The organism is Streptomyces sp. NPDC058371 (genome assembly GCF_042723265.1).
Taxonomy (GTDB): Bacteria; Actinomycetota; Actinomycetes; order Streptomycetales; family Streptomycetaceae; genus Streptomyces.
In genome coordinates, this window is the sequence record NZ_JBHXJC010000014.1 from 1 (window position 1) to 114,623 (window position 114,623).

A 114,623-nucleotide genomic window follows, 5' to 3' on the forward strand; every position below is an offset into this window, starting at 1 on the left:
CCCCCAGAAGACAGCACAGCCGGTAGGGCGACGGGCGGATGTACCGGCACGGACCCGACCCACCCACCACCGGACGGCGAACCACCCACCCACCGGCACCGGCACCCGGCGACCGACACCCACCGGCACAAAGCGAACCGACCCCGCTCAAGGCGCCCCCGCCAGCGAAAGGCGCCCCCCGCCAGCAAACGTCAGCCCGGGATCAAGCCGTCGTCCCGGAGCATGGCGCGGACCTGCTCCAGGGTGGCGTCCGGGGACGGGAGGATCAGCTCCGACGGCTCCAGGGAGTCGTCGGGAAGCGGCGTACCCAGGCGGCGGACCGCCTCCAGGAGGGCGGCCAGCGTACGGCGGAAGCCGTCCTGGTCGCCGCTCTCCATGGCGGCGAGCAGCTCGTCGTCCAACTTGTTGAGTTCGGCGAGATGGCCGTCGGCCAGCTCCACCTGGCCCTCCCCCATGATCCGTACGATCATGTCGCCCTCCTCAGGCGTGGGCCCCGACTACTGCTTGTCGAAGCGTGGAGTGTCCTGGGGCTGCTGGGACTTCGACTGCCCCGAGCCGCCCTCGATCGCCTGCTGCGACGAGGAGCCGCCCGCCAGCTCCGCCTTCATCCGCTGCAGCTCCAGCTCTACATCCGTACCACCGGAGAGCCGGTCCAGCTCGCTCTGGATGTCGTCCTTGGCCAGTCCGGACTGGTCGTCGAGGGCGCCGGAGGCGAGCAGCTCGTCGATCGCGCCGGCCCGCGCCTGGAGCTGCGCGGTCTTGTCCTCGGCCCGCTGGATGGCCATGCCGACGTCGCCCATCTCCTCGGAGATGCCGGAGAAGGCCTCGCCGATCCGGGTCTGCGCCTGGGCCGCGGTGTACGTCGCCTTGATCGTTTCCTTCTTGGTGCGGAAGGCGTCGACCTTCGCCTGGAGGCGCTGGGCCGCAAGGGTGAGCTTCTCCTCCTCGCCCTGGAGGGTCTGGTGCTGGGTCTCCAGGTCGGTGACCTGCTGCTGGAGCGCGGCCCGGCGCGAGAGCGCCTCGCGGGCCAGGTCCTCACGGCCGAGCGCGAGCGCCTTGCGGCCCTGGTCCTCCAGCTTCGTCGACTGGGACTGGAGCTGGTTGAGCTGCAGCTCCAGACGCTTGCGCGAGGTCGCCACGTCGGCGACGCCGCGGCGCACCTTCTGCAGCAGCTCCAGCTGTTTCTGGTACGAGTAATCGAGGGTCTCGCGCGGGTCCTCGGCCCGGTCAAGGGCCTTGTTCGCCTTCGCGCGGAAGATCATCCCCATACGCTTCATGACACCGCTCATGGGCTTCGCGCGCCCCCTTCTGACGGACTCCAGATCCAGCACCTGCAACAGAACCCACAGTACGGGCCCTGCATCCATTACCGCACTGTTCGGGGACGGATGCGCTCATCCCCAAGGACGACTGCGTACGGCCCCGCTCCGGCGTAGGGAGTAGGTGTCCCCCCAGGGTCCACGAGGGATCCTGCGGGATTCACCCGGCCGAACCGTGAGCAACGTCCGCTCTGTCCCCTACAGACGCCCGGTGTTGCCGGATCGTTCCCCAGTCCGCGGCGGTCCATGCCCCTCGCACCCCGTACCCTTGGGTTTTGTGTTCCGTAGCCGTGCCAAGGAAGAGAAGGCACCCGCCGACAAGGCGCTGGTGACCGACTCCAAGATGCCCCGTGACCCGCAGGCCCCCAAGGGTCGCCCCACGCCCAAGCGCAGTGAGGCCCAGACCCAGCGCCGCAGTGTCGCCAAAACGCCGACGACGCGGAAGGAGGGGGCCAAGCGACAGCGCGACGAGCGCCGAGTCCAGCTGGAGAAGCAGCGCCAGGCGCTGGCCAGCGGTGACGAGCGCTATCTGCCTGCCCGCGACAAGGGTCCCGTGCGCAAGTTCGCGCGTGACTTCGTGGACTCCCGGTTCTGCGTCGCCGAGTTCTTCCTGCCGCTGGCCGTGCTGATCCTGGTGCTGAGCATGGTGCGGATCGGCTCGCTGCAGAACATCGCGCTGCTGCTGTGGCTGATCGTGATCGTGCTGATCGTGCTCGACTCGGTCGGCATCGCGATCCGCCTGAAGAAGCAGCTGAACACCCGCTTCCCCGACGCGCCCAAGAACGGCGCCGTCCGGTACGCGCTGATGCGCACGCTCCAGATGCGTCGACTCCGGCTGCCGAAGCCGCAGGTCAAGCGCGGAGAGCGGCCCTGAGCGCGACGTCTTTCTCCGGGGGCGCGGCGGATGCCTGGCTGAGCAAGCTGGGCGGGCTGCGTGATGTCGTACGACAGGAGCTGGTGGCCCGGCAGCTCGACGAGCAGATAGCGGGCCGCTTCCCGGTCGGACAGCGGCTGCGGGTCCTGGACGTCGGGATGGGCCAGGGCACCCAGGCGCTGCGCCTGGCCCGGGCCGGGCATCAGGTGACCGGTCTGGAGCAGGACGGCCGGATGCTCGCCGTGGCCCGGGAGGCGCTGGCCGCCGAGCCCGAGGGCATTCAGGGGCGTGTCCGGTTCGTCGAGGGGGACGGCCGGGAGACGGGGGTCCACTTCCTGCCGGGCAGTTTCGACGTGGTGCTGTGCCACGGCGTGCTGATGTACGTCGAGGAGCCCGACCCGCTGCTCGCGGGGCTGGCCCGGATGCTGGCGCCCGGCGGCCTGCTCTCCCTGCTGGTGCGCAACGCGGACGCGCTCGCCATGCGACCGGGCCTGTCCGGCGACTGGGCCGGTGCGGTGGGCGCGTTCGACACGGTCTCGTACACGAACCGGCTCGGACTCGACGTCCGCGCGGACCGGCTCGGCACGCTGACGGCGACCCTTGCGGGCATCGGGGCACCCTTGGGGACCTGGTACGGCGTGCGGGTCTTCACCGACACGGCGGCGGACGAGGCGACGGTCCCGCCGGACGTGGAGACGCTGCTGGCCGCGGAGGAGCGGGCAGGGCGGACGGATCCGTACCGCCAGGTCGCCGCGCTGCTGCACCTGTGCGGTGTGCGCGGCTGACGACGCCGCCGGTCCGGGGGTACGGGCCCGGGTGCCGCCTGTTCGGGTGTGCACCGGAGGCTGAACCAACCCCCAAAAGGGACACTTCGGGCATGGATGCTCTCCCTGCCCGCGCCTTCACCCGTACCCGCACCCGTACCCGAGTCCGCCGGCTCCTGCCCGCGGCGGCCTTCGTCTGGTGCGTGACGCTGCTGGCCGGCTGCTCCGAGTCCGGGTCCGCGTCCGGCGAGGACGGCGTGACGACGACCCAGGCGGCCGCGCCCAGGGCCGCCAACGACCTCCAGGACGACTACCAGAAGGTCATCAAGGACGTCCTGCCGTCGGTCGTGCAGATCCAGGCGAGCAGCGATCTGGGGTCCGGGGTCGTGTACGACGGCAACGGCCACATCGTCACCAACGCCCACGTGGTCGGGAACGAGAAGACGTTCAAGGTGACGACGGCCAACAGCGAGGACGTGCTGACGGCGCGGCTCGTCTACTCGTACCCGGAGCAGGATCTGGCCGTCATCAAGCTGGAGAAGGTGCCGGACGGGCTGAAGGCAGCCACCTTCGCCGACTCCTCGAAGGTGGCGGTGGGCCAGATCGTCCTGGCGATGGGCTCCCCGCTCGGGCTGTCGTCCAGCGTGACGCAGGGCATCGTGTCGGCGACCGGGCGGACCGTCAGCGAGGGCAGCAGCGGCGGCGGCACCGGGGCGACCATCGCGAACATGGTGCAGACGTCGGCCGCGATCAACCCCGGCAACAGCGGGGGCGCCCTCGTCGACCTGGACGGCCAGGTGATCGGCATCCCGACCCTGGCCGCCTCGGACCCGGGCCTGGGCAGCGCCGCGCCCGGCATCGGCTTCGCGATCCCCTCGTCGATGGTGAAGACGGTCGCCGACCAGATCATCAAGGACGGCAAGGTGACCGACTCGGGGCGGGCCGCGCTCGGCATCACGGGCCGGACGGTGGTCGACGACAACTACACGGCCGCCGGCGTCGCCGTGGTGGACGTCAAGGACGGCGGCGCGGCCGCCAAGGCGGGCATCCAGCCCGGGGACATCATCACCGGACTCGGCGGCACGGACATCAGTTCGATCACCTCGCTGTCCGAGGCGCTGGCCGCCGAGAAGCCCGGCGACCGGACGAAGCTGACGTACACGCGGGGCGGGGTCGCGAAGACCGTCGACGTCACCCTGGGCGAGCAGTGAGCGGGGCTGCCGGGAGCGGTACTCCCGGCAGCCCCGTGGGCCTGCGCGCGCGACTCCCGGTACGGGACCTACGCGTCCTCGGCGTGCAGGCTCATCGGCCCGTAGATCTTCGTGGTGTCCTCGAACAGCAGGACCTGGTCGGCCCCGCCCTCCGCCAGATCCTTCCAGTGCTCCCCGATCCAGGACTCGGCGTCCCCCTGCGTGGTGAACTCCTCGGGCGCGACCGAGGGCTGGACCTCCGCCCCGTCGGCCTTCTCGAACCGCCACGTCCATGCCGCCATGTACGCCTCCCAGGTATGAGCACACTGCACAGCAGTCCCCGGACAAGATCCGGTTCCTCTCCGAAGCCTAGCCGGACGCGCAAGACCAGCACCGACAGGCGAAAATCATCCCCGTGGAACTGACTCTGCTCGGCACCGGCGCCCCGGCGGGCCTCCCCCGCCCCGACTGTCCCTGCGCGGCCTGCGCCACCGCGGTCGGCGCGGACGCGCGGGCGGCGACCGCGCTGCTGGTGGACGGGACGCTGCTGCTCGACCTCACGCCCGGCGCCGCGTTCGCGGCCGCCCGCGCGGGCCATTCGCTGGGCGGCGTACGGCAGGTGCTGCTGTCGCACCCGCACAACGGGCCGGCGGTGGAGGTCCCCGCGGGCCTCCCGCAGCCCGGACGGGTGCCCGACGGACGGGAGTTGGCGCTGCTCACCGGGCACCGGGTGCGGGCGCTGCCGATGGACGCGCCGGGGACCGGGTACGCGGTGACGGGCCCCGAAGGCCTGCGGCTGCTGTATCTGCCGCCGGGCGCGGCGCCCGCCGGACTCGACGAGAACGGCGAGCCGTACGACATGGTGGCCCTCGATGTCGTGGGCCGCCCGGACGCGTTGGCGAAGCTGCGCGCGGTCGGTGCGGTCGGGCCGACGACGGACGTCATCGCCGTGCATCTCGACCACGACGTGCCGCCGGGGGCCGAACTGCGCCGCCGGCTCGCCGCCGCCGGGGCACGGGCGGTGCCGGACGGTACGACGCTCGCGGTGGGCGTCTACGAGGACGTGCCGGACGTGCCGCGCCGCACGCTGGTCCTCGGCGGCGCCCGCTCCGGCAAGTCCGTGGAGGCCGAGCGGCGCCTGGAGGCGTTCCCCGCGGTGCTGTACGTGGCGACGGGCGGCACCCGTGACGGCGACGGCGAGTGGGCGTCGCGTGTGCACGCCCACCGCGAGCGCCGCCCCGGGTCCTGGCGTACGACCGAGACCTGCGACCTCGTACCGCTGCTCGCGGCGGACGGCCCCCCGCTGCTCGTCGACTGTCTGTCCCTGTGGCTGACGGACGCGATGGACGCGGTCGACGCGTGGGACGACGCGGAGTGGGCGAGCGGCGGTGAACGCGCTCTGCGCAAGCGGGTGGCCGAGCTGACGGGCGCCGTGCGCGCCACCCGCCGCACCCTTGTCGCCGTCTCGAACGAGGTCGGCTCCGGAATCGTCCCGGCCACGGCGTCCGGCCGCCGCTACCGCGACGAACTGGGGCGGCTGAACGCGGCGTTCGCGGCGGAGTGCGAGCAGGTGCTGCTGGTGGTGGCGGGGCAGGCGCTGCCGCTTCGGGGCTGACGGCGGCCGGGACCGGGCGCCGACGGCGGCTCAGGCGGTACGACGGGCGATGATCCGGTACGTGTTCGAGAAGCGGGTCCGGCTGAACAGCGGGGCGAGGGCGTGGTCCAGGGCGGCGGCGACGGCCAGGAAGGGGACCGTGACCCGCGTCAGCGCCGTACGGACCAGGCGCTGGAGTTCGGTGGGGGGCTTGGCCCGCCAGGGGGCGTCGATGTCCGGCAGCAGCCGCGCGCAGAGCAGGGAGACGGCGCCCGTCAGGTCGTACGGGATGTGCGGTTCGCGGTGGTCCGTGGAGACGACCTCGAAGCCGAGGGAGGTGAGTTCGGCGAGCAGGTTGGCCAGCGGCATCAGGTGCAGGTGCTGCGGCTGGCCGTAGGAGACCCACCACTTGCCGAGCAGTGTGCCGAACACACAGGCGGGGTCCGGGACTTCGACGAGGAGGTGGCCGCCGGGGCGCAGGACCGCCAGGGCGGCGCGCAGCTCCTCGCGCGGGTCGGGGGTGTGCTCCAGGTGGTGGAACATGCTCACGACGTCGTAGCGGCCGCGCAGCCGCTCGGCGAGCTCCGGGTCGGTGAGGCGCCCGAGGTGGGCCTCCTCGATCCGCCCGGCCTCGCGCGCCTTCTCGACGCGCACGGTGAGGTCGACGCCGTCGAAGGCGGTGTAGGGGTGGACTTCGCGCGCGGTCTCCGGGAAGTGCCCGTGACCGGTGCCAACGTCCAGCCAGCTCTCCGGTTCGGGGAAGCGCAGCATCGCGCGGGCGGCGGCCCGGTGGCGTCTTCGGCTGCCGCGGGCGGCGAGGATGCGTTCCGCGAAGCCCTCGTGGCCCTCGTGGAAGTCCAGGTGGTAGAAGGCCAGGCCCTCCGCGGTGAGCCGGGGGTTCTGGAAGGCGTGGCCGCAGTCCAGGCACTCGTCGACGACGAAGGTGCCCGGCTGGTGGCGGCGCAGATCCGGGGTGCGCAGCCGGGTGCGGAGCCGCTGCGCGCCGCACCAGGGGCAGTCCTCCCTGCGGGGCTCGTGGAACCGTTCCGTGCCCAGGGCGAGTTCGCTCAGGTACGCGGCGCGGCGCGAGGCGCTCGTGTGCGGGATGGAGATCATGGCGGCTCCTGGACCCGAGGGGCAATTCACTGCAAAACGGAACGTATGGGATTCCGATCATGGGTGCAATGACGTGGCGCAGCCGTGTTCGATCGCGGCCGGTACTGTTCGGCGAATGAGCTCGCTTAATCTCGACGACTTCACCGATCTGATCGAGCGCACCGACGGTGGTGTGCGCCGCGACGCCGAGGCGCGCAGGGAGCGGCAGAGCGTGCCGCCCGGGTCGCTGGGCCGTCTCGATGAACTGAGTGAGTGGCTGGCGGCCGCGCAGTCCGCGGTGCCGGTGCGGCCGGTCGAGCGGCCTCGCCTGGTGCTGTTCGCGGGCGACCACGGAGTCGCCGAACTCGGCGTGTCGGCCCGCCCCGCGGGCACCGCCGACCAGTTGGTGCGGGCGCTCCTGGAGGGCGGCAGCCCGGCCGCGATCCTCGCCCGCCGGCTCGGCGTGCCGGTGCGCGTGGTCGACATGGCCCTGGACTGCGAGCCCGAGGCGCTGCCCGCGGACGTCGTACGGCACCGGGTGCGGCGCGGCTCCGGGCGGATCGACGTCGAGGACGCGCTGAGCACGGAGGAGGCGGAGGCGGCGTTCCTGGCGGGCGTCGCGGTCGCCGACGAGGAGGCGGACTCCGGCACCGATCTCGTCGTACTCGCCGATCTGAGCGTCGGCGGGACGACCGCGGCGGCGGTGCTGATCGCCGCGCTGTGCGGGACCGACGCCTCGGTGGTCACCGGCCGGGGCGGACGGCCCATCGACGACCTGGCGTGGATGCGCAAGTGCGCGGCGGTCCGGGACGCGCTGCGTCGCGCCCGGCCCGTCCTCGGGGACCAGTTGCAGCTGCTCGCCACGGTCGGCGGGGCCGACCTCGCGGCGATGACCGGGTTCCTGCTCCAGTGCGCGGTGCGCAAGACGCCGGTGATCCTGGACGGAGTCGTCTCCGCCGCGTGCGCCCTCGTCGGGCAGCGGATCGCCTTCCGCGCGCCGGACTGGTGGCTGGCCGGGCAGAACAGCGGGGAACCGGCGCAGGCGAAGGCGCTCGACCGGATGGCGCTGGAACCCCTGCTCGACCACGGGGTCACCGTCGGCGAGGGCGCGGGCGCGCTGCTCGCGCTCCCGCTGGTCCAGGCGGCGGCCGCGCTGGCGGCGGAGCTGCCGGAGACTCCCGACAAGGCGGAGCCGCCGGAGACTCCCGAGAAGGACGCGGAGGCCTCCGGCACGGAGCCGGAAGCGGGGACCTCCGAGAAGGACGCGGAGGCCTCCGGCACGGAACAGGCAGCGGGGACCTCCGAGGCGGACGCCGAGGACTCCGGCACGAAGCCGGAGACCCCCGGGCCGGTACCGGAAAAGGAATAACCCGGAACCGGTCCTGCCGGTCCCGCACCGCCGGAATCCGCCGTCTCCGCCCAGCGCCGGGACGGCGGATTTCCCCTGCCTCCGCCATGACCCGAAGCCCGGAGAACCCGCAGTCACGGCGTGCCTCCACCATGGGAGAACGACCCATATCATCGCCCTTTATGGGAGATGCCCGAATTGCCGCTGTACACGAACGGGTTCCGGCCCGCCACGGCCACGGGGACCGCCGGTCCACCGGGACCTCCCGGAGAGCCGCCGCCTTCGCCGTCTGGTACGCGCGGACCGTCGCGTTCGTCAACTTCCTGAGCGCCGCCTGGGTGTCCCTCGGACAGGACGTGCGGCGGCACAACACGGAGAACTACTTCACGCCGTATCTCCTGACGGCGGGGTTCGCGTCCGGGGTGTTCACGATGTTCCTCGCCCTCACCCTGCGCCGCCGCAAGCGGGCCGCGTGGATTCTGAACCTCGTCCTCAGCGGGCTGTTCCTGATGCTGTTCGCCTTCGCGATGGCCTTCCCGGAGATCCGGCAGTACCCGCAGAACTGGATCTCGCTCGGTCTGACCGCGGCCTTCGTCGCCGCGCTCCTCGTCGGCCGCCGGGAGTTCTACGCGAAGGGCGACCGCTCGAACCCGAAGCTCGCCGCGGCCGTAGCGGTCGGCGGTCTGCTGGTCACCTCACTGCTCGCCGCCCTCCTGGTCACGGTCACCAACCACGCGCACGACGCGCACCGTTCGACCTTCCTGGACCGGTGGCGCTACGGCACCCTGCGGCTCGTCTCGGTCGCCGCCGACGACGCGCACGTCCCCGGGATCACGACTCCCAACTGGGTCAACGTCACCATCAACGTGTTCAGCACCTTGCTGGTGCTCGCCGTCTTCTACGCGGCCTTCCGCTCCCGCCGCGCCGTCGACCCGCTCACCGAGGACGACGAGAAACAGCTGCGGCAGCTGCTGGAGAGGAACGGCGACCGGGACTCGCTCGGCTACTTCGCCCTGCGGCGCGAGAAGAGCGTGGTGTGGTCGCCGACCGGCAAGGCGGCGGTGGCGTACCGGGTCGTGGGCGGTGTCTCGCTGGCGTCCGGCGACCCGATCGGCGACCCCGAGGCCTGGCCCGGCGCCATCGAGCCGTGGCTCGCCGAGGCGCGCGCGCACGGCTGGATCCCGGCGGTGATGGGCGCGAGCGAGGAGGCGGGCACCATTTACGCCCGCCATGGGCTGGACGCGCTGGAGCTGGGTGACGAAGCCCTGGTGGAGACCGCCGAGTTCACCCTCGAAGGACGGGCCATGCGCACGGTCCGGCAGGCCTACAACCGGGTGAAGCGGGCGGGTTACGAGGTCCGGATCCGGCGGCACGAGGACATCCCCGCCGAGGAGATGGCGTACCTGCTGCGGCGCGCCGACGACTGGCGGGACGGCGCCACGGAACGCGGCTTCAGCATGGCCCTCGGCCGGCTCGGCGACCCCGAGGACGGGCAGTGCGTGATGCTCGAATGCACGGACGCGCACGGGGAGTTGAGGGCCGTGCTGTCCTTCGTGCCGTGGGGACCGAACGGGCTCTCCCTCGACCTCATGCGACGCGACCGCGATTCCGAGAACGGCCTGATGGAGTTCATGGTGATCGAACTCCTGCGGCGCGCCCGGGAGATCGGGATCACTCAGGTCTCGCTCAACTTCGCGATGTTCCGCTCGGTCTTCGAACGTGGCGCGCGCCTCGGTGCGGGACCGGTGCTGCGGCTGTGGCGCTCGCTGCTCAGCTTCTTCTCGCGCTGGTGGCAGATCGAGTCGCTGTACCGCGCGAACGCCAAGTACCGGCCCATCTGGGAGCCGCGGTTCCTGCTCTTCGAGAAGAGCGCGGACCTGCTGCGCATCGGCGTCGCCTCGGCGCGTGCCGAGGGCTTCCTGGAGGCGCCGGGCCTGCCGAAGTGGCTGCACCGCAAGCATCTGGAGTCGCACCGATGAGAGACGACGTGAGCGCGGCCGCGCGGACCGCCCGGTGAGGGCACTCGCCCGCCCGGCCCGCGCCGAATGGGGAGCGCTGTACGTCACCGTGCGCGCGGCCCTGGCGGCCAGGGGGCGGCGGGCGATCCCGATGACCCTCGGGGCCGTGTGCCTCACGGCGCTCCTGCAGTTCGTGCAGAACCAGTCCTGGGGCTTCCGGTTCGTCCAGAACATCGGTTCCGTACGGGCCCAGGACCCGCTGTGGCTCGCCCTGCTGCGCACCCCGCTCTCCCTCTTCGTGCCGGCCCTGGATCTCCCCGTGTGGGGCGCCCTGGCCCAGATCCTCATCGTGTTCGGGATCGCGGAGATCTGTCTGGGCTGGTGGCGCACGCTCGTCCTCGCGTACGTGGCCACGCTGGCCGGCACGCTCTACGCGCGCGTGGGCATCGCGCTCGGCCCCCACCACCCGCTGGGGCTGCCCGCCTCGGACGCACAGATCGTCGACACCGGGCCCTCGGCGGCCGTCGTCGGGCTCGCCGTCTTCGTCGGCTGGCGGTTCGGCGCGTACGTCACGGCCGGGCTGGTGATCGCGTCGATGCTCGTCGAGGTGGCGTTCAAGGACAACCTGGCGGGCAAGGAGCATCTGGCGGCCATCGCGGCGGTGCTGGTGGTGTGCGGCGTCTCAGCGCTGCGCCACCGGCGTCACCGGCGTCACCGGCCGCCGGGCAGCGAGCGGGCGGGCTCGGGGTCCGGCTTGCCGCCGATCCACTCCTGAAGCCTGCGGCGGGGGCGCGCCCAGCGGCGGTCGTGGTGGTAGGCGCGCAGGCTCGACCTGGCCCGGGCGCGCGGCCGCCGGCGGTAGAAGCGCTTGGCCCAGGGCGAGCCCGGGCGGGCCAGCCGGATCGCGCCGACCAGCGCGACGAGCGGGACGATCACACCGAAGATCGCCGTACGTCCTTTGCCTTTGCTCAGGGCGAGCAGCGCGAACAGGAAGTTGACCGCGACGCTCACGACGACGCCGCCGCGGTCCTGGAGCTCCTGCTGGCTCAGGTCGTTGACCCCGAAGGGCAGGAAACCGCCGAGCACCAGCCCCACCAGGGCCGCCGTGACCACCACGACCTCGACGCTCTTGCGGCCGGCCTCGGACCAGTAGACGTCGTCGAGGTGCAGGATCAGCGCGAACTCGTCCAGCACCAGGCCCGCGCCCATCCCGAAGACCACCGCGAAGGCACCGGCGCCGAAGCCGTGCCGGGCGCTGGCCACCGCGCCGAAGCCGCCGATCACGGTCAGCACGACGCCGGGGACCACGTGGTGGATGTGCAGACCCCCGGCCTTGACGTTGCCGAACGGTCCCTTGCCCGCGCGGATCAGCCGGACGACGACCCGGGTGATCACGAAGGTCAGCACGAAGGAGGCGAGTGCCAGCAGCAGGGGGAGCTTGCCCGGCTCGACGATGTTGCGATGCAACCAATGACCCATATGCGAACTTTATCCATGGCCGCCGTACCCGCTCCTCGCCCGGCCGGATAACCTGCGCCGGTGTCCAGGACCCCCCTCGCCGACGGCCTTCGCTTCGCGTTCGGCACCCTCACCGTGCTGCCGGTCGTAGTGACCCGCTGGGATCGCGGGGCCGCGCGCGGCGGGATGCTGTGCGCGCCCGTGGCCGGGCTGGTGGTGGGGCTGGGCGCCGCCGCCTCGGGCGTGCTGCTGCTGGCCCTGGGCGCGGGCCCGCTGCTCGCCGCCGTGGCCGGCGCCGCCGTACCGGCCGCGCTCACCCGGGGACTGCACCTCGACGGACTCGCCGACACCGCGGACGGGCTGGGCAGCGGGAAGCTCGCCGAGGACGCCCTGCGGATCATGAAGCAGTCGGACATCGGCCCGTTCGGCGTGGTCACCCTGCTGTTCGTGCTGCTCGCCCAGGTGGCCGCACTTTCCCAGGCGTACGACGTGTCGTGGGCGCGGGGGGCGTGCGCGACGGTCGTCTCGGCGGTCGCGGCCCGGCTCGCGCTCACGCTGGCCGCCCGCAAGGGGGTGCCCCCGGCCCGGCCCGAGGGTCTGGGCGCGGCCGTCGCGGGCACGGTGCCCGTGCGGGACGCGCTGCTCGTGGCGGCCGTGGTGGTGGGCGCGGCGGCAGGCACGGGCGCGCTCTTCGGGACGTACGGCATCGTGCGGGGCGCGCTCGCGGTGCTCGCCGCCTGCGCCGTGGCCGAACTGCTGCTGCGTCACTGTGTCCGCCGGTTCGGGGGCGTCACGGGCGACGTCTTCGGCGGGCTCGCGGAGACCGCGGCGACGACGGCACTGTTCGTGCTGTCCCTCCATCGCTGAGGGCCGCGGCCCACGTCCCGCGCCCCCCATCCCGCCACCGGACCGGGCGGTCTGTCACCGCCCTGAAACGATCACCGGCAACCCGTCGATCCGGCGCCGTACGGCCATTAATCTGAGCCGCCGAACAGACAAGAGATCGTGATCGGGGGACGTCTGTGCCGAAATTTCGCCGTGCCACGGCCTGGCTCATCGACTTCGCGCTGGTGCTCGCGGCGGCGTCCGCGCTCGCCGTGCTCACCTTCCACCGGATATCCGCGCTCGTGACGGACGTGCCCGAGCTGGCGACGCGGGGCGGCTGGGACCTCCTCACCTCGCGCGGCGACGTCATCGACGCCTCCGAGGGCTTCGGGATCCATGTGTGGGAAAAGGTGGTCCGCGATGTGGAGCAGGCCTTCGGACTGCTGGTCGTCGCCACCTTCCTCTACCAGTGGGCCGCGCTCGCCCTCGCCGGCCGCACCGTCGGCAAGGCCCTGCTCGGTCTGAAGGTCACGCCGAGCCGCCCGCGCCGGGCCGCACTGCGGGCGGCGGTGACGACGACCGCCGATGTCGCCGTGTACGCGCTGGCCTGTGTGCTGCTGGTCGAGGGCGAGTTCGTGCTCTCGGTGCTGGTGTGGGCCGTCGCCGTCGTGATCTTCTTCCTCAACGCGCTGCCGGTGCTCTCGCCGACCCGGCGCTCACTGGCCGACCGGCTGGCCGGGACGGCGGTCACGGGCTTCGGGCTCAGCACGCCCGCCGCCACACCCCCAGTGCGTACTTTTTGAGCATCGAGCTCAGCTTCATACGGCGGGCCTCCGGACAGAAGCTGTCGGTGCCGAGCTCGTACTCGACGTGAAAGACGGCCTTGCCCGCCTTGATGAACGGCTCCAGTTCTCCGCACTCCTCGTACTGGGCGCACTGTTCGTTGACCGCGAAGTCGAAGTCCCCCACCAGCTGGGGGACTTGGCCGAGGTCGTTCTTCAGTCCGACGGCGAGACCGCGTTCGTGGGCCAGTTCGGCGACGAGCCGGTTGTAGCGGAGCTGGTCGGCGGCCTTGAGCGGGAAGCCGGTGCGATTGCGGTAGCCGTCCATGTTGTCCGGCTCCACCGCGTCGAAGCCCTTCTCACGGCACATGTCGATCCGGGACGCCAGCAGAGGCCTCAGGACATCGGTGCGGCGGATGTCGAGCCAGCGCTCGCCCTGCCAGCCGTTGCCGCGCCCCAGCACGGACTGGGGGAACTTCTCGGCATCCGGGCGGAACTCCTCCCAGGCGCCGGTCGACAGATAGCAGATGGCCTTGCGGCCGTCGCGGTGCAGCCCTGCGACCGTCGCCCTGGAGTGGTCGAAGCCGTCGATGTCGTAGACCGGGACGTCGACGGAGGTGTCGAGGCGTCCGCTGAGCTGCCACTGCCAGGCGGTGCCGGGGCGCGGCTGCCAGCGGGCGGCCGGTTCCTTGTCGTCGGAACCGCTCGTGCAGCCCGCGATCAGCAGCAGCAGTACGGCAAGCAGGGCGGGGCGTTTCATCGAGCGGACTCCAGGGCGTGCGGCAACGTACCCCAAGGATGATCGCCGACGCCCGGCACCGCGCAGTGCACGGTGGCCCCCCGCGCCCGGGCCGGCCCCGCGAGGTCGACGCCGCGCGGCACCCCGTAGACGAGGTGGCACAGGCGCGTGCCGGCGCCCTGCCACGGCGGGAAACGTTGGGTGCGGTACGTCTCCCAGCTGCCCTCGAAGGTCACCAGGAGATCGGCGACCCTGGCGTACGAGGGGTGTGGTGCCGTGCCGTGGTTGAGGACGAGGGTGCCGCAGCCGGCGCCCCAGGCCGCCGCGGCGAGCCGCCGGTAGTACCCGAACTCGGCGATTCCCGCGGCCGCCTGGTCGAAAAACGCGCCGTCGGCGCCGTACCAGGAGCGGTGCCGGGCCAGGTCGCGGACGACCTCGGCGTGCGGTCTGCGGCCGTAGTCCGTGTCGGTGTACCCGAGCACCCGTACGTCCGCCGCGCGCAGCCGGGCCGCGACGTCCGCGAAGGCCGGGTCGGGGCCTTCGCCGGGCCCGCTGGCCGGATTCAGCACGACCCCGTACAGGCGGGGTGCAGCGGCGACGATCGCCCGCCATTCGGCGGGGCGGACGGCCGGATGCTCGTAGTAGGGGACAAGGAGGGTCCCCGGCCCGGTGGGCGTGCTCATCGGTGGGCCGTCGCCCTCCCCAGCAGCCCGCAGACGAGTCCCGCCAGGACGGCGGCCGCCGCGCCGTACACGATCAGGCCGACCCGGTGCGGGCTGCCCGCGTCGGCCGCCAGGGTCACGGTCAGGGCCAGCGCCGCGAGGCAGCAGACCACGGCGGCGCTCAGGACAGCACCGAAGGACTGGAGCAGCAGCCCGGTCCAGAGCACCACACCCAGCAGGAGCAGCCCCGCCAGCCGGCTGCCGCCCACGCCCGGCGCGTGCGGCCACAGCGCGGAGGTGGCGAGGCCCAGGGCGAACAGCGCCGCCAGGTATCCGGTGAGGCACTGGACCAGGGTGCGCGCGGTGGTCCGCCAGAAGTCCCTCGACGTGCTGCTGGAGCGCAGTCCGGCGAGGCTGCCGCTGCGGAACCGGTGGAGCAGCCACTCGGCCGGGCCCATGCTGAGCGTCAGGGCGACCGCGGCCGGCGCGGCCACCGCGGTGTGCGTGCCCGCCAGTACGTCCCCGAGCGCCGCGTACAGCACGAGGACCCCGCTGCCGAGCCCGAAGAGGGCGTACGGCAGGGACCCGGCGAGCCAGGGCGCGGCCGACCTCGGCCGGTGCGCGGGGTCGCTGCCGAACATCCCGAAGGGCAGCAGCGCCGCCCAGCCGGCGGCCCAGCTCCCCTCCCCCAACTCCCGTACTGCGGGCGCCACTTCGAGCAGGGCGAGCAGGGCGACGGCGGCGAGCGAGCCGAGCAGCAGGGCCAGTCTCGCCAGGTCCGGCACCGGGTGGACGAGCGCCAGGACCGCACCGGCGGCCATCGGCAGCAGGGCCCCGAGCAGGGCTCGTTCGCGGCCCAGCACCAGCAGGACGGTGGCGGCGGCGAGGTAGCAGGACTGCCCGGCGGCGAAGGCGACCCCGCCGGGGTGTGCCGTGCCCGCCGCGGCCAGGGCGACCACCGAACCGAGCAGCGCCCCCACGGGGGCACCGACCAGCAGCGAGCGGCGGGCGGCGGCGCGGTCGCCGAGGCCCAGCCAGGAGTACGCCCGGTGGGCGAGCCCCTGGTTCCAGGTCCAGCCGCAGAGGGCACCGGCCAGCAGCGGGATCGTCCCGGCCGGGAGGCCCAGGCCGTCGTGCGGGCCGGCGAGGAGCGGTGCGCCCAGGACGTATCCGAGGCCGGGCAGGGCGAAGACCACACCGCGCAGCAGACAGCCGAGGAGGCCGATCTGCCACGGGTCGTGGACCGGTCCCGCGGGCTCGGGATGGCGGCGCTCGACCCGCTCGAAGAGTTCCTCGGCGAGGGCGAAGGAGTTCCTGCATCCGTAGCGCTCGCGTATCTGGTCGTCCGACATGCCGTCGGACTCCAGCAGCGCGGCTATCTCGTCGGGGTGGACGGCCGCCGCTATGAAGTCGTCGAGGCGCGCGGCGAGTTCGTCGACCGGGTCGGGGCCTGCCCAGCTGGGCGCGCGGCGCTGCCGCGGCACGTACGGGAGCGTGTCCTCGTACGTGCCGGGTGGCATCCGCAGCGAACCGCTCACCAGTCGGCCCCGTCCGTGGCGACCGCCTTGTACCAGGGGTCGCGCAGTTCGAGGGTCCAGTCGGCGACGGTCTCGACGGTGGGCTCGTACACCTCGGGCAGGCCGGCGAGCTCCTGGTAGATGGTCCGGAAGGCGTCCACGGAGCGGCGGAGTGTGAAGCGGTCGATGACCCGCTGGCGGGACAACTGGCCCAGTTCCAGGCGCCGTTCGTCGTTCCGCAGCAGGGTGAGCGCGGCGGCGGCCATCTTCTCCGGCTCGCGCGGCGGCACCACGATCCCGGTGTCCCCGACAGCCTCGCGCACTCCGCCGACGTCGGTCGACACGGTCGTACGGCCGCAGGACATGGCCTCGATGATCGAGAAGGGGAAGCCCTCGGAGATGGAGGAGAGCATCACGACATGGCCGGCCGCGTAGGCGCGCCACACCTCGCTGATCCGTCCTTCGAAGGTGAGCCCGTCGGTGATGCCGAGTTCGGCGGCGAGCTTCTCCAGCCGGGTGAGGTAGGCCTCCCCGCCGGCCGGCACCGGACCGAACAACCGCAGCCGGGTCTCGGGGAGTTCGGCGCGCACCATGCCGTAGGCGCGCAGCAGGGTCTCCAGGTCCTTGATGGGGTCGACGCGGCCGCACCAGGTGAGGGTCGGCACCTCGGGTTCGGGGCCGGCGTGGGGGAAGGCGTGCGGGTCGACGCCGTTGTAGACCGTGCGGATCTTGTCGGCGTCGGCGCCGCCGCGCTCCTCCCAGCGGCGGTTGTACTGGTTGCAGGGGGTGATGAGGTCGGCGGCGCGGTAGCCGAGGGAGTTCAGCTCGCGGTAGAAGCCGAGCATGAACGCCTTGACGGGCCAGCGCTGTTCGGCGCTGCGGTAGCCGAGGTAGCGCTCGCGCAGATAGATGCCGTGCTCGGTGAGCAGAAACGGGACGCCGTCGAGGTGGTGCGCGGCGAGGGCGGGCAGGGTGGCGAGGCCACTGCTGACCGCGTGGGCCACGGAGTCCTCGGGGATGCGCACCCCCAGCGGGCGCAGCGCGTGTTCCAGGAGGTCGGTGGCGGTCAGCGCGTCGTGCACGGTGGGCCGGGCGGCGGCCGTGGAGAGATGCGGCATCGTCCAGATCCACATCAGCGAGCGCAGCGCCGACTCGGTGCGCAGGGCCGCCGACAGCCGTCCCGCACGGGCGAGTTCGGCGAGTTCGTACAGCGACTGGCCGAAGTCGCAGTGCGCCTCCGGGTCGAGGAAGGACAGCAGGAAGCGCTCGTAGGTGTCGGTGAAACGACGGCGGGCCCGGCCCAGCGGCGCTCGGGCGCGGCCCGGCCGCGGGCCCCAGGTCGGCACGGAGGTGTGCCGGTAGATGTTGGGCGGCAGCTCCCAGGTCACGGGTTCGCGGCCGCTGCCGGTGAGCGAGACGATGTGGAAGTCGACCTCGGGCATGCCCTTCACGAGCTGGTCGCACCAGGTGCTGACCCCGCCGTGGACGTGCGGATAGGTACCTTCGGTGAGCATCGTGACATGACGGCCGGTGCGCATCATGCAGTTCCCCCCTGTGGAACATGACATACGGCTCGGTAGCGCACCCCGGCCGGTCGTGGCCGGGGTGCGCCTGGTGCTGCGGTGCCGCCCTACGAGGGCAGGGTCAGCGTGAGAGCGGTCTGCAGCAGTTCCGGCGTGGTCCAGGCCGAGAGCTCTCCCGCGTACGGCGTCCCGAACGCGGTGGTGCCGAGCAGGGTGTTCTTCTTGGTCCCCACGGGTGCGGTCACCGGGATGTGGGTCCCGGACGGAGCGGTGACGGTGACGGTCGTGCCGACGCGGTACGCGCTGACACTGCCGTTGTCGACGGCGCTCTGCCAGCCGGCCCGGTACTTGAGCTCGGTGCCGATCGCACTCTGCCGAGGGTTCTCCAGTGGGGTGTTGTCGGCGTAGAGCGCCCGGTAGTCGGCGAGGACCTCGTCCAGGACCGGGTACAGCAGCCGGTCCTCGGACAGGTTGGACTGGTGCGCGTAGTGCGGTCGCGGGTCGTTGCTGATGGCGTGTCCGAGCGCCGTGCGGGCCTCCTGCGGCACGATGTACGACTCGTATCCGGTACTGGTGGACAGGGGCTCGGACAGACACGTGGACGTGGGGTTGTCCTCGCAGAGGCCGCTGCCGCCGTCGGCCTTCGAGGTGTAGATCCAGTTGTACTCGTCGGCCATCTCGGCCTTGGTGCCGGTGTTGTAGTACACGTTCATCGGGTAGCGGGGCACGGTCAGCGCGCTGCCGGCCGCACGCTGCGCCGGCTCGCGGGAGTTGTCCGATGCCGTCCACTTGACGCCGTTGTCGGCGAGGGCACCGGCCAGGTTCGGGTTGTCGGCGGGCTGCTGCGGCAGCGACTTCAGACCCGAGTGCTCGCCGGTCACCAGCTCGGTGCGGTCGGTCGAAAGGCCGTGGGTGAGCGCCCAGTTGTAGTTGTTGCTGATCTCCGCCGAGATGTCGGCGCGGCTCACGTACTGGGTCGAGCCGTCGGCGTTCTTCGCACAACTCCACGGCACCGTCGAGGTGTCCTGGACGCAGCCGAGGAACGCATGCGTGTACGTGTGGTTCACCCAGCGGTACTTGGCCTTGTCGGCGAGCAGCTTGTCGGCGAGGGCGTCGACGTTGCCGTTCTCGCTCTTCCACTCCTCGCCCGAGCCGGCGTTGAAGACCAGGTCGAGCGTGAAGCCGCTGGCCGCCTCCCACTGGGCGGCGTAGGCCGCGTCGTCCGCGGTCATCCGGATCGGCGTGGTCCCCTCGCCGTCACCGCCCACGCAGTCGAAGTCGCCGGGCGTGCAGTTGCGCACGGTGTCCCAGCGGCTGTCGGGTGCGAGGACATCGTCGACATGGACAGAAAAGTAGTTCCTGTTCTGCCCGAGGTGTACGCCCTGCGTCAGCCATTCGACGATGCCGCGCGCCAGTACCCGGAACTGCTGCTGGTACTGGTTGTACGCGAAGGTGACCACGAGTTCGCGGCGCCCGTCGTGGGCGTACTCGCCGATGAGGCTGCCGCGGCCGGTTCCCGACGGCACGGCGATGTCGACATAGCTGGTGAAGCCCGTGCGGGGCTTCGCCACATAGCCGTAACTCTCCTGGGTGTCCGGGGCGTTGTCCTCGAACGCGACCGGGCCGTCGAGGTATCCGAAGACGCCCGCCTTGCCCTCGGTGGTGACGGCGGCCTCCCGGCCGTCCAGGCTGCCGCTCCAGCCGCCCGCGGTGGTGTAGTCGAGACCGACCTCCGGATGCGCCCAGGTGTAGGCGTCGACCTGCGGGATGCCGAACGTCTTCTCGTATGTCTCCAGGGCCGTCTGCTCGGCCGAGCCCGAGCCGAACGGCGCCTCGTTGGGCAGGACCACGCCCTGGTACTTGGCCCGGGGCGTACCGCTCACCGTGTCGCTCAGGAACGCCGTGTCGATGGTCGGGCGGCCCGAGTCGTCGAGTTCCACGGTGGTGTACGGGATGCCGGTGTTCCTCAGTTCGGCGGTGATGGCCTCGACGGGGCTGTCCCCGTTGTCCACCACCAGCACCTTGAGATCGATCCGCGGTGCCGGTGCGGCCGACGCTCCGGGCGCCCCCAGCCCCAGCACCAGCAGACCGGCGGCCGCCAGTACGGCGGCCGCGTCTCTCCATCTGTGCGCGCTCTGCGCCATGTTGGTCCCTCCCCCAGCAAGATCCTCTTGTGGTCAATACGAGGAGGATCCGTGGAAATCATGCAAAGCGGCGAGCCGTATGCTCACCGGAACCCGGGGAGTGTGACTCAGGTCACGCATTGGGGTGGGTGATAAGTGGCCACCACGCCACCGAGGGGTGAACGCCCGGCCGGATGAGCGAAACGCCGCCCGCACGTAGGCTCGTCCCGGGCACTCCCGGGCCCGGTCCCAGCCACGGCCGCGCACCGATCTAGGGTCTGTCCTACAGGCCCGGTCGACCCACCCCCGCTCGACCAGCGCAATTCAAACGGAAGCGAGATTTCACCACCGTGACTGCTCTCACTCTCAGCACCGCAGCGGTGTCCGGCCTGCGGGCCGACGCCGTCGTCGTCGGTGTCGCGAAGGGCGCCCGGGGCCCGGTCGTTGCACCGGGCGCCGAGGCCGTGGACAAGGCCTACGACGGCAGGCTCGCCGAGGTCCTGGAAACCCTGGGCGCCTCGGGTGCCGAGGGCGAGGTGACGAAGCTGCCCGCGCCGTCCGGCTTCAAGGCGCCCGTGGTGGTCGCGGTCGGCCTGGGCTCCGTCCCGGAAAAGGACGAAACCTACGGCGCCGAGTCCCTGCGCCGCGCCGCCGGAGTCGCGGCCCGCGCGCTGGCAGGGAGCAAGAAGGCCGCCTTCGCGCTGCCGCTCACGGACGCCGCCGACGCCGGCGCCGTCGGCGAGGGCGCGCTCATGGGCGCGTACACCTTCGACGCGTACAAGGAGAACGGCAAGGAGGCCAAGGCCGGCGGCAAGACTCCGCTCGCCGAGGTCACGCTGCTGGGCGGCAAGTCCCGCGACAAGGCGTTCAAGGCCGCCGTCGAGCGCGCCGTCGCCGTCACGGAGGAGCTCAACCGCGCCCGCGACCTGATCAACACCCCGCCGAACGACCTGACGCCGGAGGCCTTCGCCGCCGTCGCGCAGGCCGCGGCCAAGGAGCACGGCATCAAGGTGCAGGTGCTCGACGAGAAGGCGCTGGCGAAGGGCGGCTACGGCGGCATCCTCGGCGTCGGCGCCGGCTCCTCCGCCGCTCCCCGCCTGGTCAAGCTGTCGTACACCAGCTCCAAGGCGAAGAAGCACCTCGCCCTCGTCGGCAAGGGCATCACCTACGACTCGGGCGGCATCTCGCTGAAGCCCCCGGGCCACAACGAGACGATGAAGTGCGACATGAGCGGCGCCGCGGCGGTCTTCGCCGCGGTCGTCGCCGCCGCGCGCCTGGGCCTCGAGGTCAACGTGACCGGCTGGCTGGCGCTGGCCGAGAACATGCCCTCCGGCTCGGCGACCCGTCCCGGCGACGTGCTGCGCATGTACAGCGGCAAGACCGTCGAGGTCCTCAACACGGACGCCGAGGGCCGGCTGGTCCTCGCCGACGCCCTGTGGAAGGCCTCGGAGGAGAAGCCGGACGCGATCATCGACGTGGCGACGCTGACGGGTGCCATGGTGCTGGCCCTCGGCAACCGCCTCTTCGGCGTGATGGCCAACGACGACGCGTTCCGCACCGCGGTCGTCGAGGCCGCGGAGGAGGTCGGCGAGGAGTCCTGGCCGATGCCGCTGCCGACACACCTGCGCAAGGGCATGGACTCCCCCACCGCCGACATCGCCAACATGGGCGAGCGCATGGGCGGCGGCCTGGTGGCCGGTCTGTTCCTGAAGGAGTTCGTGGGCGAGGGCATCACCTGGGCCCACCTCGACATCGCGGGACCGGCCTACAACGAGCAGGGCCCCTTCGGCTACACCCCGAAGGGCGGCACCGGCTCCGCCGTGCGCACCCTGGTCCGCCTGGCCGAGCTCACGGCGGCGGGGGACCTGGGCTGAGCGGCTTCGCTGAGCAGCCGGCGCCTCACGGCGAGTGAGCCGAAGGGGCGCGCCGGTGTCGGGGGTGCGAGCGCGCGGAGTGCCCGACGAAGGAGGGCCGAGCACGGTCGCACCCCCGACACCGGCATGTGCGCCCCGGAGGCGAACCGAGCCCTGAAAAGAGGGAGTGCGAGCGCGCGGAGTGCCCGACGAAGGAGGGCCGAGCACGGCCGCACCCCCGACACCGGCATGTGCGCCCCGGAGGCGAACCGAGCCCTGAGAAGGGGCGTGGGACGTCTCACACACCGGCCCGGCGTCTCGAACGTCGCCGACAAGTGCGAAGATGGGTTCTCGGCAGGACAGGGCCCACCACAGGGCCGAAGAAAGAGCGGCCGGACACCAGCCGCCGCGCGGTCACTCACGACCGGCGTACGGCGCACATGCATGGAGGACGTGACGTGGCGAACGACGCCAGCACCGTTTTCGACCTAGTGATCCTCGGCGGCGGTAGCGGCGGTTACGCCGCGGCACTGCGCGGAGCGCAGCTGGGCCTGGACGTCGCCCTGATCGAGAAGGACAAGGTCGGCGGTACCTGCCTGCACCGCGGGTGCATCCCCACCAAGGCTCTGCTGCACGCGGGCGAGATCGCCGACCAGGCCCGCGAGAGCGAGCAGTTCGGTGTCAAGGCCACCTTCGAGGGCATCGACGTGGCGGCCGTCCACAAGTACAAGGACGGCGTCATCTCGGGCCTGTACAAGGGTCTGCAGGGGCTGATCGCCTCGCGCAAGGTCACCTACATCGAGGGTGAGGGCCGCCTGTCCTCCCCGACGTCCGTCGACGTGGACGGCCGGCGCATCCAGGGCCGCCACGTGCTGCTCGCGACCGGCTCCGTGCCGAAGTCGCTGCCGGGCCTGGAGATCGACGGCAACCGCATCATCTCCTCGGACCACGCGCTGGTCCTGGACCGCGTACCGCAGTCCGCGATCGTGCTGGGCGGCGGCGTCATCGGCGTCGAGTTCGCCTCCGCGTGGAAGTCCTTCGGTACGGACGTCACGATCATCGAGGGTCTCAAGCACCTCGCCCCGCTCGAGGACGAGAACTCCTCCAAGCTTCTTGAGCGCGCTTTCCGCAAGCGCGGCATCAAGTTCAACCTGGGCACCTTCTTCTCGAAGGCCGAGTACACCCAGAACGGTGTCAAGGTCACCCTTGCCGACGGCAAGGAGTTCGAGGCCGAGGTGCTGCTCGTCGCCGTCGGCCGCGGCCCGGTCTCGCAGGGCCTGGGCTACGAGGAGCAGGGCGTCGCGCTGGACCGCGGCTACGTCCTGGTCGACGAGTACATGCGCACCAACGTTCCGACCATCTCCGCCGTCGGTGACCTGGTCCCGACGCTCCAGCTCGCGCACGTCGGCTTCGCCGAGGGCATCCTGGTGGCGGAGCGTCTGGCCGGTCTCAAGACCGTTCCGATCGACTACGACGGCGTCCCGCGGGTGACGTACTGCCACCCCGAGGTCGCCTCCGTGGGTATCACCGAGGCCAAGGCCAAGGAGATCTACGGTGCGGACAAGGTCGTCGCTCTGAAGTACAACCTCGCCGGCAACGGCAAGAGCAAGATCCTCAACACCTCGGGCGAGATCAAGCTCGTCCAGGTGAAGGACGGTGCCGTGGTCGGCGTCCACATGGTCGGTGACCGTATGGGCGAGCAGGTCGGCGAAGCCCAGCTGATCTACAACTGGGAGGCGCTGCCGGCCGAGGTCGCGCAGCTCATCCACGCGCACCCGACGCAGAGCGAGGCGCTCGGCGAGGCCCACCTGGCCCTCGCGGGCAAGCCGCTGCACTCCCACGACTGATCAGCCTCCGGCAGATCCGTCCCTGCGTCGCACCCGGGCGCGACGACCACAGACTTCCGCACATTCGTAAGGAGCAACCGAAACCATGGCGGTTTCCGTAACCCTTCCGGCGCTCGGCGAGAGCGTCACCGAGGGCACTGTCACCCGCTGGCTGAAGGCCGAGGGCGAGCGCGTCGAGGCCGACGAGCCGCTGCTGGAGGTGTCGACCGACAAGGTCGACACCGAAATCCCTTCGCCTGCCGCCGGTGTGCTCGCCTCCATCAAGGTCGCCGAGGACGAGACGGTCGAGGTCGGCGCCGAGCTGGCCGTCATCGACGACGGCACGGGTGCTCCCGCTGCCGCCCCGGCCCCGGCCGCCGAGCCCGCTCCCGAGGCTGCTCCGGAGCCGGCCCCGCAGGCCGCTCCGTCCACCGAGGTCGCCGCTCCCGCGCCCGCCCCGACCGCCGAGGCCGCCTCCGGCGGCGGCAGCGCCGAGGGCACCGACGTGGTCCTGCCCGCGCTGGGCGAGTCGGTCACCGAGGGCACCGTCACCCGCTGGCTGAAGGAGGTCGGCGAGGAGGTCTCGGAGGACGAGCCCCTTCTCGAGGTCTCCACGGACAAGGTCGACACCGAGATCCCGTCGCCCGCCTCCGGCGTGCTGCTCGAGATCGTCGTCGGCGAGGACGAGACGGCGGAGGTCGGCGCCAGGCTGGCCGTCATCGGTGCGCCCGGTGCCGCTCCCGCGGCCGCCCCGGCGCAGGCTCCGGCCGCCCCGGCGCCCGAGCCCGAGCCGGCTCCCGCGCCCGCTCCGGCTCCGGCTCCGGCTCCGGCACAGGCCGCCCCCGCGGCCCCCGCCCCGGCCGCCCCGCAGGCGCCGTCGGCACCCGCGCCGCAGCAGCAGACGGCTCCCGCGCCCGACCCGGCGCCGGCCGCCCCGGCTCCGGCCCCCGTCACCCCGGCCCCGGCGCCCGCCGCGACCTCCGGTGACGACGGCGCGTACGTGACCCCGCTGGTGCGCAAGCTCGCCGCCGAGAACGGCGTCGACCTGGCCACCGTCAAGGGCACCGGCGTCGGCGGCCGTATCCGCAAGCAGGACGTCATCGCCGCCGCCGAGGCCGCGAAGGCCGCCGCTGCCGCTCCGGCTCCGGCCGCTGCCGCCGCTCCGGCCGCGAAGAAGGCCCCGGCCCTGGAGGCCTCTCCCCTCCGCGGCCAGACCGTGAAGATGCCCCGCATCCGCAAGGTCATCGGCGACAACATGGTGAAGGCCCTGCACGAGCAGGCCCAGCTGTCCTCGGTCGTCGAGGTCGACGTCACCCGTCTGATGAAGCTCCGTGGGAAGGCGAAGGACTCCTTCGCGGCCCGCGAGGGCGTCAAGCTCTCCCCGATGCCGTTCTACGTGAAGGCGGCGGCCCAGGCGCTGAAGGCCCACCCGGCCGTCAACGCCCGGATCAACGTCGAAGAGGGCACGATCACCTACTTCGACACCGAGAACGTCGGTATCGCGGTGGACTCCGAGAAGGGCCTGATGACCCCGGTCATCAAGCACGCGGGCGACCTGAACATCGCCGGTATCGCCAAGGCCACCGCCGAACTGGCGGGCAAGGTCCGGGCGAACAAGATCACCCCGGACGAGCTGTCCGGCGCGACCTTCACCATCAGCAACACCGGTTCGCGCGGTGCGCTGTTCGACACGATCATCGTGCCCCCGAACCAGGTCGCGATCCTGGGCATCGGTGCCACGGTCAAGCGTCCGGCCGTCATCGAGACGGAGGAGGGCACCGTCATCGGCGTTCGCGACATGACGTACCTGACGCTCTCCTACGACCACCGTCTGGTGGACGGCGCCGACGCGGCCCGTTACCTGACCGCGGTCAAGGCGATCCTGGAGGCGGGCGAGTTCGAGGTCGAGCTCGGCCTGTAGTCCCGCACGCTGGTACGGCGCCCCCGCCCGGAGCTCTCCGGGCGGGGGCGCCGTCTTTCCCGTGCGCCCCGGCGTGCGGCGAGCGAGCGCGGCGCCGGGCGGTGGGCCGCGCCGCGCCCCCACCCCGCCTGCGGAATCTCCGTCCGGGTCTCCGCAGCCGGGTCCGCCCCGAGGGCGTGTAAGTCTCGTCTCACCTGCACGAAAGCGCCGCCGTGTGCTCCTCCCCGGCGGGGAGGCGGCCTTATTGTCTAGACGTCAACGCCCTCGGGGCAGGTGCGCCCCCTTCGAAGGAGCCCTCATGACCGCGCCCGTCGTCCACTCGCTGCGCGAACAGATCCGCGAGCACATCGTGGAGGGGATCGTCAGTGGGCGCTGGCAGCCGGGCGAGCGGATCGTCGAACGGCGGATCGCCACCGAGCTGGAGGTCAGTCAGACCCCGGTCCGGGAGGCCCTGCGCGAGCTGGAGTCGCTGCGTCTGATCGAGTCGGCGCCCAACAAGGGCGTCCGGGTGCGGAACCTGACCGCCGCCGACCTGGAGGAGAGCTATCCCGTACGGGCCGGTCTCGAGGCCATCGCCGCGGAACTGGCGGCCGAGCGGCTGGCCGAGGACTGCTCGGCCCTGGAACCGCACGTCACGGCCCTGTACGAGGCCGACCGGCTGGCGGACGGCACCGGCCAGGTCCGGCACACCGTCGGTTTCCACCGCGAGCTGGTGCGCGCCGCGAACAACTCCGTGCTGCTGCACACCTGGGAGGGCCTGGGCATCGAGGTGTTCACCGCCCTGTCGATCCGCTGGCTGGGCACCGTCCAGCAGTCGTACGCGGAGGAGCACGAGGCTCTCGTGGACGCCTTCCGCCGCCGGGATCCGCTGATCGCGGAACTGGTCAAGGCACACGTGCTCGGTTGCGCTCCGCGAGCCTGAGGGTTCTCTCCCCGTCGAGGCGCCACGTCCGCGGCCGAAGACGCCCGAGCAGAGGAGCGCGCCCCCGCTCAAACGCCGCTCCGACCTGCGGAAATCCGGGCATCCACGACACCGGGTGCCGCCACCGGAGGCACGGGGTGCCGACTTTCCCGGAATGGAGAGGTTTTCTCCTTCAACCCTTTGATCGATCATCGATCAGGGAGTTACAGTCACCGACGGGCTCCCACCAGAGCCCGCCGCCCTGTCCTGCCATAGACCAAGGGCACCCCCGAAAACCCCTTGCCGATGAGGGAACCCCCCTCCGCATCCGGAAGGCGGCGCAATGACCGACCCCACCGCAATCCAGCCGAGCGAGCTCGACCAGCTCCCGGACCGCGACCCCGAGGAGACCGCCGAATGGCAGGCCTCCCTGGACGCCGTCACCCAGGCGGCCGGGCCGCACCGTGCCGCGTACCTGATGCGCCGCACGCTGGAGCGCGCCGAGGGCACCGGCCTCGCGCTGCCCAAGCTGCTTGAGACCGACTACGTCAACACCATCCCCACCGCCGCCGAGCCCGTCGTGGACGGCGACGAGGAGATGGAGCGGAGGATCACCGCGTGGAACCGCTGGAACGCGGCCGCGATGGTGTCCAGAGGCAGCAAACACGGCGTCGGCGGCCACATCGCCACCTTCGCCTCCGCCGCCTGGCTCTACGAGACGGGCTTCAACCACTTCTTCAAGGGCAAGGAGGGTGACGGGTCCGGCGACCAGCTCTACATCCAGGGCCACGCCTCCCCCGGCATCTACGCCCGCGCCTTCCTCGACGGCCGGCTGACCGAGCACCACCTCGACCGCTTCCGCCAGGAGTCCGGCGGCGACGGTCTGCCGTCGTACCCGCACCCGCGGCGCCTGCCGTGGCTGTGGGAGTTCCCGACGGTGTCGATGGGCCTCGGCCCGCTGTCGGCGATCTACCAGGCGCGCTTCAACCGCTACCTGACCAGCCGCGGCATCAAGGACGTCTCGCAGTCCCACGTGTGGGCGTTCCTCGGTGACGGCGAGATGGACGAGCCCGAGTCGACGGCCGCACTCGCACTGGCCTCCCGCGAGGGTCTGGACAACCTGACCTTCGTCATCAACTGCAACCTGCAGCGCCTCGACGGCCCGGTCCGCGCCAACTTCAAGATCGTGCAGGAGCTGGAGGCCCAGTTCCGCGGCGCCGGCTGGAACGTCGTGAAGTCCCTGTGGGGCACGGCCTGGGACGAGCTGTTCCAGCTCGACACCACGGGCGCGCTGGTACGCCGGCTGCGCCAGGTACCCGACGCGCAGGTGCAGACGTACCAGACCCGCGACGCCGCCTACATCCGCCAGGACTTCTTCGGCGCCGACCCGGCGCTCGTCGAGATGGCGAAGCTGCTGAGCGACGACAAGATCCTCGAGTGTTTCCACCTCTCCCGCGGTGGCCACGAGTCGCGCAAGGTGTACGCGGCCTACAAGGCGGCCGTCGAGCACAAGGGCGCGCCGACGGTCATCCTGGCCCAGACGGTCAAGGGCTTCACGCTCGGCGAGGGCTTCGCGTCCAAGAACGCCAACCACCAGATGAAGAAGCTGACGACGGACGAGTTCAAGCGGATGCGTGACCTGCTCGAACTGCCCATCTCCGACAGCCAGTTCGTGGACGGCCAGGTGCCCTACGGCCACCCCGGCGCCGACGCCCCCGAGGTCCGTTACCTCCAGGAGCGCCGCGCGGCCCTCGGCGGCCCGGCCCCGGCCCGCCGCACGCACGCGCTCGCCCCGCTGCCCGCCGCCGCGGACAAGACGTTCACGTCCTTCGACAAGGGCTCCGGCTCGCAGAACGTGGCGACGACCATGGCGTTCGTCCGCCTGGTCAAGGACCTGGTCCGCGACAAGCAGACCGGGAAGCGCTGGGTGCCGATCGTCCCCGACGAGGCGCGCACCTTCGGCATGGAGAGCCTGTTCCCCTCGCTCGGCATCTACTCGCCCAAGGGCCAGACGTACGAGCCGGTCGACCGCGACCAGCTGATGTACTACAAGGAGGCCAAGGACGGCCAGATCCTCAACGAGGGGATCACCGAGGCCGGTTCCATGGCGGACTTCATCGCCGCGTCGACGTCGTACTCGACCCACGGCGAAGCGATGATCCCCTTCTACATCTTCTACTCGATGTTCGGCTGGCAGCGCACGGCCGACCAGATGTGGCAGCTCGGCGACCAGCTCGGCCGCGGCTTCCTGGTCGGCGCCACGGCCGGCCGTACGACGCTCACCGGTGAGGGTCTCCAGCACGCGGACGGGCACTCGCCGGTGATCGCGGCGACCAACCCGGCCGCGATGTCGTACGACCCGGCGTTCGCGTACGAGATCGCGACCATCGTCAAGGACGGTCTGCGCCGGATGTACGGCGAGGCCGCCCCGGGCGAGGACCCGAACGTCTTCTACTACCTGACGGTCTACAACGAGCCGGTGCCGCAGCCCGCGAAGCCGTCGGGCCTCGGCATCGACGAGGGCATCGTCAAGGGCCTGTACCGCTTCAACACGGCGGAGTCCGCGGGCCTTTCCCCCGCCGCGAACGCCGCCCGCATCCAGCTCATCGGCTCCGGTACGGCGATCCACTGGACCCTCAAGGCACAGCGGCTGCTCGCCGAGGAGTGGGGCGTGGCCGCCGACGTGTGGTCCGCGACCTCCTGGACCGAGCTGCGGCGCGACGCGCTCGATGCGGACGCGGCGCTGCTGCGCGGCGAGGAGCGGGTGCCGTACGTCCGTCAGGCGCTGAACGGCGCCGAGGGCCCGGTGCTGGCCGTCAGCGACTACATGCGCCAGGTCCCGGACCAGATCGCCCAGTGGGTCGAGCAGGACTACTCCTCGCTCGGCGCCGACGGCTTCGGCCTCTCCGACACCCGCGAGGCGGCCCGCCGCCACTTCGGTGTCGACGCCGAGTCGATCGTCGTCGCCGCCCTGGCCCAGCTCGCCCGCCGCGGCGAGGTCAAGGCCTCGGCGGTCAAGGAGGCCCGGGAGCGGTACGGGCTGTAACGGCCGGCACAGGGGCTGAGCTTCGGTGAAGGGGTACGGCGGCCGCCGTACCCCTTCGCTGTCGGTGGGGCCCGGCATCATGAACGTATGCGTGCTGCCCGCCTGATCAAGATGGTGCTGCTGCTCCAGTCCCGGCCGTCGATGACCGCCGCGGAGCTGGCGCGGGAGCTGGAGGTGTCCGAGCGTACGGTCACGCGGGACGCCCAGGCCCTCTCGGAGGCGGGCGTCCCGGTGTACGCGGACCGGGGGCGGGCCGGGGGCTACCGCCTGATCGGCGGCTACCGCACCCGGCTGACCGGCCTCGCGCGCGGTGAGGCGGAGGCGCTGTTCCTGTCCGGGGTGCCGGGCGCGCTGCGGGAGATGGGCCTCGACGACGCCGCCTCGGCGGCCCGGCTGAAGGTGTCCGCCGCGCTGCTGCCCTCCCTGCGGGACGCCTCGCGGACGGCCGCGCAGCGCTTCCATCTCGACGCGCCCGCCTGGTTCCGCGAGCCGGAGACACCCGGGCTGCTGCACGCGGTCGCGGAGGCGGTGTGGGACGACCGCCGGATCAGCGCGCGCTACCGCCGGGGCAAGGACGAGGACGAGGTGGAGCGGCTGCTGGAGCCGTACGGACTCGTGCTCAAGGCGGGCGTCTGGTACCTGTGCGCCCGGGAACCGGAGTCGGGTTCCTTCCGGGTCTACCGCATCGACCGGTTCACGGCCGTTGCCGCCGGCGAGGAGCACTTCACCCGGGACGACGCCTTCGATCTGCCCGGGTTCTGGGAGGAGCGCGCCGAGCAGTTCGCCCGGTCGCTCCTGCGGGCGGAGGTTGTCGTCCGGCTCTCACCGGAGGGCGTACGCAGGCTGCCGTACGCCCTTGATCCGACCTCCGCCCGGGAGGCGTCGGCCGCCCCGGGCGAACCGGACGACCTCGGGTGGGTGACCGTCACCCTGCCGGTCGAGTCCGAGGAGGTGGCACACACCCAGCTCATGTCCCTGGGGCCGGAGGTGGAGGTGCTGTCCCCGGCGAGCCTGCGCGAGCGTTTCACGAAGGAGGCGCTGCGTCTGGCCGCGCTGTACGGGTGAGGGCCCGGCAGGCTGTACGAGTGGGTGCCGCCGCGCTGTACGAGTGGGTGCCGCCCGGCGGGTGGCGGGGCGGGGCCGCCGAATGCCCCCGCACCTGCCGGTTTTACCGTCGGCATGTGCACGCATAACAATCTGCGGCACTCCGCGTGCGTCCCTCCCCTCCAGGACCGATGCTTGACCCGTGATGGACGAGACGGAGTTCTGGGAGCTGGTGGACGCGACCCGCGAGGGCGCCGAGGGTGACCCCGAGGAGCAGGCGGACCTGCTCGTCGAGCGGCTCCTCCAGCAGGATCCGGACTCCGTGCTGGACTTCGCCCGGCACTTCGAGGCCCGCTACAACCGCGCCTACCGGTGGGACCTGTGGGGCGCCGCCTGGATACTGCTCGACGGGGCCAGCGACGACGCCTTCGACTTCTTCCGGTGCTGGCTGATCGGGCAGGGCCGGGAGGTCTTCGAGGGCGCGGTGCACGACCCGGACTCGCTGGCCGATCTCCTGGACGACTTCGACGAGGAGGTCGACGGGGACGCCGAGGAGCTGGGGTACGCGGCGGACGAGGCGTACGAGCAGCTCACCGGCGCCGTCGCGCCCGACCTGGGAATCCCGCCCGCGCCCGCCGAGCCCGAGGGCACGCCGGTCGACTTCGAGAACGAGGCCGTGCTCGCCGAGCGGTACCCGAAGCTGTGGGAGCGGTTCAAGGACTGACCTCAGGGCGCGGTCGGCCGCAGGGGGTGCCCGGGCCGCTCGCCCTCCGGCACCGCGTGCAGGGGCGGCGCCGCGTTGGCCCGGTCCAGGGCGGACGCCGTGACCGCGGCCGGGCCCAGCACCACCGTCACCACCGCGCAGAGCACGGTCCACGGGTTGCGCAGGGCGTCGGTCCAGCGGCCGTCCCTCTTCGTGCGACTGCTCCTCATGTCCCCACCTCCACTCAAGCCTGCACGGCAAGGCTAGGCACCGGGCTTCTGAACCCTCATGGGGACGCCTGTGGGGTGCCTGTGAACCCGCGCGGCGCCCGAAGCTCTCCCCTGGGCTGGAGATTTTCGGCCCGTCCGGCGATCGGGGACGAGCGCGTCAGCGCGATACGGGGGTCCGGGGGCGGAGCCCCCAGGTACGGACGGGCAGGGCGGCCGTGGCGGCGAGAAGACCGTCAGCGGCCCTGGAGGTGGGCCGCGCGCTCGCGGATCTCCGGGAGCCGGGCCGTCAGCGCGGCCCCCGGGCAGCTGGTCATGAACCCGGCGTTGTGCCCGGCAACGGCGGGCAGCATCGCCGCGACCCCGGACTTGAAGCGGGCGAGGTCGTTGCTGGACACCAGGCGCACCCGGGTCCGCGGATCCGTGTCCGAAAGCCCCAGCTTCCATGCGGCAAGCGCGGCGATGGCGTCGGTCATGGCCCGCGGCACCGGCGTCCCCGCCGTGAAGGTCCCGATGGCCGCGACGCCCACAGTGCCGTGGTTGAAGCCCTGGGTGTGCGCTCCGGTGACCGGCCGGTCGACACCGCCCGCCCGGCCCTCGTAAATCGTGCCGCAGCGGTCGACGAGGAAGTTGTAGCCGATGTCGTCCCACTGCCGGGCGCCGATCTGGCCGGCGTACAGATAGCGGATGATGCGGGGCGCGTCGGCGCACGCGTACCCGTTCGGCGAGTCGGTGTGGTGGACGAAGACCGCGGAGACCCGGTCGTCGTAGCGCGGCGGCGGCTGGATGTGCGCGCCGTCGTCGATCCAGCGGGAGCGCGGCACGATGGGCGGCCGGGGGGCGGAGTGCGGGCCGGCCTCGCGCTGTACGGCGGGCCGGGCGGCGGGCCGCGCGGAGTGGCTCCCCGTACCGCCCACCCCCACCGCGCACAGCACCAGCGCGACGACGGCGGCCAGACCGGGCAGACAGGCGATCATCACCCACAGGACGCTCGGCGCGCGCAGGGCGTTCGGCAGGCGCGGGATCCGCAGGGCGGGTGGGAGACCCGGAATCGCCCGCAGCGGCCGCGGCAGCCGCACCGTACGCCGGGGGCGTCCGGGACCCTCCGGCGGCCGACCGCGCCGCGCACGCGTCGGGCGCCCGGCACGCGGCGGTCGTTCGGCGCGGGGGTGGCGCAGCCGGCGCACCGCGGCCGGCAGGCGAGCCGCTCGTGGCAGCCACGCCCCGGCCCGGGCGAACCCTGCGGTCCGCCGGGGTTCGGCGCCGGATATTCGTCTCCTCCGCGCTCTGGGGAAGACACGCATGCCCCCAGCCTCACCTTGATCCGTTCCATCCGCGATGTGTGCTGTGCCACCCGGTGGAACCATCCTCCCGGTCCGGGACGTTTCTACAGGTCCACGCACGCGTGACCGATTCCCGGGCCGTACGCGCGCGTGCCTGATCACTGGGCCCGCCCCACGCGTACTAAGGGGCCCGAGAGAAAGGGCGGCTCCGTGGACCTGCTCGACCTTCTGCTGCTGCTGGTGATCCTGGCCTACGCGGCGTCCGGCTACCGGCGCGGCCTGGTCGCCGGCTGTGTCTCCCTGGCCGGTTTCGTCGGCGGTGCCGTCATCGGCGTATGGATCCTGCCGTGGACGATGGACCTGGTCACGGCGGCCACACCGGCGGCGACGGTGACGGCGGTGCTGACGGTGCTGATGCCCGCGGTGATCGGGCACGAGCTGGCGGGACGGCTGGCGGTCAAGCTGCGCCGCGAGCTGGACAGCGGACCGCTGCGGGTGGCCGACGGGGCCGGCGGTGCCGCCGCGAACACGGTCTCCGTACTGCTGGTGGCCTGGGTCGCCGCCAGCGTCCTCGGCGCCTCCTCCTCACCCGTGGTCACCCAGTCGATCCGCAACTCGGCCCTGCTGGGCGCCGTGCAGAGCGCGATGCCGGACACCACCCCCGCCTGGTTCTCGCGCGCCACCTCGGCGCTCGCACAGGCGGGCTTCCCTCAGGTCTTCAACCCGTTCGAGAACGAGCCGGCGGCCGGGGTCGCCAAGCCCTCCGGGGACAGCGTGACGGCGAGCGCGACGAACGCGGCCAAGCTCAGCACCGTCAAGGTCGAGGGCTCCTCCGGCACGCAGGGCCGCGAGGGCAGCGGCTTCGTCTACGCGTCGCAGCACGTGATCACGAACGCCCATGTGGTGGCGGGCATCGACGGACCGACCGTCCGCGTGGGCGGCGTGGGCACGCCGTACGAGGCGCAGGTCGTGTTCTTCGACCCGGAGAAGGACGTCGCGGTGCTGTACGTCCCGGGCCTCAAGGCGCCCGTCCTGCACTTCGACGACACTGCCGCCCGCGGCGACTCGGCGGTCGTCGCCGGCTATCCGCAGGACGGCGGCCTCGATCTCCAGGCGGCCACGGTCGCGAGCCGTATCGACGCGACGGGCCGGAACATCTACAACACGGACACCGTCACCCGCGAGATCTACTCCATCCGTTCCACGGTCCGCCCCGGCAACTCGGGCGGCCCCCTGCTGACGACCGACGGCAAGGTCTACGGCGTCGTCTTCGCCCGCTCCACCTCGGACAGCGAGACGGGGTACGTGCTGACGGCCGACGAGATCGCGGGCGACGTCCAGCGCGCGGTGAAGGCCACCACGCCGGTGGACACCGGCGACCTGGTCACGTCGTAGGACCGCCGCCGCAGGGGGCGTGCGTCAGAGCGAACGCCCCATCAGGACGTCGTCGACGTACTCGCCCCCGATGCGGAACTCCTCGGGCAGGATCCCCTCCACCACGAAGCCCTCGGACTCGTACAGCTTGCGTGCCGGGGTGTTGTGCCCGAGGACGCGCAGCGTGATGCGCCGCGCCCCCTGGCCGCGGGCCTCGTCCTGCACGGCCCGCAGCAAGGCCCGCCCGACCCCGGCGCCGCGCGCCTCCTCGGCGACGACGAGCCCCTGGATCTGCCGGACATGGGAGTTGCAGTCGAGCGGGGTCGGGAAGCCCAGCCGGATGTACCCGACGACGGCGCCGGCGATCTCGGCGACGAGATGGTCGCGCGGCCCGAACCGCTCGCTGTAGAAGGGCTCGTACGGCGGCTCGGGGCGGGGCTGGACCGCGTGGACCGGGGACCAGGTGACGCGGTCGAGCCGGCCGAGGGCGTCCTCGTCGTCGAGGGTGGCGTGACGTATGTACGGATCCGGCATGCGGGCCATCGTACGACGGGCGCAGGACCGTCCGGACAGTGTTTTTACCGGGCGACGGGCAGGATGGCTCCATGAGCGAATCCCCCCTTTCCCCCCGCTCCCGCGTCGCGATCGCCGGTGCGTCCGGTCTGATCGGCTCCGCGCTCGCGCGCTCCCTCACCGCGGACGGTCACGAGGTGGTCCGGCTGGTGCGCCGTGCGCCGCGCACCAAGGACGAGGTCCGGTGGGATCCCGACGCGCAGCGGGTCGACGCGGACGGCCTCGCCGGGTGCGCGGCGGTGGTCAACCTCGCGGGGGCCGGGATCGCTTCACGGCGCTGGACGGCGGCGTACCGGGCGAAGATCCGCGACAGCCGGGTGCTGGGCACGGCGACGCTCGCCGAAGCGGTGGCCTCGCTCGACTCGCCGCCGCGCGTCTTTGTGAACGGCAGCGCGATGGGCTTCTACGGCGACACGGGCAGCCGTGCGGTGGACGAGACGGCGCCGCCCGGGGACGGGTTCCTGCCGTCCGTGTGCGTGGCGTGGGAGGAGGCGACGGGCGCCGCGCAGGAGGCCGGCATCCGTACCGTCTTTGCCCGTACGGGGCTGGTGGTGGCCCGTGGGGGCGGGGCCTGGGGGAAGCTCTTCCCGCTCTTCAAGGCGGGGCTCGGCGGGCGGTTGGGGAACGGCCGCCAGTACTGGAGTTACATCGCGCTGCACGACGAGGTGGCCGCGCTGCGCCATCTCATCGACACCGAGTCGCTGTCCGGGCCGGTCAATCTGACCGGGCCGGAGCCGCTCACCAACGCGGAGGTGACGGAGGCGATGGGGCGGGTGCTGAATCGGCCCACGCTCTTTGCGGTGCCCGCGCCGGTGCTGCGGCTCGTCCTCGGGGACATGGCCGGGGACATCCTGGGCAGTCAGCGCGTGCTGCCCACGCGGCTGCTGGAGTCGGGGTTCTCCTTCGCGTTCCCCTCGATCGAGGGGGCGCTGCGGGCCGCGTTGCGGTGAGAGAGGAGTTTCGCCCCCTCCGCCCCTGCCCGTCCCGTGCCTGGGCGCTTCGCCCCCGGACCCCCTTGTCGCGCTTCACGCTCGCCCTCGAACGCCGGACGGGCTGAGCCCTTCCGTGCACCCCCGTGCGTCCGTGCGAGGGTTCCGCGCGGCTTGCCGGGGGCGTCGGCGGACCTACCCTCGATCCGAACTCGGGTATTCCGGACCCCTGTTGGGGGCATGACGTCCCCACAGCCGCGCGACCTCCAGGAGGAGCACGTGCTAGAGCCGGCACGCGAAGCGGAGATCTCGGAAGGTGTGGACGTCGTGGTCGTGGGGGCCGGAGTCGCCGGACTCGCGGCCGCCCGCCACCTCGCCAGGGCGGGCCTCACCACCGCCGTCCTGGAGGCCGCCCCGCATGTGGGCGGCCGCATGTCGACGGAGAAGGTGGACGGATTCCGGCTCGACCGCGTGGGCCGGCTGCTGTCCACCTCGTATCCCGAACTGCGGCGCACGCCAGGCCTGAACGACCTGGCGCTGCGCCCGTTCTCGCCGGGCGTGCTGCTCCACAGCGACGGCCGTCATCACCGCGCGGGCGCCCCCTCCGGCGCTCGGAGCGCGAGGGGCGCACTCACCGTCGTACGCGCCCTCGCGAGCGCCCCCCGCCTCCCCCGGTCACCGCTCCCGCAGGCGCGTCCCGGTCCCGCGGTCGCCCACCCGGGGCTCGCAGGGCCGCTGAGTCGCCCCACAGGGACGATGGGGCGCCCCGCGGGACCGACCGGGCGCCCGCTCGACCAGGCCCGGCTGGGCGCCGCCCTGACGCGCCTGGCCGCAGCGTCGCCGGACGACCTCCTGGCCCGCCCCGAACTCCCCGTCGCCCAGGCGCTGTCGGCCCGGGGCTTCCCGGCCCGCACCATCGACGGCTTTCTGCGTCCGCTGCTCGCCGCCCTGCTGTGCGACCCGGACCTGTCGACCTCCAGCCGCTGCGCGGACCTGGCCCTGCACTCCTTCGCGACGGGTCGCCTGTGTGTCCCGGAGGGCGGCGCCGACGCTCTTCCCGAGCTCCTCGCGGCCGGTCTGCCACCCGGCACGCTCCACCTCGGGGTGCAGGCGACAGCGGTCTCCACCACCTCCGTGACCACCCGGGACCACGGCGACATCCGGTGCCGGGCGGTGGTGCTGGCGACCGGCGCACGGGCCGCGGCCGAACTCCTGCCGGGGCTGCGCGTCCCCGGCTTCCACCCCGTCACCGTCATCCACCACACGACCGACGAACCCCCGCTCACCGATCCCGCGCTGGTCCTGGACGCCGACCGGAGCGGCCCGGTGACGCACACCGCGGTGATCAGCCAGGTCGACCCGAGCCGGGCGCCGGCCGGCCGCGCCCTCATCACCTCGACCGTGCTGGGCACTCCGCCGGCCCCGGCCCACCTGGACGCGACGGTCCGCGCCCAACTGGCCCGGCTCTACGGGACGTCCACCGCCCGCTGGGAGCTCCTCGCGGTCCACCACGACCCCGAGGCGGTCCCCGCGATGCCCCCGCCGCACGACCTGCGGCGCCCGGTGCGGCTGCTGGCGGGCCTGTACGTGTGCGGGGACCATCGCGACACCAGTACGGTCCAGGGCGCCCTCCACTCGGGCCGCCGGGCCGCCCACTCCCTGCTCAGGGATCTGGGCACCCGTCCGGTTCCGGTGGAGGAACCCCTGGAAACCGCCGCGTGAGCCCCGCTCACCCCAGCGCGGCCACCCGGTCCCGGTAGCCCCGGACGGGAGCCGCGTCCCGGTACGGTTCGAGCCGGCGTTCGAAGTCACGGACGTACTCGACCGCCCGTACCGACCGCATCTCCGCCGCCTGTCCGGCGGCCTCGGCCGCCAGCTGGCAGGCCTGGTCGAGTTCACCGAGACCGAGCCGGGCGGTGGCGAGCACGACCCGGCAGAAGAGGCGGCTGCGCGCGTACCCGGGCGCGCGCAGCTGCAAGGAGCGTTCGGCGTGCTGGGCCGCGGCGCGGTACTGCTGCAGATCCCGGTGGCAGTGCCCGAACTCGTCGGCGAGCTGGGCCTCGTCGAAGAAACGGGCCCAGTGCGGCACGTCGTCCGCGGGGCGCGCGGCTTCCAGCGCCCGCTCGGCGCGCACCAGCGAGGCCGTGCACGCCCGCACCTCCCCGAGCACCCCGTGCGCCCGTGCCTCGACGGAGTGCAGCATCGCCTGCATCACCGGCGGGGCGGACGAGCCGACGCCCTGCTGCGCCACCCGGGCCAGCTGCACGGCCTCCCGTCCGTGGCCCAGATAGATCGCCTGCCGGCTCATCGTCACCAGGACGTACGACCCGTACGCCCGGTCCCCGGCCGCCTGCGCGAGCCGCAGCGCCTGGACGTAGTAGCGCTGGGCGAGCCCGTGCGCGGCGATGTCGTACGAGGTCCAGCCGGCGAGCCGGGTGAGGTCGGCGGCGGCGGCGAACAGGCGGCGCCCGGTCTGCTCGCCGTAGGTGCCGCGCAGCATCGGCTCGGCCTCGTGCTCCAGATAGCGCACCAGGGCCTGGCGGGCGTGGCCGCCGCCGTACGCGTGGTCGAGGGACCGGAACAGGTCGCCGACCGAGCGGAGTGCCGCGATGTCGCCGCCGGTGACCTTCTGGCCGGGTCCGCGCTCGGACTGGCTGCGCTGCCGGGGCACGGCGGGCCGGCCCTGTGCGGGAACCCGGGCGGGGGCCGGTTCGCCGCGGCTGACCCGGTCGTCGGCCCGGCCGATGAGCCAGTCCCGGCTGGGGACGACCAGTCCGGCCGGGGTGAAGGCGATCTTGCGCAGTTCCGCGTGACTGCCGGAGTCCTTGCGCCACAGGCCGCTGACGATGTCGACGGCCTCCTCGGGGCTCGCGGCGAACTCGAGACCGGCGTACACGGGGGCGCACGCGTCGAGCCCGAGGTCCTGTGCGGTCAGTCGGCGGCCGAGGCGACGGGTGAAGACCTCGGCGATCAGGGCGGGGGTGGTGCCCCTCGGCTGCTGCCCGCGCAGCCACCGGGTGACCGATGTCTTGTCGTATCTGAGGTCGAGGCCGTGTTCGAGCCCGAGCTGGTCCACGCGACGGGCGAGACCTGCGTTGGAGAACCCCGCTTCTGCGATGAGCGCGGCGAGCTGTCGGTTGGGAGTGCGCTGCGCGGGTCGTTCCGTCATCTGCGGTGCGGTCTCCTGCCTTCCGGGCACGTCAAGTGCCCGGATTGCCTGTGAGCAGCCCTTATGGCCTCGTGAACGGCGCGAATGTAGCGGTCTGTAAGCACCCCGTCGCACATCTCGACATTCATTCATCCGATCGTGTGAGGATTAGCCTCAAGGCTGACGGTCCCGGGGCGGACGTACAGTGGCGTAGGCGCGTTCGTGCCTTACGAGCTTCGAGGGAGGCCTTGCCGTGAGTGAGCTGCGGTTCGTCCGGATGGGATTCGGTGCGGAGGCGGTCGAGTACCAGGAGGCCTGGGACGAGCAGCGTCGTGTGCACGCCGCCCGCTTTCTGGACGAGGTCCCCGACACCTGCCTGCTCCTGGAGCATCCGCCCGTCTACACGGCGGGCCGGCGCACCGCGGACAGCGAGCGCCCCCTCGACGGCACCCCCGTGATCGACGTGGACCGCGGCGGCAAGATCACCTGGCACGGCCCGGGCCAGCTGGTGGGCTATCCGATCCAGAAGCTGCCCCGCCCGGTGGACGTCGTAGCACATGTACGCCGTCTCGAAGAGGCTCTTATCCGTACGTGTGCGGAATTCGGTCTGGAGACCAGCCGGGTCGAGGGCCGCAGCGGGGTCTGGGTGCTCGGCGACCCGGTCGAGCAGCGGCCCGCGCTCGGCGGGCTCTCCCTCGACTTCGACCCGCGGCTGCAGGACGACGAGTTCGACCCCCGCCTCGACGGACCTGAGTACGCCCCGTCGAACGCGGGCCAGCGCCGCGAGGACCGCAAGATCGCCGCGATCGGCATCCGGGTGGCCAAGGGCGTCACGATGCACGGCTTCGCGCTCAACGTGAACCCGGACAACGCCTGGTTCGACCGGATCATCCCCTGCGGCATCCGCGACGCGGGCGTGACCTCCCTCGCGTACGAGCTGGGCCGCGACCTCACCATCGCCGACGTCCTGCCGGTCGTCGAGCGGCACCTTCGGGACGTACTGGAGAACGCGGAGCTGAAGCCGCGCGAGACCGAGGGCGCGACCGTCTAGGACAGGTCCTGGTCGCGGGGGAATGCACCCCCGGACCCGAAGGTTGCCTAGACGCAGGGCCGAAAACAGCACGGGCGTACCCTGGTGTACGCCGAGGAATCGAAGTTGTAGGGAGCCGGACGTGTCCGCAGTCGCACCCGACGGACGCAAGATGCTGCGCCTGGAGGTCCGGAACAGCCAGACCCCCATCGAGCGCAAGCCCGAGTGGATCAAGACCCGGGCGAAAATGGGCCCCGAGTACACGAAGATGCAGAAGCTCGTGAAGAGCGAGGGTCTGCACACGGTCTGCCAGGAGGCGGGCTGCCCCAACATCTACGAGTGCTGGGAAGACCGCGAGGCCACGTTCCTCATCGGCGGCGACCAGTGCACCCGGCGCTGCGACTTCTGCCAGATCGACACCGGCAAGCCCGAGGCGCTGGACCGCGACGAGCCGCGCCGCGTCGGTGAGTCCGTCGTCACGATGGACCTGAACTACGCGACGATCACCGGCGTCGCCCGCGACGACCTGGCGGACGGCGGCGCCTGGCTGTACGCCGAGACGGTCCGTCAGATCCACGCGCAGACGGCGGCCCGGGAGGCCGGCCGCACCAAGGTCGAGCTCCTCGCCCCCGACTTCAACGCCGAGCCGGAGCAGCTCGCCGAGGTCTTCTCCTCGCGCCCCGAGGTCTTCGCGCACAACGTCGAGACGGTCCCCCGGATCTTCAAGCGCATCCGCCCCGGTTTCCGCTACGAGCGCTCGCTGAAGGTCATCACCGAGGCCCGCGACTACGGCCTGGTCACCAAGTCGAACCTGATCCTCGGCATGGGCGAGACCCGCGAAGAGGTCAGCGAGGCGCTCCAGCAGCTGCACGACGCGGGCTGCGAGCTGATCACCATCACGCAGTACCTGCGGCCGTCCGTGCGGCACCACCCCGTGGAGCGCTGGGTCAAGCCGCACGAGTTCGTGGAGCTGAAGGACGAGGCCGAGCAGATCGGCTTCTCCGGCGTCATGTCCGGCCCGCTGGTCCGCTCCTCGTACCGCGCCGGCCGGCTGTACCAGATGGCCGTCGAGAAGCGCGGTGCCTACATCGCCTCGCAGGCGGTCTGACATCCGGCGCCTCACCGCCCATGGCACGGAGTGCCATCTGCACGTGTGAATCTGCGCACAAGCAACCGCCGCCCGGTGGCGGCCAGTTCGACGCGGTCCCGACCGTCCCCGCAGCTGGGGGCAGCGTCAGGGCCGCGTCGACGTTTGGGCTCCCCGCATCAAGGCTTCACTGGCGTTTGACCGGTCGGTCACGCCCTGGTAACACCAATCAGTGACGCTGGTCTTACGCCACGTACAGCCTTCGCCAGAGCCGCCATCCCGAGGGGGGACCCCCATCATGCAGGCCGCGCCCGTCCGCGCCACAGCAATTCCGTCGTTCACCGATGCACTCCGTGCCGTCGAGTCGCTGCTTCTGAGCAGTGGCCAGCGCACCGCCCGCCGCAACGCCTGGACCTCCGTCCTGGAGGACCGCCGTCGCGCCAAGGACCGGGTCGAGGCGCAGCGCGTTCTCGAAGAGGTCGGCTTCACCCGGATGTCCTAGGGACGACACCGCCGTCGTCGGCGCTCTCCCGGCCACGTAGACTCCGTGGCATGGCGAGGAAGGAAACCGCAGCGGACGCTGCGAACCCCGGGCGACTCAAGCAGATCGTCCTGACTTACAAGATGACCCGCAAGGCCGATTCCACCATCGGTCTTGTACTCGCGGCTGTCGGAATCGTCACCCTCGGTGTCTTCCTCGCGATCGGCTTCTTGATCGGCCACCCGGTCTATCTCGGCATTCTCGGGCTCCTGCTCGCCTTCCTCGCGACGGCGATCGTCTTCGGACGCAGGGCCGAGCGCGCCGCCTTCGGGCAGATGGAGGGTCAGCCCGGCGCAGCCGCGGCGGTGCTCGACAACGTCGGCCGAGGCTGGACGACGACCCCGGCCGTGGCGATGAACCGCAGCCAGGACGTGGTGCACCGCGCCGTCGGCAAGGCGGGCATCGTGCTGGTCGCCGAGGGCAACCCGAACCGGCTGAAGAGCCTGCTGGCCGCCGAGAAGAAGAAGATGGCGCGGATCCTCTCGGACGTGCCGGTGCACGACGTGGTCGTGGGCACCGGCGAGGGGCAGGTCCCGCTCAAGAAGCTGCGCACGACGCTGCTGAAGTTCCCCCGGGTCCTGACCGGACCGCAGGTCACCGCGACCAACGACCGGCTGCGCGCGATGGGCGACCTGATGAGCAACATGCCGCTGCCGAAGGGTCCGATGCCCAAGGGCATGCGGATGCCGCGCGGTGGGCCGAAGGCCCGCTGACATCCCTCCGACACGAAAGGGGGCGCCCGGATCTCTCCGGGCGCCCCCTTCGTCGTATGCGGCGGATCAGCTCCGTACCGTGCGGATCAGCCGCGCACCTCGACGGTGCGGGCAAGCCGGTCGTGCAGGCCGCGGCCGTCGCGGTCCCAGATCAGGGCCGGCAGGGCGACACACAGGAGCACCGTCCGCAACAGCGCGCGCAGCGGGTTCAGCCGGCCGCCGGCCTCCGGGACGACGCGCAGCCCGAAGAGCCGCTTGCCCGGGGTGAAGCCGAGCGTGCCGACGGTCAGCACGCTCAGGGCGAAGAAGATGAGCAGGGCCCAGTTGCCGGTCGCCTGGTTGTAGCCGTCGGTGAGCAGCCCGTATGCGATCAGCAGGCACAGGGCCCAGTCGACGGCGAGGGCGCCGAGGCGCCTGCCCGGGCGGGCGATCGAGCCCGGTCCCTGCTCCGGCAGACCCAGCTGCTCGCCCCGGTATCCGAAGTCGGCACCGGCCTCTTCCGCTGCCGCGCGGGGTCCGGAGAGCCACGATCCGATTGCTTGCCTGTTGTCCACCCGTCCACGGTACTGCGAGCGTATGTACGTCCCGCCGCTCGGGGTGTGCGTAGGCTGCGGTGGGACCCGGGCCGGTTAACTTCGGCGAAACAAATGGGTCACGCTTGAGAAATCCCCCGTCCTTATGGTCGGGTCCAGCGTGTGCCACCGCACTGGCCGCACGAACGAACTACCACCCCGGTCCCAGTGGGCGGGAGTAGGAGGAGCTGGATGTTCCAGAACGCCGACGAGGCCAAGAAGTACATCGCGGACGAGGGCGTCAAGTTCGTCGACGTCCGGTTCTGCGACCTGCCGGGCGTGATGCAGCACTTCACGATTCCGGCCGAGGCCTTCGACCCGGCCGAGGAGCTCGCGTTCGACGGCTCCTCCATCCGCGGCTTCCAGGCCATCCACGAGTCCGACATGGCGCTCCGCGCCGACCTGTCCACCGCGCGCGTCGACCCCTTCCGCCGCGACAAGACGGTCAACATCAACTTCTTCATCCACGACCCGATCACGGGCGAGCAGTACTCCCGTGACCCGCGCAACGTGGCGAAGAAGGCCGAGGCGTACCTCGCGTCGACCGGCATCGCCGACACCGCGTACTTCGGCCCCGAGGCCGAGTTCTACGTCTTCGACAGCGTGCGCTTCCAGACCTCGGCGAACGAGAGCTTCTACCACATCGACTCCGAGGCCGGCGCCTGGAACACCGGTGCGGTCGAGGACAACCGCGGCTACAAGGTCCGTTACAAGGGCGGTTACTTCCCGACCCCGCCGGTCGACCACTTCGCCGACCTGCGTGCCGAGATCTCCCTGGAGCTGGCCGCGTCCGGCCTCCAGGTCGAGCGTCAGCACCACGAGGTGGGCACCGCCGGCCAGGCCGAGATCAACTACAAGTTCAACACGCTGCTCGCCGCGGCCGACGACCTCCAGCTCTTCAAGTACATCGTGAAGAACGTCGCCTGGCGCAACGGCAAGACCGCGACCTTCATGCCGAAGCCGATCTTCGGTGACAACGGCTCGGGCATGCACATCCACTCGTCGCTCTGGTCCAACGGCGACCCGCTGTTCTACGACGAGGCCGGCTACGCGGGCCTCTCGGACACCGCCCGCTTCTACATCGGCGGCATCCTCAAGCACGCCCCGTCGCTGCTGGCCTTCACCAACCCGACGGTGAACTCGTACCACCGCCTGGTCCCCGGCTTCGAGGCCCCGGTCAACCTGGTGTACTCGCAGCGCAACCGCTCCGCGGCCATGCGTATCCCGATCACCGGCTCGAACCCGAAGGCCAAGCGCGTCGAGTTCCGCGCGCCCGACTCCTCCGGCAACCCGTACCTGGCGTTCTCGGCCCTGCTGATGGCCGGCCTGGACGGCGTCAAGAACAAGATCGAGCCGGCCGAGCCGATCGACAAGGACCTCTACGAGCTGGCCCCCGAGGAGCACGCGGGCGTCGCGCAGGTCCCGACCTCGCTGCCGGCCGTCCTCGACCGCCTCGAGGCCGACCACGAGTTCCTGCTCGCGGGCGACGTCTTCACGTCCGACCTGATCGAGACGTGGATCGACTTCAAGCGCACCAACGAGATCGCGCCCCTGCAGCTGCGTCCGCACCCGCACGAGTTCGAGCTCTACTTCGACGTGTAAGCCGCGTCGAGGCCCACGGCTCATCGCCGGAGCCCCGTCACCGCCTTCGGGTGGTGGCGGGGCTCCGTCGTTGCGTGGCCATGGTGTGCGCCGCATAAATAAGTGGCTCTTGACAGGGCAGATCTTTGCTCTCCGAGGGGGCGATCGGGGCCTGTTCATGGGCGGCGGCGGGCGCACAATGGAGGGCGGGACGAGTGCCTGACCGCGAGGTGATGCAAGATGCAGAGCCGCTTTCACAGCGACCGACGACTGACCGTTCGGATGACGGTCACGCTTTTTCTGCTCGGTTTGCTGTACGTGGCATTCGTCGCCGCGTTGATCGTGCTGCTGAAGTCCTGGGTGCTGGTCGTCGTCATCGCGGCGCTGCTGCTCGGGGCGCAGTACTGGTTCTCGGACCGGATCGCGCTCTACGCGATGCACGGACGGATCGTGGAGCGCGAGGAGTATCCACAGCTCCACGGGGTCGTCGACCGGCTGTGCGCGGTGGCCGACATGCCGAAGCCACTGGTCGCCGTGTCGGATCTGGACATGCCCAACGCGTTCGCCACCGGACGGAACGCCGATCACGCCGTACTGTGCGTGACCACGGGGCTGCTGCGCCGGCTGGAGCCCGATGAGCTCGAAGGCGTCCTCGCGCACGAGCTGTCGCACGTGGCGCACAAGGACGTCGCCGTGATCACCGTCGCGTCCTTCCTCGGGGTGATCGCCGGACTGATCGTGCGGTTCGCCTTCTACTCGCAGCTCTTCGGCGGGCGGGGCAGGAAGGACCAGAACACGGTCGCCGTGTTCATGGCCGTGATGGCCGTGTCCGCGGCCGTGTACGCGATCAGCTTCCTGCTCATCCGGGCACTGTCCCGCTACCGGGAGCTGGCCGCCGACCGGGCCGCGGCCCTGCTCACCGGGCGGCCCTCGGCACTGGCGTCCGCGCTGACCAAGGTCACCGGGGACATCGCCCACATCCCGACCAAGGACCTGCGTACGGCCCAGGCCTTCAACGCCTTCTACTTCACGCCGGCGTTCGGGGCCAACCCCGGCATCCAGCGGCTCTTCTCCACCCACCCGAGCCTGGAGCAGCGGCTCGAACAGCTCGCGCGCATCTCGGCGGAGCTGGGTGAGGCGGCGACGCCCGGACAGGTGGACTGAGCATGGGTCTCCTGGATGTGCTGCTCGGTCGTACGAAGGCCGTGGCGCCCGATCTCGACCAGCTCTTCGGGCTGCCGTCGGCCGCGGTGACCCTGCAGGCCGCCGCCGGTTTCACCCCGACCGGGACGGGAGCGGTGTGCTTCGCGTCCGTGGAGGGCGCGGCGTTCGCCGAGGCGCACCAGGAGGTACGGGCGCTGCTGGACGCGGACTTCGAGCGCGGCCGGGACGTGGGGGGACGGCCGCCGGTGGAGCTCAGTCGGGACGAGTACGGGTATTCGTGGCTCGTCTCCCGGCGGGCGCCCGACGACCTGCCCGCGCTGGTGAGTGATCTGCACGCGGTCAACAGCGCGCTGGAGAGCAGTGGTTTCGGGCCCCAACTGCTCTGTTCCGTGGCCGGGTTCCAGGACGGCCAGGAAGGGTCCGGCAGCGCGGGGCGGCGGCTCGGGCTCGTCTATCTCTACAAGCGCGGGACCTTCTATCCCTTCGCGCCGCTGGCCGGGGAGGGGTCCCGGCGCGACAACGCGCTGGAACTCCAGATCAAGGCCGCGCTCGCCGACGATCTGCGGATCGAGCAGGACCTGACCCGCTGGTTCCCGATCTGGGGTGCCCCGGGGCTGACGTAGCTCCCGGGGCACCCGGACGACGCTTCCTAGCTGCCTTTGCGCTGGTCCTGCCGGCGTGCCTCCATCGGGCGCTCGCGGCGGTAGCGGCGCTCCCACTTGGCCTGCCGGTCACGGCGGTCACGGTAGGCGCGGTAGCTGGAGTCCGTGCGGGTCGCGGATCCTCCCGAGGCTCCGGGAGCGGCGGGCGAGCCGGGCGAGGACGCGGTGGACGTGCCTCCCCCGGCACGGCCGTAGCGGACGTAGAGGAAGAGCAGTCCGATCGCGGCGAGCCACAGGACGTGGTTGGAGAAACCTAGGACGACCAGGATCACGGTCGCCGAAATGATCAAGGTTCCCATGACGGGACTCCTTGGGGCGTGGGTTACAGGTGGTGATGGACGGGTCCGACAAGGCACTGGAGGCCGGGCGTCCGTCCGACGGTGCGTAGAGAGTAGCCCCGAGTCCGTCTCCTGATGCCTGTCCGGTACCAAGCGGTGTTCCACAGCTGCGGAACCTGTGTCCAGCGTAGGGAGCGGGCCGGGACACCCGCATCCGAATTTGTACCGGCCCGTCCCGTTGGGCCCTCTCGTCCCCTCTCGTCCGCCGGGGTCAGACGCCGGGTGCCGCCCGGACCACTCCCGCCGCCACGGCCGCGCACAGGGTGCCGTGGTCCGCGGCGTTCTGGTCGGCGTACCGCAGGGCGAAGTCGCCGACGGCGCGTTCGAAGGTGTCGGCGTCGCCGAGGTAGCCGGCGATGGCTATGCGGTCGCCGGAGCGGGCGTGGGCGCGGGCCAGCGCCGTGCCGCACAGCCGGGCGTAGCTCAGCAGCTCGTCCGGGTTCATGGCGCCGACGTCCGCGGCCCCCTTCATGTCGCGCAACTGCCGCCAGTAGTACGGCCGTCCCTGCGGCCCGGTCATCCAGCCGAGGAAGATGTCGCCGACGGCCTGCAGCAGCCGCTGGCCCGCGACGACCCGGTGGCCGGGGTGGACGTACGGGCCACTGGGCAGATGCTCCTCGAGTACGGACTCGGTGGCTTCCTTGATCTGCAGGAACAGCGGGTCGTGGGTGTCCCGGCCGGCGAGCAGCACGATGAAGCAGCGGGTGCCGACACTGCCGACGCCGACGACCTTGCGCGCGGCGTCGACGAAGCGGTAGCGGTCCAGGAGGAGACGGCGCTCCTCGGCGAGGGTGGAGCGGTAGTCGCTGAAGATCTTGCGGAGCGCCGCCATGTCGGGCGGTCCGGCGGGTTCCAGCAGCGGTGGGTCGTGGACGATGCGGGGCCGGCCGTCGACCGTCTCGGTGAGCTTGCCCAGGGCGTGCAGACTGGTCCGGCGGCGGGCGCGGGCGAGGCTGGACTCGACGCGTTTGCGGTGGTGGTCGGAGCGGACCAGCGGGAGCAGGCGGTCGGCGTCGATGCGCTCGTACCAGACGGCCAGTTCGCCCCGGCCGGCGAGCCGTCGCATGGAGTGGCGGTACTCGGCGGCCGCGGCGCGGGCCGCGCGGCGGGCCCGGGCCTCGGCGTGGCCGTTCTCCCGGGCGGCGACGGCGACGCTGGCGGCGAGCCGTTTGACGTCCCACTCGAAGGGGCCGGGGTAGGTCTCGTCGAAGTCGTTGAGGTCGAAGAGCAGGGCGCGTTCCGGGGACGCGAACAGGCCGAAGTTCAGCAGGTGCGCGTCACCGCAGAGCTGCACGGTCAGGTCCGTGTGCGGCCGGGCTGCCAGGTCCGCGGCCATCACGGCGGCCGCCCCGCGCAGGAACGCGAACGGGGACGCGGTCATCCTGCCGTACCGGATCGGCAGCAGCTCCTGGAGCCGGTCCCGGCCCTGCCGCTCCAGGACGGCCACGGGGTCGGGGCGGTCGACGGCGGCCAGCCACTCGGCCTGCGCGGAGCGGGGGACGCGTTTGCGGGCGGCCCTGCCCTTCGCGGTGCGGTCGGCGGGTGAGGTGCCGTTCATGGGCGGGGGCGGGGGCAGTCCGCCGGGACCAGGGTTCGTCCCCTCTGGTTCGCCATCGCCGCACCGCCCTTCCCCACGCCTGCCGCTGCCTGCCTCCCGTTGCCCCAGTGAAGGCCGCCGGACGGGTCGTACGCATGCCGGGTACGGCAATCGGGTGACATGGACCCGCGGGCGGCCGGGCGTTCGAGAGGATGTCCGACGGCACGGGAACGCGACGGGCGCGGTGGCACGGGTGGAGGCGGCGTGGGCGGACAGCGGCGGCACATCGGAGTGGCGGAGCGGCGGACACGGCTCGCACTGCGGCACCGGCTGGCGGGGACGGCGCGCGCGGCGGCCCCCGAGGAGGTCGCCGGGTCGCTCGTCGCGCTGCACGGGACGGATCCGGCCACGGTGTATCTCGCGGTGGGCGCACGCCTGGCCGACTCCGGGAAGACCGTGGGCGAGGTGGAGCGGGCGCTGTACGAGGACCGGACGCTGGTGCGGATGCACGGGATGCGGCACACGGTGTTCGTGTTCCCCACCGGGCTGGCCGCCGTGGTGCACTCCTCCACGGGGCTCGCCATCGCCGCGAAGGCCCGGGCAGGGCTGATCAAGGACATGACGACCGGGAGCGACGGCCGGCTGACCGAGGAGTGGCTCACGGAGGTCGAGACGTCCGCGCTCGCCGCACTGGCCCGGCGCGGACAGGCCACGGTGAACGAACTCACGCGGGACGAGCCGCGGTTGAGGGAACAGTTCACCTATGGCGCGGGCAAGAACTACGAGAGCCCGCACACCGTGTCGTCACGGCTGATGCGGGTGCTCGGTGTCGAGGGGCGGGTGGTGCGCGGGCGGCCGCTCGGCGCGTGGACATCGAGTCAGTTCCGCTGGGCGGTCGCCCCGCCGCACCCCGAACTCGCGCCCGCCGAGGCCCAGTCGGAGCTGCTGGGGCGCTGGCTCGCCGCGTGCGGTCCGGCCACCGAGGCGGACCTGAAGTGGTGGACGGGGTGGAAGGTCACCGACGTCCGCAGGGCGCTGAGCGCGGCCGGGGCGGTGGCCGTGTCCCTCGACGACGGAGTCACCGGGTACGTGGCGGACGGGGACACCGGGCCGGTCGCCGGGCCCGCCGAGCCCTGGGCCGCGCTGCTCCCCGGGCTCGATCCGACGGCCATGGGGTGGCAGGAGCGGGACTGGTATCTCGCGCCCTCGCTGCGGGATCCCCTCTTCGACCGGAGCGGCAATGTCGGGCCGACCGTGTGGTGGAACGGGCGGGTGGTCGGGGGGTGGGCGCAGCGGGCGTCCGGGGAGATCGTCTGGCGGCTGCTGGATTCCGACGGGGTCGGTCGTGACGCTCGCGCCGCGATTGAGGTGGAGGCCGCGCGGCTCTCCGCCTGGGTGGGCACGACCCGGGTCACTCCCCGGTTCCGGACGCCGCTGGAACGGGAGTTGACGTCGGCGTGAGGTTGCCGCCCCCGCCCGTCCGCACCCGGGGCTCCGCCCCGGACCCCGCTCCTCAAACTCCGGAAGCTTTCCCCGGCCGGGGCTGGAGATTCTCAGCCCGTCCGGCGATTGAGGACGAGCGCGTCAACGCGATACGGGGGTCTGGGGCGGAGCCCCATGCCGGCACCGGTGCGACATGGGGCTCCGTGGTTCAGCGCGAGTACCGCATCAGGGCTCGCACCATGTGACACGTGGTGTCCGACGGCGGATGGACACCGATCAGCTGCGCCGCACTCCGTATCGTCTCGTTGCGTGCCTGGTTCGGCAGATGGACGCCGGAGTCGAGCAGGGCGATCGCGAGGCGCATCGCCTTGAGCCGGCGGTTGTGGGTGACGTACCAGTCGCGAGGGCGCCCCGGCGGCAGCGGGCGCTTCTCCACGGGCTCGTACGGCAGATCGAGCTGGACCGCCCTCTTGGCGGTGGACTGGGTGGGCTTCGGCTTCAGTGCGGCAGCGGGCACGGGCATCCTCCTGTCGCGGTCAGGGCACCGTCCGGACCTCCCGGCGACACCCTCGAACACTGCTTCTATTCTACCGCCCGGCACTGACAAAAGCCGCTGGCCACAAGGGTATTGGACGAGGCTGTGACGCAGGTGAGAGGGGGTGTCTCGCGTACCGTGTGGGCATGGAGATCTGGATCAACCCAGCCTGTTCGAAGTGCCGCAGCGCCCTCGGTGTGCTCGACGCGGAGGGTGCCGACTACACCGTCCGCCGGTATCTGGAGGACGTGCCCTCCGCGGACGAGATCCGGGCCGTGCTGGAGCGCCTCGGGCTCGAACCGTGGGACATCACCCGCACCCAGGAGGCCGCCGCCAAGGAACTCGGGCTCAAGGAGTGGGCGCGGGACGCCGGTTCGCGGGACCGGTGGATCAAGGCGCTGGCCGCGCATCCCAAGCTGATCCAGCGGCCGATCATCACCGCGGACGACGGAAGCGCGGTCGTGGCTCGTACGGAGGAGGCGGTCCGGGACGCGCTGTCCCGTTAGCAACGCCCTCCCCCGGCGTCAGCTGTCGACCAACTCCCGTGCGGGTGAAGGGAATTCGATCACGTCCCCCTCACCCCTCCTGTGGCCCACGTCACTTCCGTGACTTCCGTGACCGTTGAGTAACCCCGTTCGGGATCTCGTACATAGCGGCGAACGCTCCCCCCGCAACACAGGAGGCGCGCATGTCGCGTAGGAGAACTCTCAGCACCAAGAAGAAGCTCGCCCTGCTGGTCAGCGCGGCGGCCGTGGCCGGTGGCGGAGCCTTCGCCATGGCGGCCACCTCGAACGCGTCGCCGGTGCAGAACGCGAAGAGCTCCACGGTCTGTCAGGGGCTGGCCACCGCGCTCGGCAACAACCAGAAGTTCATCGCCGACCAGAAGGCCAGTCCCGACAGCCAGTCGGAGGCCCGGATCGCCAACCGTGAGGCGGTCGTCGCGCAGATCAAGGTTCAGCAGGAGGCGTCCGGCTGCGAGGTCGGGGAGTCGGCTCAGGACTCCCAGGCCGCCGAGCCGGCGGACACCGCACCCGCCGACAACGCGGGTGCCGGAGGAGCCGACGAGAACGCCGGGGGCGCAGGAGAAGGCGCCGGGGCGGGAGGCGCCGACGACAACGCCGGTGGCGCGACCGGCGAGCAGGTCTGCGCCGGTTCGACCGTCACGCTCTCCGGCGAGGGCGGCGCTCCGGCCGCGTCGAGCAACCAGTTCCCGGCCGGGACGCAGCTCAAGGTGACCAACCTGGACAACAACAAGTCCACGACCGTGGAGGTCACCTCGGTCTCGGGCAGCTGCGCGTTGCTGAACAACGCGGCGTTCGAGGAGGTCCGGGAGCCCGGCAAGTTCCTGATCCGCAACGTCCGCATCGAGAAGGTGGGCTGACGCCCGCAGCGAGAAGGCCGGTTGACGCCGGCAGCGAGGGGGCGGCTGACCGCCGCCCCGCGGATCGCACGCGGGAACACCGCGCATCACCGCCGAGGGCCCCGCTCCTCCCTTCCGGGAGGGGCGGGGCCCTGGCCGTTCTCACCGGTACGCGCTCGCAGAGCCATCGCCCTCGCCGGTGCACACCACAAGTCCTTGGTTCCCGGCGGTGCGCGTCCGCAAGGCGCTCGTTCTCACCGGTGCGCGTCCGCAAACCCATCGCATACGAGCCGTCGCGTCCGCGGTGGCGGGCGGCGCCCTCTCCCCGCGCCGCCCCCTCACCCCGCGCCGCCGGGCACACAGGCCCCCGGTAACACGGGGTTCATCGTCGGGCAATGATCGGGAAATCCCCTGTTGACAGGCTGCCGGGCATCCCCAGCGGCGCCCAGTGCCGCAGCGCCGCAGCACCTGCGCAGAGACCCACCCCGAAGGATGTGGCCCGTGACCTTCAAGGCTGAGTACATCTGGATCGACGGCACCGAGCCGACGGCCAAGCTCCGTTCGAAGACGAAGATACTGGCCGACGACGCGAAGGGTGCCGAGCTCCCGATCTGGGGCTTCGACGGTTCCTCGACGAACCAGGCCGAGGGGCACGCCTCCGACCGCGTACTCAAGCCCGTCGCGACCTACCCGGACCCGATCCGCGGTGGCGACGACGTCCTGGTCATGTGCGAGGTCCTCAACATCGACATGACGCCGCACGAGTCCAACACCCGTGCCGCGCTGGCCGAGGTCGAGGAGAAGTTCGGCGCGCAGGAGCCGATCTTCGGCATCGAGCAGGAGTACACCTTCTTCAAGGGCTCGCGCCCGCTCGGCTTCCCCGAGGGCGGCTTCCCGGCCGCGCAGGGCGGCTACTACTGCGGTGTCGGCTCGGACGAGATCTTCGGCCGTGACATCGTCGAGGCGCACCTGGAGAACTGTCTCAAGGCGGGTCTCGCCATCTCCGGCATCAACGCCGAGGTCATGCCCGGCCAGTGGGAGTTCCAGGTCGGCCCGGTCTCCCCGCTGGAGGTCTCCGACCAGCTGTGGGTGGCCCGCTGGCTGCTCTACCGCACCGCCGAGGACTTCGACGTCTCCGCCACCCTGGACCCGAAGCCGGTGAAGGGCGACTGGAACGGCGCCGGCGCGCACACCAACTTCTCCACCAAGGCGATGCGCGAGGGTTACGACGCGATCATCACCGCGTGCGAGTCCCTGGGCGAGGGCTCCAAGCCGATGGACCACGTCAAGCACTACGGCGCGGGCATCGACGACCGGCTGACGGGCCTGCACGAGACCGCCCCGTGGAACGAGTACTCGTACGGCGTCTCCAACCGTGGTGCCTCGGTGCGCATCCCGTGGCAGGTCGAGAAGGACGGCAAGGGCTACATCGAGGACCGTCGTCCGAACGCGAACGTCGACCCGTACGTCGTGACGCGGCTCCTCGTCGACACCTGCTGCGCCGCTCTGGAGAAGGCCGGCCAGGTCTGATCCCTTCCGCACGTCGGGCGCTCCGGCGCCTCGTGTCCGACGTCCCGAGGCGTCCACCGATCCGGTGGGCGCCTCTCGCGTTGTCAGTGGCGCGTGCCAGGGTTCGTCCATGCAGAGCGACGAAGGCCTCGCCATCAAGGTCGAGACGGAGAACTGGCAGACGCACGCACGGATTTCGGCGGAGCGGCTGCGGGACCTCGTGCACCGGATCGGGGGCGAGGGCGACCACTATCTGGTCGTGCAGCGCGTCCCCGACATCCCTGACGTCTTCGTTCAGGTGTGGCACGAGGAGGGCGGGGACTACCGGCTGGAGTACCGGGACAGCCGGGAGCTGTTCTTCGGGACGGATCTCGCCGACCGGGACCGTGTCGCGGCGGCTCTGACGGGCTGGGCCCGGCGGGACGAGGGCTGGGACGCGGGGATCGGCTGGGAGCCGGTCGAGTTCGAGCCGCCCGCGGAGGTCCCCGAGCTGCCGGACGAGGTGCGGGAGAAGGTCGAGACGCGGATTCGGGAGCTGCTGCGCTGTGGGTACTTCGACCGCAGGACGCTGACCGAATCGGCCGAGGACTATCTGGTCGACGGTGACGAGCGCCCGGTGTCGCGGGCCCAGGCCGGGCAGCTCGTGGACCGGCTGTGGCTGGAGCGCCTCGCCGATCAGGAGTCGTGGACCGGCGCGACCGACCCCGAGCGCCTCACCCGGGCCTTCGAGGCGCTCGACGCGAGCGGCATCACGGCCCGGGAGAACTTCACCTGCTGCCGCGGCTGCGGCATGGCCGAGATCGGCGCGGAGTGCGAGGACGGAGGCGCCCGCGGATTCGTCTTCTTCCACCAGCAGTGCACGGAGGGCGCCGCCACGGGCGGCGGACTGTCGCTGTACTACGGCGGCTTCGACGCCCCGGAGGAGCGCACGACGGAGATCGGCCAGGAAGTCGTCGCCGCCCTCACCGCCGCCGGTCTGTCCACGGAGTGGGACGGCTCCCCCGCCAAGGCGATCGAGGTGAGGGATCTGGACTGGCGCAAGCGGCTCACCGGGTGAGGTGAAGAGGGTGTTTCGCGCCAAGGGTCCATATCACGTGCCGAGAAGGTCGGGACTGGATCTGCTGTGCATCGTTGTCATCTGCTTCAATGGGGCCATGGACGGCTTCCAGAAGTACACCGCGACGGGTCACCTCGACCTCGAGCCCTTCTGGCCTTCCCGTCAGCATCACGACTTCGACCGGGTGTGTTGCCGCGCGATGAACGCGCGGGCCCTCTAAAGCCGTACACCCCCGGCCTTCGGCCAGCGCGCACGACGTACGTCTCTCGACGGTCCCGACCAAGAACTCGCGGCCGTCGACACCACACGACGACTCCTCGCGCGAAAGAGCTGACCTCTCATGGCGAACACCCGTTCCTTCTCGACCGCCGGCACTCTCACCGCCTCCCCCACGGGCAGCGCACGGCACCGACTGCGTGCCGTCGACCGGGACGAGGTGGTGGATGTCACGGACTTCCTGCCGCCGGGCGCCACCTGGCTGCCCGCTCCCCAGCACACCCTGCCCACGCTGCCGGGCCAGCCGCCGATGATCGGCTACCTGGTCCTCGTCCCGGCCGACCAGCAGCCCCTGCTGCCGGTGGCCGTGCCGGACCGCCCGGAGCCGACGATCCTCGACGAGGACGACGACGCGCCCCTCGTCCGGATCGACACCGTGCAGCGCACCGCCGAGGTGGACGGGAGCCCGCTCGACCTCACCTACCTGGAGTTCGAGCTGCTCGCCCATCTCGTCGCGCACCCGCACCGGGTGCACACCCGGGACCAGCTGGTCACCACGGTGTGGGGCTACGGGCACGTGGGCGACGGGCGCACCGTCGACGTCCATGTCGCCCGGCTGCGCCGCAAGCTCGGCGTGGAGCACCGCAAGGCGATCCAGACGGTCCGGCGGGTGGGGTACAAGTACGCCCCGCCGGCCGGGCGCTGACCGGGGCCTGACCCTGAGCCGCTGACGGGGGATCTTCTGTCAGCAGATTCCCGTTCCGTCCGGCCGGTGGCGCGGGCAGAGTCGTCGGCATGAGACTTCTGATGCTGGGCGGTACGGAGTTCGCGGGGCGTGCCGTCGTGGAGGCGGCGCTCGCCGACGGCTGGGAGGTGACCGTCTTCCACCGCGGCCGGCACGCGCCGCCCGCGGGCGTGCGCTCGCTGCACGGCGACCGCACGGCACCCGACGGCCTGGCCGCGCTCGCCGACGGCGAGTGGGACGTGGTCGTCGACACCTGGTCGGCGGCGCCGCGCGCGGTCCGGGAAACGGCACGGCTGCTGGCCGGCCGGGTCTCGCGTTATGTGTACGTGTCGAGCTGCTCGGTGTACGCGTGGCCGCCGGCCGCCGGGTACACCGAGGACGCCCCGCTCGTCGAGGGCGCCTCGGCGGACGCGGAGCAGACGGACTACGCGCGGGACAAGCGGGGTGCCGAGCTCGCCGTCCTGGACGCCTTCGGTGCGGAGCGCTCGGTGCTCGTGCGGTGCGGGCTGATCCTCGGGCCGTACGAGAACATCGGGCGGCTGCCGTGGTGGCTGAACCGGATCGCGCGCGGCGGGCCCGTCCTTGCGCCCGGCCCGCGCGAGCTCCCGCTCCAGTACGTCGATGTCCGCGACCTCGCCGCGTGGATCCTCGGGGCGGTGCGGCGCGAGCTGGGCGGCGCCTACAACGTGGTGGGGCCGCGGGGGCTCACGACGACGGGGGAGCTGCTCGACGCGTGCGTTCGGGTCACGGGGGCCCGGGCGGAGCTGCGGTGGACGGAGCCCGAGGTGATTCTGGGGGCCGGGGTCGAGCCCTGGACGCAGGTGCCGGTGTGGGTACCGCCGGGGAGCGAGCTGCATGACGCCCTCCATGGGGCGGACGTGTCCCTCGCGCTGGGGAGCGGGTTGCTGTGTCGGGCTGTCGAGGCGACTGTGGGCGATACGTGGGGCTGGCTCCGGAGCCTTGGCGGGGTCGCGCCTCAGCGGGTCGATCGGCCCGCGGTGGGGTTGGACCCCGCCGTGGAGGCGAAACTCCTCGGGCTCTGACCCCGGGTGCGCCGGGTCCGCCTTTCGGTTCCGGGGTGCGCCGGGTCCGCCTTTCGGTTCCGCGCCCTCCGGGGCTCCGGGCCCTCCGGGGGTTTCGCCCCCTCCGCCCCTACCCGTCCCGACCTGGGGCTCCGCCCCAAACCCCGCTCCTCGAACGCCGGAGGGGCTGAAACGTTCTCCGGACGGCGCTGGAAAGTCTTGGCCCGTCCGGCGATTGAGGACGAGGCCGTTCGGGCCGATTCGGGGGGTTGGGGGCGGTGCCCCCGAGGGAGGAGGGGGTGGGGCTAGGTGCACCCCCCAGCCGGGTGGCCGGGCCAGTGCCCCGGGGGGACCCGGTCGGGAAGACTGGCCGCATGGAAATGACAGCGGTCGGGAGTGGTGAGGTGCGGGTGAGGGCGCGGAGCGCGGCCGTGGCGGGGGCACGCGCACTGGCCCTCGCCGTGGGAGGACTGACCGGCTCGGTCGTCCTGTTCGTGCTGGCCGTCGTGTCGATCGCCCTGGTGCCGATCGGCGTCGGCATCGTCACGACGCCCTGGGTACTGACCGGCGTACGCGCGTTCGCGGACCGGCGGCGGATCGTGGCCGCGGAGTGGTGCGGGGTACGGATTCCGGCGGCGTACCGCCCGCTGCCGGCGGACGCCAACCCGTGGGCCCGCTGCTTCGGGATGCTGCGGGACCCCGCCACCTGGCGGGACCTCGGCTGGCTGCCGGTCGACATGACCGCGGGGTTCGTGACCGCGCTGCTGCCGGCCGCGCTGCTCCTCTACCCCCTGGAGGGGTTCGCGCTCGCCCTCGGTCTGTGGCGGGTCTTCACGGACGGCACCCGCGTCGGCTGGTGGTACGGCTTCGTGCCGATCTCCGGTCAGGCCACCGCGCTCGCGGCGGCCGCGCTGGGCGCCGTACTCCTGGCCGCGTCCTGCTACCTCAACCCGCCGCTGCTGCGGGTCCACTTCCTGCTCACCCGGTCCGTGCTCGCCCCCGGCGAGGGTGAACTGAGCGAGCGGGTAAGGGTGTTGACCGAAACCCGGCGGGACGCCGTCGACACCTCCGCGGCCGAACTGCGGCGCATCGAGCGGGATCTGCACGACGGAGCACAGGCCCGGCTCGTCGCCATGGGCATGGACCTGGGGACCGTCGAGGCGCTGATCGAGAAGGACCCGGCCAGGGCCAGGAAGCTGCTCGCCGAGGCCCGCAGGTCCTCCGCGGAGGCGCTCACCGAGCTGCGCGACCTGGTGCGGGGCATCCATCCGCCGGTGCTGGCGGAACGCGGACTCGGCGACGCCGTACGGGCGTTGGCGCTGCGGCTGCCGCTGGAAAGCGAGGTGAACGTGGACCTGACGGGTCGCGCGGAGGCGCCCGTCGAGGCGGCCGCGTACTTCGCCGTCAGCGAGGTGCTGACCAACGCGGTCAAGCACTCCGGCGCGGACCGGCTCTGGGTGGACCTGCACCACGCGGACGGCATGCTGCGGATCTCGGTCACGGACAACGGCAAGGGCGGTGCGCGCATCGGCGCGGGCACCGGGCTCACCGGAGTGGAACGGCGGCTGGGTACATTCGACGGCGTCCTGGCCGTCAGCAGCCCCGCGGGCGGTCCCACGATGGTGACCCTGGAGATTCCGTGCGCGTTGTCCTAGCCGAAGACCTCTTCCTGCTGCGCGACGGACTGGTCCGGCTGCTGGAGGCGTACGACTTCGAGATCGCCGCGGCCGTCGAGAGCGGGCCCGAACTCAGCCGCGCGCTCGCCGAGTTGGCGCCGGACGTCGCGGTGATCGACGTACGGCTGCCGCCCTCGCACACGGACGAGGGGCTGCAGTGCGCGTTGGAGGCGCGCCGGAACAGACCCGGGCTGCCGGTGCTGGTCCTGTCGCAGCACGTGGAGCAGCTGTACGCGCGGGAGTTGCTCGCCGACGGGACCGGCGGTGTCGGCTATCTGCTCAAGGACCGGGTGTTCGACGCGGAGCAGTTCATCGACGCCGTCCGCCGGGTCGCGGCGGGGGGAACGGCCATGGACCCGCAGGTGATCCAGCAGTTGCTGTCCCGGCGCTCCAGCACCGACCAGCCGCTGGGCCGGCTCACCCCGCGCGAGCGGGAGGTGCTCGAACTGATGGCGCAGGGACGCTCGAACGCGGCGATCGCCGGCCAACTCGTGGTCACGGAACGGGCGATCGCCAAGCACACCTCCAACATCTTCGCCAAGCTGGATCTCGAGGTCTCGGACGACGACAACCGACGGGTGCTCGCCGTGCTCGCCTATCTGGACCAGGGCCGCTGACCAAGATTCAAACCTGTTCCGGGAGATCAACTACCGGGGAAAACGCGGCTTATGGTCCCCTTGTGCCGGAATTGACCTCATGAACTTCTAAGAATTTCTGGCGTCACTGAACACCTCCTGCGCCCCCTGCGTATGGAAGGGAGCCGCTTCACTCCTGTCGGGTACCTCGCTGCCCCGCAAGGAAGTCAGAGGAGTTCCATGGGACGCAACATACGAAAACGCCGTTCGCCGCTGGCGGTCCGCGCCATAGCCGCGTCGGCTGCCCTAGCGCTCGGCGGGGGCGGGCTGATCTGGGCGAATTTCTACGCTTCGGCGCATGAGACGAACTCTGCGCAGAACAGCACGAAGTCCGCCCCCGGCTGGGTGGCGACGATCGACTGTCCGGACGTCGGCCAGCAGCTCTCCAGTGTGCCCGACCAGGCGCGTGGGGAGGTCGACGGTGAACTGGCCACGATGGACCAGCAGATCACCGATGCCTACCAGCGCCTGAACACCACGCGGGACGCACAGACGAAGGACACGAACTTCGTCCAGAACTCCGTGCTCGGCCCGCTCAAGGACCTGCGGAAGGTGATGATCGACCGGATCCAGCTGGAGATCAACCGGGTCGGAGGCAACGCGCCCGAACAGCTGGACGACCTCGCCGCGTGCAACGGTCGCCCCGCCGACCAGACCCAGACCAACGCCGACGGCCAGAACAACGGCCAACAGCAGAACAACGGTGGGCAGCAGCAGAACACCGGCGGGCAGCAGCAGGGCGGCGGTCAGCAGCAAGGCGGCGGTCAGCAGGGCAACGGCCAGCAGCAGGGCAACGGCGGTCAGGCCGGTAACGGGCCTGTCGCGGCCGACTTCGTCGACATCACGAAGGTCCAGCCGAACGTCTCCAAGAAGGCCCAGACCAAGCGCGGCGGCTCGACCGGCACCTTCACGTCGTCGTGCGGTGTGAACGCCAACAAGAAGTTCAACACCGACAACGTGATCGTGGCGCCCGGTGTCACCAACGGTGCGCACCACCTGCACGACTACGTCGGCAACCAGTCGAACGACGCCTTCGCCAACAACGACACGTTCGCGGCGGCCCAGACCACCTGCTCCAACCAGGGCGACAAATCGTCGTACTACTGGCCGGTCGTGCGTGTCCAGAACGGCACGCAGGACTTCGACCAGAACAACGACGGCGGTGGCAAGGAAGGCAACGTCGGCCAGATCAAGCAGGTCAAGCAGGCGCAGATCAAGTACGTCGGCAACGCGAAGAGCAAGGTCGTCGCGATGCCGAAGTTCCTGCGCATCATCACCGGTGACGCGAAGACCCTGACCAACGGTCTTGCGAACGCCAACGCGCACTGGAGCTGCACCGGCTTCGAGAACAAGGTGCAGCTGACGGAGCAGTACCCGATCTGCCCCCAGGGCAGCAGCGTGGTGCGTTCCTTCGCCTTCCAGAGCTGCTGGGACGGCCAGAACATCGACAGCGCGAACCACCGCACGCACGTGGCCTTCGCCGACGGCCAGGGCAACTGCGGGAACGGGTTCAAGGCGATCCCGCAGCTGACGATGCGCCTCGTGTACGACGTTCCGGCGCCCACCCTGGAGAACGGGCAGGTCAAGAACCCCTATGCGGTCGACGGCTTCCCCGAACAGCTGCACAAGGCGAGCACCGACCACGACGACTTCATCAACGTCTTCGACACGGGCCTGATGAACAAGATGGTCAACTGCATCAACACGGGCAAGCAGTGCAAGTGATTCCTCGCGGCAGCACCGGCAGGCGCTGCGAGTGACCACATGACGAGGCCGGCGGTGGGAGATCCCGCCGCCGGCCTTCGTCGTGTCCTGTCGCCCCGGGGCGCTCCCGGAGCCGCTCCGGAAACACCCCCCACCCCCCGATCCTGCGCGGTCAGCCGCTGTGGGTACCGGAGTGTGTGGCCTCGGTCCCCCCACCACCACTCGCCGAGTGGTGCGAGGCCCCCTCCTCCATGGTCCCGCCGAGCTGGCCGCGCAGCGCCATGACCGTCTTCATCTCGCCGACGGCGACCCACTTGGCGCCGACGAGATACGCGCCGCCGTAGTCCTTCGCACTGTTGAGCCACTCACGCTGGCCCCGGTCGGTGGCGAAGGTGGCGAGGATGAACTTGCCGTCGGTGTTCTTGCAGACGGCCTGGCGGATCTCGTCGGCGTCCGTCTGGATGTCCGGCTCGCACTTCACCTCCGACGCGAGGTCCTCCAGGCTGCCGGTGGCGGTGGCCGGGACCTTGTCGTCATGGTCGGCGGCGCCCGACCCGCCGCAGCCGGTCAGCGCCAGCAGGGCCACGGCCGCGCCGGCCGCCCCCGTCGCAAGCTTTTCGCGCGTCATCCTCATACGTTCCTCCGGTTCCTTCCGGCGACACGAACTCGCCAGCTCCGTCCGCACCGTTGAGCACAGCGGTCCGTCCGGTTAGCGTGCCGCTCCTGTCGACACAGGGGGCACGCAGATGAACAGTCCGTCGCGACGCACGGTGCTGGGCACGGCCGGTGCCATCGGCCTCGGGACCACCCTCGGGGTGACGGTCCCGGCCCACGCCGCTGAGAGCCCCGGCGAGGGCCCCGCCTTCGATACGGCTCCCGCACGCTCCGCGCTCAATCGACTGCTGCCCGGCCATGCGGACCAGTTCCGGCTCAGTCTCCTCAGACCGGCCGGCGGGCGCGACCGTTTCCGGGTGACGGGCACCACGGGGCACATCCAGGTGTCGGGCACGACACCCGGCGTGCTGCTCACCGGGGTCCATTTCTACCTGAAGTACGTCTGCGGGGCGCACCTCGCCTGGAACGGCTCCCAGCTGAACCTGCCGCGCCGGCTGCCCGCACCCGCCCGCCCGCTGGCCCGTGACACCGCGCTCCCCCACCGCTTCGCGCTCAACGACACCAACGACGGCTACACGGCCCCGTACGCGGACTGGGCCTACTGGGAGCACCAGATCGACCTCCTCGCGGTGCACGGCTGCAACGAGGTCATGGTCGTCGCGGGTACCGAGGCCGTCTACCACCGGGTCCTGAAGGACTTCGGCTACAGCGACGCCGAGGCCCGCGCCTGGCTGCCCGCGCCCTCGCACCAGCCGTGGTGGCTGCTGCAGAACCTCTCCGGGTACGGCGGTCCGCTCTCCCCCGAGCTGATCGCGCGACGCGCGGCGCTGGGCCGGCGTATCTGCGGCCGGCTGCGCGAGCTGGGCATGGCGCCGGTGCTGCCCGGCTACTACGGACACGTCCCGAAGGGCTTCGTCGAACGCAACGGCGGTGACGCGCACGTCGTGCCGCAGGGCGTCTGGCACGGCTTCGAGCGCCCGGACTGGCTGGATCCGCGCACCGACGCCTTCGCCGCGGTCGCCGAGTCGTTCTACCGCCATCAGCGGGACGTCTTCGGGAAGGCCGCCCACTTCAAGATGGACCTGCTGCACGAGGGCGGGACCGCCGGTGACGTGCCCGTGCCGGCCGCCGCACGCGGCGTGGAGACGGCTCTGCGGACGGCGCACCCCGGCGCGACCTGGGTGATCCTCGGCTGGGAGGCCAATCCGCTGCCCGCGCTCCTCGACGCCGTCGACAAGAAGAAGATGCTGATCGTCGACGGCGTCTCCGACCGCTACACCAGCGTCACCGACCGGGAGCGCGACTGGGGCGGCACTCCGTACGCCTTCGGCACGATCCCCAACTTCGGCGGCCGTACGACGATCGGGGCCCGCGCGCACCTCTGGAACGAGAAGTTCTTCGCGTGGCGGGACAAGGCGGACAGCGCGCTCGCGGGGACGGCGTTCCTGCCGGAGGCCACCGACCGGGACCCGGCCGCCTTCGAGCTCTTCTCCGAGCTGGCGTGGAGTCCCGCCCGGATCGACCGGGCCGCCTGGTTCTCCTCGTACGCCGACTTCCGCTACGGACGGCGGGACTCCCACGCCCGGGCCGCCTGGCGGGCGCTGCACGACACCGCGTACCAGCAGCGGGCCGTCGAGCGCAGCGACCCGCACGACTCGCTGTTCTGCGCCCGCCCCGACCTCGCCGCGAACCGCGCCGCCGAGTACGCGCCACATGCCCTCACCTACGACCCGGGCCGCTTCGACGCCGCGTTCGCCGGGCTGCTCGGCGTGAGCGGGAACCTGCGGGGCAGCGCCGCGTACCGGTACGACCTGGTGGACGTGGCCCGGCAGGCGCTCGCGCACCGCAGCCGCCAGTATCTGCCCCAGCTGAAGGCCGCGTACGACAGGAAGGACCTCGGCACCTTCAAGACGCTGGCGGCGCTGTGGCTGCGGCTGATGCAGCTGTCGGACGACATCACCGGGACGCATCCGGCGTTCCTCCTCGGGCCGTGGATCAACGACGCGCGGCTGCTCGCCACGAACGACGACGAGCGCGCCGAGTTCGAGCGGACCGCCAAGGTCCTCATCACCGTCTGGGGCGGGCGGGCCACCTCCGACGCGGGGGACCTGCACGAGTACGGCAACCGCGAGTGGAACGGTCTGGTGGCCGACTTCTACCTTCCGCGCTGGCGGAAGTGGCTCGACGCGCTGCAGGACGCGCTCGCCACCGGGACACCGCCCGCGGCCGTCGACTGGTTCGCGTTCGAGGAGCCGTGGACCCTGGAGCGCAAGGACTACCCGCTGCGGCCGGTGGGCGATCCCCACCGGACAGCCGCGCGGATCCGGGACGTCCTGTCCCACGCGCCCTATCAGGGCTCTCTCCAGGTCACCGCCGAACCGCCCGCCTTCCCGCCCGGCGGCCACGCGCGCGTGAAGGCCGTTTTCACCAACGTCAACGGCCTGCGGGCCACCGGGCGCGTCGACTTCGAGCTCACCGGCATCGACGCGGAGCCACAGGGGTCGACGTCCCTGGAGAGCGTGCCGGCCGCCGGGACCGGCACCGTCCGCTGGTCGGCGAGCGCGCCCGGCACCCCGCTGGACCGCCCGCTGCGTCCGCTGCCGTACTCGCTCGTGGTGCGTTACGGGCCCCGGGGCGAGGACCGGGTGCGCAGCGAGTTCGACGGCACCCTCTTCGAGGCGGGACCGCTCGCCACCGGCTGGACGACGTACTCCGGGAACGCGGCCGTCTTCGGGCAGCTCGGCGACCGGTTCGCGATCGACGGGGCGGGCGCCGACCTGTGGAAGGGCACCGCGGAGTTCGGGACGGTGTACCGGAAGGGGGTCCTGAAGGAAGGGGTGTCGGTGACGCTGCGCGTCGACGCCCAGGCCGTCACCGGCCCTTGGGCCCGCGCGGGGATCATCGTCCGCAACAGCCTGGCCACCCCCGGGTCACCCGGCTTCCTCGATCTGGCGGTCACGCCGGCCAACGGGGTCGTGCTGTCGTACGACACGAACGGCGACGGCACTCTCGACACGTACAAGCGCATCACCGGGATCAAGGCGCCGGTGCTGCTGCGGCTGACCCGGGCCGGTGCCGCGTTCACGGGGGCCTGCTCGACGGACGGCGGGGCGAGCTGGCGGACGGTGGCGACGGTGCCGGTGCCGGGCGCGGCCGACGTCCAGGACGTGGGCCTGTTCATGAGTGCCACGAACGGGGGCGGCGGGGCGCGCGGGACCGTGGAGTTCAGCGGCTGGACCATCGGGTAACGCCTGCTGGAAGGCGCGGTCACCGCGGGCCGCGGCCTTCATGATCACGGAAAGGCCATGTCGTCACGGGCACACCTGTGCGAGGGTGGGCCCGTGAACGACGACTGGGAAAAGCGCGTGGCGGCCGCCTGGGCCACCTTCGACGACTACGACGAGGAGCATGGGGCGGACTTCCGCGCGGTGATCGACGAGCTCGTCGCCGAGCTGTCGGCCGACAGCCCGCTCGGCCCCTTCGAGCAGGCCTGCGCCTGGGACTCGACGGGCCACTCGGACAAGGCCGTTCCGCTGTACCGCGAGGCCCTGGCCCGCGGGCTCAGCGGCTACAAGGGCCGGCGCACCAGGATCCAGCTCGCCAGCTCGCTGCGGAACATCGGGGAGGCGGAGGAGGGCGTCAAGCTCCTCACGCCCGAACTCCTCACGCCCTCCGACGAGTTGGACGACGCGGTACGCGCCTGCCTCGCGCTCTGCCTGGCCGACCTGGGCCGGGAGCGGGAGGGCCTCGCGCTCGTGATCGGCGCGCTCGCGCCCCATCTGCCGCGCTACCAGCGGTCGATGGCCAACTACGCGCGGCTGCTCGTGGAGCCGGAGGCGTAGGCAGCGTCGCCCGCACCGCAGCTCCCCGGCCAACTCGCCACGGCCCAGGTGACCATCCAACGATTCGCTCGTTTTGCTGAACGTGCAGTCACAGGATGTAGCCCCGCGCCCCGCGCCCGCCTCAGGACCGGTCGTCGATGTCGAGCAGGCCGAGGCCGCGCTCGTCGAGCACTATCCGCGGCTTGTCCGGCTCGCCTATCTGGTGCTGCCGCCGAGCCTCGGCCGCAACCGGCGGGTGCTCACGGCGCACGCCCTCACCCAGCGGGCCCTGCCCCGGGGGCGGACGTCCGCGGCCGTGATCCCGGCCCAGTCGACCGGCCGGGACGGCGACCCGGGCTACGCCTTCGTCCGTCTCCAGGTGCTGCGCACCGCGCTGGAGGCGGGCCTGCCGCTCCGGCGCAGGGCCTGGCCCAAGCGGTCCCAACTGCCGCCGCTGCTCCCGCAGGTGTGGGGCCTCAGGCTCTTCCCGCGGTCGGGCGGCGCCGACGAACTCGCCCTGGACCAGCGTCTTTCCGCGCTCAGCGGACCGGCTCGCGCGGCCTACGTCCTGCGCGGCCTGGAGCAGTTGGCCGACGCCGATGTGCGCAAGGCGCTGGACGCGGCGGGTGTCGAGGACCCGGAGGCGGCCCTGACGGAGTCCGCCGAGGTGACACCGCAGGACGACCTGCTGCTCTCCCCCGAGTTCGACCCCTGCTCGCTGCACGCCAGGCCCACCGACCTGATGCGGCGCCGGCAGCACCTGAAGGCCGCGCTCGCCGCCGCGGCGGCCGTCGCGGTCTGCGGTGCGCTGCTCGGTCTGCCCGGCGACGGCTGGGGGCCGGACGGGGCCGCTGCCCCCTCGTACGCGCAGAATCCGGCCGCCGAAGCGGCCCTGGACCCGGGAAAGCTGGCGAAGGTCGCGGCGACGGCGTGGCAGTCGTCCGCGCGGACCGACTTCTCCGTGTGGCCCGCGCGCGGGAACCTCACCGGTGACCGTGCGTTGTTGCGGCGCGCCCTCGCCGTGTGGGCCAGGCCCGGCGAGTCCGTGCAGGTATCCGCGACGCCCGGCACCCCGTCGGGCGCTCCGCCCGGGCCGCCCCAGCTGCTGTACGCGGGCGACGTCGACCAGGCGCGCGTGGTGCTCCTCTACGACGGTCTGCGCATCGCGCGGTACGCCGAGCCCAAGGACGGGACGAGCGGCGCCGCCCTCGACTTCGCGCGGGTCGACGGCGCGACCGGCGCCGAGGCGACCGCCGTGGTCCTCGACCGCGTCGACGGCAACGTCCGCTATCTGACCGCCCCTTGGGTGCGCAAGGCGGCCGCCCGGGATCTGCTGAAGGCGAGCTCCGCCGCGCTCGACCTGGGCCTCTCGGCGGACGGCGTGACCGGGCCGCTGGCCAGCCCCGCGCAGCAGACCGGCGACTGCCGCTCCTGGCGCGTCCTGCAGCTGACGGACACCGCGGGCACGCATCTGATGAGCGACCTCGGCGAGCTCACCCCGGCGCACCTCACCACGGGGCGCCCCACGGCACCTCACGAGGTGTCCGGAGCGCAGGCGCTGGAGACCTGGTCGCCCTTCGCCTGCTCCCTCGCCGCGGTGCGCTCGGGAGGCGTCCGGTCGGTGAACGCCTGGCAGTTCGCGCAGCAGCCGCTGCCCGACGCGAGCGGGGCGGCCGCCTGGGTGTGCACCCGGGCCGACACCTGGCGGGGCGGCGGCCCACGGGTGCTGGCGCAGTTCCACACGCCCGGCGGGCCCTACGGCGCGGTCGCGGCGAAGGCGGAGAACTCGCCCGCCTGCGGCTCACGCGATCCGCATGTGCTGGCGGGTGTGCTGTGGAAGTCGGGGACGGGGGCCTGGTATCTGCTCGCCGCCGGCAGCAAGGACACCGCCTCGATCAGTGCCGCGGGCGGCATCCACGGCGCCGCGCAGGGCTCCCTGCTCGCCGTACGGACCAAGCAGGGAGCACAGGCCACGTTGAAGGGGACGCTGGCGGACGGACGGACCCTCGCCGGGCTGCGCTGAGTCCGGAGCCGAGGGGCCGACCGCGTCCGGAACCGCGGGTGCGCCGCGTCCGGAACCGACGGGTGCACCGCGTCCGGAACCGACGGGTGCGCCGCGTCCGGAACCGACGGGTGCGCCGCGTCCGGAACCGAAGAGTCCGCTCCGCGCTGTTCGGATCAAGCCGATCGGTTGCCCTCCGCGCGAGTGGCGCGCTCGGCGCGCCGATGGCCGTGGGAAGGGAAAAAGCGCAGGGCGGTGGCCGGAGCGCGGGCCTGCGGCCATCCTCGCAGGTCACGCCCGGGCCGTCTGGGCGTGGCCGGTATTGATCACCGCATGACGTTCACCCTGGACGCCCCAGGAGACGTTGCCTAACGTTTGTTCAGCAACTTTCCGAACAATGGTTTGGTAACTCTCCGTAGGAGGCTGTGGTGACGGAAACCCTGTTCCCCGTGCCCGATTTCCCGATGGCCCGCCGTTGCCCGTTCGACCCTCCGCCCGAGCTGGGCAGGCTCCAGCGCGAGGCCCCGATCTCGCGGGTCACGCTGTGGGACGGCAGCACGCCATGGCTGATCACCCGCTACGAGGACGTACGGGCCGTGCTCGCCGATCCCCGGGTGAGCGCCAACTCCGAACTGTCGGGCTACCCGCACGCCAGTGAGGGCCTGGCCGCCCGTCGGAATCACTCCAAGAGCTTCATCGCCATGGACGACCCCGAACACGCCGCCCAGCGCCGCCTTCTCACGTCGGACTTCATGGTCAGGAAGATGGAGGCGCTGCGCCCGCGGATCCAGAACATCGTCGACGGCCTGATCGACGATCTGCTCGCCGGCCCCCGACCCGCCGACCTGGTGAAGGAGTTCGCGCTCCCGGTGCCCTCGCTGGTCATCTGCGAGCTGCTCGGTGTCCCCTACGCCGACCGCGACTTCTTCCACCGGCTGAGCAGGACGATGGTGGCGCGCGGATCCACCCCGGCCGAGTCCGTGGCTGCGGTGCAGGAGATGACCGGCTACCTCGGCGACCTCGTGGAGAAGAAGAGCGCGGAGCCCGGGCAGGACGTGCTCAGCCGGCTGGCCGTCGGACAGCTGAGCACCGGCCGGATGAGCCGCGACGAGATCGCGGGCCATGGGTCAACTGCTGCTGGTGGCCGGGCACGAGACCACCGCGAACATGATCGCCCTGGGTACGGTCGTGCTGCTGGAGAACCCGGCACAGCTGGACCTCCTGCGCGCGAGCGACGACCCCAAGCTGATCGCGAACGCCGTCGAGGAACTCCTGCGCCACCTCAACATCACCCACTCCGGCCGCCGCCGCGTCGCGCTCGAGGACCTGGAGGTCGGCGGGCAGCTCATCCGCCAGGGCGAGGGCATCGTCGTCGCCACCGACATCGCCAACCGCGACGAGACGGCTTTCCCGGACGCCGACGCCCTCGACATCGGGCGCAGCGCCCGCCATCACGTCGCGTTCGGCTACGGCGTCCACCAGTGCCTCGGCCAGCCGCTGGCCAGGGTCGAACTGCAGGTCGTCTACGGCACGTTGTACCGCCGCATCCCCACCCTGGCCCTCGCGGCGCCGGTCGGCGAACTGCTCTTCAAGCACGAGATGTTGGTCTACGGGGTGCACGAGCTCCCGGTGACCTGGTGACCGGCACGGCGACCGGCACGGCGACCGGCACGGCGACCGGCACGGGAACGGGAAAGTCCATGGAAAAGGGATCGGGAGAGGGATCAGCGCGATGAAGGTCTTACTCGACCAGGACAAGTGCGTCGGCTCCGGGCAGTGCGTGCTCGCCGCGCCGGACGTGTTCGACCAGCGCGACGAGGACGGAATAGCCGTACTGCTGGAGGCGAATCCCCCCGCCGACCAGCACGAGGACACCCGGGAGGCGGCGCGGATCTGTCCCGCGCTCGCCATCGAACTGGCTGAGTCGTGACGGGACTTGACCGGACGGTCGTCGTGGGCGTCTCGGCGGCGGGACTGACCGCCGCCGAGACGCTCCGGCGCGAGGGATACACCGGGCGGCTCACCCTGGTCGGGGCCGAGCCGCATCTGCCCTACGACCGGCCGCCGCTGTCCAAGCAGATCCTGCGCGGCAGTTGGACGCCGGACCGCGTCGCGTTGCGGCGCGAGGACGCCCTCGCCGCACTCGACGCGGAATGGCTGCTGGGCCAGGCCGCGGCCGGACTCGACGTAGCCGCGCGCACCGTCACACTCGACGGCGGTCAGCTGCTCGGCTACGACGGGCTGGTGATCGCCACGGGTGTCGCCCCGCGGTCGCTGCCGCAGGGGCATGAGCTCGCCGGCGTACACCTGCTGCGCACCCTCGACGACGCGCTCGCGCTGCGCGAAGGGCTGCTCTCGGCGGGCTCCGTGGTGATCGTCGGCGCCGGGTTCCTCGGGGCCGAGGCCGCGTCGGTGGCCCGCGAACTCGGCGCGGACGTCACCCTCGTGGATCCGCTGCCGGCGCCCATGATCCGCCAACTCGGCGCGCAGGTGGCCGGGTTGGTGACCCAGTTGCACACCCGTCACGGTGTGCGGGTGCGGACCCGCACCGGGGTCCGCCGGCTGGCGGGAGAGAACGGCCGCGTGGTGGGCGTACACCTCGACGACGGCTCGCTCGTTCCGGCCGACCTCGTGCTGGTGGCCGTCGGCTCGGCCCCCGCCGTCGGCTGGCTCGGCGGCAGCGGGCTCCCGCTCGGCGACGGAGTGGAGTGCGACGCGCTGTGCAGGGCCGCGCCCGGCGTGGTGGCCGCGGGCGACGTGGCCTCCTGGCACCATCCGGATCTGGGACGCCTCCGGGTCGAGCACCGGATGAACGCCACCGAGCAGGGAACCGCCGCCGCGCTGACCCTGCTGGGCGGCGGCCGGCCGTTCGCCCCCGTGCCGTACTTCTGGACCGACCAGTACGACGTGAAGATCCAGGCGTACGGCGTCACCCGTCAGGAAGCCGAGTTCCGCGTGGTCGCCGGGCATCCCGACGAGGGACGCTTCGCCGCGCTCTACGGTGCGCGCGGCCGGGTGGTCGGCGCGCTGAGCTGGAACATGCCACGGGAGGCACGTGCCCTGCGCCCGTACGTCGCCGAGCACGTGCCGTGGGAAGAGGCGCCGGCCGGCGACCCTCATCCGGTAAGCACCGCATGAGGTAAGAATGGTCGCGTGCCAGACGATGTGGACATCAAGCCCGAACGGACGCGCAACCGTTGGGGCGAGGGGGAACGGCTGCGCGTCGAGATCCTGGACGGGGCCAGCCGTCTGCTCTCCGAGCTCGGCGGCGAGGACGGCCTCACCATCCGCGGCGTCGCCCGCGCGGTCGGCATCGCGCCCGCCAGTATCTACCAGCACTTCACCGACCGGACGGCACTGGTGCAGGGGCTGCTCGACCGCGAGCACACGCGGCTGCGGTCACTGATGCTGGCTGCCGACGAGGCGGTACCCGCCACGGACGTCGTCGGCCGCGTGCACGCCCAGTTGTACGCGTACTGCGATTTCGCCGTGGACAACCCCAGCCACTACCGGCTCGTCCTGGGCAATGGACCCCGCACCTCGCCGGACGCGCCGCACCCCGTGCTTGCCGACGTGATCGAGGTGCTCACCGCGGCGTTCGCCCGGTGCGACGAGGCCGGGCACACCCTGCGCGTACCGAGCGAACGAGCCGCCGTCATGGTCTTCGTCGGCGTGTACGGACGGGTCGCGCTGCTGCACAGCGGTCCACGGGGACAGGACCCCCAGACCCTGCGGCCGTTCATCGACGAAGTCGTCTCGCTGGTCTTCGCCTGACCTGCTGCCGGCCGGGCCGGGGGTCACCTCCGCTCGCGCTAGCTGACATTAACGTCAACAAGTCCCCGCACGGGGGTTCTCCCGAGAACTACCCGTCAGTACATTGACGCCATGTCTAACAACCAGGCGGCCCGGCTGCCCCGTCCGGTCGAGTCCGAGCGGATCCCCCTCAAGGCACGGAAGGTGTCGTTCTCCTGGGAGGACACGCCCCTGCACTGGGTGCCGGGGGACCCGTTCACCACGCACACCATCAATGTGCTGCATCTGCTGCTGCCCGCCGGTGAGCGCTGGTTCGTCCATGTGTACAAGCAGGTCCTGCCCTACATCCGGGACGAGCGGCTGCGCGAGGACGTCATCGGCTTCATCGGGCAGGAGGCGATGCACTCGCAGGCGCACGACGAGGTGCTGCCGCATCTCAGGGAGCAGGGCCTCGATCCGACGCCGTACACCGCGCAGGTCGACTGGCTCTTCGAGAAGCTGCTCGGCGACCGCACCCTGCCGCCGGGCAGGGCCAGGAAGTGGTGGCTCATGGAGCGGGTCGCGATCATCGCGGCCATCGAGCACTACACCGCGTTCCTCGGCGACTGGGTGCTGAACGCGGAGGAACTCGACCGGCGGGGTGCCGATCCGACGATGCTCGACCTGCTGCGCTGGCACGGCGCGGAGGAGGTCGAGCACCGGTCCGTGGCCTTCGAACTGTTCCTGCACGTCGACGGCGGCTACCGGCGCCGGGTGCGGACCTGGGCGACCGCGTTCACCGCCCTGGTCTTCCTCTGGCAGCGCGGGGCGCGGTTCTTCATGGAGAACGATCCGACCCTGCCCGCGGGCCGCGCCACCTTCAAGGAGTTCCACGCGAGCACGAAGGCGGGGGTGCTGCCGTCCACCGGGGCCATGCTCAAGTCCATTCCGCGCTATCTCAGCCGCTCCTATCACCCGTCCCAGGAGGCTTCGACCGCGCAGGCCGTCGCCTATCTCGCCTCCTCCCCCGCCGCCATCGCGGCCTCCGCGGCCACGACTGCCTCCGCCGACTCGGCCGACTCCGCCACCTCCGCCGACGAGCGGGGAGCCGCGTGATGCCCCGGCTGCGGACCGTCGTGGCCGTCGCCGGCACGGCCCTGCTCGTCCGGCGCGCGATGCGGCGCCGGATCGAGGCCTCGCCGCTGTGGCCGCTGCCCGCCCTGGCGGAGCCGGTCTCCGGCCGGCCCCGCTCGCGGGCGCTGCGGCTGCTGGTCACCCGGCACGAGAGGATCGCGGACGGGGTCGTCCAACTGCGCCTGGAGGGGCGGGACCTGCCCGCCTGGGAGCCCGGCGCCCACCTGGATCTGGTGCTGCCCTCCGGGCTCGTACGGCAGTACTCGCTGTGTGGAGACCCGGAGGACACGTCGTCGTACACCGTCGCGACGCGGCTCGTGGGTGCGGCGGAGGGCGGCCGCGGTGGCTCCCGCGAGGTGCACGACGAGCTCCGGGAAGGCATGGAGGTCGAGGTGCGCGGGCCGCGCAACCGCTTCCCGCTCGCGCCGGCGCCCGCGTACGTGTTCGTCGCCGGCGGCATCGGGATCACGCCGGTCCTGCCGATGCTGCGTGCGGTCCAGGGCCGCGCGGACTGGCGGCTGTTGTACGGCGGGCGCACCCGGGCGTCGATGCCGTTCCTGGAGGAGATCGAGAAGCTGCGGGGCGGTGCGGTCACCGTCGTCGCCGAGGACGTGGCCGGACGGCCGGATCTCGACGGTCTGCTGGCGGACCTTCCCGAGGGCACCGCGGTCTACTGCTGCGGGCCTGAAGGGCTCATGGAGGCGGTCTCTCGCGCCCTGCCCGCGCACTGCGGTCTCCATCTGGAGCGCTTCACCGCGCACACGTCCACCGAGGGCAACGGCTCCTTCGAGGTCGAACTACGCCGCAGCGGCCGCACGTTGACCGTGCCCGCCGACTCCACCGTCCTCGCCGCCGTGCGCGCGGAGCTGCCCGACACCGTGTACTCCTGCGAGCAGGGATTCTGCGGGACCTGCCAACAGCGGGTCCTGGAAGGGGAAATCGATCACCGGGACGAACTGCTGACGGATGCGGAGCGTGACGACTCGATACTGATCTGTGTATCGAGGGCGCGCGGTGAGCGACTTGTGCTGGATATGTGAACGACCGTGGCCGGACCGGGCCGTTCCGGGCCGGATTCGATCGGTAAGGTGTTCGCATGACAACCGGGGTACGCCGCAGGATGGGTGTCGAGGAGCGGCGGCAGCAGTTGATCGGCGTCGCTCTCGATTTGTTCAGCCGACGCTCGCCGGACGAGGTCTCGATCGACGAGATAGCCTCGGCCGCGGGCATCTCGCGGCCGCTGGTCTACCACTACTTCCCCGGCAAACTCAGCCTGTACGAAGCCGCGTTGCAGCGGGCCTCGGACGATCTCGCCGGGCGGTTCGTGGTACCCGAGGAGGGCCCGCTGGGCTCGCGGCTGCTGCGGGTCATGCGCCGGTTCTTCGACTTCGTGGACGACCACGGGCCCGGCTTCTCGGCGTTGATGCGCGGCGGCCCCGCGGTCGGCTCGTCGAAGACCAACGCGCTCGTCGACGCCGTACGCCAGGCGGCCTATGACCAGATGCTGACGCACATGAAGATCGAGAATCCGCCGGCCCGGCTGGAGCTGGTGGTCCGCTCCTGGATCTCGCTCGTCGAGTCGACGGCGCTGATCTGGCTGGAGGGGCGGCGGATCCCGCGCGCCGAGCTGGAGGTGCAGCTCGTGCACGACTTCGGGGCGCTCGCGGCCGTCAGCGGCGCGTACGACGACGAGATGAGCGCGCTGCTGCGCACGGCGCTCAAGGACGAGCCGGGCGACGGGCCGTTCGGTGACCTCGTCGTCCGGCTGATCGCGCTGGCGACGCCGCCGGCGGAGTAGCCGACCGCGCCGGCCAGGCCCCGGCGAGGCGCGCCGGCCAAGTAGCCGGCCGCGCGCCGGCCGCGCCTCCCGGCGGGGTCGCATTGGCCTCGCGCCGGCCAAGTAGCCGACCCCGTAGGCCTCGCCCCCGACGGCCGGGCCCTACGCCTCGAACTTCCGGTACGACGTGTCGAGGTCGCGCACCGCGGCGGAGGCGTGCAGTTCGAGTCCGTCGGCCGGCTTCACATACGTCTTCAGCAGCTCCGGTGCCGCTTCGGTCGGCTTCGCCTTGGTCTCGTCGGTCCGCCCGGCCGGCAGCGCGATGGTGACGTGGACGATCGCGTGTCCGTGGAGGTCGGCGCCGGCCACCGTGTCCTCGGTCCGGCGGAACTGCGTCTTGCCCGCGCCGATCCTCGCGGCCGCCGTGTCGACCACTTCCGCGTGCCGGGCCGGCGCGAACCCGGCACGGTCGAAGGCGTCGTCGAGCGTCGCGGAGTAGTCGACGGTGATCTGCGGCATGGGCACTCCTGTGCCAAGGGACGTCTGTTCCAGGGGGACGTCCTGGTCACCCCAGCCGCAGCGCGAGCAGGGCGATGTCGTCCTCCCGGTCGCTGCCGAAGCAGTCGAGCAGGGTGTCGCAGAGGGCGGCGGTACCGGGCGGGGCGCCGGCGGCGGCGGTGCGCAGCTGCTCCATGGAGATCGCGAGATCCGTGCCACGGGTCTCGATGAGCCCGTCGGTGATCATGAGGAGCCGTTCCGTGGGGGTCAGGACCACCTCGGTGGGCGGCGGACGGTCGAGGCCCAGGCCGAGCAGCGGGCCGGCGGCGTTGAGGTAGGAGGCGGTGCCGCCGTCGTCGACGACGAGGGGCGGGATGTGGCCCGCGTTGGCGATCCGGGCGCGTCCGCTCGCCGGGTCGACCAGGGCCAGACAGACCGTGGCCGTGAGCTCGGGGTGGTAGTGCTGGAGCATCCGGTCGAGCCGCCGGGCCAGGACTCCGGGGTCGGGGTCCTCGACGCAGTAGGCGCGCAGCGCGTGCCGGATCTCGACCATGACCGTGGCCGCGTCGAGCGAGTGCCCGACCACGTCCCCGACCGCGGTGAGCACTCCGTCGGAGGTGGGCAGCGCCGCGTAGAAGTCGCCGCCGATGTCGGTCTGCCGGGAGGCGGCCACATAGCGCACCACGACGTCGACGCCCGGCAGATGGGGCAGGCTGTGCGGCTGCGGCAGGAAGCTGTGCTGCAGGGTCAGCGCGACATGACGTTCCACCTGGTACATGAGGAGCGGCTCCGCGGCGAGTGCGGTGGCCTCGGCGAGCCGGACGACCATCGATTCGGGCCGGGGTCCGGGCGTCGGGGAGGGCACGTCCCGCACGGGCACGGCGAGACACACCGGCGCGCGCTCGTGGTGGGTCCGGGCGAGGACCAGGCGCACGTCGTCGGCCACGCCCGGGCGGAAGAAGCCCGCGGGCCACAGCGGCGCGGGCACGACGGTGCTGCGCACCCCGCTGTGTCCGGTCATGAAGGAGCGGACCAGGCCTGTGACGGCTTCGCGTGTGCTGAGGTCCGGCGCCCCGGCCGCGCCGCGCACACGGGACCGGGGACGGCCTGGCCCGGTGCCGCGTGACGTTCCCTGGTACAGCTCGTCGTCCCCGGCGAGGACGAACACGGCGGCCGGGCTGCCGGTGAGCCGCGCGGTGCCTGCGGCGGCCGCGTCGGCGAGTTCGGTGAGACAGCGCGCCGCCTGGACGGCGACGATCGTCTCGGACAGCAGCGTCAGCCGCCGTACGAGGGTCTCGGCGCCGTTGCGCGTGCGGGCGCCGCGCACCGCGGCGCGGACGACGGCCTGGATCTCCTCCGGTTCGGCGGGCACCGACAAGTAGGCTTCGCCGCCCGCGTCCAGGCCCCGCCAGCGGTAGCCCGGCTCCGCGGACGCGGCGGAGAAGTGCACGACGGGCAGGGCCGCCGTCCCCGGCTGCGCCTTGAGCCGGCGGCAGAGCTCGAAGCCGTTCATGTCCGGGAGTCCGACGTCCACGAGTGCCACGTCCGGCAGGTCACCCGCACGCAGCCGTTCGTCGAGGGCGAACAGTGCTTCACCGGCGCTGGCGACGGGGACGACCTCGTGGCCCGCACGCCGCAGCACGGCGCTCAGCGCGTAACGGCCGGCCACCGCGTCGTCGACCACCAGCACGGTGGGCACGGTGTCGGGGGTCTCCGTTTCGTTGCCGTCCATCTGAAAGCCCTCGGGCACGGGGGGTGGGGGCAGGCCCGGGTTCGGCCGCCTGCCCCCACCAAGTTACTGCGCTATCGCGAGGCCGGGGCGAATACCGCGACGGTACGACCCGGGACGGCGAAGGTCCCCGATTCCGCCCTGTAGGACGCCGACTTGACGATAGGGTCCGCGCCGGACGCCTGCACGGGGTGCAGCCCGTACGCGGTCCCGGCCAGGGCACCGATCCGCTGCTCCTGTTCGACGGGCGTCGCGTTGAAGACGACGACGAGGTCGCCGAGCCGCATGGTGATCACCCCGGGCGTCTCGTCCTTGCCCGACAGCGGGAAGGACAGCTTCGACTGGACCTCGCCCGCGCTGCCGAGACCGAACCCGTCCGCGGTCGTACGGATCCGCAGCAGATCCCGGTACGCGGCCGAGGCGCCCTCGATCTGTTCGCAGCCCACCTTGACGGACGTCAACAGCGGTGTGGCGTAAGGCCACTTGGAGGCGTTGTCGGCCGCCATCGGCAGCCCGCGCCCGAATCCGTTGCCGTCCCGGCAGTCCCAGTGGATGGCGTTGAACCAGTCGCCGCTGTCGTACGAGTTGCGGTCGAGGGACTTGGAGCGCAGCAGGTCGGATCCGGCCTGGGAGAGGGCGGGGCCCTGGGAGAGGGCGGCCGTCGCCAGGGCGAGGACCTGCATCCGGGCGCGGTCGTCCGCGGAGGTGCCGCGCGGCAGCTTGTACGTGAGTGCGTCGTACAGCGACTCGTTGTCGTGCGCGTCCGCGTACGCGAGGGCGTCACCGGGTGCGTCGGCGTATCCGGCGGGCTGTCCGTTGTAGTCGACCTCGGAGCCCTTGACCTGCCGGCCCGCGGAGTCGGTGAACCGGTAGGCCGCCAGGTTTCCGGTCAGGCCGACCTTGATGAGGTCCTGGTAGTGCAGCAGGCGGGCCTTCTGCTCGGCCGGTGTGCCGTTGGCGTCCGAGGAGTTGGGGTCGGTGTAGAGACCGGACGCGAAGCCCTGGACGCCGGGGTCCTCGTCGAAGGGGCCGCCACCGCGCACGGCGTCACGGGCGCGGTCGGAGAAGGTCGCGATGCCCGTGCCGGCCATGTTCTTCTGGGTCGCCTGCACGAAGCGCGCGTCGTCGGCGACCTCGCCGAAGTTCCAGCCCTCGCCGTACAGGACGATCTTCTTGCCGTCGACGCCGTCCTTCGCGAGGGTCAGCGCGTCCAGGGCCTTCCTGACCGCCAGGATGTTGGCCTTGGGGTGGTGCCCCATGAGGTCGAAGCGGAAGCCGTCGACCTTGTACTCCTTGGCCCAGGTGACGAGGGAGTCGACGACGAGCTTGCCCATCATGGCGTTCTCGGTCGCCGTGCCCGCGCAGCAGGTGGAGGTGGCCACCGAACCGTCCGCGAGCAGCCGCTGGTAGTAGCCCGGCACGATCCTGTCGAGCACGGAGGTGGCGGCCTGGCCGCTCGCGGCGGTGTGGTTGTAGACGACGTCCATCACGACCCGCAGGCCGTCCTCGTTCAGCGACTTGACCATCTCGCGGAACTCGACCGTGCGCCGCGTGCCGTCCGGATCGCTCGCGTACGAGCCCTCGGGAACCGTGTAGTGGTACGGGTCGTAGCCCCAGTTGTACGCGTCCTTCGCGGCGGTCCTCGCCACGCACTCCTGCTGCTGGTCGGAGTCGGCGGCGTAGGAGGCGAGGTCGCAGTCCGTGGTGGCCTGGTCGGACTTCTTCTCGGGAATCGTGGCGATGTCGAACGCGGGCAGCAGATGCACGTACGACGTGCCGGCCTTCGCCAGCGCCCTGAGGTGCCGGGAGCCGTCGCTGCCCCGGTCGGTGAAGGCACGGTACGTGCCGCGGTCCTTCGCGGGGACCGTCGTGTCCTCCACCGAGAAGTCACGGATGTGCAGTTCCTGGATCCGGGCGTCCTTCAGGGCCACGGCCTTGGGCTTCTTCAGGTTCGACCAGCCGCCGGGGGCAAGGGACTTGGCGCCGAGGTCGACGACGAGACTGCGCGTCGAGTCGGTCGTGAGGGCGACCGAGTACGGGTCGGTGACCTGGTTGGTGACGACCTTCCGGACGGTGGGCGCCCATACCTTCACGACGTACCGGTAGGGCTTGTTCGCCCAGGACTTCCTGCCGGTGACGGACCAGACGCCGGTGGTGTCGTTCCGCTTCATCGCCACCGGCGTGCCGTCGAGGTCCAGGCGCACCGACTGCGCGGTGGGCGCCCACACGGAGAGCGTGGGCGTGCCGTTGTCGAAGACCGGTCCCAGGTGCGCCTTCGTGGCGTCGTACAGATCGTCCAGTACGCCGGCGAGCTGCACGCCGGTCGCCGCGAGCACGGCGCCGTTCGCCGCACGTTGCGAGGCGACGAGCTGGCCGCGCAGGGCGTCCCGCACCCGGTCCCGGTCACGCGGGTCGACGGACCAGGCCGGGTAGTCCTTGAGGTGCGGGAACGCGGCTTTCTGAGCGTCGGTGAGACTCGTCCTCGACAGGCGCAGCCATTTGGCGTTCCCGGTGAGGGTGCCGTTCCGCACGGCGATCGAGCCGTCGTGCGCGTACAGCAGCTGGGTGGAGACGGCCGCCTCCGAACCGTTCCAGGCGAGGGTGTTCCGGTCGATCCACACCGCCTTGGAGGTGGTCAGGTCGAGCGCGGCCGCACTGCCCGCGGGCTGCGGGAGCAGGTACTTCTCCTGGCCGTTCACCATCCACACCTCGTACCCGTTGGCCGACAGGTCGAGCGACTGGTCGGACGGGAGGTCCTTCTCGTCGCCGTTGTGCAGGATGTAACCGAGGCTGGTGGCACCCTCGGTGAGCGGCACCTCGAAGACCGCACCGTAGGCGTCGGTCCGCACCGGCTCCAGGGGCTTCGCCCAGTCCGTGGGCGTCGCGGCGCCGGTCCAGACGTGCAGTCCCCAGCCGTCGTACTTCCCGTCGGCGCGGTGGTAGTGGAGGACCGCCTTGGTCGTGTCCTGCGCCGGGTGGTCGGGCCGTTCGGTCCGTACGGTCTCCTTGCCCTGTTCGAGCCAGACCTCGCCGGTCCTGGTGACGTCGATCGTGCGGTCGGCGGAGACGTCCTTGGTGCCGTCCTTGTCGATGACGAGGAAGCCGACGCTGGAGGCGCCCGGCTTCAACTTGACGTAGGCGAAGGCTCCGTAGGCGTCGCGGCCGATGAAGTCGTGGCCCGCCGGCCAGGTCGTCGACTCGCCGTCCGCGAGGTCGCCCCAGGCGTAGAGGCGCCAGTCGGTGTAGTCGCCGTCGGTGCGCTTGTAGTGGACGATCGCGTAGTCGCGCGAGGAGGCGGTCGGGATCTCCGCAGCGGGCGGGGTGCCGGTGGCGGAGGTGGCCGTCGCGCTCGCCGTACGTCCGGCCGAGTCGACGGCAACCACCTTGTAGCGCAAGGGAGTTGCGGCCGGAACGTCCTTGTCGATGGTCTGGGTGACCTTGTACGGGGCGTGGTCGGCGGAGCCGAGGGTCCGCCACTTTCCGTTGCCGGTCTGGGCGGCGAAGACCACGCGGTTGAGCTGTCCCCCCTCGACGGTCGCGGAGAGCTCGACGGTGCCGGTGGCGCCGGCCTCCGGTGCCTTCAGGGTGAGTGCGGGCTTCGAGGCGGGTGCCGGGAGCCTGCCCGCCGCCTTCAGGACCACCGCGGAACCGGCCGGGACGGTGACCGTGACCTTCTTGTCGGAGCCGCTCCTGAGCGATGCCCCCGTCCCGTGGATCCCGCGGAACGTCATGTCCGCGGAGCCGGTCGCGAAGGTCGCCGTCCGCGGCTCGTCGGCGTTGTTGAAGGCGACCAGGTACTCGGTGCCGGAACCCGTGCGGGAGAAGGCGTACACGCCCGCGCCGTCCGCCGCGTACCGCTCCGTCTGGACGCCGTCCGCGAGCGCGGGGTTGTCCTTGCGGAGCTTGGAGAGAGCGGCGATCTCCTTGTAGAGCGGTGCACTCGTGTCGTACGCGTCGCTCGCGTGCGTACGGTCGGTGCCGAGCTCGTCGTCGTCCAGGTAGTCGGCGACCTTCGAGGCGAACATCGGCTGGCGGGCGTCCTTGTCGCCGCCCGCGCCGGTGAAGCCCTGCTCGTCGCCGTAGTACACGACGGGGTTGCCGCGGCCGAGGAACATCAGCTCGTTGGCGAGCCGGTCCTTCTCGAGCAGTTCGGCGTCGCTCGCCCCGGGGTTGTCCTGGTTCAGGAAGTACCCGATGCGGCCCATGTCGTGGTTGCCGAGGAAGGTGACCTGCTCGTACGCGTTGGCCTTGTCCGTCGTGTACTTGTAGTCGTCGCCGAAGACCGAGGCGAGCTTCTGGGCGCTGCCGCCCTGGGAGGCGTACGATCGGGCCGCGTCCTGGAAGGGGAAGTCGAGCGTGGAGTCGAGGCGGCCCTGGGTGACGTACGGCGAGGTGACCGACGTGTCGGCGGAGTAGACCTCGCCGAACATGAAGAAGTCGTCCCGGCCGCGCTTCTTCGCGTAGGCGTCGAGGGCGGTGGCCCACTGCGTCCAGAACTCCATGTCGACGTGTTTCACGGTGTCGATCCGGAAGCCGTCGATGTCGTAGTCACCGACCCACTTCTCGTAGATCTTCTCCATGCCCCGCACGACCTCGGGACGCTCGGTCCACAGGTCGTCGAGGCCGGAGAAGTCGCCGTGCGCGGAGCTCTCGCCGGCGAACGTGGAGTCACCGCGGTTGTGGTACATCGTCGGGTCGTTGAGCCAGGAGGGGACCTTGGCGTTCTTCTTCTCGGCGGGCACGGCCGGGGTGCGCGGGAAGGAGTCCTTGTCGACGGCGGGGAACGTGGTCCTCCCGTCCGCGTAGTCGGCGTCGTCGAACGGCTCGCCGTCCTTGGTCAGATACGGGAAGGCGCCCTTGGAGAGATAGCCGTAGGACTTCTCCTCGTAGTCGACGACATCGGCCGTGTGGTTGGTGATGACGTCGAAGAAGACCTTCATGCCCTTGGCGTGGGCCTTGGAGATCAGCGTCCTGAGGTCCTGGTTGGTGCCGAAGTGCGGGTCGACGCGGGTGAAGTCGGTGATCCAGTAGCCGTGGTAGCCGGCCGAGGCGTCCTTGCCGGTGCCCTGCACGGGCTGGTTCCTGAAGATCGGCGCCATCCAGATGGCGGTGGTGCCCAGGCCCTTGATGTAGTCGAGCTTTTGGGTCAGGCCCTTGAGGTCGCCGCCCTGGTAGAAGCCCTTGTCGGTGGGGTCGTAGCCGGTCGACAGACGGGAGCCGGTCAGGCCGCCGCGGTCGTTGGACGGGTCGCCGTTGGCGAAGCGGTCCGGCATGACGAAGTAGAACTGCTCGCGTGTGGCGTCGTGCCGGGCGGGCTGTGCGGCGAGCTTCGCGTCCGACGGGGGTGTCGGCGGGGTCGCGGCCTTGGCCGCGAGGGGATGCGCAAGCGATACGGCCAGCGCGACGGCGGCAATGACGGCTGCCGTCCGGCTGTGGCGGTGGGTGCGGCGCGTGCGGGGCGCCGACCCTCTCGGTATCAGGTCCACAGGCGTGAACTCCTAGCGAATACGGCGTTCTTGGGTCCGACCCCACGCTGCATCCCGGCTACGGTGCCGGGCGCCCGCGTGACCGTATCGCTTACGCAAGGTTTACAGCAAGAGTCTTGCAACGGATGGCAAGAGCTTTCAGCAGCTGCTCTTGCCGGCGTACAGGGCGAGTGCGGTGTTGGCGCCCAGCATCGCCGTGAACTGGCCCGAGCCGTTGACCGTGACCGTCGTGTTGTTCTGCACGTTGCAGTACGTCCCGGCCGCCAGCGAGCTCTGGTACGTCCGGCTCAGCGAGCCCGACTCGTGATTGATGGCCACGAACCCCTTGCTGCCGCGGCCGAAGGCGATGGCGTCGCCGCCGTTGTCCCACCAGTTCGTGACCGACTGGCCGCGGGTGGTGTTGCGGAAGGCCACCATCGACTTGATCTCCGGCCAGGCGTGCTGGCACTTCCAGCCGTCCTGCCAGCAGGCGTTGACCGTGCCGCCGTTGGGCGGCCCCGCGTCCGTCGAGGACCACTCGTAGCCGGAGTTGATGTCCGGGGCGCCGTACGGATAGGCGAGCATGAAGACGTTGGCGAGGGTGTAGTTCGCGCCGTCCTTGTAGTTCAGCGTCGAGCCGTTGCGCTCGGTGTCGTGGTTGTCGACGAAGACACCGGAAACGCCGCTGCTCATGTACCCCCAGCCCTCGCCGTAGTTCTTCAGATAGGCGAGGTTCTCGTTGTTGAAGACCCGCTTGAGGTCGTAGGCGTACCGGAACTCCTGGACGTCGCCGTTGCCGGTGTACTCGGTCGGCTGGACGGCTTCACCGGAGCCGTAGATGACCTCCTGCTTCCAGTACACGGACGGATTGGTCAGCCGTGACTTGATGTTCGCGAGGTCGGCCGCCGGAATGTGCTTGGCCGCGTCGATGCGGAAGCCGTCGACGCCGTATCCGAGCAGGCTGTTCAGATACCCGGCGACGGTCTTGCGGACGTACTCCTCGCCGGTGTCCAGGTCGGCGAGCCCGACGAGCTCGCAGTTCTGCACGTTGCCGCGGTTGGTGTAGTCGCTGATCGACGCCGTGCAGTCGTCCATGTCGTACGAGGAGTACAGGCCCGGGTAGTTGTACTTCGAGTACGAGGAGCCGCCGGTGCCGGTGCCCGAGCCCGCCGACATGTGGTTGACGACCGCGTCGGCGACGACCTTCACCCCCGCCGCGTGGCAGGCGTTCACCATGTTCGTGAAGGCGGTCGCGTCACCGAGCCGCCCGGCGATCCGGTAGCTCACGGGCTGGTACGAGGTCCACCACTGCGCGCCCTGGATGTGCTCGGCGGGCGGGGACACCTGTACGTAGCCGTAGCCGGCCGGGCCCAGGGTGGTGGTGCACTCCCTCGCGACGGAGTCGAATTTCCACTCGAAGAGAACCGCCGTGACGTCCTTCGAGCCGGGTGGTGATGCCTGGGCCACTCCTGTGGGAAGAGTGACCGAGGCCGCCATGCCCGCCGCGAGGACGGATATGGCGGCCAGAGTTCTCCTGGCCATGTGAACTCCTGCACGTCGTTGTGCGGGTGGGGGACATGAGGGTGCGGGGACCGGAAGTTGCGCACTGAACAACACCGGTGTGAGCGGGACCGTAACGCTTGCTCGCAAGTTTCAGCAAGATGTCGCAAGCAATTCCAACTCACTTCACGTCACGGCCCATTGGCCGCCCCACCCTGTCCGCCGAAGCGCAGGAGGTTCACGCGTGGGTCAGCCGGCCCACCAGACCGTGGTGTCCGACGGCAGCTTGGCCTCGTCGTCCGCGATGGTCACCTCACCACTGGCGACCAGCACCCGTCCGTACGCCGGGACGGTCACCGCCTCACCGCCGGTGTTCGCCGTGCACACGAACTCCCCGCGACGGAAGGCGAGTACACCCTCGGGCGCCTTCAGCCACTCGACGGCGTCGCCCGCGCCCAGCTCGGCCCGCTCCCGGCGCACGGCGAGCGCGGTCCGGTAGAGCTCCAGGGTGGAGTCCGCCTCCCCCGTCTGCGCCTCGATGCTCAGCTCGCCCCAACCGGCGGGCTGCGGCAGCCAGCTGCCACCGTCGCCGAAGCCGTACGAGGAGCCCTCCCGCGTCCACGGGATCGGCACCCGGCAGCCGTCACGGAAGCCGTCCTGTCCCGCGCCCCGGAAGTAGGCGGGGTCCTGGCGCACCTCGTCCGGCAGGTCCACGACGTCCGGCAGACCGAGCTCCTCGCCCTGGTAGAGGTAGGCGGAGCCGGGCAGCGCCAGCAGCAGCAGGGTCGCGGCCCGGGCGCGCTTCAGACCGAGTTCGCGGTTGCCCGCGGTGCGGATCTGGGTGCCGAGCCCGGCCTCGTTGGCGAAGCGTGTGGCGTGCCGGGTGACGTCGTGGTTGGAGAGCACCCAGGTGGCGGGGGCGCCGACCGGGCGCATCGCGTCCAGCGTGCGGTTGATGCAGGAGCGCAGCTCGGCCGCGTCCCAATGGGTGCTCAGGTACTGGAAGTTGAAGGCCTGGTGCAGCTCGTCGGGGCGCACGTAGTTGGCGGTGCGCTCGATGGTCGGCGTCCACGCCTCGGCGACGAAGATGCGGTCGCCCGAGTACTCGTCGAGGATCGTGCGCCACTGCCGGTAGACGTCGTGCACGCCGTCCTGGTCGAAGAACGGCATGACATCGTTGCCCAGGAGCTTCAGCTGGTCGTGCTCTCCCAGGTCGGGCAGCCCCTCGGCCTTCACCAGTCCATGGGCCACGTCGATACGGAAGCCGTCGACGCCCATGTCGAGCCAGAAGCGCAGGATCGAGCGGAACTCGTCCCCGACCGCCGGGTGGTCCCAGTTGAAGTCGGGCTGCTCGGGCGCGAAGAGGTGCAGGTACCACTCGCCGGGTGCGCCGTCCGGTTCGGTGACGCGGGTCCACGCAGGCCCGCCGAAGATGGACTCCCAGTCGTTGGGCGGCAGTTCGCCGTTCTTCCCCTTGCCGGGCCGGAAGTGGTAGCGGTCCCGCAGCGGCGAGCCCGGCCCCTCCCGCAGCGCCCGCTTGAACCACTCGTACTGGTCCGAGGAGTGGTTCGGCACCAGGTCGACGATGATCCGCAGGCTCAGCTCGTGCGCGTCACGGATCAGCGCGTCGGCGTCCAGGAGGTTGCCGAACATGGGGTCGACGGCGCGGTAGTCCGCCACGTCGTATCCGGCGTCGGCCTGCGGCGAGGCGTAGAAGGGGCTCAGCCACACGGCGTCGATGCCGAGGTCGCGCAGGTACGGGAGTCGGGAACGTACGCCCTCCAGGTCGCCCATACCGTCGCCGTTGCTGTCGGCGAAGCTGCGCGGATAGACCTGGTAGATCACCGCGTCGCGCCACCAGTCGCGGTGGGCGGCGACGGTGGCGAGCGCGGAGGTCGGGGCCTGGTCGGCGGAGTGCTGGCTCATGGCGTCCTTGGTGCGTGACGGTTTTCGGGCAGGGATAGCGGTGATACGAAGGCGGCCGCGGTGCCGGCGGGGTCGGATGGACACCGCGGCCGCCACCCGCGCGCGAGGTGCGCGCGGGAGCGCGGGGCGCCGGCGTCAGCCCTTCGTGCCGCCCGCGGTGAGGCCGGTCACCAGGTTCTTCTGCACAAGGTAGAAGAACGCGGAGACGGGTATCGCGATCAGCACCGCGGTGGCGGCCATGAGGTTGCGCTGCGCGTCGTGCTCGCTGACGAAGCTCTGCAGGCCGACGGCGAGGGTGTACTTCGTGTCGGACAGCATGAACGTGGAGGCGAAGGCCACCTCGCCGAACGCGGTGATGAAACTGTAGAACGCGGCGACGGCCAGACCCGGCTTGGCGAGCGGCAGGATCAGCCGCGCGAACGTGCCGAAGGGGCTCAGTCCGTCGACCCGCCCGGCCTCGTCGATCTCGAAGGGGATGGTGTCGAAGTAGCCCTTGAGCAGCCAGGCGCAGTACGGCACGGCGGTCGAGCAGTAGACGAGGATCAGGCCCAAGTAGTTGTCGATGAGCTGGAGTTCCGAAAGGATCTCGTACATCGGGACCATCAGCACGGCGACCGGGAACATCTGGGTGACCAGCAGCACCCACATGAACTTCCGGTAGCCCGGGAAGCGCATCCGGGACACCGCGTAGCCGGTGGTGGCGGCGACGAGCACCCCGATGAGCGTGGTGCCGAGCGAGACGACGAGCGTGCTCTTCAGCCAGTCGAAGAACGGCGTGTGCTGGAGCACGAACGCGTAGTTGTCGAACGTCATCTTGCCGAGGATGTCCCCGGGGTGCAGATAGTCGTCCTTGTCCGGGCCGAGGGACAGATAGACCAGCCAGGCTATCGGGAAGAGCGCGACCAGGCTCGCGACGGTCAGGATGGCGTGCGAGGAGAGCGAGCCGGCGAGGGTGCGCTCACCGCGTCGGACCGCCTTGCGGGGCGACGCGTCGTACGCGGGGACCTGGTCGGCCGGCGGCGTCTGCAGGGTGGGGGTACTCATGGGAACTCCTGCCTCAGATCGCGAGCTGCTGGTCATTGCGGTTCAGCCAGCGGCGGTAGAAGGAGGTGAAGACGATCAGGATGGCCAGCAGCAGGACGCCGTAGGCCGCCGACTGCGCGAAGTCGCGCGGCTGTTGCCCGAAGCCCAGGTAGTAGGCCCAGGTGACGAGGATCTGTGCGTCCGGCGCGGTGTCGCCGAACAGCAGGAAGATGACGGCGAACTGGTTGAAGGTCCAGATGACGCCGAGCAGGACGACGGTGGAGCTGACCGACCGCAGACCCGGCAGGGTGACATGCCGGAAGCGCTGCCAGGCGTTGGCCCCGTCCATCTCCGAGGCCTCGTACAGCGTGGCGTCGATCGACTGCAGTCCGCCGAGCAGCGAGACCATCATGAACGGCACACCGCACCAGGTGTTGACCATGATCGCGGCCGTGCGCTGCCAGAAGGTGTCCTCCAGCCAGAGCGGCGACGGCAGGTGCACCGCGTCGAGCATCGCGTTGATGACTCCGCCGTCGGCGAGCATGAAACGCCAGCCGAAGACGGTGACGAAGGTGGGCACGGCCCACGGCAGCACCAGGACGAGCCGGTAGAGCGTCCGGCCGCGCAGCTTCTGGTTGAGCAGCAGCGCGAGGCCGAGACCGATGACGTAGTGCAGCAGGACGCACAGCGCCGTCCACACGATCGTCCAGATGAAGTGCGACCAGAAGCGGTCGTACGAGGTGGGGCCCCACAGGATGTCGGCGTAGTTGTCCAGGCCGACGAACTTGTAGGTGGCGTCGATGTGGTTGACGCCGATCGTGCGGGCCGAGTTGAGGCTGTTGGCGTCGGTGAACGTCAGATAGACGCCCCGCACCAGCGGATAGAGCACCAGTCCGCCGAGCACGACGACCACCGGGGCGATCATCGCGTACGCGTACCAGTACTTCTGGTACGAGTGCTTCAGGCGCTGCGTCCGGCCGGAGCCCGGCCCTCGGTCACCGCGCCGCTTGCCGGTCGCTCGATCGATGGCGACTGTCATGGTTCGACACCTTCTGGAAGATCAGGGGTTGGGCGCGAGGACCGGCGCCCCGCCGCGGGGCTCGCCGGGTCCGCCGGCCGCCGGATCCGTCCCCCCTGGGCGGATCCGACGGCCGCGCGGGTCACTTGCTGAAGTCCGGGACCAGCTTGGCGATCGCGGTCTCCGCGTTGCCCAGGCCCTTGTCCAGCGACTCCTTGCCACCCGCGATCTTCGGCAGCTCGGTGTCGAGCGGTCCCCACAGCGAGCTGTACTCGGGCAGCGCCGGGCGCGGCTGGGCGGCGGAGAGCACGCCCTGGTAACCGGCGATGCCCGGGTCGGCCTTGACCTTGGCGGTGTAGGCGTCGTCGCGCGTCGGCAGCGTGGAGTTCTTGAGGGCGATCGTCTCCTGGGAGCTCGCCGACGTCATGAACTTCAGGAACTTCAGCGACGCGTCCTGGTGGGCCTTGTCGGACCCGGCGTACACCGAGAGGTTGTGACCGCCGGTCGGGGCGCCCGCCTTGCCGCTGGAGCCGGCCGGGACGGTGGCGATGCCGAGGTTGGCCTTGTCCTTGAAGGCCGAGCCCTTGTAGAAGTTCGTGATCTCCCACGGGCCCTGGACGATCGCGGCGACCTTGCCGTTGACGAAGGCGTCCTGGATGTGGGCGTACGCGTCGGCGGTGGTGTCGGCCTTGTGCAGGCCCTTGCCGGAGAACAGGCCCTGCCAGGTCCCGTACGCCTTCTTGGCGGGCGCCGAGTTCACCGTGATCTTCTTGGCGGTGGCGTCGACCGTGTCGGTGCCCTCGCCGTAGAGGAACGACTGGGCGTAGTACGCCTGGGTGGAGCCCCAGTAGCCGTCGACGCCGGTCTTCTTCTGGACCGTGGCCGCGTCGGACTTCAGCTCGTCCCAGGTGGCGGGCGCCTTGGCAATACCGGCCTTCTTGAAGAGGTCCTTGTTGTAGACGAGCGCGAGGGTGTCGGTGACCAGCGGCACACCGTACGTCTTGCCCTCGTACTGGGCCTGCTTGATCAGGCTGGGCTGGAACTTGCCCTGGTCCGCGAGGGCTTCGGTGCCGTCGAGGGGCAGGAAGAAGCCCTTCTTCGCGAACGCCGGGGTCCAGCCGACCTCGGAACGCAGGATGTCCGGGGCGCCCTTGGAGCCGGCGGCCGTGTCGAACTTGTTCTGCGCCTGGTCGAAGGGCACGTTGACGTACTTGACCTTGATCTTGGGGTTGGCCTTCTCGAACTCCTTGGCCAGGGCCTTGTACGTCGGCGCCTCATTGGTGGCGTTGGAGGTGTCCCACCAGGTGATGGTGACCGGCCCGTCCGACTTGTCGCTGCCACTGTCACTGCCGCCGCAGGCCGTCGCCGCGAGGGCGAAGGACGCCACCAGCGCGGTGGCCGCTATGCCACGCCGCATGAGATCTCCTTGAGGGTGAAAGCCCGTGTGGTGGGAGGTGACGGCCCCGTCTGCCGCCCCCTGCCGACTCACCGACGCGCCGTTGCCGCCGCCGGGCGACGTGAACGTAACAGCGATGTAAGCGGCGCGAAAGGCCTTGCAGCAAAAAAGTGCAAGGACTGTCCGGAGTTACCCGTCCGTGACGTGTCACCGACCACCTCTGACCACTGATGCACGGCCGCTCAGCGGGGTTCGGCCACCTTCTGCAAGACTCTGCAAGCTCTTGCCATACCCGGCGGATACGAGGATCATCGCCCCGTCAGCGCCCGCGGGAGCCACCCCCTTTCCCGCGGCGCGGCACGGGGACACCGACCAGCATCACAAGGGAGCGCGATGACGCAGCAGCCCGCAGCGGGACGTTCACCAGCCCGCCCGAGGCGCCCGGTCGGTGGGCAACGCGCAAACCGGCCGGTACAGTCCCCTCCTGTGACCACACGGCTTGCCGACATCGCAGCCCAGGCAGGGGTCAGTGAGGCGACTGTCAGCCGCGTCCTGAACGGGAAGCCGGGCGTCGCCGCGACCACGCGCCAGTCCGTTCTGGCCGCCCTCGACGTCCTCGGCTACGAGCGCCCGGTGCGGCTGCGGCAGCGCAGCGAGGGCCTGGTGGGCCTGATAACTCCGGAGCTGGAGAACCCGATATTCCCGGCCCTCGCCCAGGTCATCGGCCAGGCGCTGACGCGACAGGGATACACCCCGGTCCTCGCCACCCAGACCCCCGGCGGCTCCACCGAGGACGAGCTGACGGAGATGCTCGTCGACCGGGGCGTCGCCGGCATCATCTTCGTCTCCGGACTGCACGCCGACACCTCCGCCGACATGCAGCGCTACGAGCAGTTGCGCGCCCAGGGCGTGCCGTTCGTCCTCGTCGACGGTTTCTCGCCGAAGGTGCAGGCGCCGTTCATCTCGCCCGACGACCGCGCGGCGATGACCCTCGCGGTCACCCACCTCGTCTCGCTCGGCCACACCCGGATCGGTCTCGCCCTCGGCCCGAAGCGTTTCGTGCCGGTGCAGCGGAAGATCGAGGGGTTCGTGCGCGCGCTGCAGGAGCAGTTGGGGCTGCGCTCCGACGACATCGAGGAGCGCCTCGTCCAGCACTCGCTGTACACCCTGGAGGGCGGCCAGGCCGCCGCCACCGCCCTGATGGACCGGGGGTGCACCGCGGTGGTGTGCGCCAGCGACATGATGGCGCTCGGCGCGATACGGGCAGCCCGGCAGCGCGGTCTGGACGTGCCGAAGGACGTGTCGGTGGTCGGCTTCGACGACTCGCCCCTCATCGCCTTCACGGATCCGCCGCTGACCACGATCCGCAAGCCGGTGCCCGCCATGGGCCAGGCCGCGGTGCGCACGCTGCTGGAGGAGATCGGCGGGACCCCTGCGCCGCACAGCGAGTTCGTGTTCATGCCGGAACTGGTGGTGCGCGGTTCGACGGCTTCGGCCCCTGGGGACCGAAATCGTCCCTGAGGGGGAGAATTCGCCGCTCCCAGGACTCCACGAGATGTAGGAAATGCGACCTGGACCCGACCAAGGGATGATCGGTCGGGTAGGGCTTTTCTGGCAGACTCTGTCCTTATGGGTGAGACGACCGTGACGACACTGGAAGGCCGGGAGCAGGCCACTCCACAGTCCGTTCCGGGCAGCTCGAACGTCCGCACGGACCGGGCTCTGCTGCGCCGGCTGCGCACCCCGCGCCGCCCCCGTCTCTGGTTCGAGATCCTGCTGATCGGCGTGAGTTACTGGACGTACTCACTCATCCGCAACGCGGTGCCGGAGCAGAAGACGCAGGCGTTGCGCAACACCGACTGGATCTGGCGGGCCGAGCACCACCTCGGGATCGCCGTCGAGGAGGCGGTCAACCACGCCGTGAACTCGGTGACATGGCTGATCGTCGGTATGAACTACTACTACGCGACCCTGCACTTCGTGGTGACGCTGGGTGTGCTGGTGTGGCTCTTCCGCAGCCACCCCGGCCGTTACGCGGCGGCGCGCACGGCGCTGTTCGCAACGACCGCCGTCGCCCTGGTCGGTTACTACTTCTTCCCGCTCGCCCCGCCCCGGCTGATGACCGGCGGTTCGTTCGTGGACACGGTCCTGGTCCACCAGACGTGGGGGTCCATGGCGTCCGGCGATCTGAAGCACATGTCGAACCAGTACGCGGCGATGCCGTCCATGCACATCGGCTGGTCCCTGTGGTGCGGCCTGACCATCGTCGCGCTGGCGTCGGCTCCCTGGGCCCGCATCCTGGGCCTGCTCTACCCGGCCGCCACCCTGCTGGTCATCGTCGCCACGGCCAACCACTTCTGGCTGGACGCGGTGGGCGGGATGATCTGCCTCGCCTTCGGCATCACGGTGGCCCGCCTCTGGTACGGCGCCCTGCCGTACGCCATGCCGCGCTGGGTCCCGGGGACCGGCGGCCGGCCGCTGCTGCCGCTCAAACCCTGACCGGGCACGCCGCACGGCCTCCGCGCCGACGGCTCACCCCTGGCGGGCGGTGTCCCGCAGCGCGTCGAGCAGCGTGCGCAGGGCGGGCTGGGACGGAGCCGTCTCGCGTACGGCGGCGTAGATGGCGCGTACCGGCTCGGGGCCCCGCACCTCGCGGATCACCACGTCCGGGTGGCGGGCGCCCAGTCCCAGCCGCGGGACGAGGCTGACACCGAGACCGGCCGCGACGAACCCCTGCGCGGTGACGTAGTCGCCGCTCTCCACCACGAAGCCGGGCCGGAACCCGGCCGCGGCGCATGCGTCGAGCTGCGCGTCCAGGCACGGCCCCGGCCACTCGCTGCCGACCCAGGGCTCCTGGGCCAGTTCGGCCAGGTCGAGCACCCGGCGCCGGGCGAGACGGTGCCCCTTGGGGAGCACCGCGCGGTACGGATCGTCAAGGAGATGCACCAGTCGTACCCCCTCGAGTTCCGTGCTCTCGGGCGCTCGCACCACCAGCGCCAGATCGGCCCGCCCCTCCTTCACGTCGGGCAGCGGATCCTCGGGGTCGATCAGCTTCAACTCGACACGCACCCGCGGGTGTTCGGCCCGCAGCCGGGCCACCGCCGGTGCCACCAGAGAAGCGCCCGCGGTGGTGAAGTAGCGGACCGTGAGCCGTCCGGTGCGCCCGGCGCGCAGATCGGCCAGCGCGGTCTCGGCCTCGGCGACCTGCCGGCCGATGGCGTCCGCGTACTCGGCGACCAGCAGCCCGGCCGCCGTGGGCCGCACACCCCGGCCGACCCGCTCCAGCAGCGCCGTACCGGCCTGTTTCTCCAGTGCGGTGATCTGCTGGCTGACGGCGGAGGGCGTGTAACCGAGGTCGGCCGCCGCCGCGGTCACCGAACCGCTGCTCACCACTGCCCGCAGGACCTGCATGCGCCGTACATCAAGCATGCAGCACAGCTTAACAGTGCATGCAGGACTCTTCACTTGTCCTCACACGTTCCGTCCGGGACCGTGGGCGCATGCCTTCCCACCTGGCCTCGTCCCTCCGCATGGGCCTGCTCGCGCTGCTCTGGGGCTCCGGCTTCCTCTGGATCAAGCTGGCCCTGAACCACGGCCTGTCGCCCGCCCAGATCGCGGTCGCCCGCTGCGCGCTGGGCACCGCCGTCCTGCTGGTCCTCGCCCGGGGAGGCGGCGCGCGGCTCCCCCGCTCACGGGCCACGTGGGGCCACCTCGTGGTGGCCGCCCTCTTCTGCAACGCCGTCCCCTTCGCCCTCTTCGCCGTCGGCGAGCAGACGGTGGACTCCGGCGTGGCGGGCGTCCTCAACGCCACAACTCCCCTGTGGTCCCTGCTGATCGGCATCCTCCTGGGCACGGACCGCGGCCTCTCCCCGCGCCGCCTGACCGGCCTGCTGCTCGGCTTCGCGGGGACGCTGCTGATCTTCGCGCCCTGGCAGCGCTCGGGGCTGCTGAGCTGGGGTGCCGTGGCGCTGCTGGCCGCCGCGATGAGCTACGCCGTGGCCTTCGCCTACATGGGCCGCCATCTCACGGACCGGGGTGCGCCGATGGCCGTCTCGGCGGCCCAGCTCCTGACCGCCACGGCCTGGACCACCCTCGCCCTCCCCGTCACCGGCGCCGGCCCGCTGCGCGCCGACCTGACGGCCGTCCTCGCGGTGGCCGCCCTCGGCATCCTCGGCACGGGCATCACGTTCTACCTCAATTACCGTCTGATCGCCGACGAGGGCCCCACCAGCGCGGCCACCGTCGGCTATCTCCTCCCGGTGGTCTCGGTCGCCCTGGGCGCGGTGGTGCTCCACGAGGAGATCGGCCCGCGGGTCGTCGCGGGCATGGCGGTGGTCCTGGCCGGGGTGGCCCTGACCCGCACACGCACGCCCGCCACGGCGGACCGGTTGCGGGCCGGTGCCGCGCAGGAGGCTCACGCCCCGTAGAACAGTTCCTCCGCCACCGCCCGGGCCCGCCGCGTGGTCCGCCGGTACGCGTCCAGCATGTCCCCGACGTGGCCGGCCCCGTACCCCAAGTACCTTCCTACGGCGGCCAGTTCACGTCCGTCGGAGGGGAACGTGTCCCCCGCCCGGCCGCGTACCAGCATCACCGCGTTGCGGACCCGGGTGGCGAGCACCCACGCCTCGTCCAGGGTCTCCGCGTCCTCCGCGGACAGCAGCCCCGCGGCGCAGGCCGCCGCGAGCGCGCCGCGTGTGCGGGTCGTCCGCAGCCCCGGCTCGGCCCACCCGTGCTGGAGCTGCAGCAGCTGGACGGTCCACTCCACGTCGGACAGTCCGCCACGGCCCAGCTTGGTGTGGAGGGTCGGGTCGGCGCCGCGCGGCATCCGCTCGGTCTCCATCCGGGCCTTGAGGCGGCGGATCTCCCGCACGGCGTCGTCCCCGAGCCCCTCCGCCGGATACCGCAGCGGATCGACCAGTTCGATGAAACGGCGCCCCAAGTCCTCGTCGCCTGCGACGTGTTCGGCTCGCAGCAGGGCCTGCGACTCCCAGACCAGGGACCAGCGGCGGTAGTAGGCCGTGTACGAGTTCAACGTCCGTACCAGCGGCCCGGACTTGCCCTCGGGACGCAGGTCCGCGTCGATGAGCAGCGGCGGGTCCGCGCTGGGGATCTGCAGCAGCCGCCGCATCTCGGAGACCACGGCGTTCGCGGCGCGCGAGGCCTCCTGTTCGGCGACACCCTCCCGCGGCTCGTGCACGAACAGCACGTCCGCGTCGGAGCCGTAACCCAGTTCGTGTCCCCCGAAACGGCCCATCCCGATCACGGCGAACCGGGTGGGCAGCGTCTCCCCCCACCCGTCGCGCACCACGGCCCGCAGGGTGCCCGCGAGGGTTGCGGCGGTGAGGTCCGAGATCGCGCCGCCGACCCGGTCCACAAGCGCGCCCTGGTCGGCCACGACCGGGGTCTCCTCGGTGCCGTAGGAGGCGACGATGTCGGCGGCGGCGGTGCGGAACAGCTCGCGTCGGCGCACCCCGCGGGCGGCGGTGACCGCCTGCTCGCCGTTGGCGGCCCGGCCGACCGCGGCGAGGATCTCCTGCTCCAGGTGGGCGTGGGAGCGCGGTTCGAGGCCGCCGCCGACCCCGTCGCCCAGCAGCGCCACCGCTTCCGGGGCGCGCATCAGCAGATCGGGCGCGAGCCGGCCGGCGGACAGCACGCGTGCCAGGTTCTCGGCGGCGGCCCCCTCGTCCCGCAACAGCCGCAGATACCAGGGGGTCTTGCCCAACGCGTCCGACACCTTGCGGAAGTTGAGCAGCCCGGCGTCCGGTTCCGCGGAGTCGGCGAACCAGCCCAGCAGCACGGGCAGCAGGGTCCGCTGGATCGCCGCCTTGCGGGTGACCCCGGAGGCCAGCGCCTCCAGATGGCGCAGCGCCGCGGCGGGATCGGCGTACCCGAGCGCGACCAGCCGCTCCCGTGCCGCTCCGGGGCTCAACCGGGTCTCGCCGGGGGCGAGTTGGGCGACGGCGTCGAGCAGCGGCCGGTAGAAGAGCTTCTCGTGCAGCCGCCGTACGACGGAGGCGTGCCGCTTCCATTCGCGGTTCAGCTCGGTCACCGGGTCGGTGCGCAGCCCGAGCGAGCGCCCGATGCGCCGCAGATCGGCATCGTCCTCGGGCACCAGGTGGGTGCGGCGCAGCCGGTAGAGCTGTATGCGGTGCTCCATGGACCGCAGGAAGCGGTACGCCTCGTCGAGCTGCACCGCGTCGACGCGTCCCACGTATCCGCCCGCCGCCAGCGCCTTCAGCGCGTCGAGGGTGGTCCCGCTGCGCAGCGAGGTATCGGCCCTGCCGTGCACCAACTGCAGGAGCTGTACGGCGAATTCGACATCGCGCAGACCGCCGGGTCCGAGCTTGAGCTCGCGCTCGATCTCGGTGGCGGGGATGTTCTCCACGACTCTGCGGCGCATCTTCTGCACGTCGGGCACGAAGTTCTCGCGCTCGGCGGCGTGCCAGACGAGGGGGGCGAGGGTGGCGACGTACTCCTCGCCGAGTCCGAGGTCGCCGGCCACCGGCCGGGCCTTGAGCAGCGCCTGGAACTCCCAGGTCTTGGCCCACCGCTGGTAGTAGGCGAGATGGCTGCTCAGCGTGCGGACGAGGGGGCCGTTGCGCCCCTCCGGCCGCAGATTGGCGTCGACGGGCCAGATGCTGCCCTCGACGGTCGTCTCGGAGCAGATCCGCATCATGTGCGCGGCGAGCCGGCTCGCGGCCTGGATCGCCTTGCCCTCGTCGGCTCCCTCCACGGCCTCGCCCACGAAGATCACGTCGACGTCGGACACGTAATTGAGCTCGTGGCCACCGCACTTGCCCATCGCGATGACCGCGAGGCGGCACAGTGCGGCGTCGTCGGGAGCGGCCGCATGGGCCACGGCGAGCGCGGCGCGCAGGGTCGCCGTCGCGAGGTCGGCGAGCTCGGCGGCGGTCTCGGCCACGTCCGTGGTGCCGCACACGTCACGGGCGGCGATGGACAGCAGACACCGTCGGTAGGCGACCCGCAGCGCGACGGGGTCGGTCGCCTCCGCGAGACCGCGCTCGAACTCCTCCACCCCGGGATGGAGGTCCTGCGGCTCGTACGTCACGAGCGCCTGCCAGTCCCGCGGGTGGCGGGCGAGGTGGTCGGCGAGCGCGGTGGAGGCGCCGAGCACGCCGAGCAGCCGGTCCCGCAGCGGCTTCGCCGCGATCAGCGTGTCCAGCAGCTCCCGCTGCGCCGTGTGCCCGTCCTGCGCCTCGACGAGCCGTACCAGCCCGAGCAGCGCCAGATCCGGGTCGGCGGTGGCGCCCAGGGCGTCGAGCAGCACCGGATCGTCCCGTACGGGGCCCAGCTCGGCGCTGTCCAGCAGTCGCTCGGCGGCGGACGGATCGGTGAAACCGTGCCGCAGCAGCCGCGTGAAGGTACTGCTCCTGCGCCCCGGCGCCGTCATCCTCGGCCTCCCGTCGGATCAAGGTCGTACGAGCCCGAGCCTAACCGCAGAGACCCGGTGAGCGCCGGGGCGGGCGGCCGCGACCGGAACCGGTGAGTCACGCCGGTGTGCGAGGTCCGCCTTCCGCGGGGACCATGTCGTATCAGGAGGAGTTCCATGTCCGGCACCCACCCGCAGACGGGCCTCGACGAGCGCTACGGCGACCCCGGCCTCCTGGCCACCGGCGCTTGCCCTTGCCTTTGCCCTGACCCCGGCCCTGGCCCTGGCCCTGGCTCTCCTGGCTGTCGACGGCAGGGGTACCCGCTCAGCGATGCCGCGAGTGGGGGAGCTTCGAGGTCCGGGACGACGGGGCGTTCGAGGCGGGCGGCGGGCCCCCTTCCGCATATGCGGTGGGCCCTCTTTCGCGTATGCGGTGGCGCCGCGGGCCGCGTTCGGCTTCGGTAAGGGGAGCCGTTCGGCCGGACGCGGTGGCGGTTCGCCCGACGCGGGACCGGCCGCCGGCCGACGCATGACCTACGTGCCACCGACGTACGACGAAGGGACGCACCCCGTGGACATGACCCTCGAAGTGATCGTGCTGCCGGTCTCCGACGTGGACCGGGCCAAGGAGTTCTACGAGGACAGGGTCGGCTTCCACGTCGACCTGGACGGCGAGGTGATGCCGGGGGTGCGGATCGTGCAGCTGACGCCGCCCGGATCCGGGTGTTCCATCGCGCTCGTCGACGGGCTGGAGATCCCGACGGGGACGCCGCGGCCGGGGACGTACCACGGACTGCAACTGGTCGTCGCGGACGCCAAGGCGGCGTACGAGGAGCTGACGGCCCGCGGTCTCGACGTCAGCGAGCCGCAGGTGTTCTCGCCGCAGGACGGCGCCACGTTCATGTACTTCAAGGACCCGGACGGGAACGGCTGGGCGATCCAGGAGTACCGGCAGCGGGACACCAAGCCGCTGCACCTGCTGCTCAGTGAACTGGCGGGCCGGCAACAGTAGTTCACCGGCTTTTCATCCCTCGGGTTGAGGGATGTGCCGCGCGGGAATGTTGGCGTGTGCATGCTCTGTCCGCACCCGTCCTCGTCCCCCCACTCCGGAGGTCCGCAGTGTCCGGCAGAAACGTGTACCACCGCAGTCGTGCCCTGGTGGCATCCGCCCTGGCCTTCGCCGCCGCGGCGGCCGGACTGTGGACCGGGTTCGGCGGCTCGTCCCCGGCGCGAGCCGCGGCCGCGGTCCCGACCCCGGACCACGTCGTCGTCGTGGTCTTCGAGAACCACGCCTACAGCCAGGTGATCGGCTCCTCCAGCGCCCCGTACATCAACTCGCTGAAGACCGGAGGCGCCAGCCTCTCCCAGTCGTACGCCGAGACGCACCCGAGCCAGCCCAACTACTTCGCCCTGTTCTCCGGCTCCACCCAGGGCATCACCGACGACAGCTGCTACACGCCCGGCTTCTCCTCCGCCCCGAACCTCGCCTCCGAGCTGATCGCGGCGGGCAAGTCCTGGGCGAGCTACAACGAGACGCTGCCCAGCCAGGGCTCCACGACGTGCAGCAGCGGCGACTACGCCCGCAAGCACAACCCGTGGTTCGGCTTCAGCAACGTACCGACGTCCAGCGCCAGGACCTTCACGCAGTTCCCCACGGACTACGCGACGCTTCCGCAGGTCTCCTTCGCCGTGCCGAACCTGTGCAGCGACATGCACGACTGCTCGGTGTCCACCGGTGACACCTGGCTGAAGAACAAGCTGGGTGCGTACGCGACCTGGGCCAAGACCCACAACAGTCTCCTCGTCGTCACCTTCGACGAGGACAACCGGCTCAGCGGCAACCGGATCCCGACGGTGCTGTACGGCCAGCAGGTGACCGCGGGCTCCTCGTCCTCGACCACCTACAACCACTACGACCTGCTGCGCACCCTGGAGGACATGCACGGCCTCCCGCACGCGGGGAACGCCGCCTCCGCCAAGGACATCACCGGCATCTGGACGTCCTGAGGTGTACGTGGCGGACAGCCGAGCCGGCTCCCCGGCGACGGCGTCCGCGGACGGCGCCGCCCGGCCCCGAGCCGGGCGGCGCCGTGCCGCGGTCGCACCGACGGTCCTGGCGCTCGGCACGGTCAGCCTGATCACCGACGTCTCCTCGGAGATGGTGACGGCGGTGCTGCCCCTGTACCTGGTGGCGGGCCTCGGCCTGTCGCCGCTGGGCTTCGGGCTCCTCGACGGGATCTACAACGGGTTCTCGGCGCTGGTGCGGCTGGCCGGCGGTCACCTCGCCGACCGCGGGGGCGGCCGTCACAAGTGGGTCGCGGGCTTCGGCTACGGCCTGTCGGCGGCCTGCAAGCCCCTGCTCCTGATGGCTCAGACCCTCACCCCCATCGGCCTGATCCTCGCCGCCGACCGCACCGGCAAGGGCCTGCGCACGGCCCCGCGCGACGCCCTGATCTCCCTGTCGAGCACGCCCGAGACGCGGGGGCGCTCCTTCGGTGTGCACCGGGCCATGGACACGGCGGGCGCGCTCATCGGTCCGCTGGTCGCGTTCCTGATCCTCCGGGCGACGGTGGACGGGTACGACGCGGTGTTCATGGTGAGCTTCTGCGTGGCGGTGGCGGGTGTCCTGGTGCTGGTGCTGTTCGTGCCCGGGGCGGTGACCGGTCCCCGGCAGAGCAAGGTGGGCGCCACTTCCCCCAGCCGGGATGCAGCCCCCCGCACGCCCCTGCCCAGCCTCCGCGCGGCTCTCGCCCTGCTGCACCGGCGCGACCTGCGCCGGATCACCGTCTGCGCCCTCCTTCTCGGCCTCGCGACGGTCAGCGACTCCTTCGTCTATCTGCTGCTCCAGCGGCGCCTCGGCGTGCCGGACCGCTGGTTCGCCCTGCTCCCCGTCGGCACGGCGGCCGCGTTCCTCCTCCTCGCCGTCCCGCTGGGGCGGCTCGCGGACCGGGTCGGCCGTCGGCAGGTGTTCCTCGCGGGCCACGGCGCCCTGCTCCTGGCGTACGTCCTGCTGCTCTCCTCCTGGCACGGGAGCGCGCTGCCGTACGCGGTCCTGCTCCTGCACGGCGGCTTCTACGCGGCGACGGACGGCGTGCTGATGGCCGCCGCGTCGGACAGCGTGCCCGCGGAGCTGCGTTCGTCGGGGCTGGCCCTGGTGCAGACGGGCCAGGCGCTGGCCCGGTTCGTCTGCTCGCTGGGCTTCGGGGCGGCCTGGACGGCGTGGGGCGACCGTACGGCGCTGACCGCGTCGGCCGTGGCGCTCGCCGGCTGCGCGCTGTTCGCACTCCGTCTCTGTCCGACCGCACCGCCCTCGGAGGGCACCGTATGACCCTGCGCTCCCGCATCCTGGTCCTGATCGCGGCCCTCGTCGTCCTGGCCGGCGTCGCCACCGCCTCCGTGCTGCACGCCTCGGCCCGCGCCGACCGCCGCGACCGGGCCCGGCCGGGCGGCCCGACGATCACCGCGGGTCCGGTCGCGCTGACCGGTGACGCCGGCCGTCTGGTGTTCCGGAACATGGCGTGGGGCCCGCACCGGGACGAGCTGACGACGGTCCCGGCGTCGGATCCGTCGGGCCCGCGCACCGCGTCGAAGGTCAAGTGCCTGCGCTTCTACGCGGCTTCGGGCACCGGGGTCTGCCTCCAGGCGGTGCACGGCGCCGTCCAGGACACCTACCGGGCGATCCTGCTCGACGCGCACCTGCGCGAGACGGCCCGCTACGACGTCCCCGGCATCCCGTCCCGCGCCCGCGTCTCCCCCACCGGCCGGTACGCCGCCTGGACGGCGTTCGTGGGCGGCGACTCGTACGCGGGCACGAACTTCTCCACCCGCGCGGCGATCGTCGACACCCGCACGGGGAAACTGACCTCTTCCCTGGAGGCGTTCCGCATCGTCAAGGACGGCAGGACGTACCGCGCGGCGGACGTGAACTTCTGGGGCGTCACGTTCGCGGACGACGACCGCACCTTCTACGCGACGCTGGCGACGAAGGGCTCGACCTATCTGGTCCGGGGCGACCTCCGGGCCCGTACGGTCACCACCGTGCGCTCGAACGTCGAATGCCCGTCACTCTCCCCCGACGGCACGCGCATCGCCTTCAAGAAACGCGTCAAGGGCCTCTCCAAGGACGCCCCTTGGCGCCTCTACACCCTGGACCTGCGCACCCTGCGGGAGACCCCGCTCGCCGAGCCCCGCAGCGTCGACGACCAGGCCGTCTGGCGCGACGACCACACCCTGGTCTACGCCCTCCCCGGCGACTACGGCGCCGACCTCTACACGGTCCCGTCCGACGGCACGGGAAAGCCGCGGCGCATCAGCACCGCGGCCGTGTCTCCCGCGTATGTGAACTAGTGCCGCATCAGGCAACGTTCGCGCTGCCGGAGGCCCTGCCCGCCGACGGCTTCGGCCGCTGACGATAATCGACCGATGAGTGCCATCGAACGCCCGTTGCCGCCCCTGAACACCGACGAGCGCACCGTGCTCGAAAGCTGGCTTGACTTTCACCGCGCCACGCTCGCCATGAAGTGCGAGGGCCTGGACGATGAGCAGGCCGCCGTCGCGTCCGTGCCGCCGTCCGGCTTCACAATGACCGGCCTCGTCCAGCACATGGCGGAGGTGGAGCGGAACTGGTTCCGCCGAGTGTTCGCGGGAGAACAGGCCCTGCCCATCTACGATCCGCAGGCCGACCCGGCTGCGTCCGACGGCGGCTTCGAACTGGCCGAGGACGCCACACTGCACGACGCCCTCGCCACCTGGCACGCGGAGATCGCCCGCGCCCGCGAGCTCTGCGCCGACCGTGCTCTGACCGACACGGGCCGCTTCATGGAGCAGGACGTCAACCTCCGCTGGATCTACGTCCACATGATCGAGGAGTACGCCCGCCACAACGGACACGCCGACCTGCTCCGGGAACGCATCGACGGCACCACGGGTGTATGACGCCAGATCAGGCCGCGTTCGCCCTGGTCGAGCACCTCTACGCGATCGCCGACGCCGAGGTCATACCCGAGGACGGCGAGCCTGAAGTCAGCTTCAAGATGCCGGAGGGCTGCAAGATCGACGTCTCCGCCTCAGAAATTGCTGAGGCCTCCCCCGCCACGGGGACGCCGTCGGCGAAGTGACCCGTGGCCGCACAGCCGAGAGGGCCCACGGTCGACGACCGCGGGCCCTCTCGCAGAAGACGGAAGTGACAGCTCTGACCTGCCCCTACAGCACCGGCAGGTTCTTCCGCAGCTCGAACGCCGTGACCTCGCTGCGGTACTCCTCCCACTCCGACTTCTTGTTGCGCAGGAAGAAGTCGAAGACGTGCTCGCCGAGGGTCTCGGCGACCAGTTCGCTGCGTTCCATGAGAGTCAGCGCCTCGCCGAGGTTCTGCGGCAGGGGCTCGATGCCCATCGCGCGGCGCTCGGCGTCGCGGAGGGCCCAGACGTCGTCGTCGGCGCCGGGCGGCAGCTCGTAGCCCTCTTCGATGCCCTTGAGGCCGGCGGCGAGAAGAAGGGCGTAGGCCAGGTAAGGGTTCGCGCCCGAGTCGAGGGAGCGGACCTCCACGCGCGCGGAGCCGGTCTTGCCGGGCTTGTACATCGGGACGCGGACCAGGGCGGAGCGGTTGTTGTGGCCCCAGCAGATGTACGAGGGGGCCTCGCCGCCGGCGCCCGCGGTGCGCTCGGAGCCGCCCCAGATGCGCTTGTAGGAGTTGACCCACTGGTTGGTGACGGCCGAGATCTCCGCGGCGTGCTTCAGCAGGCCCGCGATGAAGGAGCGGCCGACCTTGGAGAGCTGGTACTCCGAGCCGGACTCGTAGAACGCGTTGCGGTCGCCCTCGAAGAGGGAGAGGTGGGTATGCATCCCGGAGCCCGGGTGCTCCGAGAACGGCTTCGGCATGAAGGTCGCCTGGACCCCCTGCTCCAGCGCCACCTGCTTCATGACCAGGCGGAACGTCATGATGTTGTCGGCCGTGGAGAGCGCGTCGGCGTAGCGGAGGTCGATCTCCTGCTGGCCGGGCGCGCCCTCGTGGTGGGAGAACTCGACCGAGATGCCCATCGACTCCAGCATGGTGATCGCCTGGCGGCGGAAGTCCATGCCGACGTTCTGCGGGGTGTGGTCGAAGTAGCCGGAGTTGTCGGCGGGCGTGGGCCGCGAGCCGTCCAGCGGGCGGTCCTTCAGCAGGAAGAACTCGATCTCCGGGTGGGTGTAGAAGGTGAAGCCCAGGTCCGAGGTCTTGGCGAGGGCGCGCTTGAGGACGTAGCGCGGGTCCGCGAAGGAAGGGGACCCGTCCGGCATGAGGATGTCGCAGAACATACGGGCGGTGCCGGGAGCCTCCGCACGCCACGGCAGGACCTGGAAGGTCGACGGATCGGGCTTGGCGATCATGTCGGACTCGTACACCCGGGCGAAGCCCTCGATGGCCGAGCCGTCGAACCCGATGCCCTCGTCGAAGGCCTGTTCCAGCTCGGCCGGGGCCACGGCCACCGACTTGAGGAAGCCGAGTACGTCCGTGAACCACAGGCGTACGAACCGGATGTCCCGCTCCTCCAGTGTCCGGAGCACGAACTCCTGCTGCTTGTCCATCTTCCGCTTCCACCCATCCTTGCTGGTCAGGCCGCCTGCTCCCACGCCTCGGGGACGGTCGGGGCACCTGAGCATCCCACCACAACACCATTTCGTGCGCGTTGCGGACCATGATCGGCCGGGCGGCCACGGTCTGAACGCCTCACGTACGGCAGGTGTCCTGCTCTGCTGCCCATAGTGCCTGCTCACCCGGGTCCGGCGATACCGAGGAGCGGGGTCGACTCGGACCCGGTGACAACCGTGCCCGGCCGCCTTCGGACATTCCTGTGGCCTCCCTGCATACCCCGCCCCCGTTCCCACTACGATCAGCGGACCCGACCGTCCCGCCCGTCCCACCTGATGAAGGACTCGCCATGGGTGCCGCCAAGAACACCAGCAATGCCTCGCGCAAGGCGCGTATAGAGGAGCTGCGCCGCGCCGAGCGTTCCCGCGAGCGCCGCAACCGGATCCTCACGATCACCGCGAGCGTGGTGGTCGTCGCGGGTCTGGTGGCCGGCGGGGCCTACATCGTCACCTCGCAGTCGGACAAGGACAGCTCGGCGAGCGACTCGAAGGGCTCGGCGGGCCACTTCGTCACCGGCAAGGACGGCGTGAAGACCTGGAAGGGCACGCTGGGCCGCACCCATGTCACCAAGACCGTGAAGTACCCGATGGAGCCCCCGGTCGGCGGTGACCACAACCAGGTCTGGATGAACTGCAACGGCGACGTCTACACGAAGTCGGTCAACAACATGAACGCCGTGCACTCGCTGGAGCACGGCGCGGTCTGGGTGACGTACAACAGCAAGGCGTCGGACGCCGACGTCAAGGCGCTCGCGGCGAAGGTCAAGAAGACCCCGTACACGCTGATGAGCCCCGTCGCGGACCAGAAGGACCCGATCATGCTCAGCGCCTGGGGCAAGCAGCGCACGGTGAAGAGCGCGAGCGACCCGGACGTCGACGCCTTCTTCGCGTCGTACGTCCAGGGCAAGCAGACGCCGGAGCCGGGCGCCGCCTGCACCAACGGTCTGTCGCAGTGAGCCGGATGCGCCAGACGGGCTGGATCGCCGGGACGGCCGCGGCGGCGCTCGTGGCGGCCGGCGCGATCACGTACGCGGTCGCCGACGGCGGTGACTCGGGCACGCGCACGCCCACCGCCGACTCGGCGGACGCGGGCTTCGCGCGGGACATGTCGGTCCACCACCAGCAGGCCGTCGAGATGTCGTACATCGTGCGCGACCGCACGAAGGACGAAGAGGTACGGCGGCTCGCGTACGACATCGCGCAGACGCAGGCCAACCAGCGCGGCATGCTGCTGGGCTGGCTCGATCTGTGGGAGCTGCCGAAGGTGTCGGCGGACCCGCCCATGACGTGGATGGACATGGGCGGCATGGCGTCCGGCAAGGACGGCGCGCTGATGCCGGGCATGGCGACCGACACGCAGCTGAAGAAGCTGAACACGCTCAGCGGCAAGCCGGCCGAAGTCCTCTATCTGCAGCTGATGACGGCCCACCACCAGGGCGGAATCCACATGGCCGAGGGCTGTGCCGAGAAGTGCAAGGTCGGCGTGGAGCGCCGGCTCGCGCAGGGCATGGTGGACTCCCAGCAGTCGGAGATCGACCTCATGGCGGGCCTGCTCAAGGAGCGGGGCGCGAAGGCGCTGGACTGACCCGTCCGGGGCTGCGACGCACCCCCGGACGGGAAAAAGGAACCGCAGCACCCCCCGGCCGGGAAAAAGGAACCCTCGCACCCCCCGGCCGCGAAAAGGGAACCCTCGCACCGCAGACCGAGGGATATCCCTATGACCTGCGCCGGGGATTGCCTCCATACCGGCCCAAAGGGCGGCCAATCAGACCCACTTGAGGTTTCCTTGGCCTTTTCATTCCCCTGGCATGAACGGTTCATCGCGAGAGTGACCCCAGCGTGATCCACTCCCCGTGCCCGGACATCGCACGGGGTCTACGCGGATCACGGACCGACCACTACATGCGAAGAATCGCATCGCAGGGGGTTCTATGAGATCCAACCGCGCCACCGCGCGCGCCGGAGTGAGCCTGGCAGCAACACTGCCGCTCCTCGCCGGCGCGCTGGCGCTCGGCATACCCGCGGCCCATGCCGCGGACGGCCCGGGCCGCGACACCCTCACGGGCACCAAGCCCGCGTGGGCGACGGCCACGGCGGACAAGGGGGCCACGTCCGACAGCTCCCAGGTCTCCGCCCGGGTCTACCTCGCCGGCCGGGACGCCTCCGGTCTGGCCGCGTACGCCAAGGCCGTGTCCGACCCGGACTCGGCCTCGTACGGGAAGTACCTCAGCGCCAAGCAGACGCAGCAGCGTTTCGGCGCGACCAAGGCGCAGGTAGCCGCGGTCACCTCGTGGCTGAAGTCGGCGGGCCTGAAGGTCACCGGCACCACGCAGCACTACGTCTCCGTGACGGGTGATGTGGCCGCCGCCGAGAAGGCGTTCGGCACGCAGCTGCACAACTACACCAAGGGCAAGAAGACCTACCGGGCGCCGTCGAAGACGGCTTCCGCGCCGGCCGCCCTGGACGGTGCCGTCCTGACCGTCACCGGCCTGGACAGCGCCCCGCACAAGGCGTCGCACCAGGATCAACTGCCGCCGCCGGACGCGGTGTTCCGCAACTCCGGGCCGTTCTCCTCGTACTACGGCTCCAAGACCGCGAGCTCCCTGCCGTCCGCGTACGGCAAGAAGATCCCGTATGCGGTCAAGGGCTACACGGGCAAGCAGCTGCGCGCCGCCTACGGTGCGGGCAAGGGCACCGGCAAGGGGGTGCGGGTCGCCATCACCGACGCGTACGCCTCGCCGACCATCGCCTACGACGCGGCCACCTACGCGAAGAAGCACGGTGACGCCAAGTACAGCAGCGGCCAGCTGCGTCAGGTGCTGCCCGCGGAGTACACGAAGACCGAGGAGTGCGGGGCCGCCGGCTGGTACGGCGAGGAGACCCTCGACGTCGAGGCCGTGCACGCGGTCGCGCCCGCGGCGAACATCACGTACGTGGGTGCCGCCTCCTGCTACGACGACGATTTCCTCGACACGCTCGGCAAGATCGTCGACGGGCACCTCGCGGACATCGTCTCCAACTCGTGGGGCGACATCGAGGCCAACCAGACCCCGGACCTCGCGGCCGCCTACGACCAGGTCTTCCAGTTCGGCGCGGTCGAGGGCATCGGCTTCTACTTCTCCTCCGGCGACAACGGCGACGAGGTCGCCAACACCGGTACGAAGCAGGTCGACACCCCGGCCAACTCGGCCTGGGTGACGGCGGTCGGCGGTACCTCGCTGGCGGTCGGCAAGAACGACAAGTACCAGTTCGAGACCGGCTGGGGCACCGAGAAGGCGTCGCTGTCCGCGGACGGCAAGAGCTGGACGGACTTCCCGGGCGCGTACACCTCGGGCGCGGGCGGCGGCACCAGCAAGACCGTGGCGGAGCCCTTCTACCAGAAGGGTGTCGTCCCGGACGCGCTCGCCACGGCCAACAGCGCCGCCGGCAACCGTGTCGTCCCGGACATCGCGGCGATCGCCGACCCCAACACCGGTTTCAAGGTCGGCCAGACGCAGACCTTCCCGGACGGGTCGCAGAAGTACGACGAGTACCGGATCGGCGGCACCTCGCTCGCCGCGCCGGTGATCGCGGGTGTCCAGGCCCTGGCCCAGGAGGCGCGCGGCGGCAAGCCGATCGGCTTCGCCAACCCGTCGATCTACGCGAAGTACGGCTCGAAGGTGTACCACGACGTGACGGACACCCCGACGGGCTCCGAACTCGCCGTGGCGCGCATTGACTTCGCCAACGGCATCGACGCGACGGACGGTCTGCTGACCTCCGTCCGCAGCCTCGGCAAGGACAGCTCGCTGAAGGCCGTGAAGGGCTACGACGACGTCACCGGAGTGGGCTCGCCCGCCGCCGGTTACATCTCCTCGTACCGCCGCCACTGACGGTCACGCATCACCGCGTCATCACTGCGCCCGCCCTTCGTCGAAGGGCGGGCGCACGTGCGTCCGCCCCTCGCCGGTCGCGTCTTCCGTGGCGCCGCTGGAGAGCAGCGCGTCCGCGACGTCCTCGGGGCGGTCGAGCATCACGAGGTGACCGGAGGGCGCGACCACACGGAAGGCGGCGCCCAGGTACGCGGCCAGCGCCCGCTGCCGCCCCAGCCACCGCGGCGAGCCGGCCGCGAGGACCGCGACCGGGACGTCCGGAAGCGGGAAGTCCCTGCGCAGCGCGGCCAGTTCGACGGCCTCGTCGGCGTAGGTGGCGTTCTCGGCGAGGACGGCACGCAGCGAACGACTCGTGCCGTAGGTGCGGCGCACCAGGGCGTACGGGGCCGGGTCGCCGGGGGTACGGCGGGGGCGGGGGCGGCCCTCCGGGGGCCGGTGGGTGAGGCCGTCGGGTCCGTCGCCGTCGCCGGGGGGTCGGCCGGTGAAACGGAGCCGGTCTCGATCCTCCGGGGGCCGATGCGTGAGGTCGGGGCCGTCGCCGTCACCCGGAGGTCGGCGGGTGGTGCTGGGGCGGTCGTGGTCCTCCGGGGGCCGGTGTGCGGGAGGGGGCGGGGCGGGGGCGCTCGGGGTGCGGCCGGCACGTACGGCGGCGCGGCGCAGGAGGGGGCCGAGGGCGTACGGGATGCCCGCCGCGCTCAGGATCGTGCCGCACGCACGCGTGGCGGCGTTCCGCGCCGACCGTGCCCTACGAGGACGCGGTTCCTCCTCCACGCCGGCGTCGAGGAGGACGAGCCCGGCCGTACGGGTGGGGAAGAGCCGCGCGAAGGCCTCGGCATGGAAGCCCGCCAGCGAGTGTCCCGCCACGGTCACCGGGCCGCCGAAGCCGAGCGCGTCCAGGACGTGCGCGATGCGCCGCGCCTCCCCGTCCAGCGTGGGCCACGCGCGCGGGGGGCCGCTGAGTCCGAGCCCGGGCCGGTCGAAGCGCACGACCGTGCGGTGCGGGGCGAGCAACGGCACGACGAGGTCCCAGTCGAACCAGCACATCCCGAGGCCGGGGCTCAGGACGCAGACCGGCCCGCTGCCGTCCACCCGCACGTGGTGGGGCACACCGTCGATGCGGACGAACGTCATCGCGGCGCCTGCGCCGTGCGGACGCCGGCCCGGGCCGGCACCGGCGCTCCGGCCCGGGCGACCGAGACCGCCAGCACCCCCAGCCATACGGCGATGAGCCCCACCTGAAGGCGCTGGGCGATGCCGAGGGACCAGTCGCCGTGCACTTCGTCCAGTACGGCGACGGCGGCCAGGGTCCAGACGGTGGCGGCCAGTTCGAGGACGACCAGGGCGGGGCCGATGCGGGCCAGGAGCGACCCGGGGGCGGCGCGGCGGGCCGTGTGCGTGAGGGTCAGCATGGCGAGCAGCACTCCGCAGACGGCGACCGCGCTGCTGGTCGCGTGCGCCGTGTGGGTCACCGGGACCAGGCCCGCGTGCTCACGTTCCGCGCAGCGGGAGTTGACGGTCGGCGCGCAGCTCAGCGGCAGCCGCGAGTCCACCGCGGTGGCCGTCCCGAACAGCACGAGCGCCCCCCAGCCCGCGGTCCCCCACCGGCCGCGGGCCGGCAGCCGCAGCAGCGCCCACAGGCCGCCGGCCCACAGGAGGACCCCGGCAACCAGGTCGGTCGTGCGGAACAGCAGGCCGTACGGCTGGTCCTGCGCGGCCAGTTCGCTGACGTAGGTACGCGCCGGTGCGAGACGGGTGGAGAGCACCGCCTCCAGGACCCATGCGGTGTACGCGAGTATCCCGACGGCGACCAGCAGGGCGACGGCGCGGCGGTCACGGAGGGTGCGGGGCGGCGTCGTCATGGGCTCCATGATCGACGCGGGGGCCACCGCCCGCATGTCGTCGATACCCGGTGGGGGTAAGGTGCGGGGATGACGACGACCGGCCGGCCACGTGACGCGCTCCACGCGCGCGTGCCGTACGGGCGGCTGCTGCTGTTCGCCGCGCTGCTCCTCGGGATCGTGACGATGCACACCCTGGGGCACCCGTCCGGGCACGGCCCGGACAGCGAGCGGGGGGCGGCCGCTGTCTCGTACGCCGCCGACACCGCGCACGCCGCGGGAATGGCTTCGGGAGCGGGACGCCAGGCCGAGCGCCCGGCTTCGGGTGCGGGACATCGGGCCGAGCAGGGTGTCTCAGCCGCCGGGGACCCCGCCAAGCCGCCGGCTTCGGGTGCGGGACATCGGACCGGGGTCATGGACGATGTCGAGACCGTGGCTCCCGGGATGCCACCGATGCAGGGCATGGACCCGCTGGCCGTCTGTCTGGCCGTGCTCGGGGGCTTCACCCTGCTCCTGCTGCTCGCGGTGGCGTGGAGCGGCCGCCCGTGGGCGGACGCCGTCCGTCCACCGGTGCTCGCGCGGCTCCTGCGCACGCTGCGGCCCGCGCCTCCCCCACCGCGAACTCTCCTCGCCCGTCTGTCGGTGCTGCGCATCTAGGGCCTGTCCGGTGGATCTTGCGGTTCCGTCCCCACGGTGCCCGGAAACCGGGCTGAGCGGGGTGTGGTGCGTGCAGCTGCAAGGCGGAGGAGGGAGCCATGGCGGAGCCATGACGACCGACGACAACGCCGCAGATGTGCGTGCCACACCCCGCGACCTACCGCCCGATCCGCCGGACAGGCCCTAGGGCCGCGCCCCGGCTGCGTGGGCTGCTCGCGCGGGGGTGGGAACCTCCGGGCGTCGAGCGGTGTACCAGAAGCAGCGGACGCGCCAGTTGGTCGTACACACACCAATCGACGAGGTGTCACTCAGTCATGCGCAATTCCACGCGTCGCACCGTGCTCGGTGCATCGATCGCCGTCGCCGGGACGGGAATTCTGGCCGCCTGCTCGGGTTCCGGCCACTCGGGTCATGGAGGAAGCGGAGGAGAGGAAGGAAGCGGTGGGACCGGCAGCGGCTCCGGCAGCGCCCCGAAGGGGTATGTCGACCCGGCCGGCCCGGAAGTCGCCGCCGCCGAGAAGCAGCGCGGCTCCGGCCCGGTCCGCGCGGTGCGGCTCACCGCTGCCGCGACCTCCCTCGACCTCGGCGGTCGTACGGTCAGGTCCTGGGCGTACGGCGGCGAGCTGCCCGGCAAGGAGGTCCGCGTCACGGCCGGCGACACCCTGGCGCTCACCCTCGCCAACCACCTCCCGCAGCCCACGTCCCTGCACTGGCACGGCCTCGCGCTGCGCAACGACATGGACGGCGTGCCGGACCTCACCCAGCGTGCCGTCCGGCCGGGCGGGGACTTCACCTACCGCTTCGCGGTGCCGCATCCGGGGACGTACTGGTTCCATCCCCACTCCGGCACCCAGCAGGACCGCGGGCTCTACGCCCCGCTGATCGTGGAGGACCCCAAGGAGCCCTTGTCGTACGACAAGGAGTGGGTGGTCGTCCTCGACGACTGGGTCGACGGGGTGGACGGGTCCACGCCGGACGCGGTGCTCAACGGGTTGCGCGGGGGCATGGGCGGAGGCATGGACATGGGCGACAGCGGGGGCAGCGAGGCGGGTGGCGCCGACGGCGGGCACTCCGGGCACGACATGTCCTCCATGTCACTGCGGGGCCAGGAGTCACCCCCGGCCGGCCCCTCCCGGATGCTGATGGGCTCCAGCAGCGACCTGCTGGGCGGCGACGCGGGCGACGTCGCCTACCCGTACTACCTGGTCAACGGGCGTACGGCGACGGATCCTTCGGTCTTCCGCGCGCGCCCCGGGGACCGGATCCGGATCCGGTTGGTGAACGCGGGCAGTGACACGGCCTTCCGGGTGGCCCTCGGCGGTCACGAGATGACGGTGACGCACACGGACGGCTTCCCTGTCCGGCACGCCGCCACGGACGCCCTGCTGCTGGGCATGGGCGAGCGGTACGACGTGCTGGTCACGGTCAAGGACGGCGTCTTCCCGCTGACCGCCCTGGCCGAGGGCAAGAAGGCGTCGGCCCTCGCGCTGCTCCGGACCGGCGGCGGATCGGCGCCCTCCGCCGGTGTACGGCCCAAGGAGCTCGACGGGCGGCTGCTGACGGCCGACAAGCTGACGGCGGACGAGTCCGTGGCGCTTCCCCGGAAGAAGCCGGACCGCACGGTGACGTTGCAGCTCACCGGCGGGATGGAGAAGTACGACTGGGCCTTCGACAAGAAGCCCTACCGCGCGGACCAGCGCCATCCGGTGCGGGCCGGGGAGCGGGTGCGGCTGGTGTTCGCCAACTCCACGAGCATGTGGCATCCCGTTCATCTGCACGGGCACACCTTCGCCCTGGCGAACGTCGCGGGCGGTCCGCGCAAGGACACCGCCCTCGTGCTGCCGAACGGGACGCTGACGGTGGATTTCGACGCGGACAATCCGGGGCTGTGGATGATCCACTGCCACAACGTGTACCACGCGGAGGCGGGGATGATGACGGTGCTCGGGTACCGGAGTTGAGCGCGTGACGGCGCCGGTGGGGACGGAAGAAGCGGCCCGCTCGGGCCCGTAAGGGGCCGTGCGGGCGGGTGGGGCGTTTCCTCGTGGGGCGTCCCACCCCCCATTGTGTCGCTCTGACGATTACACTGGTCCCGTGCCTCAACTACGCCTCGCCTTGAATCAGATCGACTCGACCGTCGGCGATCTCGCCGCGAACGCCGAGGCGATCCTCCGTTGGACCCGGCACTCCGCCGAGCAGGGAGCGCATCTGGTGGCGTTCCCCGAGATGGTGCTGACCGGCTATCCCGTCGAGGACCTGGCCCTCAGGTCGTCCTTCGTGGAGGCCTCCCGGACGGCGCTGCGCGCGCTGGCCGCACGGCTGGACGACGAGGGCTTCGGAGAGCTGCCGGTGATCGTCGGCTACCTCGACCGGTCCGAGACCGCCCAGCCGAAGTACGGCCAGCCGGCCGGCGCCCCGCGGAACGCCGCTGCCGTGCTGCACGGCGGTGAGGTGGTCCTCACCTTCGCCAAGCACCACCTGCCGAACTACGGCGTCTTCGACGAGTTCCGGTACTTCGTGCCGGGCGACACCATGCCGGTCGTGCGGGTGCGCGGGGTCGATGTGGCCCTGGCCATCTGCGAGGACCTCTGGCAGGACGGCGGCCGTGTGCCGGCCGCCCGCTCCGCCGGTGCCGGTCTGCTGATCTCCGTCAACGCCTCGCCGTACGAGCGCAACAAGGACGACACCCGGCTGGAGCTGGTCCGCAAGCGGGCGCAGGAAGCCGGGTGCACCACCGCGTATCTCGCCATGATCGGCGGGCAGGACGAGCTCGTCTTCGACGGCGACTCGATCGTGGTCGACCGGGACGGTGAAGTCGTCGCGCGGGCACCGCAGTTCGAGGAGGGGTGCGTCGTACTGGACCTGGATCTGCCGGCCGCGGCCGCCGAGCCGGTGGTCGGGGTCGTGGACGACGGGCTGCGGATCGACCGGTTGGTGATCTCCGAGGAGCCGCTGCCCGCGTACGAGCCGGAACTGACCGGTGGGTACGCGGAGCGCCTCGAGGACGACGAGGAGGTCTACTCCGCGCTGGTGGTCGGGCTGCGGGCGTACGTGGCGAAGAACGGCTTCCGGTCCGTGCTGATCGGGTTGTCGGGCGGGATCGACTCGGCACTGGTGGCCGCGATCGCGTGTGACGCGCTCGGTGCGCGGAACGTGTACGGGGTGTCGATGCCCTCCAAGTACTCGTCCGACCACTCCAGGGGGGACGCGGCGGAGCTGGCCCGGCGTACCGGGCTGAACTTCCGGACCGTGCCGATCGAGCCGATGTTCGACGCGTATATGGGGTCGCTGGGGCTGACTGGGCTGGCCGAGGAGAACCTGCAGTCGCGGCTGCGGGGTACGACGCTGATGGCCCTCTCCAACCAGGAGGGGCACATCGTGCTGGCGCCGGGGAACAAGTCCGAGCTGGCGGTGGGGTATTCGACGCTGTACGGCGACTCGGTGGGGGCGTACGGGCCCATCAAGGACGTGTACAAGACGTCGGTCTTCCGGCTGGCCGAGTGGCGCAACCGGGCGGCGGCGGAGCGGGGGCAGACTCCGCCGATCCCGGAGAACTCCCTCACCAAGCCGCCGAGCGCGGAGCTGCGGCCCGGGCAGGTCGACACGGATTCGCTGCCCGACTATCCCGTGCTGGACGCGATTCTCGAGCGGTACGTGGACCGGGACGAGGGGGCCGACACCATCGTCGCGGCGGGGTTCGAGCGGGGGCTGGTCGTCAAGACGCTGCGGATGGTCGACACGGCGGAGTACAAGCGGCGGCAGTATCCGCCGGGTACGAAGATCTCCGCCAAGGGCTTCGGCAAGGACCGTCGCCTGCCGATCACCAACCAGTGGCGGGAGGACGCGGACGCCTGACCGGCGGGTCTGACGTTTGCTGGCGGGGGCGCCTTGAGCGGGGTCGGTTCGCTTTGTGCCGGTGGGTGTCGGTCGCCTGGTGCCGGTGGGTGGGTGATTCGCCGTCCGGCGGTGGGTGGTTCGCCGTCCGGTGGTGGGTGGGTCGGGTCCGTGCCGGTACATCCGCCCGTCGCCCTACCGGCTGTGCTGTCTTCTGGGGGCGCTCTGTTGCCCGCCCTCACGCATGGCGACGGGCATTTGATGTACCGGCACGGCCCCTTGCGTGCTTCGGCGCCTGCGGGTGCGTGGGGGTTGCGGGCCCTTGGCGGCCCGCCGTCGCCGTCTTGCGCTGCGGGCAGCGGGCACCCGCCGCTGTAGCTGCGGGCATGCGTGCCGCTAGGGGCGGCACGGGTGGGCGCAGCGGCGCCCCCGCGGCGCCAGGCTCGCCGACCCACCCCTGCGCCAGCCCGGACGCCGGGTGCCGAGGGAGGTACGGGACCGGGTCCACCCGGGCCGCACCCCGTAGTGCCGGGCTCCGCCGATATCTCGGTGCGGGGCCCCTGGCAGAGAAGGGGAGCTGGGCCCACCCGGGCAGGCGGCAGGGGTCAGTGGTGGGCGGATTCCTGGGGGTGGGGGACGTGGGTGGCGATGAGGCGGCCCGGTGTGGCCGTGAGGGCGGCGGTGCGGCGTCGGTCGACGACGTACGCCGTACCGGCCACGGCGATGCCGAGAACGGCGAGCACCGCACCGGCAACGGCCGGCGACGTCGCTCCGAAGCCCGCTGCAAGAGCGAGCCCCCCGATCCACGCACCCCCGGCGTTCGCGAGATTGAACGCGGCCTGGTTGGCGGAGGACGCCAGCGACGGAGCCGCGGCGGCCTTCTCCATGACCATCAGCTGCAGCGGAGACCCCGTGATGAACGCGGCCATGCCGAGCAGGGTGACCCCGACGGCGGCGCTCCACTGGGCGGTCATGAGGACCGGGAAGAGCGCGAGGACCACGACGAGGGACACGAGGCCGCCGAAGAGCGTGCCGCGGAGGGAGTGGTCGGCGAGGCGACCGCCCAGCAGGTTGCCCGCCGTCGCGCCCACGCCGAAGAGGGCGAGGAGCAGGGTGACGCTGCCGTCGGCGTACCCGGCCGCGTCGGTGAGCATGGGCGTGATGTAGCTGTAGGCGGAGAACAGCGCGCCGAAGCCCGCGACCGTGGTGCCCAGGGCGAGCCAGACGGGCAGCGACCGCAGGGCGGCCAGCTCACCGCGCAGACCGCCGGCCGGCGCGTGCGTGTGGTCGTGCGGGATCAGCAGCGCGAGTGCGGCTATGGCGGCCACGCCGATCGCGCTGACGCCCAGGAACGTGGCACGCCAGCCCAGGTGCTGGCCCATGAGCGTGGCGACGGGCACACCCGCGATGTTGGCCACGGTCAGCCCGAGGAACATCAGAGAGACGGAACGGGCCTTGCGCTCGGGGGCCACCAGGTTCGTGGCGACGACCGCGCCGACGCCGAAGAACGCGCCGTGCGGCAGCCCGCTCAGGAAGCGGGCGGCCAGCAGCCAGTGGTAGTCGGGCGCGAAGGCCGAGAGCGCGTTGCCGAGCACGAACAGGCCCATCAGCGCGATCAGGACCTTGCGGCGGGACAGCCGGGCCGTGACCGCGGCCAGGAGCGGCGCGCCGATGACGACACCGAGCGCGTACGCCGAGACCAGATGCCCGGCGACGGGGATCGAGACGTGCAGGTCGTCCGCGACGTCGGGCAGCAGGCCCATCATCACGAACTCGGTGGTACCGATGCCGAAGGCGCCCACGGCAAGGGCGAGCAGGGCCAGGGGCATGAGGGGCCTTTCAGACGAGCGTGGGCGTGCGGGATCCCGGAGGGACGCATCCGCACACAGGGCCGCGCCCGTGCACACCGATGTACACAGGACGCGTAAGTTCACTGGGGGAACAAAGTCTCTCAGGCCCAGTATTCCCGGAGATTAAGAACGGGTTGCGTCGACCTTCACGCGCGCGGCGACCGGGAGGTGGTCACTGCCGGTCCGGGGAAGCGTCCACGAGCTCACCGGCTCGATGCCCTTGACCATGATCTGGTCGATCCGGGCCATCGGGAACGACGCGGGCCAGCTGAAGCCGAAGCCGCTGCCGGCCGCGCCCTGGGTGGAGCGCATCTGCGCGGTGACGGCGTTCAGCGCGCGGTCGTTCATCGTGCCGTTCAGGTCGCCCAGCAGGACGACCTTCCGCAGCGACTCGTGCGCGATCGCCTCACCCAGCGCGTCGGCACTCTTGTCACGCTCGCGGGCCGTGAAGCCGGCCTCCAGCTTCACCCGCACCGAGGGCATGTGAGCGACGTACACGGCGATGGAGCCGGCCGGCGTGTCCACCGTCGCGCGCATCGCACGCGTCCAGCCCAGCTTGATGTCCACGGGCCGGGCACCGGTCAGCGGGTACTTGCTCCACAGCCCGACGGTGCCCTGCACCGAGTGGTACCGGTACGTCGACGTCAGCGCCTTCTCGTACACCGGGACGGCCGAGGCCGTCAGCTCTTCGAGGGCCACCACGTCCGCTCCGGAGGCGGCCACGTCACGGGCGGTGCCGGACGGGTCCGGGTTGTCGGCGTTGACGTTGTGCGTGGCGACGGTCAGGTCACCGCCGGAGCCGGTCTTGTCCGAGAGCAGTCCGCCGAAGACGTTCAGCCAGACGACCGCGGGCAGCAGCACGGCGATCAGCGCGGTCACCGACTTCCGCACCAGCGCGAGGACCAGCAGCACCGGGACGCCGATGACCAGCCAGGGCAGGAACGTCTCCGTGAGGCTGCCGAGGTTGCCGATGGTGTTGGGGATCTGCGCGTGCAGCAGCATCACCAGGGCGAGGAGCAGCGCGAGCGCGGCGAGGATCAGACCGCGGCGCCAGATGCCACGATCGCCGCGCCACCCGTCCAGCAGGCGGCGAAGCCGGGGTCCCCGGCGCTCGGGCCCCGAGCCTCCGCTGCCCGTCTCCGTCATATACGCCTGCGCCATACCGTCGCCTCACAACTTGCCGTGCACACCGT

At 71.5% G+C, this 114,623-nt stretch carries 94 protein-coding genes and 1 pseudogene; 61 read left to right on the plus strand and 34 right to left on the minus strand.

The annotated features are described in order from the left end of the window. Positions 1 to 191 precede the first annotated feature (191 nt). Together ACFWM2_RS31455 and ACFWM2_RS31460 are read right to left on the minus strand one after the other, a co-directional pair. Positions 192 to 470 (minus strand): hypothetical protein, encoded by a 279-nt coding sequence (locus tag ACFWM2_RS31455; RefSeq protein WP_383287002.1) that lies wholly within the window; start codon positions 468 to 470, stop codon positions 192 to 194. 27 nt (positions 471 to 497) lie between these two features. Next, complete coding sequence (locus ACFWM2_RS31460; protein ID WP_383287004.1) at positions 498 to 1,289, minus strand: PspA/IM30 family protein; 792 nt, start codon at positions 1,287 to 1,289, stop codon at positions 498 to 500. A gap of 307 nt (positions 1,290 to 1,596) precedes the next feature. Here ACFWM2_RS31460 and ACFWM2_RS31465 point away from each other — a divergent pair, with 307 nt between their 5' ends. From ACFWM2_RS31465 to ACFWM2_RS31475, 3 genes are all read left to right on the plus strand, one after another. Continuing rightward, the gene (locus tag ACFWM2_RS31465; RefSeq protein WP_383287006.1) at positions 1,597 to 2,193 is read left to right on the plus strand and encodes a DUF3043 domain-containing protein; all 597 of its coding nucleotides are present in this window, start codon (positions 1,597 to 1,599) and stop codon (positions 2,191 to 2,193) included. A gap of 83 nt (positions 2,194 to 2,276) precedes the next feature. After that, the gene (locus tag ACFWM2_RS31470) at positions 2,277 to 2,978 is read left to right on the plus strand and encodes a class I SAM-dependent methyltransferase (RefSeq protein WP_383287008.1); all 702 of its coding nucleotides are present in this window, start codon (positions 2,277 to 2,279) and stop codon (positions 2,976 to 2,978) included. A 92-nt stretch (positions 2,979 to 3,070) separates the two neighbouring features. Continuing rightward, entirely contained in the window at positions 3,071 to 4,168 is a 1,098-nt protein-coding gene (locus ACFWM2_RS31475) for a S1C family serine protease (protein ID WP_383287010.1), read from the plus strand. 68 nt (positions 4,169 to 4,236) lie between these two features. Here the strand turns inward: ACFWM2_RS31475 and ACFWM2_RS31480 are convergent, their stop codons facing one another. After that, positions 4,237 to 4,449, minus strand: coding sequence for a hypothetical protein (locus tag ACFWM2_RS31480; RefSeq protein WP_383287012.1), 213 nt, complete (start codon positions 4,447 to 4,449; stop codon positions 4,237 to 4,239). A gap of 113 nt (positions 4,450 to 4,562) precedes the next feature. On the opposite strand from ACFWM2_RS31480, the gene ACFWM2_RS31485 reads away from it, so the two are divergent. Then, positions 4,563 to 5,762 (plus strand): bifunctional adenosylcobinamide kinase/adenosylcobinamide-phosphate guanylyltransferase, encoded by a 1,200-nt coding sequence (locus ACFWM2_RS31485; RefSeq protein ID WP_383287014.1) that lies wholly within the window; start codon positions 4,563 to 4,565, stop codon positions 5,760 to 5,762. Between the two features lie 30 nt (positions 5,763 to 5,792). Here the strand turns inward: ACFWM2_RS31485 and ACFWM2_RS31490 are convergent, their stop codons facing one another. Then, positions 5,793 to 6,857 (minus strand): class I SAM-dependent methyltransferase, encoded by a 1,065-nt coding sequence (locus ACFWM2_RS31490; protein ID WP_383287016.1) that lies wholly within the window; start codon positions 6,855 to 6,857, stop codon positions 5,793 to 5,795. Positions 6,858 to 6,972: 115 nt separating this feature from the next. On the opposite strand from ACFWM2_RS31490, the gene cobT reads away from it, so the two are divergent. The 3 genes from cobT to ACFWM2_RS31505 all read left to right on the plus strand — a co-directional run bounded on the left by cobT (position 6,973) and on the right by ACFWM2_RS31505 (position 10,917). Next, positions 6,973 to 8,205 carry a nicotinate-nucleotide--dimethylbenzimidazole phosphoribosyltransferase gene (gene cobT, locus ACFWM2_RS31495; protein ID WP_383287018.1) on the plus strand — a complete coding sequence of 411 codons (1,233 nt, stop codon included), beginning with the start codon at positions 6,973 to 6,975 and terminating at the stop codon, positions 8,203 to 8,205. A 161-nt stretch (positions 8,206 to 8,366) separates the two neighbouring features. Continuing rightward, positions 8,367 to 10,163: a phosphatidylglycerol lysyltransferase domain-containing protein gene (locus tag ACFWM2_RS31500; protein WP_383287020.1), complete on the plus strand. Its 1,797-nt coding sequence runs from the start codon at positions 8,367 to 8,369 to the stop codon at positions 10,161 to 10,163. Between the two features lie 34 nt (positions 10,164 to 10,197). Then, positions 10,198 to 10,917, plus strand: a complete 720-nt coding sequence (locus tag ACFWM2_RS31505; protein WP_383287022.1) for a hypothetical protein — start codon at positions 10,198 to 10,200, stop codon at positions 10,915 to 10,917. Here the strand turns inward: ACFWM2_RS31505 and ACFWM2_RS31510 are convergent. Continuing rightward, entirely contained in the window at positions 10,854 to 11,621 is a 768-nt protein-coding gene (locus ACFWM2_RS31510) for a hypothetical protein (protein WP_383287024.1), read from the minus strand. The two genes, ACFWM2_RS31505 and ACFWM2_RS31510, sit on opposite strands and share 64 nt — an antisense overlap. A gap of 60 nt (positions 11,622 to 11,681) precedes the next feature. Between ACFWM2_RS31510 and ACFWM2_RS31515 the strand changes: the two genes are divergently transcribed. Both ACFWM2_RS31515 and ACFWM2_RS31520 read left to right on the plus strand, forming a co-directional pair. Next, the gene (locus ACFWM2_RS31515) at positions 11,682 to 12,467 is read left to right on the plus strand and encodes an adenosylcobinamide-GDP ribazoletransferase (protein WP_383287026.1); all 786 of its coding nucleotides are present in this window, start codon (positions 11,682 to 11,684) and stop codon (positions 12,465 to 12,467) included. Between the two features lie 155 nt (positions 12,468 to 12,622). Continuing rightward, positions 12,623 to 13,228 (plus strand): RDD family protein, encoded by a 606-nt coding sequence (locus ACFWM2_RS31520; protein WP_383287028.1) that lies wholly within the window; start codon positions 12,623 to 12,625, stop codon positions 13,226 to 13,228. Here the strand turns inward: ACFWM2_RS31520 and ACFWM2_RS31525 are convergent. The 5 genes from ACFWM2_RS31525 to ACFWM2_RS31545 all read right to left on the minus strand — a co-directional run bounded on the left by ACFWM2_RS31525 (position 13,188) and on the right by ACFWM2_RS31545 (position 19,792). Next, positions 13,188 to 13,967, minus strand: coding sequence for an endo alpha-1,4 polygalactosaminidase (locus tag ACFWM2_RS31525; RefSeq protein WP_383287030.1), 780 nt, complete (start codon positions 13,965 to 13,967; stop codon positions 13,188 to 13,190). The two genes, ACFWM2_RS31520 and ACFWM2_RS31525, sit on opposite strands and share 41 nt — an antisense overlap. Further along, positions 13,964 to 14,629, minus strand: a complete 666-nt coding sequence (locus ACFWM2_RS31530; RefSeq protein ID WP_383287032.1) for a spherulation-specific family 4 protein — start codon at positions 14,627 to 14,629, stop codon at positions 13,964 to 13,966. Before ACFWM2_RS31530 ends, ACFWM2_RS31525 begins: the two co-directional genes overlap by 4 nt. Further along, positions 14,626 to 16,146 carry a hypothetical protein gene (locus ACFWM2_RS31535; protein WP_383287034.1) on the minus strand — a complete coding sequence of 507 codons (1,521 nt, stop codon included), beginning with the start codon at positions 16,144 to 16,146 and terminating at the stop codon, positions 14,626 to 14,628. The genes ACFWM2_RS31530 and ACFWM2_RS31535 overlap by 4 nt, the downstream gene beginning before the upstream one ends. Next, positions 16,143 to 17,666, minus strand: coding sequence for a GT4 family glycosyltransferase PelF (pelF, locus tag ACFWM2_RS31540; RefSeq protein ID WP_383287036.1), 1,524 nt, complete (start codon positions 17,664 to 17,666; stop codon positions 16,143 to 16,145). The genes ACFWM2_RS31535 and pelF overlap by 4 nt, the downstream gene beginning before the upstream one ends. Before the next feature lie 89 nt (positions 17,667 to 17,755). Further along, a complete protein-coding gene (locus tag ACFWM2_RS31545; RefSeq protein WP_383287038.1) occupies positions 17,756 to 19,792 on the minus strand; it encodes a hypothetical protein in 2,037 nt (678 codons plus the stop codon). Positions 19,793 to 20,121: 329 nt separating this feature from the next. Between ACFWM2_RS31545 and ACFWM2_RS31550 the strand changes: the two genes are divergently transcribed. The 7 genes from ACFWM2_RS31550 to ACFWM2_RS31580 all read left to right on the plus strand — a co-directional run bounded on the left by ACFWM2_RS31550 (position 20,122) and on the right by ACFWM2_RS31580 (position 31,086). Then, the gene (locus ACFWM2_RS31550) at positions 20,122 to 21,645 is read left to right on the plus strand and encodes a leucyl aminopeptidase (RefSeq protein WP_383287041.1); all 1,524 of its coding nucleotides are present in this window, start codon (positions 20,122 to 20,124) and stop codon (positions 21,643 to 21,645) included. Between the two features lie 437 nt (positions 21,646 to 22,082). Then, positions 22,083 to 23,471, plus strand: coding sequence for a dihydrolipoyl dehydrogenase (lpdA, locus tag ACFWM2_RS31555; RefSeq protein ID WP_383287043.1), 1,389 nt, complete (start codon positions 22,083 to 22,085; stop codon positions 23,469 to 23,471). Positions 23,472 to 23,556: 85 nt separating this feature from the next. Then, positions 23,557 to 25,371, plus strand: a complete 1,815-nt coding sequence (gene sucB / locus ACFWM2_RS31560; protein WP_383287045.1) for a 2-oxoglutarate dehydrogenase, E2 component, dihydrolipoamide succinyltransferase — start codon at positions 23,557 to 23,559, stop codon at positions 25,369 to 25,371. Between the two features lie 298 nt (positions 25,372 to 25,669). Further along, positions 25,670 to 26,293: a GntR family transcriptional regulator gene (locus tag ACFWM2_RS31565; protein WP_383287047.1), complete on the plus strand. Its 624-nt coding sequence runs from the start codon at positions 25,670 to 25,672 to the stop codon at positions 26,291 to 26,293. A gap of 322 nt (positions 26,294 to 26,615) precedes the next feature. Beyond that, entirely contained in the window at positions 26,616 to 29,318 is a 2,703-nt protein-coding gene (gene aceE / locus ACFWM2_RS31570) for a pyruvate dehydrogenase (acetyl-transferring), homodimeric type (RefSeq protein ID WP_383287049.1), read from the plus strand. An 87-nt stretch (positions 29,319 to 29,405) separates the two neighbouring features. Then, a complete protein-coding gene (locus ACFWM2_RS31575; RefSeq protein WP_383287051.1) occupies positions 29,406 to 30,383 on the plus strand; it encodes a helix-turn-helix transcriptional regulator in 978 nt (325 codons plus the stop codon). A gap of 184 nt (positions 30,384 to 30,567) precedes the next feature. Then, complete coding sequence (locus tag ACFWM2_RS31580; protein ID WP_383287420.1) at positions 30,568 to 31,086, plus strand: DUF4240 domain-containing protein; 519 nt, start codon at positions 30,568 to 30,570, stop codon at positions 31,084 to 31,086. Between the two features lie 2 nt (positions 31,087 to 31,088). On the opposite strand, the gene ACFWM2_RS31585 is transcribed toward ACFWM2_RS31580, so the two are convergent. Continuing rightward, the gene (locus ACFWM2_RS31585; protein WP_383287053.1) at positions 31,089 to 31,295 is read right to left on the minus strand and encodes a hypothetical protein; all 207 of its coding nucleotides are present in this window, start codon (positions 31,293 to 31,295) and stop codon (positions 31,089 to 31,091) included. Positions 31,296 to 31,528: 233 nt separating this feature from the next. Then, positions 31,529 to 32,269, minus strand: coding sequence for a peptidoglycan recognition protein (locus ACFWM2_RS31590; protein WP_383287422.1), 741 nt, complete (start codon positions 32,267 to 32,269; stop codon positions 31,529 to 31,531). A 516-nt stretch (positions 32,270 to 32,785) separates the two neighbouring features. On the opposite strand from ACFWM2_RS31590, the gene ACFWM2_RS31595 reads away from it, so the two are divergent. Beyond that, positions 32,786 to 33,970 (plus strand): MarP family serine protease, encoded by a 1,185-nt coding sequence (locus ACFWM2_RS31595; RefSeq protein ID WP_383287055.1) that lies wholly within the window; start codon positions 32,786 to 32,788, stop codon positions 33,968 to 33,970. A gap of 24 nt (positions 33,971 to 33,994) precedes the next feature. Here the strand turns inward: ACFWM2_RS31595 and ACFWM2_RS31600 are convergent, their stop codons facing one another. Then, on the minus strand, positions 33,995 to 34,492 hold the full coding sequence (locus tag ACFWM2_RS31600) for a GNAT family N-acetyltransferase (protein WP_383287057.1): 498 nt from the start codon (positions 34,490 to 34,492) through the stop codon (positions 33,995 to 33,997). A gap of 62 nt (positions 34,493 to 34,554) precedes the next feature. Between ACFWM2_RS31600 and ACFWM2_RS31605 the strand changes: the two genes are divergently transcribed. Both ACFWM2_RS31605 and ACFWM2_RS31610 read left to right on the plus strand, forming a co-directional pair. Continuing rightward, a complete protein-coding gene (locus ACFWM2_RS31605) occupies positions 34,555 to 35,472 on the plus strand; it encodes a TIGR01777 family oxidoreductase (RefSeq protein ID WP_383287059.1) in 918 nt (305 codons plus the stop codon). Positions 35,473 to 35,730: 258 nt separating this feature from the next. Continuing rightward, a complete protein-coding gene (locus tag ACFWM2_RS31610; RefSeq protein WP_383287424.1) occupies positions 35,731 to 37,173 on the plus strand; it encodes an NAD(P)/FAD-dependent oxidoreductase in 1,443 nt (480 codons plus the stop codon). A gap of 7 nt (positions 37,174 to 37,180) precedes the next feature. Here ACFWM2_RS31610 and ACFWM2_RS31615 read toward each other — a convergent pair whose 3' ends face one another. Beyond that, positions 37,181 to 38,620 (minus strand): regulator, encoded by a 1,440-nt coding sequence (locus ACFWM2_RS31615; protein ID WP_383287061.1) that lies wholly within the window; start codon positions 38,618 to 38,620, stop codon positions 37,181 to 37,183. 232 nt (positions 38,621 to 38,852) lie between these two features. Here ACFWM2_RS31615 and lipB point away from each other — a divergent pair, with 232 nt between their 5' ends. From lipB to ACFWM2_RS31635, 4 genes are all read left to right on the plus strand, one after another. Next, positions 38,853 to 39,650: a lipoyl(octanoyl) transferase LipB gene (gene lipB, locus ACFWM2_RS31620; protein WP_383287063.1), complete on the plus strand. Its 798-nt coding sequence runs from the start codon at positions 38,853 to 38,855 to the stop codon at positions 39,648 to 39,650. Between the two features lie 121 nt (positions 39,651 to 39,771). Continuing rightward, complete coding sequence (lipA, locus tag ACFWM2_RS31625; RefSeq protein WP_383287065.1) at positions 39,772 to 40,737, plus strand: lipoyl synthase; 966 nt, start codon at positions 39,772 to 39,774, stop codon at positions 40,735 to 40,737. A 277-nt stretch (positions 40,738 to 41,014) separates the two neighbouring features. Further along, positions 41,015 to 41,218, plus strand: a complete 204-nt coding sequence (locus ACFWM2_RS31630) for a hypothetical protein (RefSeq protein ID WP_383287067.1) — start codon at positions 41,015 to 41,017, stop codon at positions 41,216 to 41,218. 50 nt (positions 41,219 to 41,268) lie between these two features. Then, a complete protein-coding gene (locus tag ACFWM2_RS31635) occupies positions 41,269 to 41,970 on the plus strand; it encodes a DUF4191 domain-containing protein (RefSeq protein WP_383287069.1) in 702 nt (233 codons plus the stop codon). 86 nt (positions 41,971 to 42,056) lie between these two features. Here ACFWM2_RS31635 and ACFWM2_RS31640 read toward each other — a convergent pair whose 3' ends face one another. Beyond that, positions 42,057 to 42,524: an RDD family protein gene (locus ACFWM2_RS31640; RefSeq protein WP_383287071.1), complete on the minus strand. Its 468-nt coding sequence runs from the start codon at positions 42,522 to 42,524 to the stop codon at positions 42,057 to 42,059. A gap of 210 nt (positions 42,525 to 42,734) precedes the next feature. Here ACFWM2_RS31640 and glnA (ACFWM2_RS31645) point away from each other — a divergent pair, with 210 nt between their 5' ends. From glnA (ACFWM2_RS31645) to ACFWM2_RS31655, 3 genes are all read left to right on the plus strand, one after another. After that, positions 42,735 to 44,144 carry a type I glutamate--ammonia ligase gene (gene glnA, locus ACFWM2_RS31645; RefSeq protein ID WP_383287073.1) on the plus strand — a complete coding sequence of 470 codons (1,410 nt, stop codon included), beginning with the start codon at positions 42,735 to 42,737 and terminating at the stop codon, positions 44,142 to 44,144. Between the two features lie 219 nt (positions 44,145 to 44,363). Further along, entirely contained in the window at positions 44,364 to 45,287 is a 924-nt protein-coding gene (gene htpX, locus ACFWM2_RS31650; RefSeq protein ID WP_383287075.1) for a zinc metalloprotease HtpX, read from the plus strand. A 2-nt stretch (positions 45,288 to 45,289) separates the two neighbouring features. Then, on the plus strand, positions 45,290 to 45,910 hold the full coding sequence (locus ACFWM2_RS31655) for a hypothetical protein (protein WP_383287077.1): 621 nt from the start codon (positions 45,290 to 45,292) through the stop codon (positions 45,908 to 45,910). 26 nt (positions 45,911 to 45,936) lie between these two features. Here ACFWM2_RS31655 and ACFWM2_RS31660 read toward each other — a convergent pair whose 3' ends face one another. Together ACFWM2_RS31660 and ACFWM2_RS31665 are read right to left on the minus strand one after the other, a co-directional pair. Further along, a complete protein-coding gene (locus ACFWM2_RS31660) occupies positions 45,937 to 46,248 on the minus strand; it encodes a hypothetical protein (RefSeq protein ID WP_383287079.1) in 312 nt (103 codons plus the stop codon). A gap of 250 nt (positions 46,249 to 46,498) precedes the next feature. Then, on the minus strand, positions 46,499 to 47,845 hold the full coding sequence (locus ACFWM2_RS31665) for a DUF2252 domain-containing protein (RefSeq protein ID WP_383287081.1): 1,347 nt from the start codon (positions 47,843 to 47,845) through the stop codon (positions 46,499 to 46,501). 243 nt (positions 47,846 to 48,088) lie between these two features. On the opposite strand from ACFWM2_RS31665, the gene ACFWM2_RS31670 reads away from it, so the two are divergent. Next, positions 48,089 to 49,285, plus strand: coding sequence for a winged helix DNA-binding domain-containing protein (locus ACFWM2_RS31670; RefSeq protein WP_383287083.1), 1,197 nt, complete (start codon positions 48,089 to 48,091; stop codon positions 49,283 to 49,285). Positions 49,286 to 49,475: 190 nt separating this feature from the next. On the opposite strand, the gene ACFWM2_RS31675 is transcribed toward ACFWM2_RS31670, so the two are convergent. Further along, positions 49,476 to 49,784, minus strand: a complete 309-nt coding sequence (locus ACFWM2_RS31675) for a hypothetical protein (protein ID WP_383287085.1) — start codon at positions 49,782 to 49,784, stop codon at positions 49,476 to 49,478. A 164-nt stretch (positions 49,785 to 49,948) separates the two neighbouring features. Between ACFWM2_RS31675 and ACFWM2_RS31680 the strand changes: the two genes are divergently transcribed. From ACFWM2_RS31680 to ACFWM2_RS31720, 9 genes are all read left to right on the plus strand, one after another. Beyond that, positions 49,949 to 50,308, plus strand: coding sequence for an arsenate reductase family protein (locus tag ACFWM2_RS31680; protein ID WP_383287087.1), 360 nt, complete (start codon positions 49,949 to 49,951; stop codon positions 50,306 to 50,308). A 182-nt stretch (positions 50,309 to 50,490) separates the two neighbouring features. Then, positions 50,491 to 51,183 (plus strand): hypothetical protein, encoded by a 693-nt coding sequence (locus tag ACFWM2_RS31685; RefSeq protein WP_383287089.1) that lies wholly within the window; start codon positions 50,491 to 50,493, stop codon positions 51,181 to 51,183. A 480-nt stretch (positions 51,184 to 51,663) separates the two neighbouring features. After that, on the plus strand, positions 51,664 to 52,692 hold the full coding sequence (glnII, locus tag ACFWM2_RS31690; RefSeq protein WP_383287091.1) for a glutamine synthetase: 1,029 nt from the start codon (positions 51,664 to 51,666) through the stop codon (positions 52,690 to 52,692). Positions 52,693 to 52,801: 109 nt separating this feature from the next. Next, positions 52,802 to 53,728 carry a DUF6891 domain-containing protein gene (locus ACFWM2_RS31695; protein ID WP_383287093.1) on the plus strand — a complete coding sequence of 309 codons (927 nt, stop codon included), beginning with the start codon at positions 52,802 to 52,804 and terminating at the stop codon, positions 53,726 to 53,728. A 340-nt stretch (positions 53,729 to 54,068) separates the two neighbouring features. Next, a complete protein-coding gene (locus tag ACFWM2_RS31700) occupies positions 54,069 to 54,650 on the plus strand; it encodes a winged helix-turn-helix domain-containing protein (RefSeq protein ID WP_383287095.1) in 582 nt (193 codons plus the stop codon). An 89-nt stretch (positions 54,651 to 54,739) separates the two neighbouring features. Next, positions 54,740 to 55,732, plus strand: a complete 993-nt coding sequence (locus ACFWM2_RS31705) for an SDR family oxidoreductase (protein WP_383287097.1) — start codon at positions 54,740 to 54,742, stop codon at positions 55,730 to 55,732. Positions 55,733 to 56,085: 353 nt separating this feature from the next. Continuing rightward, positions 56,086 to 57,366 carry a sensor histidine kinase gene (locus tag ACFWM2_RS31710; RefSeq protein WP_383287099.1) on the plus strand — a complete coding sequence of 427 codons (1,281 nt, stop codon included), beginning with the start codon at positions 56,086 to 56,088 and terminating at the stop codon, positions 57,364 to 57,366. Beyond that, positions 57,351 to 58,004 carry a LuxR C-terminal-related transcriptional regulator gene (locus ACFWM2_RS31715; RefSeq protein WP_383287101.1) on the plus strand — a complete coding sequence of 218 codons (654 nt, stop codon included), beginning with the start codon at positions 57,351 to 57,353 and terminating at the stop codon, positions 58,002 to 58,004. Before ACFWM2_RS31710 ends, ACFWM2_RS31715 begins: the two co-directional genes overlap by 16 nt. Positions 58,005 to 58,202: 198 nt before the next feature. Beyond that, positions 58,203 to 59,747 carry a DUF1996 domain-containing protein gene (locus ACFWM2_RS31720; RefSeq protein WP_383287103.1) on the plus strand — a complete coding sequence of 515 codons (1,545 nt, stop codon included), beginning with the start codon at positions 58,203 to 58,205 and terminating at the stop codon, positions 59,745 to 59,747. A gap of 151 nt (positions 59,748 to 59,898) precedes the next feature. Here the strand turns inward: ACFWM2_RS31720 and ACFWM2_RS31725 are convergent, their stop codons facing one another. Further along, on the minus strand, positions 59,899 to 60,360 hold the full coding sequence (locus ACFWM2_RS31725; protein WP_383287105.1) for a hypothetical protein: 462 nt from the start codon (positions 60,358 to 60,360) through the stop codon (positions 59,899 to 59,901). 112 nt (positions 60,361 to 60,472) lie between these two features. Between ACFWM2_RS31725 and ACFWM2_RS31730 the strand changes: the two genes are divergently transcribed. The 10 genes and pseudogenes from ACFWM2_RS31730 (at position 60,473) to ACFWM2_RS31775 (ending at position 72,828) form a co-directional block, all read left to right on the plus strand. Further along, complete coding sequence (locus ACFWM2_RS31730) at positions 60,473 to 63,589, plus strand: alpha-N-acetylglucosaminidase (protein WP_383287107.1); 3,117 nt, start codon at positions 60,473 to 60,475, stop codon at positions 63,587 to 63,589. Between the two features lie 57 nt (positions 63,590 to 63,646). Continuing rightward, the gene (locus tag ACFWM2_RS31735; RefSeq protein ID WP_383287109.1) at positions 63,647 to 64,183 is read left to right on the plus strand and encodes a tetratricopeptide repeat protein; all 537 of its coding nucleotides are present in this window, start codon (positions 63,647 to 63,649) and stop codon (positions 64,181 to 64,183) included. A gap of 82 nt (positions 64,184 to 64,265) precedes the next feature. After that, the gene (locus ACFWM2_RS31740; RefSeq protein WP_383287111.1) at positions 64,266 to 66,185 is read left to right on the plus strand and encodes a hypothetical protein; all 1,920 of its coding nucleotides are present in this window, start codon (positions 64,266 to 64,268) and stop codon (positions 66,183 to 66,185) included. A 407-nt stretch (positions 66,186 to 66,592) separates the two neighbouring features. Beyond that, positions 66,593 to 67,805 (plus strand): annotated as a pseudogene (locus ACFWM2_RS31745) (cytochrome P450). A 91-nt stretch (positions 67,806 to 67,896) separates the two neighbouring features. Then, complete coding sequence (locus ACFWM2_RS31750) at positions 67,897 to 68,094, plus strand: ferredoxin (protein WP_383287113.1); 198 nt, start codon at positions 67,897 to 67,899, stop codon at positions 68,092 to 68,094. Beyond that, positions 68,091 to 69,302, plus strand: coding sequence for an NAD(P)/FAD-dependent oxidoreductase (locus tag ACFWM2_RS31755; protein ID WP_383287115.1), 1,212 nt, complete (start codon positions 68,091 to 68,093; stop codon positions 69,300 to 69,302). The genes ACFWM2_RS31750 and ACFWM2_RS31755 overlap by 4 nt, the downstream gene beginning before the upstream one ends. 15 nt (positions 69,303 to 69,317) lie before the next feature. After that, the gene (locus tag ACFWM2_RS31760; protein WP_383287117.1) at positions 69,318 to 69,938 is read left to right on the plus strand and encodes a TetR/AcrR family transcriptional regulator; all 621 of its coding nucleotides are present in this window, start codon (positions 69,318 to 69,320) and stop codon (positions 69,936 to 69,938) included. A gap of 111 nt (positions 69,939 to 70,049) precedes the next feature. Further along, the gene (locus ACFWM2_RS31765; protein WP_383287119.1) at positions 70,050 to 71,012 is read left to right on the plus strand and encodes a metal-dependent hydrolase; all 963 of its coding nucleotides are present in this window, start codon (positions 70,050 to 70,052) and stop codon (positions 71,010 to 71,012) included. Next, a complete protein-coding gene (locus tag ACFWM2_RS31770; RefSeq protein ID WP_383287121.1) occupies positions 71,012 to 72,070 on the plus strand; it encodes a PDR/VanB family oxidoreductase in 1,059 nt (352 codons plus the stop codon). The genes ACFWM2_RS31765 and ACFWM2_RS31770 overlap by 1 nt, the downstream gene beginning before the upstream one ends. A gap of 56 nt (positions 72,071 to 72,126) precedes the next feature. Next, entirely contained in the window at positions 72,127 to 72,828 is a 702-nt protein-coding gene (locus ACFWM2_RS31775) for a TetR/AcrR family transcriptional regulator (RefSeq protein WP_383287123.1), read from the plus strand. A gap of 141 nt (positions 72,829 to 72,969) precedes the next feature. On the opposite strand, the gene ACFWM2_RS31780 is transcribed toward ACFWM2_RS31775, so the two are convergent. The 8 genes from ACFWM2_RS31780 to ACFWM2_RS31815 all read right to left on the minus strand — a co-directional run bounded on the left by ACFWM2_RS31780 (position 72,970) and on the right by ACFWM2_RS31815 (position 87,383). Next, positions 72,970 to 73,326 (minus strand): 5-carboxymethyl-2-hydroxymuconate Delta-isomerase, encoded by a 357-nt coding sequence (locus ACFWM2_RS31780; protein WP_383287125.1) that lies wholly within the window; start codon positions 73,324 to 73,326, stop codon positions 72,970 to 72,972. Positions 73,327 to 73,372: 46 nt separating this feature from the next. Next, entirely contained in the window at positions 73,373 to 75,037 is a 1,665-nt protein-coding gene (locus ACFWM2_RS31785) for a SpoIIE family protein phosphatase (protein ID WP_383287127.1), read from the minus strand. 71 nt (positions 75,038 to 75,108) lie between these two features. Next, positions 75,109 to 80,514: a pullulanase-type alpha-1,6-glucosidase gene (gene pulA / locus ACFWM2_RS31790; RefSeq protein WP_383287426.1), complete on the minus strand. Its 5,406-nt coding sequence runs from the start codon at positions 80,512 to 80,514 to the stop codon at positions 75,109 to 75,111. Between the two features lie 144 nt (positions 80,515 to 80,658). Further along, the gene (locus tag ACFWM2_RS31795; protein WP_383287129.1) at positions 80,659 to 82,041 is read right to left on the minus strand and encodes an alpha-amylase family protein; all 1,383 of its coding nucleotides are present in this window, start codon (positions 82,039 to 82,041) and stop codon (positions 80,659 to 80,661) included. 207 nt (positions 82,042 to 82,248) lie between these two features. Beyond that, positions 82,249 to 83,925: a glycoside hydrolase family 13 protein gene (locus ACFWM2_RS31800; RefSeq protein ID WP_383287130.1), complete on the minus strand. Its 1,677-nt coding sequence runs from the start codon at positions 83,923 to 83,925 to the stop codon at positions 82,249 to 82,251. Between the two features lie 135 nt (positions 83,926 to 84,060). Then, positions 84,061 to 84,969 carry a sugar ABC transporter permease gene (locus ACFWM2_RS31805; RefSeq protein WP_383287132.1) on the minus strand — a complete coding sequence of 303 codons (909 nt, stop codon included), beginning with the start codon at positions 84,967 to 84,969 and terminating at the stop codon, positions 84,061 to 84,063. A 13-nt stretch (positions 84,970 to 84,982) separates the two neighbouring features. Further along, positions 84,983 to 85,987, minus strand: coding sequence for a carbohydrate ABC transporter permease (locus ACFWM2_RS31810; protein ID WP_383287134.1), 1,005 nt, complete (start codon positions 85,985 to 85,987; stop codon positions 84,983 to 84,985). Between the two features lie 121 nt (positions 85,988 to 86,108). Next, positions 86,109 to 87,383: an extracellular solute-binding protein gene (locus ACFWM2_RS31815; protein WP_383287136.1), complete on the minus strand. Its 1,275-nt coding sequence runs from the start codon at positions 87,381 to 87,383 to the stop codon at positions 86,109 to 86,111. A 465-nt stretch (positions 87,384 to 87,848) separates the two neighbouring features. On the opposite strand from ACFWM2_RS31815, the gene ACFWM2_RS31820 reads away from it, so the two are divergent. Beyond that, on the plus strand, positions 87,849 to 88,883 hold the full coding sequence (locus ACFWM2_RS31820) for a LacI family DNA-binding transcriptional regulator (RefSeq protein ID WP_383287138.1): 1,035 nt from the start codon (positions 87,849 to 87,851) through the stop codon (positions 88,881 to 88,883). A 108-nt stretch (positions 88,884 to 88,991) separates the two neighbouring features. Then, a complete protein-coding gene (locus ACFWM2_RS31825) occupies positions 88,992 to 89,861 on the plus strand; it encodes a phosphatase PAP2 family protein (protein ID WP_383287140.1) in 870 nt (289 codons plus the stop codon). Positions 89,862 to 89,894: 33 nt separating this feature from the next. Here the strand turns inward: ACFWM2_RS31825 and ACFWM2_RS31830 are convergent, their stop codons facing one another. After that, positions 89,895 to 90,791 carry a LysR family transcriptional regulator gene (locus ACFWM2_RS31830; protein ID WP_383287142.1) on the minus strand — a complete coding sequence of 299 codons (897 nt, stop codon included), beginning with the start codon at positions 90,789 to 90,791 and terminating at the stop codon, positions 89,895 to 89,897. A gap of 71 nt (positions 90,792 to 90,862) precedes the next feature. Between ACFWM2_RS31830 and ACFWM2_RS31835 the strand changes: the two genes are divergently transcribed. After that, positions 90,863 to 91,789, plus strand: a complete 927-nt coding sequence (locus ACFWM2_RS31835; protein ID WP_383287144.1) for a DMT family transporter — start codon at positions 90,863 to 90,865, stop codon at positions 91,787 to 91,789. Here ACFWM2_RS31835 and ACFWM2_RS31840 read toward each other — a convergent pair. Next, positions 91,777 to 94,773: a bifunctional [glutamine synthetase] adenylyltransferase/[glutamine synthetase]-adenylyl-L-tyrosine phosphorylase gene (locus tag ACFWM2_RS31840; RefSeq protein WP_383287146.1), complete on the minus strand. Its 2,997-nt coding sequence runs from the start codon at positions 94,771 to 94,773 to the stop codon at positions 91,777 to 91,779. The genes ACFWM2_RS31835 and ACFWM2_RS31840 overlap by 13 nt on opposite strands. A 550-nt stretch (positions 94,774 to 95,323) precedes the next feature. Here ACFWM2_RS31840 and ACFWM2_RS31845 point away from each other — a divergent pair. From ACFWM2_RS31845 to ACFWM2_RS31870, 6 genes are all read left to right on the plus strand, one after another. Beyond that, the gene (locus ACFWM2_RS31845; RefSeq protein ID WP_383287428.1) at positions 95,324 to 95,764 is read left to right on the plus strand and encodes a VOC family protein; all 441 of its coding nucleotides are present in this window, start codon (positions 95,324 to 95,326) and stop codon (positions 95,762 to 95,764) included. A gap of 107 nt (positions 95,765 to 95,871) precedes the next feature. Then, complete coding sequence (locus ACFWM2_RS31850; RefSeq protein ID WP_383287148.1) at positions 95,872 to 96,759, plus strand: alkaline phosphatase family protein; 888 nt, start codon at positions 95,872 to 95,874, stop codon at positions 96,757 to 96,759. 1 nt (position 96,760) lies between these two features. Next, positions 96,761 to 98,080 (plus strand): MFS transporter, encoded by a 1,320-nt coding sequence (locus ACFWM2_RS31855; protein WP_383287150.1) that lies wholly within the window; start codon positions 96,761 to 96,763, stop codon positions 98,078 to 98,080. Continuing rightward, entirely contained in the window at positions 98,077 to 99,099 is a 1,023-nt protein-coding gene (locus tag ACFWM2_RS31860; RefSeq protein WP_383287152.1) for a TolB family protein, read from the plus strand. Before ACFWM2_RS31855 ends, ACFWM2_RS31860 begins: the two co-directional genes overlap by 4 nt. Positions 99,100 to 99,174: 75 nt before the next feature. Further along, positions 99,175 to 99,687 carry a DinB family protein gene (locus ACFWM2_RS31865; RefSeq protein WP_383287154.1) on the plus strand — a complete coding sequence of 171 codons (513 nt, stop codon included), beginning with the start codon at positions 99,175 to 99,177 and terminating at the stop codon, positions 99,685 to 99,687. Beyond that, positions 99,684 to 99,869 carry a hypothetical protein gene (locus ACFWM2_RS31870; protein ID WP_383287442.1) on the plus strand — a complete coding sequence of 62 codons (186 nt, stop codon included), beginning with the start codon at positions 99,684 to 99,686 and terminating at the stop codon, positions 99,867 to 99,869. The genes ACFWM2_RS31865 and ACFWM2_RS31870 overlap by 4 nt, the downstream gene beginning before the upstream one ends. A gap of 85 nt (positions 99,870 to 99,954) precedes the next feature. Here the strand turns inward: ACFWM2_RS31870 and glnA (ACFWM2_RS31875) are convergent, their stop codons facing one another. After that, complete coding sequence (gene glnA / locus ACFWM2_RS31875) at positions 99,955 to 101,316, minus strand: type I glutamate--ammonia ligase (RefSeq protein WP_383287156.1); 1,362 nt, start codon at positions 101,314 to 101,316, stop codon at positions 99,955 to 99,957. A gap of 353 nt (positions 101,317 to 101,669) precedes the next feature. Here glnA (ACFWM2_RS31875) and ACFWM2_RS31880 point away from each other — a divergent pair, with 353 nt between their 5' ends. From ACFWM2_RS31880 to ACFWM2_RS31890, 3 genes are all read left to right on the plus strand, one after another. After that, positions 101,670 to 102,335, plus strand: a complete 666-nt coding sequence (locus ACFWM2_RS31880; RefSeq protein ID WP_383287158.1) for a DUF3105 domain-containing protein — start codon at positions 101,670 to 101,672, stop codon at positions 102,333 to 102,335. Positions 102,336 to 102,340: 5 nt separating this feature from the next. Continuing rightward, the gene (locus ACFWM2_RS31885) at positions 102,341 to 102,964 is read left to right on the plus strand and encodes a DUF305 domain-containing protein (RefSeq protein ID WP_383287160.1); all 624 of its coding nucleotides are present in this window, start codon (positions 102,341 to 102,343) and stop codon (positions 102,962 to 102,964) included. Between the two features lie 346 nt (positions 102,965 to 103,310). After that, a complete protein-coding gene (locus tag ACFWM2_RS31890) occupies positions 103,311 to 105,251 on the plus strand; it encodes a protease pro-enzyme activation domain-containing protein (protein WP_383287162.1) in 1,941 nt (646 codons plus the stop codon). A gap of 21 nt (positions 105,252 to 105,272) precedes the next feature. On the opposite strand, the gene ACFWM2_RS31895 is transcribed toward ACFWM2_RS31890, so the two are convergent. Next, positions 105,273 to 106,382, minus strand: a complete 1,110-nt coding sequence (locus ACFWM2_RS31895) for an alpha/beta fold hydrolase (protein ID WP_383287164.1) — start codon at positions 106,380 to 106,382, stop codon at positions 105,273 to 105,275. Next, a complete protein-coding gene (locus ACFWM2_RS31900; RefSeq protein ID WP_383287166.1) occupies positions 106,379 to 107,110 on the minus strand; it encodes a DUF998 domain-containing protein in 732 nt (243 codons plus the stop codon). The genes ACFWM2_RS31895 and ACFWM2_RS31900 overlap by 4 nt, the downstream gene beginning before the upstream one ends. Before the next feature lie 69 nt (positions 107,111 to 107,179). Between ACFWM2_RS31900 and ACFWM2_RS31905 the strand changes: the two genes are divergently transcribed. The 3 genes from ACFWM2_RS31905 (at position 107,180) to ACFWM2_RS31915 (ending at position 111,601) form a co-directional block, all read left to right on the plus strand. Beyond that, entirely contained in the window at positions 107,180 to 107,746 is a 567-nt protein-coding gene (locus ACFWM2_RS31905) for a hypothetical protein (protein WP_383287168.1), read from the plus strand. A gap of 314 nt (positions 107,747 to 108,060) precedes the next feature. Next, complete coding sequence (locus ACFWM2_RS31910) at positions 108,061 to 109,707, plus strand: multicopper oxidase family protein (RefSeq protein WP_383287170.1); 1,647 nt, start codon at positions 108,061 to 108,063, stop codon at positions 109,705 to 109,707. Between the two features lie 133 nt (positions 109,708 to 109,840). Next, on the plus strand, positions 109,841 to 111,601 hold the full coding sequence (locus ACFWM2_RS31915) for an NAD+ synthase (RefSeq protein WP_383287172.1): 1,761 nt from the start codon (positions 109,841 to 109,843) through the stop codon (positions 111,599 to 111,601). A gap of 584 nt (positions 111,602 to 112,185) precedes the next feature. Here ACFWM2_RS31915 and ACFWM2_RS31920 read toward each other — a convergent pair. Continuing rightward, complete coding sequence (locus ACFWM2_RS31920; protein WP_383287174.1) at positions 112,186 to 113,409, minus strand: MFS transporter; 1,224 nt, start codon at positions 113,407 to 113,409, stop codon at positions 112,186 to 112,188. 144 nt (positions 113,410 to 113,553) lie between these two features. Beyond that, positions 113,554 to 114,591: an endonuclease/exonuclease/phosphatase family protein gene (locus ACFWM2_RS31925; RefSeq protein WP_383287176.1), complete on the minus strand. Its 1,038-nt coding sequence runs from the start codon at positions 114,589 to 114,591 to the stop codon at positions 113,554 to 113,556. Positions 114,592 to 114,623 lie beyond the last annotated feature (32 nt).

Excerpts from the sequence above, each read along its gene's own strand:
- ACFWM2_RS31455 (WP_383287002.1), bottom strand. The coding sequence starts at position 470 with ATGATCGTACGGATCATGGGGGAGGGCCAGGTGGAGCTGGCCGACGGC.
- ACFWM2_RS31460 (WP_383287004.1), bottom strand. The coding sequence starts at position 1,289 with ATGAGCGGTGTCATGAAGCGTATGGGGATGATCTTCCGCGCGAAGGCG.
- ACFWM2_RS31475 (WP_383287010.1), top strand. The coding sequence starts at position 3,071 with ATGGATGCTCTCCCTGCCCGCGCCTTCACCCGTACCCGCACCCGTACC.
- ACFWM2_RS31480 (WP_383287012.1), bottom strand. The coding sequence starts at position 4,449 with ATGGCGGCATGGACGTGGCGGTTCGAGAAGGCCGACGGGGCGGAGGTC.
- ACFWM2_RS31490 (WP_383287016.1), bottom strand. The coding sequence starts at position 6,857 with ATGATCTCCATCCCGCACACGAGCGCCTCGCGCCGCGCCGCGTACCTG.
- cobT (WP_383287018.1), top strand. The coding sequence starts at position 6,973 with ATGAGCTCGCTTAATCTCGACGACTTCACCGATCTGATCGAGCGCACC.
- ACFWM2_RS31500 (WP_383287020.1), top strand. The coding sequence starts at position 8,367 with ATGGGAGATGCCCGAATTGCCGCTGTACACGAACGGGTTCCGGCCCGC.
- ACFWM2_RS31510 (WP_383287024.1), bottom strand. The coding sequence starts at position 11,621 with ATGGGTCATTGGTTGCATCGCAACATCGTCGAGCCGGGCAAGCTCCCC.
- ACFWM2_RS31525 (WP_383287030.1), bottom strand. The coding sequence starts at position 13,967 with ATGAAACGCCCCGCCCTGCTTGCCGTACTGCTGCTGCTGATCGCGGGC.
- ACFWM2_RS31530 (WP_383287032.1), bottom strand. The coding sequence starts at position 14,629 with ATGAGCACGCCCACCGGGCCGGGGACCCTCCTTGTCCCCTACTACGAG.
- pelF (WP_383287036.1), bottom strand. The coding sequence starts at position 17,666 with ATGATGCGCACCGGCCGTCATGTCACGATGCTCACCGAAGGTACCTAT.
- ACFWM2_RS31545 (WP_383287038.1), bottom strand. The coding sequence starts at position 19,792 with ATGGCGCAGAGCGCGCACAGATGGAGAGACGCGGCCGCCGTACTGGCG.
- sucB (WP_383287045.1), top strand. The coding sequence starts at position 23,557 with ATGGCGGTTTCCGTAACCCTTCCGGCGCTCGGCGAGAGCGTCACCGAG.
- ACFWM2_RS31565 (WP_383287047.1), top strand. The coding sequence starts at position 25,670 with ATGACCGCGCCCGTCGTCCACTCGCTGCGCGAACAGATCCGCGAGCAC.
- aceE (WP_383287049.1), top strand. The coding sequence starts at position 26,616 with ATGACCGACCCCACCGCAATCCAGCCGAGCGAGCTCGACCAGCTCCCG.
- ACFWM2_RS31575 (WP_383287051.1), top strand. The coding sequence starts at position 29,406 with ATGCGTGCTGCCCGCCTGATCAAGATGGTGCTGCTGCTCCAGTCCCGG.
- ACFWM2_RS31580 (WP_383287420.1), top strand. The coding sequence starts at position 30,568 with ATGGACGAGACGGAGTTCTGGGAGCTGGTGGACGCGACCCGCGAGGGC.
- ACFWM2_RS31585 (WP_383287053.1), bottom strand. The coding sequence starts at position 31,295 with ATGAGGAGCAGTCGCACGAAGAGGGACGGCCGCTGGACCGACGCCCTG.
- ACFWM2_RS31590 (WP_383287422.1), bottom strand. The coding sequence starts at position 32,269 with ATGATCGCCTGTCTGCCCGGTCTGGCCGCCGTCGTCGCGCTGGTGCTG.
- ACFWM2_RS31600 (WP_383287057.1), bottom strand. The coding sequence starts at position 34,492 with ATGGCCCGCATGCCGGATCCGTACATACGTCACGCCACCCTCGACGAC.
- ACFWM2_RS31605 (WP_383287059.1), top strand. The coding sequence starts at position 34,555 with ATGAGCGAATCCCCCCTTTCCCCCCGCTCCCGCGTCGCGATCGCCGGT.
- ACFWM2_RS31615 (WP_383287061.1), bottom strand. The coding sequence starts at position 38,620 with ATGACGGAACGACCCGCGCAGCGCACTCCCAACCGACAGCTCGCCGCG.
- ACFWM2_RS31630 (WP_383287067.1), top strand. The coding sequence starts at position 41,015 with ATGCAGGCCGCGCCCGTCCGCGCCACAGCAATTCCGTCGTTCACCGAT.
- ACFWM2_RS31635 (WP_383287069.1), top strand. The coding sequence starts at position 41,269 with ATGGCGAGGAAGGAAACCGCAGCGGACGCTGCGAACCCCGGGCGACTC.
- glnA (WP_383287073.1), top strand. The coding sequence starts at position 42,735 with ATGTTCCAGAACGCCGACGAGGCCAAGAAGTACATCGCGGACGAGGGC.
- htpX (WP_383287075.1), top strand. The coding sequence starts at position 44,364 with ATGCAGAGCCGCTTTCACAGCGACCGACGACTGACCGTTCGGATGACG.
- ACFWM2_RS31655 (WP_383287077.1), top strand. The coding sequence starts at position 45,290 with ATGGGTCTCCTGGATGTGCTGCTCGGTCGTACGAAGGCCGTGGCGCCC.
- ACFWM2_RS31660 (WP_383287079.1), bottom strand. The coding sequence starts at position 46,248 with ATGGGAACCTTGATCATTTCGGCGACCGTGATCCTGGTCGTCCTAGGT.
- ACFWM2_RS31665 (WP_383287081.1), bottom strand. The coding sequence starts at position 47,845 with ATGAACGGCACCTCACCCGCCGACCGCACCGCGAAGGGCAGGGCCGCC.
- ACFWM2_RS31680 (WP_383287087.1), top strand. The coding sequence starts at position 49,949 with ATGGAGATCTGGATCAACCCAGCCTGTTCGAAGTGCCGCAGCGCCCTC.
- ACFWM2_RS31685 (WP_383287089.1), top strand. The coding sequence starts at position 50,491 with ATGTCGCGTAGGAGAACTCTCAGCACCAAGAAGAAGCTCGCCCTGCTG.
- ACFWM2_RS31695 (WP_383287093.1), top strand. The coding sequence starts at position 52,802 with ATGCAGAGCGACGAAGGCCTCGCCATCAAGGTCGAGACGGAGAACTGG.
- ACFWM2_RS31700 (WP_383287095.1), top strand. The coding sequence starts at position 54,069 with ATGGCGAACACCCGTTCCTTCTCGACCGCCGGCACTCTCACCGCCTCC.
- ACFWM2_RS31705 (WP_383287097.1), top strand. The coding sequence starts at position 54,740 with ATGAGACTTCTGATGCTGGGCGGTACGGAGTTCGCGGGGCGTGCCGTC.
- ACFWM2_RS31710 (WP_383287099.1), top strand. The coding sequence starts at position 56,086 with ATGGAAATGACAGCGGTCGGGAGTGGTGAGGTGCGGGTGAGGGCGCGG.
- ACFWM2_RS31720 (WP_383287103.1), top strand. The coding sequence starts at position 58,203 with ATGGGACGCAACATACGAAAACGCCGTTCGCCGCTGGCGGTCCGCGCC.
- ACFWM2_RS31725 (WP_383287105.1), bottom strand. The coding sequence starts at position 60,360 with ATGAGGATGACGCGCGAAAAGCTTGCGACGGGGGCGGCCGGCGCGGCC.
- ACFWM2_RS31730 (WP_383287107.1), top strand. The coding sequence starts at position 60,473 with ATGAACAGTCCGTCGCGACGCACGGTGCTGGGCACGGCCGGTGCCATC.
- ACFWM2_RS31735 (WP_383287109.1), top strand. The coding sequence starts at position 63,647 with ATGTCGTCACGGGCACACCTGTGCGAGGGTGGGCCCGTGAACGACGAC.
- ACFWM2_RS31750 (WP_383287113.1), top strand. The coding sequence starts at position 67,897 with ATGAAGGTCTTACTCGACCAGGACAAGTGCGTCGGCTCCGGGCAGTGC.
- ACFWM2_RS31765 (WP_383287119.1), top strand. The coding sequence starts at position 70,050 with ATGTCTAACAACCAGGCGGCCCGGCTGCCCCGTCCGGTCGAGTCCGAG.
- ACFWM2_RS31770 (WP_383287121.1), top strand. The coding sequence starts at position 71,012 with ATGCCCCGGCTGCGGACCGTCGTGGCCGTCGCCGGCACGGCCCTGCTC.
- ACFWM2_RS31775 (WP_383287123.1), top strand. The coding sequence starts at position 72,127 with ATGACAACCGGGGTACGCCGCAGGATGGGTGTCGAGGAGCGGCGGCAG.
- ACFWM2_RS31780 (WP_383287125.1), bottom strand. The coding sequence starts at position 73,326 with ATGCCGCAGATCACCGTCGACTACTCCGCGACGCTCGACGACGCCTTC.
- ACFWM2_RS31785 (WP_383287127.1), bottom strand. The coding sequence starts at position 75,037 with ATGGACGGCAACGAAACGGAGACCCCCGACACCGTGCCCACCGTGCTG.
- ACFWM2_RS31795 (WP_383287129.1), bottom strand. The coding sequence starts at position 82,041 with ATGGCCAGGAGAACTCTGGCCGCCATATCCGTCCTCGCGGCGGGCATG.
- ACFWM2_RS31800 (WP_383287130.1), bottom strand. The coding sequence starts at position 83,925 with ATGAGCCAGCACTCCGCCGACCAGGCCCCGACCTCCGCGCTCGCCACC.
- ACFWM2_RS31805 (WP_383287132.1), bottom strand. The coding sequence starts at position 84,969 with ATGAGTACCCCCACCCTGCAGACGCCGCCGGCCGACCAGGTCCCCGCG.
- ACFWM2_RS31810 (WP_383287134.1), bottom strand. The coding sequence starts at position 85,987 with ATGACAGTCGCCATCGATCGAGCGACCGGCAAGCGGCGCGGTGACCGA.
- ACFWM2_RS31815 (WP_383287136.1), bottom strand. The coding sequence starts at position 87,383 with ATGCGGCGTGGCATAGCGGCCACCGCGCTGGTGGCGTCCTTCGCCCTC.
- ACFWM2_RS31825 (WP_383287140.1), top strand. The coding sequence starts at position 88,992 with ATGGGTGAGACGACCGTGACGACACTGGAAGGCCGGGAGCAGGCCACT.
- ACFWM2_RS31830 (WP_383287142.1), bottom strand. The coding sequence starts at position 90,791 with ATGCTTGATGTACGGCGCATGCAGGTCCTGCGGGCAGTGGTGAGCAGC.
- ACFWM2_RS31835 (WP_383287144.1), top strand. The coding sequence starts at position 90,863 with ATGCCTTCCCACCTGGCCTCGTCCCTCCGCATGGGCCTGCTCGCGCTG.
- ACFWM2_RS31840 (WP_383287146.1), bottom strand. The coding sequence starts at position 94,773 with ATGACGGCGCCGGGGCGCAGGAGCAGTACCTTCACGCGGCTGCTGCGG.
- ACFWM2_RS31860 (WP_383287152.1), top strand. The coding sequence starts at position 98,077 with ATGACCCTGCGCTCCCGCATCCTGGTCCTGATCGCGGCCCTCGTCGTC.
- ACFWM2_RS31865 (WP_383287154.1), top strand. The coding sequence starts at position 99,175 with ATGAGTGCCATCGAACGCCCGTTGCCGCCCCTGAACACCGACGAGCGC.
- ACFWM2_RS31870 (WP_383287442.1), top strand. The coding sequence starts at position 99,684 with ATGACGCCAGATCAGGCCGCGTTCGCCCTGGTCGAGCACCTCTACGCG.
- glnA (WP_383287156.1), bottom strand. The coding sequence starts at position 101,316 with ATGGACAAGCAGCAGGAGTTCGTGCTCCGGACACTGGAGGAGCGGGAC.
- ACFWM2_RS31880 (WP_383287158.1), top strand. The coding sequence starts at position 101,670 with ATGGGTGCCGCCAAGAACACCAGCAATGCCTCGCGCAAGGCGCGTATA.
- ACFWM2_RS31885 (WP_383287160.1), top strand. The coding sequence starts at position 102,341 with ATGCGCCAGACGGGCTGGATCGCCGGGACGGCCGCGGCGGCGCTCGTG.
- ACFWM2_RS31890 (WP_383287162.1), top strand. The coding sequence starts at position 103,311 with ATGAGATCCAACCGCGCCACCGCGCGCGCCGGAGTGAGCCTGGCAGCA.
- ACFWM2_RS31895 (WP_383287164.1), bottom strand. The coding sequence starts at position 106,382 with ATGACGTTCGTCCGCATCGACGGTGTGCCCCACCACGTGCGGGTGGAC.
- ACFWM2_RS31900 (WP_383287166.1), bottom strand. The coding sequence starts at position 107,110 with ATGACGACGCCGCCCCGCACCCTCCGTGACCGCCGCGCCGTCGCCCTG.
- ACFWM2_RS31905 (WP_383287168.1), top strand. The coding sequence starts at position 107,180 with ATGACGACGACCGGCCGGCCACGTGACGCGCTCCACGCGCGCGTGCCG.
- ACFWM2_RS31910 (WP_383287170.1), top strand. The coding sequence starts at position 108,061 with ATGCGCAATTCCACGCGTCGCACCGTGCTCGGTGCATCGATCGCCGTC.
- ACFWM2_RS31920 (WP_383287174.1), bottom strand. The coding sequence starts at position 113,409 with ATGCCCCTGGCCCTGCTCGCCCTTGCCGTGGGCGCCTTCGGCATCGGT.
- ACFWM2_RS31925 (WP_383287176.1), bottom strand. The coding sequence starts at position 114,591 with ATGGCGCAGGCGTATATGACGGAGACGGGCAGCGGAGGCTCGGGGCCC.